We start from the raw sequence: 115,343 nt of genomic DNA, 5'->3' as shown, positions 1-115,343 counted from the left end.
TAAGGCTCAAGATGTACGCGCACAAATGGTTAATCGACAAGACGTTACTTACGCCTTAGAAGAAGTGCTCGGCGCCGACCGTATGATAGGTAGCTTAGGCCCTGCGATTAACTCGGGTCGCGCACTATTACTTTATGGCGACGCCGGTACTGGTAAAACCTTTGTTGCGACAAGAATCTTAAACTCTCTGAATACGTCGGTTTATATTCCGTATGCTGTTTACGCAGCGGGCAATATTATCAAGGTGTTTTCGCCTCAGCATCATAAACGCGTCACCAGCGCTGAAAATCAATCCATTACGTTTAAAGAGCAGTTTGACCGCCGCTGGAGTCTGTGTGAACGACCAAGTATCCAAGTTGGTGGTGAGCTAACTATGGATATGCTAGAGGTCAACCATAGTGAGCACAACCGGGTATGGATGGCCCCTCTGCAAATGATGGCTAACAATGGCATCTTCATTATTGATGACTTAGGTCGTCAAACTATGCCTGTTGCAACGCTGCTCAATCGTTGGATTGTTCCAATGGAATATTTTTACGATTACTTGTCGTTACCAAATGGGCAGCAAATCACCATTCCGTTTATTTTAACACTGGCTTTTTCTACGAACTTAGATCCGGAAAAGATCAGTGACCCCGCATTTTTACGTCGTTTAGGTTACAAAATTCAGTTTGGCCCACTACTGGAAACGGAGTATCGCCAGTTATGGGATATTTTCTCTCAAAGCCGCCAATTGGAGCTTGCAGAGGACTGTATATCATCACTTTTAGAGTTACATCGTCAGCATAGCGTTGGCTTCTATCCTTGTATTCCAAAGGATTTAGTAGGTATCAGCCGAGATATTATAGTGTTTGAAGAAGTTGCCCCGGTCATTACCTCCGAGATCGTCAGCCGCGCATGGGAAGTTTATTTTACTGCTGATGGCAAAGGAGGAGGTGCTCGATGAGCCGGAACCAAGTGATCTTATTATTCTTATTATCTATAGCATTCGGGCTTGGAGCGGTATTTTTTGCCAAGCAGTGGATGGATCGGCAGCTTACCCCACAGACTGAAGTTGAAGTGGTTGAGCGAGAACCAGTGATTGTTGCAGCTCAGGAAATTCCCTCTGGGAGTGTGATTGAAGAGCAACATATCAGCTCTAAATTACTAGAAGTAGCATGGCGTGAAGAAGCGCAGTTCGTTTCTGAACAAGATCTGCTGGGTCAGGTGGCTGCCACTACGATATATCCTGGTGAAATCGTCAACCGCAACAGGCTAGCTAACTCTGGTGAAGGTTCAACTCTGGCCGCTCTGATTCCAGAAACTAAGCGAGCCGTTACGATACGGGTTAATGACGTTATCGGTGTGGCGGGCTTCCTATTACCGGGTAATAGAGTCGACGTTCTGAATACCATAAGTTATAGCCCTACATCAGCCACGACTTTAACGGTGCTTAAAGATATCAAAGTATTGGCGGTCGACCAAACCGCGCGAACCAAAGAAAACAAACCCATCATAGTACGAGCAGTGACTTTAGAAGTGTCACCAAGACAAGCTGAGAAGCTTTTGACGGCGCAGAGCAAAGGGGAAATTCAACTTGCGCTTCGCAACCCTCATGAAGAGGAAAAACCAGTCAAAAGATATGTTGCACCAAGTGTCACCATTTTAAAAGGTACAGAAAAAAGCAACATCAGAGTCAAGGATTGAGGTGAGCTATGCGTAAGATAATCATACTAATAAGTCTGTTTTTATTCAGTACCGTAACTGTACACAGTGCGACCCAATCGGGGAAAATAGTTAAGGTACCACATCATAAATCAACACACGTTACCCTAGCAGGCAAAGCAAAGCGCGTCTCCTTAGGTGACCCAGAAGTGCTAGATATTGTGATGCTTAAATCCAATGAAGTGTTTCTAATCGGTAAAAAATTGGGTTCAACCAACTTAATGGCTTGGGACAGTCGAGGCCAGTTGATAGAGTCGATCAATATTGAAGTTACCCATGACTTGAATAGCCTAAAAGCCAAACTCTATGAGTTTTTGCCGAATGAGGAAATTGAAGTTCATAGTGCGCAAAATCGCTTAATTCTTAGTGGGCAAATTAGTAACCAAGCATCGATGAACATCGCTTTGCGAGTGGCTGAAACATATGCCGCAGGGCAAGAGGCAGACAAAGAGAAAAAGTCCTTAAGTGATCAGGTTGCGAAAACAGGAGTTATAAACCTGATGACCATTGGTGGTGCTCAGCAGGTAATGCTTGAAGTTACTGTCGCTGAAGTGCAAAGAAGCCTCGTGCGTAAATTTGATGCCAATTTTCATTTCTTCCAAAAAAGCGGTGACTTGGGCTGGGGAGCGACATCAGCAGGAGGAAGAATTGGTGATGTTGGAAGTGGAGTAATTGGGCCGATTCTCAATGATCCCTCCATTGATAGTACTGGCTTATTGGGAACGTTTATTGATAGTAACACTTTGTTTACCTTTGCATTGGATATCGCCAAACAAAATGGGACTGCCAAGGTGCTAGCGGAACCTAACTTAACGGCGCTAAGTGGCTCTAAAGCGGATTTCTTAGCTGGTGGCGAATTTCCTATCCCTGTACCCAATGAGAAAGGTAGTATCACGATTGAGTATAAAGAATATGGTGTGGGGTTAAAGTTCATTCCTACCGTGCTAAGTGACCAAGTCATTAATTTAAACTTGGCGATCGATGTCAGTGAAATTGCCAATACTTCTTCATTAACCATCTCTCCTGAACTTACCAATAGTACTTACATTATCCCACCAATTACTCGCCGCAGCGCCTCTTCCACGCTTGAGCTTGCTGATGGTCAAACTATAGGTATTGCTGGGTTAATTAGTGAAAACGTCCGTGATGTGGTTAATGAAATGCCCGGCTTTAGTGATATTCCAATCTTAGGCCAGATGTTTAATAGCCAAGAATTTATTTCTGGTGAGACAGAGTTAGTCATCTTGGTTACCCCAAGGCTTGCAAAACCTGTTGATCGCAATCGAGTGACTTTACCTACAGACTCATTTGTTGAGCCGAATGATTTTGAATACTACCTACTGGGGCGCGGCGCTTATATTGCCCCTGCCAGTGGAGGTAAAGCGAGTGAAGCCACTGAGAAAGAATACATTGATCACTCTCAAGGTGGTACTGAAGGTACGTTCGGGCACAGTCTATAGGGGGCAACATGAGACATATAAAACTATTCATCAGCATATTGCCGTTGTCATTGCTACTTATCGGGTGTGTGAATAATGCAGAGCGATTAGGGGCACATGTGGCTAAACTTAAAACAGAGCAAGTATATAACCCGGAAGCAACTCGGGAGAATCTGGGGGTTATTCCTTCAGGTAGTGGTGAACGAATGGAAGGTGCGTATCAAGTTTATACTGGGAAACAGGATTCCGAGTTAAAAGGTACAGAGAGTCAATTCCTAGAAGGGTTTGGAGAATAGCCCTAAGGAGCTATTATGAATTGGAATCGAATCGGTCGAACAAACAGACAGCAAAAAGGGCTAGTGCTAGTACTGGTCACGGCTGCTATGTTGGCACTTGTCGGAGTGGCGGCGTTATCCATTGATGTTAACCACGCATTGATGAATAAGTCACGACTGCAAAATAGTGCTGATGCAGCTGCACTCGCTGCGGCCACTGTGATTGACAGTGACGGTTCCACAGGAGACGCGACTACCGCAGCCAATACGACTTTGACTAATATGGCTGGTGCGTCTGGAAACAGTGCGATGGCGTTTTCTGCCGAATCAGTATTAGTCCAGTATTCCAATGACCCCGAAGTCTTTCCAATCCCTCCTCTTACCCAGTCTGCAGGTTTTGACTCTGATCAAGATACTTTTGTTCGAGTCTTAGTGAGTAACTATGAGTTAGATAATTTCTTTGCCAAAGTGATGAGTGTTGACAAACAACTTAGTGTTTCGGCAGTGGCAGGCCCCAGCCCTAGTGCACCTGCTGTCAATGTGGTTCCAATGGCGGTGTGTGAAGATGACGCAGCTTCGGGTAGCAACGGCTATGACACGGGTAAATTATATGCACTGAAATTGGCGGATCAAAGCCAATCTGAAATGGGAGCCGGTAACTACCAATTGCTAGACTTTGGTTCGGGGGCTGCAACGGTTCGGGACGCATTGGCTGGTGGTTATGAAGGTAGGGTTGGTATTGGCGATACCGTGATAACAAAACCCGGTAATACAATTGGCCCTGTAGGGCAAGGACTCAACACTCGATTTGGAGTATATAGCGGTGGGGGATTAGATGCTTCTGATTTTCCTTCCGATGTGTATGTTAAAGAGCCAACTAAAAAAGCGACACTAGACAACAATGGTGACGTTAAATATGACGATAAATCTGGTGCTGGTGGGGAAGGTTGGGCGTACACGGATTACGAAGCAGCGTTGCCTTGTAATGGTGATAGTGACTGTCGAATAGACTCAGGTGGGCAATATGATAGACGTATTTTAATTGTTCCTATCGTTGATTGTTCTGGTGCTTCTGGAGGTACAAGCAGCTTTACCGTCACCGCCTTAGGCTGCTTTTTTATGTTGCAGCAAGCCCCTACCTCTAATAGTGGTAAAGAAGCGGTTTTTGGTGAGTTTCTCTATGATTGCTCCGCATATGGCGGTACACCGGGGCAAAACTCAGATGATGACGGACCTTATCTTATCGTTCTTTATGAGGACCCGGATAGCGAGGACTCATGATGAATACGAAACATAGAAATGTAGCGTTGGCAAAAAATAGAGGGTTAGCGGCAGTGGAAATGCTGATCGCTATACCAGTCTTACTTACCGTTCTTATGGCTATTACTGAGTTTGGGAATGCGTTTGTTCAATATAATACGCTTAACAAAATGGCTCAAAATGGTGTGCGCCACGCAACAGCAGATATCCTTGGTACGGGTAGTGTGAACCCTTGTAATAATGCTACTACAGTATCACAGACTAGAAATGTAGTGCTTTATGGTAAAAGGACTCCAGGTACAAGTGACTTAATCATGGACGGTGTTACCGCAGAAGATGTATCAATCACATGTGCAAACAAATATATCACCATCACTATTAACCATGTCTACTCTCCACTGATTGATAGCTTTGCTTCGGATATTTCGTTCGATGTGCCTTTGATTGCCTCAGCAGTAATGAGGACAGAACCATGAAAACTCAAAAAGGTGTGAGCGTTATTGAGTTCACGATCGTTTCTACAGCGTTACTGCTTATTCTGTTTTCTGTTATTGAGATAGGGCGTTATGTCTACTCATTGCAGACGATCAACGATATTACTAGGGTCGCAGCTCGTTTAGCTACGGTATGTCGAGTTGAAGACCAGAATGATATACCCGCACTCGCCATCCCTGATTACGCACCAGGAGGTCTTACTGCGCAAAATATTGTTATCGATTATTTGGATGAATCTGGAACTGTTATCAACGGAACTCTGACAGATGATGATGTGTTTTCTACAATTAGATATGTGAGGGCGCGGGTTGTAGATTTTGAGTATCAATTCACGGGCTTATTAAGCTTTGTCAATTTTACTGGGTTATTGGCCGTCCCAGAGTTTGAAACTATTCGACCACGCGAGAATCTAGGTCATCACAGACGTTCGGATGGAAACGATAGTAGTTCTGATTGCTAGGAGGCATATATGGGAGAGGCAGTGAAGATTACGCCAAATGGAAGTGCTCCGCTACGACTGAAAACCAATCTCACGATTTGGGTGTTTTACTCGTCGGATGCTTTCCACTTGCATATCAGTCATGAGCTGTCTAAATGCCAAAGCATTAGTTATGAGATGATCTCTTTTCATGGGTTAGTGGTAGGCAACTTAGCCCATTTCTCTCCCCCTGATTTGATCTTTGTAGAAACTGGTCCTAACTGGGCGCAAAAAATTGTCGAACTGCAAAACTATGAAGCTCCGGAATCGAATAGCGAAAACCATGAAGCATCATTGATTGTGTTTGGTAACGAGAATGATAATGGTGCATTGAAGATCTCGTTGCGTATCGGTGCGGCAGACTTCGTGTCGAATACCGCGCAAATTGAAGAGTTAATACCGCTGCTTAAAAATGTCGCGGAAGAAAAAGTCGCTAGTCGCAATTTGGGTGAATTGCTGGTGTTTATGAACACCAAAGGTGGTTCAGGCGCTTCAACTATTGCCCTCAACTCTGCAATCAAAATGGCCAATCAAAACCCAGATAAAGTGCTATTGCTCGACTTAGATCTTCAGTTTGGTGTGGTGAATGACTATTTGAGCATTAACCCTTCCTACAGCATGACCGATGCACTTGCTAATGTGTCTGATCTTGATGAGGTTTCTCTGAGTACTTTTGTCACCAAACACTCTAGTGGACTTCATATACTCTCGTTTAAACGCGAAAATAGCCATGAAAATTACGAAAAAGCCAAGCATCTCAACAAACTCTTACCTTTGTTAAGAGAGCATTATCCTTATGTCATTGTTGATTTATCTCGCGGCCTAGACCGCCTTTTTGCGCCCGTGTTAGCGCCGGCAACCAAAGTGTTTCTTATTGCGCAACAAAACCTCGTGGCAATCAAAAATACCACTCAAGTGATTAAGCTCTTGTCATTTGAGTTTGGCATCAATAAAGAGCAGCTAGAGATTGTTATCAATCGTTATGAGAAACGTCAGTCGATAAGACTTAAAGATATTCAGGGAACCGTTGGGGATATTAAGGTTCATGTTGTCCCCAATGATTTTAAAGTGGCATTGGAAAGTGCCAATTTAGGTCGCCCGTTTATTGAGGCGAAAAAAAGCAGTTCAATTTCAAAGTCTATTAGCCGCTTTGTGAAGTCACTTTCTCCTCATGTTGAAGAGAAAAAAGGTTGGTTCAAGCGGTTATTCTCATAGCTTTTCATGCACAGTGACAGAGAGAAATTATGTTTTTTAAACGAAAAAATCTGAATCCTGAGTTGCAAGAAAAAGTGAATGTCGTAGAGCAACAGCAGGAAATGGGAATGCCATCAAGCGATGCCGAACCCCATTTAAATGGCAGTGTTGATGAGTCTAACTCTTTCAAAGAAAGGAAAAAATTAGAAACGGAAGCGAAAGAAAAAGTTATAGAAGAGACTCGTAAACAGCTAACCCAAGAACAGGAAGTGAAGCATTATTATCATCAGCGATTGCTTGAAACATTAGACCTCGGACTCTTGGCAAGTTTAGAGCCGGAGCGGGCAAAGGCAGATCTACATGATGCGATTGTTCAATTGATGGCTGACGACCAAACCCATGCACTCAGTGCTGAAGGACGTAAGCGGGTTATTCAACAAATCGAGGATGAGGTATTTGGTCTTGGTCCTTTGGAGCCACTTCTCAATGACGCAACGGTGTCAGATATTTTAGTTAATGGTCCTAAGCATGTGTTTGTTGAACGGCGCGGTAAACTTGAGCAGACCCCATATACCTTCCTAGATGAACGCCATTTACGCAATATTATCGATCGTATCGTTAGTCAGGTGGGGCGACGTATTGACGAAGCCTCACCAATGGTTGATGCACGATTAACTGATGGTTCGCGTGTTAACGCGATTATACCCCCACTAGCACTGGACGGCTCATCGGTCTCGATTCGTCGTTTTGCGGTTGAAAAACTTAATATGGACAACTTACTCGATTTTAACTCGCTGTCTCCTGAGATGGCGAAGTTTGTCGAAGCGGCTGTCCGAGGGGCGTTGAATGTGCTGATTTCTGGTGGTACGGGCTCTGGAAAAACTACCACTTTGAACATATTCTCCAACTTTATTCCTTCAGATGATCGTATCGTCACTATCGAAGACTCGGCAGAGCTGCAACTGCAACAACCCCATGTCGTGCGTCTAGAAACTCGCCCCGCAAACCTTGAAGGCAAAGGGGAAATAACTCAGCGAGATTTAGTAAAAAACTCACTGCGGATGAGACCAGACCGTATTGTGCTTGGGGAGGTGCGTGGCGCTGAAGCTGTGGATATGCTCGCTGCGATGAATACTGGTCACGATGGTTCTTTAGCAACTATTCACGCCAACACGCCACGGGATGCACTTTCAAGGGTAGAAAACATGTTTGCCATGGCAGGGTGGAATATGTCGGCCAAGAACTTACGCTCACAGATCGCTTCTGCGATTCATTTGGTTGTCCAGATGGAGCGTCAGGAAGATGGTAAACGTCGCATGGTGAGCATCTGTGAAATCAACGGTATGGAAGGCGAAATTATTACCATGTCGGAGTTATTCCGCTTCAATCGACAAGGAATGGACGAAGAGGGCAATGTGCGAGGTTATTACACCGCGACGGGCGTAGTGCCTCAGTGCCATGATCAGCTGTCTAAAAAAGGTATGCACCTTCCGTTTGATATTTTTAATGAGACTTTCTCATAAGGGGGCGTTATGCAGCAAGATGCGACGTTATTCTTTATCTTACTTTTCTTTGCTGTGGTGTTTATTTCCCAAGCACTAATACTTCCTGCTGCGGGTAGTAAGGCAAAACACAAAGAACTGTCTCAACGACTGAAAGACTCTCAGACTAATCTTGATGAGGAAGCTCGTTCCTTATTGCAAGAGCACTACATTAAAAGCTTAACGCCACTCGATAGAAAACTGGTTAAGATTGAGACTTTCTCTAATTTGAAGAAAATGATTGAGCTGTCAGGTTACGACTGGAGCTTGACGCAGACACTGACCGTTACGCTGATTTTTTCCGTATTAGCTCTGATCACGACTTTAATATTTAGACAGCCGATTTATGTTGGCGTTGCCGCGGCTGTTGGGGTGTGGGTTATTCTCTATTTCTGGCTTAATAAAAAAATATCAGATCGCTTAGCAGCGTTTGAGGAACAGCTTCCAGAAGCGCTCGATATTATGCGCCGAATGCTTCAGGCGGGTCAGCCGGTCACTCAAGCATTTAACGAGGTTGGTAACGAAATGCCAGCGCCAATTGGGGTCGAGTTTAAGAACACCTTTAACTTACTCAACTACGGTTACGATATGCGTATGGCTATTATGCAGATGGCAGAGCGTACTCCTACCGTTTCTATGCTAGCTTTCTCTAGCGCCGTGTTACTGCAAAAAGAAACGGGTGGTAACTTGTCAGAAAACTTAGAAAAAGTCTCTAGAGTGCTGCGTGCGCGTTTTAAGTTGCAACGTAAAATTAAAACCCTTTCTGCTGAGAGCCGTTTATCTGCTTGGATACTTGTTCTTTCGCCTTTTATCTTGTTTCTATTCTTATCTTTTATTAACCCTGAATATGTTGAACCTCTATACCGAGATCCCCGAGGTTTGGATCTTGTCAGTGGTGGGATTGTCAGCTTATTTATCGGTTCGATGTGGATCAGAAAAATCATCAACTTTGAGGTGTAACTATGGACGACCTCATATATCAACTTAATGAACTACAACTGGATGAGCAAACTGCGTTTTTAGCCTTGATTCTCATTGCGACCATCTTGATTATTTTCACTGCTTTAATGCTAGTTCTAGGTTCAAAATCGCCCCTTACTCAAAAGCTGGAAGAAATTCGCAAAAGCACGGGTGGGGGGAAGCTCAAAAAAAGTCGTCGTTTAGACAATACGCTAGAGTCGCTAGCGCCAGTGATGCAGCCATCTAACAGCAAAGAAAATGAGAGCATCCGCAGTAAGTTGATGCATGCGGGTTACCATGATGCTAATGCGATCACTATTTTTTATGCCTTCAAAGGGATGTCCATATTACTCGGGTTGTCTATTGCCGCTGCCCTGTACTTCTTTTTCCCAGATTTTGGTCAACTGAATCTCGCTATGATAGGGAGCGTTGCCGTTGGACTCTATGTGCCTAATATGACTCTTCATTATTTGGTAGATAAACGTCAGTCCAGAATTCGTGGTGGGGTGCCAGACGCACTTGATTTGCTAGTGGTATGTACTGAATCTGGTTTAGGTTTTAGTGCAGCGTTGAGAAGGGTGGCCGATGAGTTGATGATTTCTCATCCAGATTTTGCCGATGAACTCGATACTGTCTGCGCCAAGATCAAAGCTGGCGTGGAGATGTCTGATGCCTTTAACGAGTTGGTGGATCGCACTGGACTTAAAGAGATTGCGGGCTTGGTGACTATGTTGTCTCATGCATCGAGAATTGGCGGTAGCTTGTCACAAACATTACGCGAATATACCGAGGATTTTCGAGATAAGCGTAATCAAGAGGTAGAAGAAATTGCTGCCAAAATACCGACTAAAATGATTTTCCCGCTATTGCTGTTTATCTGGCCTTGTTTTTTTATTGTTGCAATTGGCCCTTCAATGCTGGCGCTCACCACTTCGTTAGGGAATTAAGGACTTGTTATGAATGGATTACGTTGTCTACTGGTATTAATTACCGTTTCGCTGCTATTGGCTTGTGCCAGTAAGGAGCCACAACTAGATACCTCTCTTTATGAAGGTAAGCCTATTGATACCCTTTCGTTAGAAGAGCCACCAAAAACTGAAAAAGAAGCGATTCAGCGAGGTGACATTGCATTGAGCTCGGGCAATTCAGATCTCGCTTTGTATGAATATATTCGCTCACTTGCGTTTGAAAATGGGCAATACAGAGACAAAGCGCTATTCAATATTGGTCGTATTCATCAGTCACGTGACAACTTGGCACTGGCTGAAAAAGCCTATTTAATTGCAGTTGAGGAGAACCCGAACAACATCAAGGTACTTGAACAACTTGGTATTCTCTACAGCCGTAATGGTGATATCGAGCAAGGCCGAAGTTACTTCTTACGGGCTGTGAACGCTGACCAATTAAGATTCAATAACGGAGAGACGCTTGAAAGTGAAGATTTAGTGACCGTCAAATCTGTTGCCAAACTTAAGGTTGACCAGTACTCACCAGAGTACGCATTTATGGGGTTAGGGGTCGCGGCAGATTTAGACAAGCAGCATGAGTTAGCACAGGCGTTTTACAAGCAGGCTTTAAGTATTGATCCAGAGTCGGTCAAAACCCTAACCAATGTCGGCTATTCGTTCTATATGTCTGGAGATTATCGTAAGGCGCAGCGCTTTATATTACAGGCGCTTGATATAGACCCTGACAACGAGAAAGCACTGAATAACTTGGCACTCGTGTACCTAGGGAAAGGTGAGATTAATCGGGCGCTTAATGTTTTCTCACAGCATATGGATAAATCTGAAGCGTTAAATAATGTTGGCTACTTTCTCACACTACAAGGTAAACCCGATAAGGCAATCCCTTATCTTCAGCAAGCAATCAATACCAAACCAACTTACTACAAAGTTGCGAATGAGAATCTAGAAAAAGCTTTGGCCATGGTTAGGGAAGAGAAAGCTAAACAAGAGCAATAAAAAAGGGAGAGCACTAGCTCTCCCTTGTTAATTTCTACGCACCTTCTAGCTAACTAAGCGATGTAGCCCGTTGCTAATCCCGCTAGCATAAAGAAGGCGACCATCCAAACAATTGGTAGCTTCTGTTGCTTGAGTAAATAGAAGCCAACAAGAACGAGCGAAATATCAAGTGGTTTCATCACTGCGCTAGTAAATACCGGTTGGTATAACGCAGCGACCAACAAACCAACAACCGCGGCATTCACTCCGTTGACAGCGCCAGAGACTTTGTGATTTTTAGCCAGTGATTGCCAATTCTTTAGTACCCCTAGTAGCAACAAGAAGCCCGGTAAGAAAACCGCTAACGTCGCTATTAATGCACCCGTAATCGGGGCTGAAGGCATCAACTCGTAACCTATGTAAGTCGCAAAGGTAAACATAGGTCCAGGCACCGCTTGCGCTGCTGCATAGCCGGTAAGAAAAGCATCTTGGCTTAGCTGATCACCAACGATGTTTTGAAGTAGTGGCAGAACCACATGACCGCCACCGAAGACTAAACTGCCCGCTTGGAAAAAGTCATTGAATAGTCCAAGTGCGGGCAATGCTTGCGCCGCAAATGGTAGTCCAACAAGCAAAGCAACAAACAGAGCGAGAGGGGCAATAGAAGGCTCAAACTTACTGGTGTTTTGCGCATCGTCATTACCCAGACATTTCATACCGATTAAGGCTGCGACAATCAACACGCCCATTTGGGTTGCAATACCAGGTAAAAGCAATAGAGCGACAGCCGTCATCAAACATAGCGCGACTGATAGCTTCTCTTTACAAAAGTTTTTGTACATCCCCCAAGTCGCATCGGCAACTACCACAACCGCGAGCAGTTTTAAGCCATGCACGATGTTTTGGAACGCACTCGCCTCAGTGAGTTGACTACTCAGCACTGCGAGCGCCAACATAATGATGACTGACGGTAAGGTAAAGCCGATAAACGCCATACACGCACCGCCAAGGCCACCACGTTTGTAACCTAAGGCAAAGCCTACTTGGCTCGAACCTGGACCGGGTAAGAACTGGCTAAGCGCAACAATTTGCGCGTACTCTTTGTCGTCAAGCCAGTTGAGCTTTTCAACAAAGGTATTTCTGAAATAGCCAATATGCGCTGCAGGACCGCCAAAGCTAATCCAGCCAAGCATAAAGAAGGTTTTAAAAATCGACAGCATGGTTAGGTTACTCTTTTGCTAGGTCAATAGACCTTAAATAGTGCCAATAATGTACGCAATGAACTAAAATGACTCAAATTGATAGTCTTAATACAAACTATGAATCAAATGGGATTTGGTCAGTGAAAGAGTTTAATTGGAAAGGGGTCGACCTCAATTTGCTGGTGGCTTTTCAAGCCTTGTTCCAGACTAACAGTGTCAGCGCGGCTGCAGAGCAGTGCTTTGTTAGCCAGTCGGCAATGAGCCACACGTTACAAAGAATGCGTGTGCTGTTTGATGATCCGCTGTTTGAGAGGGTTGGAGCGAAAATGGAGCCCACACAACACGCTCAAGAGATAGCCCCGACAATCGACAGGTTGTTGGGCAGCATCAAGAACGACTTGTTAGTTAAGAAGCATTTCACGGCCAATGGCTATTCGGGAGTGTGGAAAATAGGTTTAACCGATTATGCAGAGCAGCTTTTTGCCCCAGCCCTGTATGATGCGATTAAGCAGCAGTCACCCAACTCGCAAGTGAGCTTTTTTAACGTCAACCGCAGTAACTATGTCGAGATTGCAGAGAGCGAAGGCTTAGACGTCGTGATTGGCAGCATTGAAAACCTTAACCGTCGTTTCCTCTCTGAGCATCTATATACCGAGCAACACCTCTGTTTGTTTGATCCTAGCTCCGTTACCACCAGTGAGCCGATGAGCCTTGAAGATTTTGTGGGCTATGAGCATGCGCTCGTTAGTCCAGACGGTAGCTTACAAACTCAGGTTGATAAGCGCCTCGCTAAGTTAGGTTATGAGCGCAGAGTTGGGGTAGCCTCGCGAAACTTTCTAACGATTCGACGTTTGTTACTCGGGCGAGAGTTGTTGTGTATTGTGCCTAAACGCTTTGCTGAGATGGAAATGTATAGCCATGATCTGCAAGCTATTTCGAGCCCAATAGAGATTCCTGACTTTGATATTCGCTTACTGTTCCTAAAAGCGAATCAGTATGAAGAGAAAAGTATTTGGATAAGAAGGGTAGTGGCTTCAGTCGTCAATTAGTGGCTGAAGTTCTCTCAGCCACTAATTGACATCTTTGGATCGGCTTATTCGACTCGCAAACCATTAGCATCAAACAGGTGGCAATCAGATGTTTTGCAGCTTAGCTCCATTTGCTGGAACTTAGACACCTCTTGGTCACCGGGTAGGTGAACTTTGAAGCCATCGACACCACATGATTGACCGAACATGTAAGTACTGTTACCTAAGCGCTCGACGACCTCACTTTGGAAGTTAAGGTGTACATCACCGGAGAGGTCAATTTCCAAATGCTCAGGGCGAATACCTAGAGTAAGAGTATCGCCTGCTGCTAGGTCTTGCTGCACGGCAGGCAGTGTAAACAATGAACCATCTTCGCTGACAAGCTTCAATCCTTGTTCGTTCGAAGACTCAATTTTTGTCGGGATGAAGTTCATCTTAGGTGAGCCAATAAAGCCCGCCACAAATTCATTTTGTGGGTTATGGTAAAGCTCAAGGGGGGACCCCACTTGCTCTACACGCCCATCGCGCAGCACCACGATCTTATCTGCCAACGTCATGGCCTCGACCTGATCGTGAGTCACATAGATCATCGTGTTTTGCAGATCTTGATGCAGCTTGGCAATCTGCAAACGCATATCTACTCGTAGTTCGGCATCAAGGTTAGACAAAGGCTCATCAAATAGGAACACTTTTGGGTTGCGTACAATGGCACGACCAATGGCAACACGTTGTCGCTGACCACCAGACAGCTCTTTTGGCTTACGCTTTAGTAGGTGATCAAGTTGCAGTGTTTTCGCAGCGCTGTGGACTTGTTTTTCGATCTGCTCTTTCGGGTGACCATTCATCTTCAAGCCAAAACCCATGTTCTCTTCTACGGTCATATGTGGGTAGAGAGCATAAGATTGGAACACCATGGCAACACCACGTTCGGCAGGATCAATATCGTTCACCAGTTGGTTATCGATATGAATCTCACCGTCAGAGATCTCTTCAAGGCCTGCAACAAGTCGTAATAGCGTCGATTTACCGCAGCCCGATGGGCCAACGAAGACAACAAATTCACCATTCTCTATTTCTAGATCGACACCATGAATGGTTTGCACATCACCAAAACGCTTGATGACCTGTTTTAAGCTGATGTCAGCCATATCTACTCCTTGCCTTATGGCGCAAAAAACTCGTTTGATGAGCGAATTATGAGCGATAAATCACCGTTAGTTTCGCTTTGTCTATAAAACATACGCGTTTCATAGATTTTTGTTACCCGCTAACAAGGAATAGTTGATCACGATCATGGTTATTTTACGAAAATTGACCATTTTTGTGGAAACGTTTACAAAATTGATTTGTTAGTGTGTATTAAATCATCAGAGTTATTAATGTATGAGTGTAGATTAGATAAAACTTCATCTTTTGGTCACTTTTCTTCTACTTTTACTTAAGTGTTTGAAACGTTCATAAACCGGAAGATGTGACAAGGAGTCACACAAAATGGAGCAATCTGTGAAAACGATATACCCAGAAAATCGTCTTCCTTCCGCAAGGCGTAAAGCAAGGGTAAGCGCAAAGCTCTCACCGCGGTTATTTTTAGCCCCAGCAATGGCGATCTTCGCTATTTATGTCATCTATCCAATTCTAGACAGTATCTGGCTTAGTTTTTACGAGTGGGATGGTTTAGGAGAGAAGGTATGGGTCGGTTTAGATAACTATCGCGAGCTGTTTGACTCTGAAGCTTTTTATACCTCTCTTAAGAACAATACCTTGTGGCTAGTCTTCTTTATGTTAGCCCCACCAATCGGTCTTGCTATCGCTTTGTTCCTTAACCAACAGGTAAAAGGAATCCGCGTGGTGAAGTCACTTTTCTTCTTCCCTTTTGTAATTTCACAAGTAGTGGTCGGTTTGGTGTTCGCGTGGTTCTACGATCCGTCGTTTGGCCTGTTTAACATGGTGCTGGGGTCATTTGGTGTAGAGCCAATTTCGATTCTTGCCAATGAAGACTACGTTACCTACGGCATCATTGCTGCCGGTCTATGGCCGCAAATCTCTTACTGCATGATTTTGTACCTCACAGGTTTGAACAACCTCGACCCAGAGCAAATTGAAGCCGCACGTCTTGATGGGGCGAAGAAATGGCGCATGCTTTGGTACGTGGTGATCCCTCAGCTACGTCCAGCGACCTTTATTGCCATCGTTGTGACCGTGATTGGCGCTCTGCGTTCTTTTGACTTAGTCGCAACCATGACAGCGGGTGGTCCTTGGGGTAGCTCGACGGTACTGGCTTATCAAATGTATGAAGAGTCGATCTTTAACTATAGAATGGGTTATGGCGCATCGGTTTCAGTTGTGTTGTTCCTCATCATGGACGTGTATATCGCTTACTTCTTATGGCGTATGTTGAGGAGTGAAAAATAATGTACCCACAACCGATTCAAAAAGCAGGACGCTTTACCAACATTAGCTATCGCGTGGCATTGCCAATTTCTATTGTGATGTGGTTATTGCCTCTGATCGCCGTAATGATGACCTCAATCCGCGGCATTGAAGATATCAACACAGGTAACTACTGGGGTTGGCCGAGCGAATTCCAGTTCGTGGAAAACTACACTCAGGTGTTTACCTCGACGTCTATGGGGCAATATCTGATTAACAGTTTATTGATTACCTTACCGGCTGTCGCTGGAGCGGTCGCTCTATCTACTTTGGCAGGATTTGCGTTAGCTAAATACAAGTTCAAAGCCAATATCTGGATTTTTGCGATGTTTATTGCGGGCAACTTTGTGCCTTTCCAGATTCTAATGATTCCGGTGCGTGACCTAACGATCAGCTTTGGTTTATACGATACCCACTGGGCGCTGATTTTCTTCCACGTCGCGTTTCAAGCCGGTTTTTGTACTCTGTTCATGCGTAACTTTATTGTCGGAATTCCCGATGCCTTGATCGAAGCTGCGCGTGTTGAAGGGGTTACCGAATGGAAGATCTTCTGGCATGTCGTATTACCACTCGTACGCCCAGCATTGGCTGCGCTCGCGGTACTTGTTTTTACCTTTATCTGGAATGACTACTTCTGGGCATTGGTGCTGGTGCAGAGCGATGAAGTGCGTCCGGTTACCGCGGGCCTGAGCTCACTCAAAGGCCAATGGCTAGCATCTTGGCAGTTTATCTCTGCTGGTGCCATCGTCGCAGCGATTCCACCTGTAGTGTTGTTCTTTACCATGCAGCGCCACTTTATCGCCGGCTTAACACTCGGCGCGACAAAAGGTTAGTTTTCACAGCAAGCCAACTTTATCCCTCACAGGTTGGCTAGCTCTTTTATGAAGTAAATAAATATAACAATTGGACCCATGAGCATAAGCTCACTAACAAGGACCTGAATATGAAATACGTGAAACATCTTGCTGCTTCCGCAATTCTCGGGGCAACATTATCTACCACCGCATGGGCGGGCACACTGGTCATTAACTCTGACCAAGCGGACCCAGCTCCTAAAGCTGCTTGGCAAGAGATTGTGAAGCGCTTTGAGGCAGAGAACCCAGATATTACCGTTGAGTACAATCTTTACGATAAAGAAGCCTACAAGACAACGATTCGTAACTGGTTGGTGACATCGCCACCAGATGTCGTGTTCTGGTATGCGGGCAACCGTATGAAAACATTCGTCGATCGTGGTCTTTTTGAAGATGTGAGTGATATCTGGGCAGAAAACAACATGACTCAGGACTTTGCTGCGGCAGCGCCAGCAATGACGGTCAACGGCAAGCAATATGGTGTGCCTTACACTTACTACCAATGGGGCGTTTACTACCGCAAAGACCTGTTCGAAAAATATGGTATTGCAGAGCCTAAAACTTGGGAAGAGCTAAAAGCTGCCTCAGCAACGCTTAAACAAAACAACGTTGCGCCGTTTGCTATCGGTACTAAATACCTTTGGACAGCAGCAGGGTGGTTCGATTACATCAACCTACGAACTAACGGTTTAGCTTTCCATATCGATCTAATGGACGGCAAAATCCCTTACACCGATGAGCGTGTTAAGAAAACTTTTGCTAACTGGGCAGAGCTTGTTGAGCCGGGTTACTTCCTAGAGAATCACGCATCCTACTCATGGCAGGAAGCGCAACCATTCCTATATAACGGTCAGGCGGCGATGTACCTGATTGGTAACTTCATCACGCCAAACTTCCCAGCAGAGATGAAAGATAACATGGGCTTCTTCCAGTTCCCTGTCATCGACCCTGCAGTACCAGTCGCTGAAGATGCGCCAATGGATACGATTCATATTCCAAGCAAGGCGAAGAATAAAGCTGATGCGCGTAAATTCCTTGAGTTTGTCGCACAGGCTGAGATTCAGCAGTTAATTAACGAATCTATCTTACAGATCCCTACCAACAATAAAGCGCAAGCGGCTGACGACCCGTTCCTTAACAAGGGTGTTGCTATGCTAGCGTCTGCTGAAGGTACTGCTCAGTTCTATGATCGCGATACGGATCCTGCCATGGCAAAAGAAGGCATGAAAGGTTTCCAAGAGTTTATGGTTAAACCTGAGCGTCTCGATAAGATTCTGAAGAAGCTAGAAAAAGTTCGTAAGCGTACTTTTAAATAAATCAAACTGTTCTTCCTTTGTTTATCGCTGTCGTTCCCTGTTTACCATGCCAGCGATAAGCAGAGGGGGACATCAATCGGATGAGATTGATGTGTCCAATCTTGAGCGTTTCCTTACCAACAAGGGGCGCTCTTTTTCCTCTTATTTAAAGGGTGCTGTGATGAGAACTTTTACCCAAGTCATAGCGGCGCGCGAATGGGAAAATCAGCATGTGGTTCACCACAATGTGATGCCTGCGCACGCGCCTCTTCATGCTTATTCAAGCGAACAAAACGCACTGAATAAAACGCCTTCAAGCAATCAACTTAGCTTGAACGGTCAGTGGCAGTTTGCTCTATTCGATAGACCAGACAATGTGCCTGCTGAATGTGTGAGTAAGAGTTTTGATGACAGCAACTGGAGTCAAATAGCGGTTCCGAGTAACTGGCAACTGCAAGGCTTTGATAAGCCAATCTACACCAACGTAAAGTATCCATTTGCGGATACACCACCAAAAGTTCCTGAAGATAATCCAACGGGTGTTTACCGAACTCGCTTCCAGTTTACGCCAAAGCAAGGGCAAACAACGGTCACCTTTGATGGGGTGAATAGCGCATTTCATCTTTGGTGTAACGACCAATGGGTAGGTTACTCACAAGACTCAAGACTTGCAGCGGAGTTCGACCTGTCAGACTTTCTCATCGACGGCGAAAATCAACTCACAGTCATGGTGATGCGTTGGAGTGACGGCTCATACCTTGAAGACCAAGATATGTGGTGGCTAAGCGGTATCTTTCGTGATGTTACCCTGTTAACGAAACCTGCCATTCATATCAAAGATGTCCAAGTCGTCACGCAGCTAGATAAGACTTATCGCGATGCTGAGCTAAAAGTGGTCACGACGCTATCGAAAAAGAACCTCCCTTATCAGGTGTGTGTCAGCTTGTTTGACGCCCAGCAGAAAATGGTTGCTCAGCAGAGCTCTCAAGCAGGTCTGGAATTTGTCGATGAGAAGGGGCCTTGGTGCGATAAAGTTAATCACAGTCTATCGATTCAAGCGCCAGAGCTATGGAGCGCTGAGTCGCCAACACTGTATCGAGTGGTGGTCAGTTTAATTGATGAGCAAGGTTCGCTGGTGGATTGCGAAAGTTATGATGTTGGTTTTAGACACGTCGAAATCAGCCAAGGCCAGCTTAAACTTAATGGTAAGCCGCTGCTTATTCGCGGTGTTAATCGTCATGAGCACCATCCCGAACTTGGTCATGTGATGACGCGCGAAGATATGATTCGCGACATCAAATTGCTTAAGCAAAACAACTTTAATGCAGTGCGCACTGCCCATTACCCCAATCACCCGATGTGGTATCAGCTCTGTGATGAATATGGGCTTTATCTGGTCGATGAAGCCAATATCGAAACTCATGGTCAGTTTCCGATGTGTCGTCTATCCGATGACAGTGAGTGGCTCAATGCTTACATGCGCAGAATAACGCGCTTAGTTGAACGCGATAAAAACCATCCTTCTATCATTATCTGGTCGTTAGGTAATGAGTCAGGGATAGGCAATAACCATCATGCAATGTACCAATGGGTGAAGCAGCATGACCCATCACGGCCTATTCAGTATGAAGGTGGCGGTGCAATGACAGCTGCCACTGATATTATTTGCCCAATGTACGCCAGAGTAGATTGGGATTTACCTGTCGTTGCTCATCAACCTCATGTGACGCCAAGAGTTGGAATTAAAAAGTCTATCGCGCTGCCTGATGAGCAACGCCCGCTGATATTGTGTGAATACGCGCATGCGATGGGAAATAGCTTAGGCAGTTTCAGCGAGTATTGGCAGGCGTTTCGCGATCATCCGCGCCTACAAGGTGGCTTTATTTGGGATTGGGTTGACCAAGGACTGACCAAGGTCGACGAGCAAGGTAATCAATATTGGGCTTATGGTGGGGACTTTGGTGACGAGATTAATGATCGCCAGTTCTGTATCAATGGGTTGATATTCCCAGATCGTAGTGTGCATCCCACTCTACATGAAGTGAAAAAAGCTCAGCAGTTCTACCAGTTCAGTCTAGTAGAGCAAGCCCCTTTAACGGTGAAAATGACCAGCGAAAACTTATTCACTTCAAGCCAAGGAGAAAGCCTGCAGTGGCAGATTCTTGAAGATGGCGTTGTAGTGGATGAAGGTGAAGTAGAGCTTGTTTTAGAAGCGCAGCAAAGCACCGAATTGGTACTAGAAAATACCGCTTTGCGTGAAAAATCAGGCGCTCGATATCACTTGAATTTAACCGTGGTACTGAGCAAAGCGACTCCATGGTCTGAAGCTGGGCATGTTACTGCCACTGAACAGTTTGAACTGAGCTCAGAGCCAGAGTTGGTGCTGCCAGAACCGAAACCAACTTGGCAAGCGAACATCTCTGATAGCGCGGAAAAGCTTTTGGTCTACAGTGATCTTTTTGCGCTTGAGTTCGACAAATGCCTTGGTGCGATTTCGAGCTGGAAGGTCAATGACAACGAAAAGCTTACCCAGCCAATCATGGATAACTTTTATCGCGCGCCGCTCGATAATGATATAGGCACCAGTGAGGCTGACAAGTTAGATCCAAATTCTTGGTTCGCTCGCTGGCAGTCGATAGGGTTAGATTCCTTAGAGCGTGAAGCTATTGATTTTGAATGGAATGAAACCAAAGCTGGCTTACAAGTCATCTCCAAATCGGCCTATCTTCAGCAGGGTAGAGTCCTGATTGTCTCCACGTGGCGTTATCTGGTGACTCAAGATGGTGAAGTGACTATCGATGTTGATGTTGAATTGGCCAATGGCCTTGCACCACTACCTCGGATTGGTCTTGAGTTATCACTATATGATCATGGAGTGAGCGAGCACCAAGAGCCTGTGAGCTGGTTTGGTCGCGGGCCTCACGAGAATTATCCTGATAGAAAAGAATCGGCGCATATAGGTCGTTATCAATCCTCCGTTAGGCAGATGCACACCGATTACATCTTCCCTTCAGAAAACGGTCTACGCTGCGATGTGTTAGAAGCACAGATTGGCGAACTGAGCGTTCGGGGTGACTTCCATTTTGCGGTGAGTGAGTTTAGTCAAACTAACCTCGCGATGGCAAAACACACCAATGAACTGATGAAGCAAGACACTATTTTTGTTCGGATTGATGGTTTCCATATGGGAGTCGGTGGCGATGACTCTTGGACCCCAAGCGTACACAAAGAGTACTTACTGAATGATCGACGTTACCGCTACCAAGTGGCCTTGAGCTTTTAAAGGAATAACGAAATGAACCCATTTGTTCAGCTCCATAGCGAGCATGTCTCAGTGGTGATCAAACTGTCACCGGCACCTGAAGTCATTTATTGGGGCAAAAACATTGCGCAGATTAATGACAAACAGTTCACCAATCTGATGAGCAGTCAGCAGCGTGCTGTGCCTCAAGCGCGTTTGGATCATGATGTTCCTTTAACTCTTTGTCCTGAATTAGGGCGTGGAAGTTTTGGCTCTTCAGGCATAGAAGGTCATCGCAAAGGCTTGGCGAGTATGCCAAGGCTTGATTATGTCTCGCACACACAATCAGGTATCCAAGTGGATATCGTATGCCAAGACCAACAAGCTCAACTTGCATTAGCGATACATCTTAAACTGGACAAATCCGGCGTCTTGAGTAAGCGATTAACACTCACCAATTTAGCTGCTGACGATTACATCTTAAATAAGCTAGCTTTGACTCTTCCAGTACCATACCGAGCGTCAGAGCTGGAAAGTTATCATGGTCGTTGGAGCCGTGAGTTTCAGGCGCAGCGCCAGTCAATAGCGCATGGTTCATGGGTGATCGAAAACCGTCGGGGCCGTACATCTCATGAGTACTTTCCAGGCTGTTTATTAGGGTCGTCGGGTTTTAGTGATCAAACGGGCGAAGTATGGGGCTTTCATCTTGCTTGGAGCGGAAACCATCAGTGGCGCGCCGATGTGAAAAGCGATGGCCGCCGATTACTACAGGCAGGAGAGTGGTTAATTCCGGGTGAAGTGATTTTACCGCAAGGGGAGAGCTATACCACGCCAGAGCTTTTGGCTACCTATAGTCCAAAAGGTATTAATGGTATCCGTAAGGTGAGTCATCGCTATGTTCGCGAGCAGGTAATACCTTTTGATCAGGCTAAGGTACGTCCTGTTCATCTTAATACTTGGGAAGGGATCTACTTTGACCATGACCCAGAGTATATTTGTGAAATGGCGACCCAAGCAGCAAGCATTGGTGTCGAACGATTTATTATTGATGATGGTTGGTTTAAAGGTCGCAATGATGATAAGTCATCTCTGGGTGATTGGACGCTTGATGCGACAAAATACCCGAACGGTTTAACTCCTGTTATTGAACACGTTAACGCGCTTGGGATGGAGTTTGGCATCTGGGTTGAACCTGAAATGGTCAATCCTGATTCAGACCTGTTTCGTGCTCACCCAGAATGGTTGCTGGCCGCTGAGGGCTACGCGCAGCCGACAGGGCGTTATCAATATGTTCTAAACCTACAAAACCCAGATTGCTTTGATTACCTGTTTAACTGTCTGGATGACTTGCTACGTGAGCACAATATTGGTTACGTCAAATGGGACATGAATCGAGAGCTAGTTCAAGCAACTCATCAAGGTAAAGGCGCGGTTCATGGGCAAACTCAGGCTTTATACCATTTGATTGATAAGCTGGTCGCGGCGCATCCCGAGGTTGAAATTGAGTCATGTTCATCAGGTGGTGGGCGAATTGATTATGAGATCCTAAAGCGCACGTGCCGTTTCTGGACCTCAGATTGTAATGATGCGTTAGAGCGTCAAACTATCCAAAAGCACATGGGGATCTTTTTCCCACCAGAAGTGATGGGGGCTCATATCGGGCCTTATCATAGTCACACGACAAGACGAACCCATGATATCAACCTACGTGGTTTAACGGCTTTGAGTGGTCATATGGGGGTGGAACTCGATCCAGTCAAAGAAAGCGAACAAGAGAAACAAGCTTTCGCTAAGTACATTGCTCTGCATAAACGCTATCGCGAGTTGCTTCATAGTGGTGAGGCGTTCTATTTAGATAGTGCTGATGATACTCGTTTGGCCTATGGGGTGACAAAAGCTCAACAAACGTTAATCACAGTGTGCCAAAAAGCGATGCCGGACTATGCACTTCCAGAACCGCTTGTCTTGGAGCACCTTGATCGTGCACGAGATTACAAAGTCACTTTAGTCGACTATCCACAATCAAGCGCGCAATTGATGAAACCAAGTGATGGCTGGTGGGAAGGGGAGCCTTTAGTCGTGAGTGGCGATTGGTTAGCAACACTTGGACTCAGTTTACCTATTTTAGACCCAGAAGCTTGTTTACTGCTAAGAATTGAAGCCGTTTAGACAAGGATTCTAAGCTTGCCGTTGCCGCTTACCTGACAGGCTATGATAGAGTGACTATCCACTTGTTTAAATTCAGGAAGAAGCTTTGAGTGGTAAGATAACAGTGCGAGCTTATAGCCGCTCATCGAATGGACATAGTCATAGCCATCATCAGGTGTTGCTGCCTTTACGTGGCTATATTGATTTGACGTTAGATGGGCAGGCGGCGACAGTCTCTTATGGCGATTGTGTGGTGATTTTATCCGGTTGCTACCATGAGTTTCGTGCTCGTGAGGACTTTCGCTTTTTGGTGATTGATGTCAACGAGCTACCAAGCCCATTACTAGAACTAGAGCATCCGATTCTGGCACTGGATGAAGCAACGCATCAGTATCTTAGTTTTATTGAGAAGCAGCTTGAGCAAGACATTTCTGGTGAGTTGGAAGAGAACATGTTGTCGCTCCTGTTTGAACTATTAGCTCGCCAATGTTCTAGTAGCAAAATGGATATGAGGATCAAAAACAGTATCCAGTACCTTCATCAAGACATCGCTAAGAATCACTCGATTGACGAGCTCGCTCAGGTTGCCTGCTTAAGTGCGACTCAGTTTAAACACCTATTTAGCAAAGAAGTACAGCTCTCCCCACTTAAGTATCTAGCTAAGCTACGTATGGAAAAAGCGCGTACTTTGCTGATCAACACCGATATGCCGATTAGCCGGATTGCTGAGGAAGTGGGCTTTAGTAACCCATCTTCCTTTACGCGTAGTTTTAGTGGTTATTTTGGTTTGCCACCGAAAGCTTATCGCACTCACGATTGAGTCTCGGCTGACGACGATACAAAACAATGCAAATGGCGACGATAGCCATTCCTAGCATAGTCAAAGGCGTTAACACTGTACCGAACAGCAGGTGATCAAACAGATAGGTCAGCATTGGGATTGCGTAAAACAGTACGCTGACTTTATCTGAGCTGTCCCGTTTTACCATGTACATCAGCAGTAAGAGTGCCCCGACGGAAACCACCAAACTCATCCACAGCACTGAGAAAACAAACTCTGGCTGCCAATCAATATAGCCTTCAGTGCCCAAGCTAAGCGCGATAAACACAAGGCTCGATAAAATACATTGATACCACATGGCCTGAATTGAATTCATCGTCACCTTAGTTTGTTTGATAGTGCCTATTGTGAGGGAAAGGAGCGCTAAGACGGAAAACAGTATTCCAGCCCATTGAATGCTATCAAGGCTTTGCGCACCAGCAATCGCAATAGTGAGTCCTGCGAAACCAACACCCAGTAAGATAAATTTACTCGCACCGATTTTTTGCTTGCCAAGTAAGGGGGTTATCAAAGGTTGGATACCTAGAACCAATGTTACTAAGCCAGGAGACATGCCTGTCGCTATCGCCAGAATATAGAAAGCCAGATAGAACACCTGTAACAACAAACCGACCGATAAGACGGTTTTCAATTCTTCCTTGCTAGGTTTATGAAATTGAGTATTGAACAGTGATTTAGCAAGCAAACAAATGATGCTGACACTGACAAAAGAGATCACCGCACGTATTGCCAGAAAGCTCCATTCGGAAGAGAACTGTAATCCAAGTTTTACAATAACCGCACCACTGCTCCACATCACTAGGAATAGGATAGGAGCGAGGGAATCTAATTTAATCATCAGATTTAACCTTATTAATTCAACTGTAAAGAATGATGCGGTGGCCACCTACATGGGTAGTTACTATAGCTTGGCTGAATCGGAACAAATGATCCCATCGGACGGTTTTCTGTTCCTAGAGGTCGAAGTTGGTGAGAGCAAGGAAAAAAAAAGCACCGAATGGGTGCTTTTATGCTGGTGATATTATTGAGTGGCGTCGCTTTTAGCGAGCTGAAGTAACCATTGCTGACTTGTAATTTGTTGTGTGCCACATTCGACCATATAAGGTTTACCTGTGAACCAGCTTTTGGAGGCAACTTCGTTAATGAAGGTCTCGATATCTTTGACCTCATCTTGGGCATAGTCCCATTTATTTTTAATGTGCTCAGCGGCTTCGGTCGGGGTATAGGCTTTGCCGTTTCGATAAAAAGTACAGGATGATTGCTCAATCTTGCTGATTAAGCGGTCTACATCATTTTGAATGCTGGCTGCTGCAGAAGTTGCCAACATCGCTAACATTATGACTAGATACAACCGTTTCATCACTTCCCCTTAATCCGTATTTGGCCTCGATCACTTACCCTGTTCGTCCTTATAGGTTCCACCAAGGTTTGAGTTCTAGTGGCTCGTTGAGTTCAACACGTTGCCCAAATTCAGGACTGACCATGGTGACACCGCGCTTTTCACTAATCTCCATCGCTTGCTGCATTGGTTCGTTCCAATCGTGCATAGCGAGGTCAAAGGTGCCGTTGTGAATCGGCATCATCACCTTACCTTTAAGATCAATGTGCGCCTGAACACTTTGCTCAGGGAACATATGAATGTCCGCCCATAAGCTATTGTAAGCTCCGGTTTCTATCATGGTGAAATCAAATGGTCCGTATTTGTCACCAATCTCTTTAAATCCTGAGAAGTAGCCAGAGTCACCACTAAAGAAGACTTTATTCTGCTGACCGTTAATCACCCAGCTTCCCCATAGTGTGCCATCGCGATCCGTCAGTCCACGTCCAGAGAAGTGTTGGGTTGGAGTCAGCACATATTCTACGCCATTGTGCACATGGGACTCCCACCAATTAAGCTCAACTATCTTCTCTTCAGGAACATTCCATTCTCTCAAGGTTTGACCGATCTTTAATGGCACAATAAATACCGTGACTTTTTCGGTCAGTGTTTTGATCGACGCTTTGTCGAGATGATCATAATGGTCATGACTGATCAGAACGGCGTCAATACTTGGTAGCTCTTGTAACGAGATTGGTGGCTGATGGAAACGCTTTGGCCCAGCCCATTGTACGGGTGATGCTCGGTCACTAAACACAGGATCTGTCAGGATGAGCTGCTGATCGATCTTCATCGCGATACTTGAATGGCCTAAGCGGTAGAGAACATCTTGCTGTTCATTGGCAAGTTGCTCCGTCGTCATCGCATGGACGGGCAAATCAAAGCTTGGCGTTGGGTTAAGGCGCTCAGTCGTGAAATAGGCTTTTGCGATCTTCAGGATGTCACCAAAGCCGCTTTTGTATTCAAGCTCAGTGTTGGCAAACTTCTCTGGGTATTGCTTACCCGCTGCTTTATCTGAACTAGAACAAGAGATGATAGAGGTGGTCATAATTATCGCTCCTACAGTAGCTAACAATGTGCGTTTCATAGTGACTATCCTAAAGTAAACTATACGGTGTAGTTTACATGCTTTGCTTTTAAAGTAAACTACTTAGTGTAAAATAGATCTCAGCAGAATGAGGTAGGATCGTTAACTCTATGAAAGTTAGAAAAAAAGGTCGTAGCGAAATCAAACGTGAGGCGATATTGGTTGCGGCAAAGCAGGCTTTTCAGGAATTTGGTGTGCAAAATACCAGTATGGACAAGTTATCTGCGATGGCTGAGGTCTCTAAGCGAACGGTATACAACCACTTTGAATCTAAAGAAGCGCTCGTCATGGAACTGCTGGCGGAGTTGTGGCGCACTTCAATGGCTGAACATGAAATAGCGGGGCTTGCTGAACTGACATTAGAACAGCAGCTTATCGCACTGCTTGAAAGCGAGATCAATGTTGTCACGGACCCTCACTATGTTGATCTAGCCAAAGTGGCTTTAAGCTACTTCTTCCATAAGCCGGATGAGCTTAAAGAGCAAGAAGCGAAGATGGCAAAGCAAGAGACCGCGCTGTTTCGCTGGCTAATTGAGCAGAAGGAGCAGCAGACGCTCATTATTGAGGACGTGGTTGTAGCGAGTACCCAGTTGCACAGCTTAGTTAAAGGCAGTGCCTTCTGGCCTCAAGTTCTAGGAATGAAACCTTCGCTGACCAAGCAAGAGGCGAGGGTATTGGCAGAGCAAAGCACCCGTTTGTTTATGAGTCAGTACCGCGCTTAGCGTCAGATTAAAAAGCCCTTACCATTATGGTAAGGGCTTTAATTTTACAATTTTCAACAGACCCTAGGCTTGTTTAGCTGTCTGTAACTTTACCTCTTTGCTTGCCTGTTTTTTCTCGAAGCGAGAGATCCACCACCATGCAAGGCCAGAGAATACCGCGGTCATAAAGACGTTGATGAAGAAGGCACGTACTAAATCAACGCCAGTCGGGAAGGCTGATGCGGTCATACTTACCACAAAGATAGTGATCAATACCGATACCACACCCATACCAAACTTGCGTGAGCCCATGCGGAAATCACGTGGCGTATCATCATGTTTTAGACGGAAGATGAAGTAAGCAGCCATGATAAAGATTGGTGGTAGCATCGCAGTACCAGCGGTTAAGTTGATTGCTTGGTTCATCATGTCTTGCACGGATTCCGAACCAAAGCCATTCACAACCAACATCACGACGACGAAGGCAAACTGCCACCAAGCTGCGCGAACTGGTACACCGTGCTCATTAAGCTCCGTCGTTTTCTCACCGTAGACGCCTTTTGGAATCTCTGAGAAGTGGATTTTCACTGGAGCCGCTGTCCACATCATCATAGAGCCAAACATCGCGATAAAGAGAATAATCCCAACAAAGCGGCCAACCACTAAGGTAGAAATCTCGAAGTACTGAGCCATACCGGTAAAGATTTCGACCATACCACCTGCGTAAGTGAGATCTTCGCGAGGGACAAAAACGTTAACCAGTAGTGAGCCAAGCGCATACATAGCACCGATCAGAACACCTGCCATGATGATCACCTTGATAAAGGCTTTCTGACCACCTTTGACATCTTTTAGGTAAGCGGCTGCGGTTTCTGCCCCACCGGCTGCTTGGAAGATCCAACACATAATGCCTAAGGTTGCCCAGTTAATTGTTGGGCTCATCGCTTCTAAGGTAATCGGTTCAGCTGGTGTGTATTCACCGCCGCCCAATGCCATTAACGCGCCAAGGACATAGATAGCGAACAGAGCAAAGACGCCGTATGCCACAATCTCTGAAATCTTACCCAGCCAGCTCGCACCTTTAGTTGAGATATGAGTCGCCGCAGCAAAGAGAACAATCGAAATAATCGATGTCACCATAGGTGAGAAGGTGTACTCGTAGCCAAGCATGGCGTATGAGGCGTAGGCAATAACGTTTGGCAGTAGAGAGACAAACCAGAACAGGTTTACAAACCAGTATAGGAAAGAACCTAAGTATGCGGCTTTAGTGCCTAACGGTTTTTTCAGCCAGTCGTACATACCGGATTCAGAGTTCTTATTGGCCGAAACAAACTCGGCAATAATGAACACAAAAGGAATGAAGTAAACGATGGTTGCGAGTAAGAAAATAGGCGCTGAACTTAAGCCTAATTCAATGTTGTTGTTTACGATGTTACGGACGTTAAATACCGCCGCAAAGGTCATCGACAGCAGGGCAAACTTGCCAATGGTGCCACGCATAGATTCAGACATAGAGTCCTCCGATGAATCACGTCAATTCCTTTGGTACTAAAAGTCACACTGCTATTGAGCGTTCTGTCATCCTGCGCGAATAGTAGGCTATGCCGCGTTAGAGTCCAGCGCTGTCACTGGCTTTTGTGACTTTAGTACCTCAGGGGTTGTAGTCGTTATTGTTTGGGCCAGTTGTGCTGACCCTGTAAGTTGTATTTATTTATTCAGGAAGTAGCCGTCTTCGATGGTGACTTTAAGCACTACTTTGCGAACTCGGTTATCTCCGTGGAAACGGTAGGCGTTGTTGTTGTCGAAAATGGCAACTTGGCCTTCAGTTAGTTCACGTGTCTCACCTTGACCAGAGAAGTATTCTCGATCCGTTTCATCACGGTACTGATCAACCAGCTCAAGCTGAGATTTTTCAGCGAACTCGACGGTTTCTCTTCCTTCTAGGTAGTAATGAACATCGAAGTAGCGTCGGTTACCTTCAAAGGTGTCGGTATGACGAGCAACGCCATCTTCAATCATGTAAACCAATGAATCTCCAATTGAATGCATGACGCCATCTTTGATATTGGCTATGTTTTCAATCGCTTCTATACAGCGGTTCCACTTACGGCCATCGCGGTAAACGACTTTGAATTGCGCTAAGCTCTCTAACACGATCATGGGTTATGCCTCATTTGCTGTAGTTGAAGTAAAGAAACCTTGTTCAAAGCGGTGTTGCGCCATTGTCTGTGCACTGCAATCTCCCGTTTGTAGGGGAACGAGTGTCAGCCCGTAGCGGAACTCATCCATAGTCACTCGGTAAGAATCGAGCACTTCGCTACCCCAAGAGTTCGAGCCAAGCCCCATCAATTTATGGTCTAAGTTGAGGGTGATATAACCGCTCTTTTCTAGCTCAATCGTGTGCTGTGCTTGATGTAAGTTTTGATTGGTGTAGAACCAAGCGCTGAAGTTGATCTCTTGCTGAGGTTTCACTAACAAACCGGTACCATTACGGTTGGTTAACGCCGCCCAACGAACGTGTTGGCGGTTGCCGTTGTTCTGTGGGAACGGGTAGTTCTCGAACATGTCGGCAACTGTGCTGTGGTAAATATCAATCAGGTTTGCCTGCTTGCTATCCTGATAGTTTTCTTCAGGGCCACGACCGTAGTATTTCACTTGGTCAAACTCGCCGTTGATGCCAAGGTCTAGGCCGATAACTGGGATGACATGAGGGTAGTCGCCGTAACGTTCACCGCTCAGTTCTAGGTTTAATTGACCGTCAGCACTCACTTGGTAGCGGTATTTGCAGCGCATACCAAAATCAAATACGGGTGGCGCAATGATGCTGGTGGCGGTGATCTCTACTTTGCTATCAAGATGCTCTAGGTGAAGGGTGCGGAAATGCTCTTGCATGATTTGCAGATGAGCGGGTTCCCACAGACCATCGTGCTCTTGTTTATGGTTATCGATCATCGGCTTAAAGAAGTTCAGTTTAGGTTCTGATTGAATCAGCTCTTCGCCATTGACAATCCAAGAGGTGAGTTTGCCATTCACTTTCGAGAAGTTAAGTGCAAAGTTATTGCCTGAGATCAGGTAGTTAAGGCGGCTTTCCTCAACATTAAGTGGTGTCGCATTTTGATTGATGAAGCTTGGTTCTATCGCCGTGCTTTCTTTGAGTTGGTATTGGTAAACAGCTATCTCATGGTTTGCGGCGCTGTACAGGGTGCGCGTATCTTTGCGTACCGTGAAGTTAATGAAGGCTTCACGCTCGTCAAGTTCAGGAATGGCGATATTAATTTCACGCGCTGAGTTTGCGCTAAGCTGTTCCACTTTGAACTGAACGCTGCGCAGTGTTTCTCCTTCAGCGCGAATATCGGCGGTGATGGTGTAATCATTGAGATCGCTAAACCAAAGTTTGTTTTCAACAATGAACTTGCCTGCTTGCTCATCTACAGCACGGATTTTCACTGGCGCAATCACTTGCTTGTACTCTTTAAGCCCCGGACCAGGCGTTTGATCTGGATAAATCAAACCATCCATACAGAAGTTGTAGTTGTTCGGATAGTCACCGTAATCACCGCCGTATTTGTAGAAGGGTTGCCCTTTTTCATCACGAGCTAAAATGCCGTGATCACACCATTCCCAAACGTAGTGGCCTTGAATGTGATCATGTTGGTAGAACACGTTTTGGTACTCAGTTAAACCGCCTGGGCCATTACCCATTGCGTGGGCGTATTCACAGATAATGCGTGGCTTCTCGTGAGGAAACTCACCAAAGTAGTTCATCAGTTGAGCACGGGAATACATGGTTGAAATCACGTCGACCACTTCTGCATCTCGGTCTTCTTCGTAATGTACTAGACGAGTGTTATCTATCGCTTTGGTCGCCTCATACATCGAACGAATATTGCAGCCATAGCCAGACTCATTGCCTAGCGACCACATAATGATCGAAGGGTGGTTTTTTTGGGCATGAACATGTCGCTCTGCTCGATCAACAAATACCGCTTCCCATGCAGCGTCGTTGGTAATGCGGCTGAGATCGCCAACGTTAGCAAAACCGTGGGTTTCTACATCCGTTTCGGCCATCACAAATAGGCCGTAAATATCACACAGTTCGTAGAAGCGTGGGTCGTTCGGGTAGTGAGCAGTACGTACTGAGTTGATATTGTGCTGTTTCATCAAGACTAAGTCTTTTTCCACACGCTCCATTCCGACAGCGCGACCTTTCAGATGATCGTTGTCGTGACGGTTAACGCCATGCAGCATCACATACTGGTTATTGATGTAGAACAGACCATCGCGCACCTTAATGTCACGAAAACCCACTCGTTGCGGAATGATTTCCACGGTTTTACCTAGGTTGTCTTTTAAGGTCAGAACCAGTTGGTAAAGGTAAGGATTTTCTGCCGTCCAGTGGATTGGCGCATCCATTTTAATCTCAAAGCGAGCTTGTGTTGAGGTATCGATAGTCAGGTTGCTGCAAGAGCCTTGTGCAACAACCTGACCTTTATCCATCAGTGCATAGTCAAGCTCGTAGCCAGAAGCTTGTAGGGCAGATAAGTTTTCCAGTTCTACTTGGCAAGAAAGGGTTGCTGCGCGGTAATCTTCGGCGAAATCCGTGCGAACGGTGAAGTCCTGTACGTGAACTTGCTCTTTACCGACTAGGTAAACATCACGGAAGATCCCCGCAGTCCACCACATGTCTTGGTCTTCGATATAAGTAGAGTCTGCCCACTGCATAACGCGCACTGACAGTAGGTTTTCACCTTGCTGAACGAACTGAGAAATATCAAATTCAGCGGTTAATCGGCTGCCTTTACTGAAGCCTGCATACTCACCGTTTACATACACTTCGAAGTAGGTTTCAACGCCGTCAAATTTAATGATTGTTTGTTTGTTATCCCAGCTCTCACCTAGGGTGAAGGTGCGTTGGTAAGCACCGGTTGGGTTATCGGTTGGCACGAACGGCACATCAATTGGGAATGGGAAACCTTCGTCGGTGTACTGAAGGTCGCCGTGGCCTTCCATTTGCCACATGTTCGGAACCGTAATCTGGCCCCATTGGGTCATCTTTTGTGAATAGAACTCTTCAGGAACCAACAGAGGGTTAGTGAAGAAGTTAAAGTTCCATTGACCGCTCAGAAGCATAAAGCGGCTGCTGAGTTCGCGTTGGAAGGTTTGAGCTGTTTTCACTGAGTCATAAGAGAAGAAGTAAGCACGTGGTGCCATACGGTTCTCATGCAGATGTAGGAAGTTTTCCCAGTTGTTCACGTTTACTCTCCCTCGGCTAAAACGATCGAATGATCATGCCGACGTTGTAATGAAATAATTGCTCATTGAGCATCTGGGAAAGATTTTAGTAAAAGTTTTACTAAAATAAATTTGTGAAAACGTTTTACTTTAACTTGATCACGATTTATTGACTGAATTATCTGAAAGCTGTGATCTGTTTAAAAGAGTGAATATTGAACAGTAAATGTGTGGAAGCTAACCATTAAACGCTGGGGTAGGGAAAGGGAGATAATAAAAAAGCGCTGAAAATCAGCGCTTTATGTGAGTAATTAGCAGTGGGAACTACTTCTTGGTAGTGTCTCGCAGCTTGAGTTTACTTGGGACGTAAACTTGCAAAGGGAGCGCTCGTCCATCGCGCGCTTTTTCGATCAGCAAGTTAACTCCCTGAATTCCCATCATTTCAGAGTGAATTCTTACTGTTGAAAGAGAAGGGAAGGTGAACTTAGCGGTTGGAATATCGTTAACACTAATCAGTGAAATGTCTTGCGGAATATTAAGGCCATGCTCATGAATCGCACGCAATACACCAATCGCAATTGAATCAGAGGCAATAAAAAGTGCGTTAGGGTAGTCCGGTTTAGCGAGCATTTCCTTAGCTAAATCATACCCTGACGAACTGGTAAAATCGCCTCGGTAGATATCATCTAGAGAGACAACGCCTTTTAACTGCCCATATTCTGCAAAGGCAATTTCACGAATATCGGCACTATTCGGTTCGTCTTGACCGCCGATGAAACCGATACGTTGATAGTCTTGAGCGATGAAAAAGTCGGTGATTTCTTTGCTAATGCGCACGAGGTCGATGTCTACCGAATCATATTCACAGTTCGCGTCACTGAAATCGACATAACAGATATTATCGGTGAGTTTTTGGACTTCAGATAAAACATTTGGATGACTGCGACCAACTAAAAGGACACCAGTAACCTTATTGCCTTCAAGAGAAATTTCATTGTTATAACAATTGGTTAGTTCGATGCCTAGTTTGTCACATTGGGTCTCAATACCATGGCGAATCGACAAATAATAAGGGTCATTCACTTCTGCTTCTTGCTTGTAGTTGTAGACAGCAAGAAAGTGGTGATTGTGCTTTTTCCCCAGTCCAGCACGTTTTGAGCTACTGGTTTTGTATTCTAACTTTTCTGCAATTTCCAGAATGCGGTGCTTGGTTTCTTCTTTCACACTGAGTGTCGGATCATCGTTTAAGACTCGCGAAACCGTCGCTAAAGAAACGCCTGCCTCAGTTGCAATATCTTTCAGTGTTGCCATGTGTTCTTACATCCCTTTTTGAGCGGGCAATCTAACTATTGGTCTCTATTGTAAACAAACACACTGATGAAGTACTAATTTTTAGTAAAAATTGTTGTCAGCTTTGCCCTGAGTGTAAAGCAGCAGAGATGGTTAGCTAGAAAACCAATAAAAACAGGGATTAGAAGGGATTTTAAGCCCATAGTTAAAATCATTTTCTGCCTAATATCTTCCCTCTTCTAATGAGTGATTTTGTGGAAACGTTTACACAATGCGAATTTGATCACGGATCTGTATGCGGTTTGATTGGTAGACTTTTTCCAACATCAAGCATTGAGTATTTAGTGCTCAAGATTATCTGGAGAGCAAACAGTGAAAGTTCTAGTCACAGGTGGGATGGGATACATCGGCAGTCATACCTGCGTTCAAATGATTGAAGCAGGGATGGAGCCAATTATCGTAGACAATCTAGCTAACTCAAAACAGCAAGTGTTGAGCCGCGTTGAAGGGGTAACGGGTAAAAAGCCAACGTTTCACATGGGCGATATCCGAGACGAGGCGTTTCTAGACTCTGTGTTTGCGCAGCATGACATCGACGCCGTTATTCATTTCGCTGGACTTAAAGCGGTCGGTGAATCGGTGACAAAACCACTTGAGTACTACGATAACAATGTTAACGGCACCTTGGTCTTGGCGCGTTGTATGCGTAAAGCTGGCGTGAAAAGCATTGTGTTCAGCTCTTCAGCAACCGTGTATGGCGACCCGCAAACTGTGCCAATTACTGAAGACTCTCCAACAGGGGCTACAACCAACCCCTATGGTCGCAGCAAATATATGGTCGAGCAGTGTTTGAGTGATCTCTTCAATGCAGAGAGTGATTGGAGCATCACGCTACTACGCTATTTCAATCCGGTGGGGGCTCATCCATCAGGCACCATGGGTGAAGACCCGCAAGGTATTCCAAACAATTTAATGCCTTTCATTGCTCAAGTTGCAGTAGGACGACGCGAATCTTTAGCGGTATTTGGGGATGATTACCCAACACCAGATGGCACTGGAGTTCGTGACTATATTCATGTGATGGACTTGGCCGATGGTCATATTGCAGCGCTAAAATCTGTTGGGGATAAAGCGGGCTTACATGTTTACAACCTAGGTACGGGTAAAGGTTCCAGTGTGCTTGAGATGGTGAATGCATTTGGTGCAGCTTGTGGTGCGCCTATTCCTTACGAAATCTGTCCGCGTCGCCTAGGGGATATTGCTGAATGTTGGGCGAGTACAGATAAAGCGCAGCGAGATTTAGCTTGGAAAGCCACTCGCGGTGTCGATGAAATGACGGCTGATACATGGCGCTGGCAATCACAAAACCCAAACGGCTATTCCCCTGCGTAACAAGGTTGCACTCCAATTTCATTGGCGAATGCACAAAGGTATTTTTAAAAGTTGAGTAAGTAATATGTCGAGTATTGAGTTTAACCCAGTTGATCATCCACACCGCCGCTACAACCCGCTGACAGGGCAGTGGATTTTAGTTTCACCGCATCGCGCTAAACGTCCATGGAGTGGGGCGGATGAAACCCCAGCTACTGCTGACTTGCCAAGCTATGACGGTAAGTGTTTTTTATGCCCGACGAATGAGCGTATTTCTGGTGATGTGAACCCTGATTACCAAGGTACTTATGTATTTAACAATGATTTTGCCGCGTTGATGACTGACTCGCCAGAGGCGCCCGAATCAGAAAATCCATTATTTAAAACTCAGGGTGTAACAGGGTTGAGCCGGGTAATCTGTTTCTCCCCTGATCACAGCAAAACTTTACCTGAACTTGCCGTTGAAAAAATTCGTGGCGTGATCGATACCTGGAACGAACAAATTGAAGAACTAGGTAAAGACTATGTTTGGGTGCAAGCTTTTGAGAACAAGGGTGAAGCCATGGGCTGCTCTCAGCCGCATCCGCATGGTCAGATTTGGGCGAACAGTTTTCTACCCAATGAAATTGAGCGCAAAGAGCAAAATCTAAAAGCTTACTATCAAGAAAAGGGTACCAATTTACTGGTCGATTATGTTCAGGCTGAATTGAAAGATGGCGAGCGTATTGTAGTGGAGACCGAACACTGGGTAGCACTAGTCCCTTACTGGGCGGCTTGGCCATTTGAGACCATGCTACTGCCGAAAACGCATATTCGCCGTATGAGTGAACTAACAGAAACCCAGCGTGATGATTTGGCTGTGGCAATCAAAAAACTTACCAGTCGTTATGACAACTTATTCCAATGCTCTTTCCCTTACTCAATGGGTTGGCACTACGCACCTTTCTTTGAACAGGGTACGGATATTGAACATTGGCAACTACACGCACTCTTCTATCCGCCACTGCTGCGCAGCGCAACGGTTCGTAAATTTATGGTGGGATACGAAATGCTGGCAGAAAGTCAGCGTGATTTAACCGCAGAGCAAGCCGCGCAGCGTCTACGTGATTTGAGCGATATTCACTACAAAGAACAGTAGCCTCTGTCTTATTTAAAGTTGCAGCTATTTAAGAGGCGTCATAATCGTGGTTTTAGATTGAGCCGCTATTAGAGAATTAAACAGTTTGAGAATTTACTATGTCTGATCTAATCCAAAAGGTAAAAACTTCATTTCAACAAACGCTGGGCTATGCACCAAGCCACATTATTCAAGCGCCGGGTCGCGTTAATTTGATCGGTGAGCATACCGACTACAATGATGGTTTTGTTCTGCCATGTGCCATTGATTACCAAACTGTCGTTGCAGCAGCTAAGCGTGACGACAATATTGTTCGAGTTGTATCGGTTGATTATGGCAATGAGCTTGATGAGTTTGATATCAGCCAAGAGATTACCTTTCAGAAAGATAAAATGTGGCCTAACTACATTCGTGGTGTGGTGAAGTGTCTCATAGAGCGCGGCTACGAGTTTAGTGGTGCGGATATTTCTGTCAGTGGTAATGTTCCTCAAGGCGCAGGGCTTAGCTCATCAGCAGCGCTTGAAGTGGTGATTGGTCAGACATTTAAGGTGCTTTACAACCTAGAAATCTCCCAGGCTGAGATTGCTCTAAATGGTCAGCAAGCTGAGAACGAATTTGTCGGATGTAATTGCGGCATTATGGATCAGATGATTTCTGCTGAAGGTAAAGAGAATCACGCAATGCTGCTTGATTGTCGCAGCCTAGAAACACAGGCGGTTTCAATGCCTGAAAACATGTCAGTGGTGATCATCAACTCGAATAAAAAGCGTGGATTGGTCGATAGCGAATACAACACTCGCCGTAAGCAATGTGAAGAAGCGGCTCGCATCTTTGGCGTAAAAGCGTTGCGTGATGTCACTATTGAGCAGTTCAATACTAAGGCGTGTGAACTAGATGAGTTAGTGGCAAAACGTGCGCGCCATGTGATCAGTGAAAACGACAGAACGGTTGAAGCGGCTGAGGCGTTGCGTAATCACGATATGAAGCGTATTGGAGAGTTGATGGCCCAATCCCATGCCTCTATGCGTGACGACTTTGAAATCACAGTCAAAGAGATCGACACCTTAGTTGAGATCGTTAAACAAGTGATCGGTGAGCAAGGTGGCGTTCGTATGACAGGAGGCGGTTTTGGCGGTTGTATTGTTGCGGTTATGCCACCTGAACTTGTAGAGCCAGTCAAAGCGGCGGTTGCAGCACAATATGAGGCAGCGACGGGGCTGAAAGAGTCTATCTACGTGTGCCAAGCTAAAAATGGCGCGGGTGTGGTGGAGTAACTTAAATGATGGCTCATCCTCTTTTTGAGAGTATGACTAAGCAGTCTGCCTATGATGGGCAGCCTGCTCAGTTAATCGAATTGACCAATGCTAGAGGGGTTAGCATTGTGTTGATGGACATCGGAGCTACGTGGCTCAGTTGTCGTTTACCTTTGGCGTGCGGGGAGCAGCGCGAAGTCTTGCTTGGTGTAGGGGCTATGGCTGACTTTGAGTGCCAACAAAGTTACATGGGGGTAACGGTTGGTCGCTATGCAAACCGCATTGCCAATGGTCTTTTTGATCTCGAAGGTCAGCAAGTTCAGTTGGTGACGAATCAAGCGGGCAATTGCTTACATGGTGGTGTCACTGGCTTTGATAAGCTGCGCTGGGACATTGTCGCGCAAACTGCTCAAAGGGTGACTTTTAGTCTCCAATCTTCAGATGGTGACCAAGGTTTCCCCGGTAATCTAAGTGTCTCTGTCACTTATCAGCTCGATAACGACGGCAGCGTCTCGATTGAATACTTTGCTCACACCGACAAAGCAACGCCAGTCAATCTGACTAATCACGCCTACTTTAATCTCAATGGCGCGGGTAGCGAGTTAGACGCGCGCCATCATACTTTGAATATTTGTTCTGATTACTATTTGCCAACCAGCGATGTAGGGATTCCTCTCGGTGAGCTGGAAAGTGTGAGTGGCACTGGATTCGACTTTCGCGTGGCAAAAAGCATCACGCAAGACTTGTTGCAAGACGAACAACAGCAAGCGGCGAAAGGCTATGATCACAGCTATTGGTTTGAGCCAAACCGAGACAGAACATTACCCGTTGCAAGCCTAGTTAGTGAAGACAGCTTAGTGACTATGCGAGTGTTAACCGATAAGCCCGCAATGCAGCTTTATACTGGTAATTGGTTAGCAGGAACCCCTGCGCGCGATGGGGAAGAATATGCAGACTACGCAGGCGTAGCATTGGAAACCCAGTTTTTACCTGATTCGCCTAACCATCCCGAATGGCAGCAACCAAGTTGTATTCTCCACCCAGAACAGGAATACAGGTATAAAACCACCTATCAATTTGCGCTCTAACTTAGCTTCTAAAACACCGACTACTAAAAAACGCCAGTCTGCTAACTGGCGTTAAAGCCCTTCAAATTCGTCAATCGCGGCTCTTGCTTCAGAGAGAGAACACCCCGACTGAGTAACGAGCTGATTGATTGTGATATTTGGTGACTCAGCAATGATAGCTGACAGATCAACAACGGGAGTGGGCAAAGCTTTATCGATCGCTTTCACAATCCACAAAGTATCTTCCGTAACCAAGTATTGTTTGAGTTCTCTTAACGCTTGTTCCTCTCCATTAAGCAACCAATGCCGAGAACGTCGGATACGCTTTACTTGGCAGCCATTACCAACAATCGCGCTGATAACCTGCGCTTTATCGTTAACGCGGTGAACAAAACTGTTTAACGGAACGGAAATCATGGTGAGTCAATTAAGGGAATTAATAGATGCCACTTTATCGCAACACACCTCAAATCGCCACGCTCTCTATTTCCATGTGGAGTTGATAGATTTTCTCTATCTCGATTGATAGTGATTCCCTATCAGAGCAATAGAAACGTTCAAATTTACCTATCAACCTGGTCAGGGCAATATAACTCCATCGACGCAAGGCAGCGTTCAAACACTAGATTAGAAAGAGAGTAAAATCATGATCAACACACAAATCAAACCATTCTCAGCAACAGCATTTAAAAACGGCGAGTTCGTAGATATCACAGAGCAAGACGTGAAAGGCAAATGGGCAGTATTCTTCTTCTACCCAGCTGATTTTACTTTCGTATGTCCAACTGAGCTTGTAGACCTACAAGAGAAGTACGCTGAACTTCAATCACGTGGTGTAGAAGTTTACTCAGTATCAACAGATACTCACTTCTCACACAAAGCGTGGCACGATACTTCTGACAAGATCGGTACTATCGAATACTTCATGGTAGGTGACCAAACTGGCACTATCACTAACAACTTCAACGTGATGCGTGAAGGTCAAGGTCTTGCTGACCGTGCTACTTTCCTAATCGACCCAGAAGGTACTATCCAAGCAATGGAAATCACTGCTGAAGGTATCGGTCGTGACGCAGAAGACTTACTACGTAAAGTTAAAGCAGCACAGTACGTTGCAGCAAACCCTGGTGAAGTTTGCCCAGCGAAATGGAAAGAAGGTGAAGAGACTCTAGCGCCATCTCTAGACCTAGTAGGTAAAATCTAACCTCATTACCAGGTTTGTACAGGTATGCCTTGCTCTGCTCCTATTGAGCTTGGCATACCGCCTTTAATGTTAAAGCCATACCCGAATAGGGTGTGGCTTTTTGCGTTTGATTTTTGCAGAAAACAATTCTGATGGCGTGGAGTTTTCGATAGGTTTTGCCTACCAAACTAATAGAAACGTTCAAATTTACCTATCTACGACCGCAGGGCAATATAGCTCCATCAGCGCAGTAGAGCGCATCTGAATCACAAATGAATAGTAGGTAATATCATGTTAGACCAAGCGGTGAAGCAGCAGCTTAAAGCATACCTAGAAAACTTAAAAACAGACGTTCAGCTTGTATTGAGCCTTGATGAAAGCGAAACAGCAAGCAAGCTCCAAGCACTGGCGGATGATATCGCTTCACTGACAGACAAAATCCAAGTAACGCGTGACGACAACGCAAGCTCACGCAAACCAATTATGCAGGTTGTGAACCAAACACAAGGGACAGCGATTGGTTTTGCAGGCTTGCCAATGGGTCACGAGTTTACATCTCTGGTTCTCGCTCTTCTTCACAGCGGCGGCCACCCAATCAAGCTAGAAGCGGAAGTGATTGAGCAGATCAAGCAGCTAGACCAAGCACTAAACGTGGAAATCTTTATTTCACTATCATGTCAAAACTGTCCTGAAGTAGTTCAGGCGTTCAACATGATGTCTGCGATTAACCCTCTAGTCAAAACAACCATGATTGATGGTGCTGCATTCCAAGATGAAGTGAAATCACGCGATATCATGGCGGTGCCTAGTGTCTTCATTAACGGTGAGCTGTTTGGTCAAGGCCGTATGTCACTGGCTGAGATTCTTAACAAAGTTGATTCCGGTGCAGCAGCGAAAAAAGCAGCCAGCCTAAACGAACAAGCACCATTTGATGTTTTGGTTGTTGGCGGTGGTCCTGCGGGTTCTTCAGCGGCAATCTACGCAGCACGTAAAGGCATTCGCACAGGTGTCGTCGCTGAGCGTTTCGGTGGTCAGGTGATGGATACGATGGCGATTGAGAACTTTATCTCAGTCAAAGCGACAACCGGTCCTAAGTTAGTTGCGAGTCTAGAAGAGCACGTTAAAGAATACGGCGTGGAAGTAATGACTGAGCAACGCGCTGCCAACATTATCGATGCAGAGCAGACTGAAGATGGTTACATCCATGTTGAGCTTGAAAGCGGCGCAGTACTAAAAGCTCGCACAGTGATTACCAGTACAGGTGCACGCTGGCGTGAAATGAATGTTCCTGGTGAGCAAGAGTACCGCAACAAAGGGGTTGCTTACTGTCCACACTGTGATGGCCCATTATTTAAAGGCAAGAAAACAGCGGTAATCGGTGGTGGTAACTCAGGTATTGAAGCGGCGATTGATCTAGCTGGGATTGTTGAACATGTTACCGTTCTGGAGTTTGCAGACACCCTACGTGCTGACCAAGTTCTGATCGATAAAGCCAATGCGACTCCTAATATTGAAATCATCAAGATGGCGCAAACCACACAAGTGCTAGGCGACGGCAACCGTGTTACTGGCTTGGAGTATCAAGATCGCAATACAGGTGAGATTAAGAAAATCGAATTAGCCGGTATCTTTGTTCAAATTGGCCTAATGCCAAACAGCGAATGGTTGAAAGGTACTAAGGTTGAGCTTTCACCACGCGGTGAAATTGAAATCGATGCGCACGGTGCAACTACGATGAGCGGTGTCTTTGCTGCGGGTGACGTAACTACGGTACCGTACAAGCAAATCATCATCGCCATGGGTGAGGGTGCTAAAGCAAGCTTAGGTGCGTTCGATTACCTAATTCGCACCCCAGCTCCAGCAAAGGTTGCTGGAACAGCGTAAATAGTTTCATCCCTGTCCATATTCATTTGCAAACATTTTGTCGGTAATTTCGACGCCACTTCCAAGCGATTGGAAGTGGCTTTTTTTGTTTGCGCGCAGCGACTAATTATCTTCAAACCATTTTTGGGTGAAATCGATAAAAGCGGCAAGCTTGTTGCTGCTACGTAATTGCGGTGGGTAGATAAGATAAATATTGCTTCTGGCAATAAAGTAATTCGGTAGTAGTTGTACTAACTGCCCACTATCTAATGAAGGCTGCACCAAGTAGCTCGGCATTTTGATAATGCCTATACCTTGTTGTGCGGCGGTAAGAAGCAGTAAGTTGTCGTTAAGTAGCACGTTGCCGTCCGTTTCTACCTCGATGGTTTTAGTCCCATCGACAAACTGCCAACGACGTAAATTAGGATCGGATAAACAGTTGTGATTGACCAGCTCGTCTGGGTGAGTGGGTACGCCATGTTTCTTAAGATACTCTGGAGACGCGCAGCAGATGTGTTGATAAGGAACCAATTTTTTTGCCACCATGTTGTCTGGTGGATTGTTGGTGGCTCTAATTGCTAAGTCGAAATGACTTTTGGTTAGATCTTTGCGGTTATAACCGACATCAAGATCAAACTCGATTTCAGGGTATTGTCGCTGAAATTGATGACAGATATCGATCAAGAAGCGATGGCTAAAAATGGTGGGCGCAGTAATTCGAAGCAGGCCACTGACATCGCTCTTAGTGTGGTCGAGCTCTTTTTCCAACTCAAGGATAGAAGCATTGATAAACTGCATTTTCGCCAGAATTTTTTCTCCCGCCGCAGTTAGGCGCACATTGCGTGTCGAACGAATCAGCAGACTGGCTTCTAGTTCTTGCTCTAACTGGTTGATTTGTGAAGAAAGGTAGCTGCGTGAAATGCCTAAATTGTCCGCTGCCTTAGAAAAGCTGAGTTGTTTTGCCACTTCACTAAACAACGCATAGCGCTCGAAGCGTTTGTGCATCTTCTGCATATCTCACTCACCTGAGTTCTTGAATCTGTCGTTAATTATATCGTTCTATATAGGAAATTAAATATCATCTATTGTGCTGTATATCGAATTATCTTTTCTTGTTAGCTAGTTTAATCCCTAGCTTTAGTACCAGTATACTGAGTGCAGAACAGAGTAAACTCACGGCAATATTGCAATGGTGAGGTCTATAAATCAGGGGATAGAGATGAATAAGACACATCCGGTGTTTTCACCAATGATCCAAGGTTACTGGCGTATGGCTGAGTGGGGAATGAACACTCAGCAGCAACTGTCATTTGTTAAGCAGCACCTAGAGTTAGGTATTACAACGGTAGACCATGCGCCTGTTTATGGCCCAGACTCTGCGTGCGAGCGTATGTTTGGTCAAGTGTTGGCATTAGATAGCAGCTTGCGCGATCAAATTGAGATCGTCTCTAAATGCGGAATTTACCGTGGTGAAGATCCTCAGGTTAACCATTACAACAGTGGTAAAGCCGCCATTATTGAATCCGTTGATCAATCGTTAACTCGACTCAATACCGATCATCTAGATGTGTTACTCCTGCATCGCCCAGACTTACTGATGGATGCTGATGAAGCGGCTGAAGCATTCGCTCAGTTAAAAGCAGCGGGTAAAGTAAAACATTTTGGTGTGTCTAACTTTACCCCGGCTCAGTTTGCTCTATTGCAATCAAGAGTTGAGCAGCCATTGATCACTAACCAAGTTGAGATCAATCCGGTCAACCTGCAAATGACGGAAGATGGCACGCTAGAACAACTTCAGCAACATCGTGTGCAACCAATGGCGTGGTCTTGTCTCGCTGGTGGGCGTATCTTCAGTGAAGAGAGTGAACAGATGGATCGCATCCGTCACACTTTGACAGAAGTGGCGCAAGAAATCGGCGCAAGCTCTATCGACCAAGTCATTTTCGCATGGGTATTGCGTTTACCTTCCAACCCAATCCCAATCTTGGGCAGTGGTAACATTGAGCGTGTTCACGCTGCGGTTGGCGCGCTTGAACTGTCATTGACCAATGAACAGTGGTACCGAATTTGGGTCGCATCGAAAGGTCATGGTGTGGCTTAAAAGCCTAAAACAACAAAGGCGTTACTCAGGTAACGCCTTTGTTTTATTTAGCGGGTGCTACGTTTAGGTCACTTTTTCAACTGAATTGCGGCGTACTAAGGTCGGCGTAAACATCAGTGCCTCATCGTTTGAGTTTTGTTCTTTGGCTAGGTTCAGCGCTAAACGCGCCGCTCGTTCTGCCATCATCGCGATTGGATAGCGGATAGTTGTCAGGCGAGGGCTGACATAGCGAGCGATCAAGCCATCATCAAAACCAAGCATTGAAATTTGATCCGGCACCTTGATGCCATTTTCGTCTAGCACTGACAGCGCACCCGCGGCCATGTAGTCGTTGTAGGCTACAACGCCAGTGATGTCTAAAGATTTAGTCAGCAGATTCGTCATGGCAACTTCACCGCCATCGTTGTTCGGCTCACCATATTCAATATAGCTTTGCGGAAGTTCGATATTGTTGTCTCGCAGGGCTTGTAAGTAACCATCAACACGTTGATCCGAGTCTTCAATACGATGCGCTGAAGCGACGCAAGCTATCTTAGTATGACCATGGCGGATAAGGTATTCCGTGGCGAGGTAGGCACCTCGGCGGTTGTCTAAAGCGATACAGCGCTCGGCCATTTCAGGAATATGGCGATTGATGAAAACCAGGCCTTTGACTTCTTTGGCATAGCCGATCAATTCTTCATCTGACAAACCTTTCGAATGAATAACCAAGGCATCGCAACGGTTGTTGATCAATAGCTCAATCGCCTTTCGCTCTTCTTCCGGGCTGTGGTAGCCGTTGCCGATCAAGATATGTTTACCGTGTTCATGGGCAACATTGTCGACGGCTTTGACCAAAGTGCCAAAAAAAGGATCAGATACATCGCCAACTAATACCCCAACCGTATTACTGCTTTGACTGACCAACGCTTTCGCTGCGGCATTCGGTCGATAGCCTAGTTTGGCCATCGCCTGTGTCACTGAAGCAATCGATGCTTTGCTCGCTTTTGGTGATTTGTTAATGACCCGAGAAACAGTCGCGATTGATACGCCCGCTTCTTTGGCGACATCTTTAATAGTTGCCATGTGTGACCTCGAAAAATACTCCTAGGGTTATTTAACCCTTTGAATGTAAATAAGGCAAATTGTATAGCATTCAGTTTCTTGAAATGCGATCTTTACCACTTGCAATATAAGCGATTGCTGATAGTGTAAACGTTGTCTTTTAGTAAAACTTTACCAACTTTAAGTTCGAGGTTTATCATGGAAACGATCGCATACACCGACTTCGCAAAATTAGAAATGCGTACAGGAAAAATCATCGAAGTCGCTCGCCACGAAAATGCAGACAAACTCTACATCGTTCAAATAGATGTTGGGGAAAAGACGCTGCAAACCGTCACTAGCTTAGTGCCTTATTACACCGAGCAGGAGTTGATGGGAAAAGAAGTAGTGGTGCTGTGTAACTTGGCGAAAGCCAAAATGCGTGGAGAAACCTCGGAATGTATGTTGCTTTGCGCTGAGACGGACGATGAATCACAAAGTGTTCTGTTAACCCCAGAGCGTTCTATGCCTGCTGGGGTTCGTATTGTATAGAGTTCTCTTTTCGGCTGAGGGTTTTTAGTTAGGTTCTTGCTTCAGCCACCAGGGCATCAATTGTGTTGTGGTGCTCTGGTTTTACTCCTGCCAAATTGCCATATTTGGGCTGATGGCGATCATTCTCCAATGGAAAGTTCCAGCCAATGGTATGTTCTACAAACTGCTGGGCAAACTGCTCGGAAATTTCTAGACACCCTGCGAGTACAGTATCGACGTAAGTCTGCATGATAGGGCTCAATGAACAAGGTGGTTCAGGGTTGTCTTTGATGTAAACCCACACATGATCATTGGTCGATAATACTAGTTCAGCATCAAGTTTATCCGCTGAGATTAAAACTCGGTGATACCCTCGTTCGCGAATGTCGAATTCTTTCAGTCCGTCATCGCTGACTTCCAGTAAAACCCCATTGACCTGTCCCTGTCCTTTGTCTACCACCAGTGGCGATAGAATATAGCTATCATCAACTTTGCCCCAGTAACGCCTGAAGCCGTGTGCGGTAGCGGGAATCGCTGCGGAAGTTTGGCCAGTCAGTTGTCGTGAGGCAGAGTTCATCAGACTGCCGTAGCCAAAGATATAGTTTGCCATTCTGCTCTCCTTATTGATTGGCATGATCAGCAGAGTTCTAAACTAGCGACTTTTCGAGATAAAAGGAAGTGATACAAATTGTTTTATTAAGGTCATAATGACATGTGTTTATTGTGTCATTATGACTTTAAATAGAGTGGTTAGAGCGCTGAAAGCAAGAGTCTATAACGCTTTAACAAACTGGAACACTTCTTGCGATAGTGAAACAAGTTAGAGATTTAAATTTGTTTAGGAGTATTTCAGTGCTCAATATTACCGACAAAAAGGTCGAAGAAGCCATTCCACCCGTTTTACGTCTTGGGTTTCGACCTTTCTTTCTTCTTGGTTCTATTTATGCCGTTATTGCGATAGCGGTTTGGGTATGGATGTTTCAATCCGGCCAGCCAACAACATTGCAAGTGCCTGCGCTGTGGTGGCACGTACATGAAATGATATTTGGCTTTGCGATGGCGATTGTTGTTGGCTTTGTGTTAACTGCAGTGCAAAACTGGACGGGCATTAACGGCACTAAACATCACCGTTTAGCCATCTTGGTTGGGTTGTGGTTGGCGCCTCGCGTACTGTTATGGACGCCAACGCCGTTGTGGCTCATCTCTTCTATTGAAGCGCTGTTTTTAGCTATGACAGCATTTGAAGTCGGGACTCGGGTGGTCAAAGCAAAAGGGTGGCGTAACCTGTTTTTCGTTCCCTTGTTTGTTCTGGCAATCGTGGCTAACTTTGCCAGTTACGCAACAGTGAAGGGGATGCCACCGTTTCCTTCATCGGCGGTGTGGCAAGCTATGCTGTGGTGGTTCACCTTGTTGCTTTCTATTATGGGGAGCAGAGTGATCCCATTCTTTACCGCTCGTCGGTTTAATTTCGAAAAGCCTCAACCTATCGTCTGGTTAGATTGGGTGGCGAACTTGCCATTGGTAGGGCTGTTTATTCTCAGCTTCTTCCCGATGACGTTTGCACAGTTAGGTCAACCGCTAATGGTAATTTCAGGGTTAGCACATTTGATTAGAGTGATGAGGTGGCAGCCGTGGCGAACTCTCAGTGAGCCTCTAGTCTGGTCGCTGCATGCAACCTACTTATGTATTCCAGTGAGTTTGTTGCTGCGTGGTTTACTCGACAACCCATTTGCCAGCCACAATATGCTGCACATGTTTGCTATTGGCGCCATTGGTGGTGTGATCTTAGCGATGATCGCACGTGTGACTATGGGGCACACCGGGCGCGCGATTTACCAAGGTCCAAACATGAGTGTTGCTTTCGCAGCGATTATATTGGCTGCTTTGGTTCGAAGCTTAGGCGTTGCCTTTTTCCCTCAATATCTGATTGAATCGGTCAACATCAGCGCCGCATTGTGGATACTCGCTTTCGCTATGTATGTGGGGATGTTTGGCAAAATGCTGCTCACGCCAAGAGTCGATGGGCACCCTGGTTAAAGTGAATTAAACCAAAAGAAAAGGCTTGGCGAGTTGAAGTGCCAAGCCTTTTTCATTGCGATAGGAAAGTGGGGGCTAACCTACCTCAGAAAACGGGACCACTGTGGCAGGTTGCTTACTCTTTAGATAGTCACTTAGCGCCTGTTGCTCTTGGCTATTTAGGTACAAGCCAAGTTTGGTACGACGCCACAAGATATCCTCTTCGGTGACTGACATTTCATGTTCAACGAGATAGTCGATTTCACGTTGGAAAACACCTTGAGCTGCGTCCGAGAACTTAATCCCCAGCGCATCGATATTTTCCATTCCTTCCAGTAGCTTCCATGTATAGGTGCCAAACTGCGTGACATAGCGCAGCAATAGTGCTTCGGGTAACCAAGGGTAGGCGTTGTGAATCGTTCCGGCTAGCTGTTCACGTGAGCAACTGAAGTTACCGCCAGGAAGCGCATGGTTTGCTGTCCAAGGTGTACCCATATTAGGTAGGTAAGGCTTGAGCTTTTCTAACGCCGCTTCACCCAGCTTACGGTAGGTCGTGAGCTTGCCACCAAATACGGAAAGCAGTGGTGCTTGGTCGTATTCCGCTTCCAGTTCAAGTGTGTAATCGCGCGTGATCGCTTGTGGTGAGTCTGATTCGTCATCACATAAAGGTCGCACGCCGCTGTATGTCCAAACCACGTCCTCACGTTTAAGCTGCTGGACGAAGTGTTGGTTGACGATGTCGATGAGGTAATCGACTTCATCATCAGAGATGGCAACTTCACGTGGGTCACCTTTGTATTCCACATCGGTGGTACCAATGATCGAGAACTTATCTAAATAAGGAATCATGAACACAATTCGGTGATCTTGGTTTTGAAGAATGTAAGCTTGAGGCTCATCATGAATACGAGGAACGACAATATGCGATCCTTTGATCAAGCGAATATTACGAGGAGAGGCTTGCTCTAAACCATCATCAAAGAACTGTTTGACCCACGGCCCTGCCGCGTTGACTAAGGCTTTTGCCTTACGTTCTATTGCTTGGCCAGTCAGTTCATCACGAATAGTCACGCTCCACAGTTCACCTTCACGTCGAGCGCTTTCTACACGGCTGTAGTTACGGATCTCTGCATTGTTCTCCTGAGCAGCAAGGACATTGAGCAGCACTAAGCGCGCGTCGTCTACCCAGCAGTCTGAATACTCAAAGCCTTTTTTCATTTCAGGCTTAAGTATGCCGGACTTGGCTAAATCAATCCCTTTACTTGCAGGCAGTGTGGTGCGTTTACCTAGGTTGTCGTACAGGAATAGTCCACAACGGATCATCCAAGCTGGGCGGAGAAATGGTCGATGAGGTAAGCGAAAACGCATCGGTTGAGCAACATGGGGCGCTTTCTGGAGTAACACTTCCCGTTCAGCGAGCGCTTCCGAAACCAAACGAAACTCATAATGCTCTAAATAGCGTAAGCCACCGTGGATCAGTTTAGAACTGGCCGACGAAGTGGCTGATGCGAAATCTTGTGCTTCGTATAGACCGACTGAGAGTCCACGACCTGCCGCATCTGCAGCAATACCTGCGCCATTGATACCACCACCAATAACGATCAAATCTAAAACTTTTTGCGAATTAGCCGAATTCTGGTTGTTACTCATGAATATGACCTTGTGTTGAGCGAACGAGCATTTTTGAACATAATTAAATCCTAGCTCAGCTTTCGTTTTTGATCACTATTTATTTTCGTTTACGCTCGTTTGTGTGATTTGTGCACAAAAAAAACCTTTATCTCGCGATAAAGGTTTCAATAAGGTTAAATTCAAATGAAGAAATGTTGATTATTCTTCTTTGTTCACCACTTCTAAAGGAATGGAATGTTCTTTAAGGATTGAAAGGATTTCTTTTGGTGGCTGCTTATCGGTAAACAGCATGTGGAGTTGAGAGATGTTGCCTAGTTTGACCATTGCATTACGACCAAACTTGGAGTGGTCAACGGCTAAGAACACACTACGGCTGTTCTCAATAATCGCTTGTTTCACTCTGACTTCATGGTAGTCAAAGTCGAGTAGAGAACCATCAAAATCAATGCCACTAATCCCCAGAATACCGAAGTCTAGTCTGAACTGTTTGACGAAATCGAGTGTTGCTTCGCCGACAATACCGCCGTCTCGATTGCGCACCTCTCCGCCCGCGAGAATCACTTTAAATTCTGGATTCGGAAGCAAGATAGTCGCGACATTGATGTTATTGGTGACAACACGTAATTGCTTGTGATTTTTACTCAGTGCACGAGCGATGGCCTCTGGGGTGGTACCGATGTCGATAAATAGCGTCGCGCCATCTGGAATGTGTTTGACCACTTCGTCAGCGATCACATCCTTTTCATTGAAGTTCATGCTCTTACGATCGGTATAAGAGGTGTTTTCTGAACTTAATGGGATCGTAGCACCGCCGTGATAGCGGCGAATTTTGTTTTCGTCCGCTAACTCATTCAGGTCTCGTCTGATGGTTTGTGGACTGACATTAAACTTTTCAACTAACTCATCAGTACTCACATACCCCTGCTTTTGTACAAGAGCAATGATTTGCTGATGTCTTGGTATTTGCTTCACTCGCCGCTCCCTGTGTTCGAACTATTAGAATTAATACACTAACATTCGAAAATAATAACTCGCGCTATTGTGCGCGAATTCTTTCGTTCTGAGAAGAGACGCGTGTATGGAATAGGGGGCAAGGCGCAAAAAAAGGGCGCCTTAAGACGCCCCACGTTTACTAAGCTAATACCGGATTTAGTTACTAGTCTTCTTCATTATGCATTTCAGCCCATACCTGAGCACACTTCACGGCGCGCTTCCATCCTTTGTAACGGCGATTGCGTTTCTCTTCGTCATGATGAGGCTCAAAGGTGCGATCGAGTTCGGCTTTGTTTTGCAGCTCATCGATACTATTCCAATATCCAACGGCAAGGCCTGCAAGGTAAGCTGCGCCCAATGCGGTAACTTCGGTTACTTTAGGACGGTGAACCTCAGTATCTAAAACATCTGATTGGAACTGCATAAGGAAATTATTAGCAACTGCACCACCATCAACACGTAAGTTGGCCAGTTTAATGCCCGAGTCCGCCTGCATCGCATCAAGAACATCTCTGGTTTGATAAGCGATACCTTCTAGCGTCGCTCTTATGATGTGGTTAGAGCTGACACCACGGGTTAGGCCAACAATAGTGCCACGCGCCCAAGCATCCCAATACGGAGCACCAAGGCCAGTAAAGGCTGGGACGACATACACCCCATTGGATGAGTCGACTTTGGTGGCGAAGTATTCAGAATCTTTTGCGTCAGCAAGCAGTTTCATCTCATCACGTAACCATTGGATAGAAGCGCCACCCATGAATACCGCGCCTTCTAATGCATAAGCAGGTTCCCCTGAAGGTCCACAAGCCAATGTAGTGAGCAAACCATGGGTAGAGTTGACCTTCTCTTGTCCGGTATTCATCAGTAGAAAACAACCCGTTCCATAGGTGTTTTTTGCTTGACCAGCTTCGACACACATTTGACCGTAGAGTGCGGCTTGCTGGTCTCCAGCGATACCGGCAATAGGGATCCTTGTACCGCCTTTACCACCAATGTTGGTTTGTCCGTAAATTTCAGAAGAGCGTTTAACCTCTGGCATCATTGAAGCCGGAATTCCTAGCTCATCAAGTAGTTTTTGATCCCAGCATAGGTCGTTGATGTTAAACAGCATGGTGCGAGACGCATTGGTATAGTCTGTGACATGAACACGGCCTTGAGTCATTTTCCAAACTAACCAAGTATCAACGGTGCCGAACAAGAGCTTGCCCGCTTCGGCATCTTCTCTTGCTCCTTCAACATTGTCGAGTATCCACTTTACTTTGGTTCCCGAGAAGTAAGGATCGAGAACTAATCCGGTATTTTCTCTGACGTACTCTTCCAATCCTCGCTCTTTGAGCTGCTCACAAATTTCTGCAGTTCGGCGGCACTGCCATACGATCGCATTGTAAACAGGTTTACCCGTCTCTTTATTCCAAACGATGGTGGTTTCACGTTGGTTAGTGATGCCAATAGCTGCGAGCTGATCACTGCTTATGCCAGACTTAGCTAGTGTTTCAATCAAGGTTGAGCTTTGGGTCGCCCAAATTTCGAGAGGGTCATGTTCCACCCATCCTGACTGAGGATAGATTTGTGTGAATTCACGTTGCGAGATACTAACGATGTTTGCATCGTGATCCAAAATCACCGCGCGTGAGCTTGTTGTGCCTTGGTCTAGGGCAACAATGTACTTTTGCTCAGTCATGGTAAGAGTCCTTTTGTTTCGTTATTACTATTTTAGCTAATCTTGGTCTGCTTATCTTTGCCGTGCGAGTCGAGACAGGGCGGTTTGAGCAGTAAAGATTGGTGTAGTTTCCCTGTTTATGCACATTAATTTTGCATATATCACGGCAATCGAAAACAAACGAGCATAAAAAATGAGCGTTTAAGCATATAAATGTTAAGTAAACGCGCTTTGTTTGTTAATCCTCTCTGTCTGTTTGCTATCTATGGGTAGTTGTCGAAAGCCCTAAAAAATCGATGTTAGCCCCTTAATGAGCATGCCTTTCAGTCACTCTGTTATCGAGAGTATTACCGTTGTGAATAGCTTTATTTGAGATTTTGTACGGTAGGGGAGTTGGTGTTTTGTTCAACATGGTCATTCGAACAGTAACTAAATATGTGAAAAGTGGAAGCGTGCGCTAACTATTTTGCCTTAATACACTGTATTTACTCAGATTTAATTCTTATGCAACATTTGTCACAGAAATAAATTGAATTTCTAATAGAATGCGCAAGCTTTCGAACGAAACTTTATTTTGCTCGTTCGAGTTTTTGAAGACCCTACCATCGCTCAAATTATAATGAGGCCCCTATGTTTGGAATATTTAAACCTAAGGCGCACATCGATCGCTTACCCACAGATAAGATTGATGGCGCTTATTCCCGTTTACGTTGGCAGCTCTTTATCGGCATCTTTGTCGGTTATGCAGGCTACTATCTAGTACGTAAAAACTTCAGTCTGGCTATGCCATACCTAATTGAACAAGGCTTTAGTCGTGGTGATCTTGGCGTTGCGCTTGCTGCGGTCTCTATTGCTTATGGTCTGTCCAAATTTTTGATGGGCAGTGTGTCGGACCGCTCTAACCCACGTTATTTCCTAAGTGGCGGTTTGTTGATGTCCGCCTTGGTGATGTTCTGTTTTGGTTTTATGCCTTGGGCTACCGGAAGCATCGCAGCCATGTTCATTCTGTTGTTCTTGAACGGCTGGTTTCAAGGAATGGGGTGGCCTGCCTGCGGTCGAACCATGGTTCACTGGTGGTCGCGTAAAGAGCGGGGTGAGATCGTTTCGGTTTGGAACGTGGCACACAACGTTGGCGGCGGCTTAATTGGTCCACTGTTTATTCTCGGATTATGGGCATTCAACGATGATTGGCGAACTGCTTTCTATGTTCCCGCTTTCTTTGCCACTCTCGTTGCGATTTTTATCTGGTTTACTGTTCGAGATACGCCTCAGTCTTGTGGCTTGCCTCCGATTGAAGAGTACAAAGAAGATTATCCAGATGACTACGACAAGTCACATGAGAAAGAGATGACGGCAAAAGAGATCTTCTTTAAATATGTTTTCTCTAACAAGCTCTTGTGGTCGATCGCGATTGCCAATGCGTTTGTCTACCTGATTCGTTACGGAGTATTGGACTGGGCACCTGTATATCTCAAAGAAGCGAAAGATTTTTCAGTCGACAAATCCTCGTGGGCTTACTTCTTATATGAGTGGGCGGGGATCCCTGGCACTCTGCTTTGTGGCTGGATTTCCGATAAGTTGTTCAAAGGTCGCCGAGCACCTGCAGGTATCTTGTTTATGGTTCTCGTTACCGTCGCAGTTCTAGTTTACTGGTTTAACCCAGCCGGTAACCCTACGGTTGATATGATGGCTCTCGTGGCGATTGGCTTCTTAATTTACGGCCCAGTAATGCTAATCGGTCTCTATGCATTAGAACTGGCACCGAAGAAGGCGGCGGGAACGGCGGCAGGACTGACTGGCTTGTTTGGTTACTTAGGTGGCGCTGTGGCGGCGAATGCGATTCTCGGCTATACGGTTGACCACTTTGGCTGGGATGGCGGATTCATCATCTTGGTAGGCTCTTGTATTACATCTATCGTTTGTTTGACCTATGCCTTCTTAGGTGAAAGAGCGCACCACGAACAAAAAGCACGCGAGAAAGAAGCGCTAGCCTGATCTCAGGTTGTTGCTTCTTAAGTAGAAAACAATAAAAACAACGTCAGTGACTATAAAGCTTACTATTACTAATAGCTAAGCGAAAAAATCCCCCAGCAGGTATCTGCTAGGGGATTTTATTATTAACAAGCGCTAACTATGTCTACTGTGCTTTTAGTTGTTGCTGTGAAGCTCAGAGTTCAGTTCTACAGCCGTCTTGTTAGCAAGACATTCAATTTGGCCTGTTACTGAGTTACGACGGAAGAGTAGGTCGGATACGCCAGCAAGATCACGAGCTTTAACCACTTCTACTTCATTGCCTTCTGAATCAAGCATACGCACTTTAGAGCCCGCAGTTACATAAAGGCCAGATTCAACAGTACAACGATCGCCTAGTGGGAAACCAAGACCTGCGTTAGCACCAAGCAGTGAGTTTTCACCGATAGATACGACAACAGTACCACCGCCAGATAGCGTACCCATGATAGATGCACCGCCACCGATATCTGAACCGTCGCCAACAACCACGCCAGCAGAAATACGGCCTTCAACCATGCTTACACCTGTTGTGCCAGCATTGAAGTTAATGAAGCCTTCGTGCATAACCGTAGTACCTTCGCCCACGTGCGCACCAAGACGTACGCGAGATGTGTCAGCGATACGAACGCCTGCAGGAACCACGTAATCAACCATCTTAGGAAACTTATCGACACAATCTACAGATAGTGCGCGACCTGCTAGACGAGCTTCAATTTGACGCTCAGCCAGTTCTGGTAGATCGATAGGACCTTCGTTAGTCCAAGCAATGTTGTGCAGTAGGCCGAAGATACCATCAAGCACAGTACCGTGAGGTTGAACTAGGCGGTTAGAGATCAGTTGTAGCTTAAGGAAGCCTTCTGCTACTGACGCCGGTTTCTCGTCCGAAGCTAGAACAACCAGTACTAGTGGCTGAGAAGATTCCGCTGCTTTTGCCGCGAATGATGCGTTTGCTGCGTCGCCATTTGCTTCAAATGCGCCAGCAAGCTCAGCACTTTGAGCCGCAGAGATTTCGATAGCTTGGTTACCTTGCTCATAACCTGCCACTTTTGCTACCGCTTCAACTAGAGCGTCAGCTGGGTTAAGAACTGGGTTTGGGAAAAATGCTTCGATGATTTTTCCATCACGGTTTTTGGTTGCCGTACCAAAGGCTAGAGAAAAGTAAGCCATGTTTCATCTCCATGTAGATATCGTTTCGACAGGGCGTTGTTGCTCTGTCTCAAATTAAGTTAGATTCATCATAAAGAGACGATTTAAGAGTTTAAAGACCTGAAATGGAGAAAGTCTGTAAGCCGATATTTTTTGTCTCTTTAGCGATATGTTGTCTTTTTGCCTATATTGGCGATTATTACTACCCGTAATAAAAAGAGCCCGAAGCAGTGCTTCGGGCTCTTTAGTAAGACTTTACTTATAACTGATTGGCGCTGCGCTTTTTGCGCTTATTACTGTTTATATAGCTTTATACTACCAACCGTTCATACCCGTGAGCTTGGGTATGTGAAGCAAGTAATTACTTGCTTAGGTCTTCTGCGTGCTCAGATAGGAACGCTGCAACACCTTTTGGAGATGCGTCCATACCTGCTTTACCTTCTTCCCACTGTGCAGGACATACTTCACCGTTCTTCTGGTGGAAGTTTAGAGCGTCAACCATGCGTAGCATTTCGTCGATGTTACGGCCTAGTGGTAGGTCGTTAACTACTTGGTGACGTACAACGCCTTCTTCGTCGATTAGGAAAGAACCACGGAAAGCAACGCCTGCTTCTGGGTGCTCAACGTCGTATGCTTTACAGATTTCGTGCTTAACGTCAGCAACTAGTGGGTACTTAACTTGACCGATACCGCCATCTTCGATCGCAGTGTTACGCCATGCGTTGTGAGAGAACTGAGAATCGATAGAAACACCGATTACTTCAACACCTTTAGCTTGGAAATCAGCTAGACGGTTGTCGAAAGCGATTAGCTCAGATGGGCAAACGAAAGTGAAATCTAGTGGGTAGAAGAAAACAACCGCTTTCTTACCTTTAGTGAACTCTGCAAAGTTGAAGTTATCAACGATTTCACCGTTACCTAGAACAGCTGCAGCAGTAAAATCTGGGGCTTGACGACCTACTAGTACCATTTTTTTGCTCCTAAAATATATGGTTAGTTCCAAACCAAGATAAGTGTTTTTGGTTTGGTCCGTGTTTGTACGCGACAAACTATAGTACACATTGTAGTATGTAAAAAAGCGAATTAAATAGATTAAGTTAATCGAAAAAAGCGATAAATTAGTTTTTATTAACTTGGTCAATATCTAGTCAGAAGTAATAAACAAATCTATGAATAAGTGGCCTAGCCTCAAGCAGTTACACTATCTAATCACTTTGTATGAAACACGTCATTTTAGCGATGCTGCTGAAAAGTGTTTTGTTAGCCAGTCAACCTTAAGTAAAGGCATTCAAAATCTCGAAGAGCTGATTGGCTGTCCTCTCTATGAAAAGAAAGATAAGAAGAGCCCACTGGTTTTTACTCAGGCAGGAGAACTCGTTGTCCAGCAAGGGCGAGAGCTACTGGCTAAAGGGCAAGACTTAGTTGAACTCGGGCGTCTGTGCCAAGGGGATGAAATGGAAGGTCAACTTCGAGTTGGCTGTATTCCAACGATTGCTCCTTTCTTATTGTGCGATTTAGTTCAGGAAGTGAACCAGCGCTTCCCGCAACTCAACCTTCTATTAAGAGAAGACACCACCACTAATTTATTAGATGCGCTTCGTCACGGTGAGCTTGATGTGCTGATTTTGGCCTTACCGGTCGAGATTGATGGAATGGACAGCCGAATTGTCGGTAACGACCCTTTCCGGATGATCATCAGTCAAAACCAAGCCGATGCAATTCAAACACCGATTAAATATGCTGACTTGCCAAATGAGTTCGTCTTTCTATTAGAGAAAGAGCACTGTTTAACCGAGCATGCGGTATCGGCTTGTCAATTAACCGATAAAGAAAAGATTAATCCGTTTTCTGCCACTAGCTTGCACACGCTGGTTCAAATGGTGGCAAACGGTATGGGCACGACGTTTATTCCGCAAATGGCGATTGATCATGGCTTGATTGAAAACCAGAATTTGGTCGTCGTCGACGCGCCTGGGCAGCAGGCTCATCGCCATATCGGACTCGTTTGGCGACCAAGTTCGTCGCGTGTAAATACTTTTAATCAATTAGCAGATGTAGTGTCAGAGCTACTTTAGCGATAAGTAGTAGCCATTAATCATCAATACCTCTTAAAAGGCGCACTAGTTTTAGTGCGCTTTTTAGCATTTTATTCTGTTGGTGAACTTTAACTTGTAAAATTTTACAAAGGAATCTTGATGAAGCTTTCATTAAATTGTGAAATTTCACACTGTGAATTTTACAACTAGTCAAATTTACTCTGTTTGATCTCTTCGTTGCATATCCTCTAAAAGCCCAGTTATCGCTAGGTTTCCATTCTATTACTAATAATCAAACGTCTGTTTGAAACGGTTTTACAGGTGTAATTTTACTGTAATTAAATTACGTAACCACTTACATTTTGGTGATCGAAATCAATAGCTTGGAGCTGACCGAATAAAACTTTGAATTTAACGATTTGTTTACTTTAGGACTTTTACTCTAACGGATGTTGGTATAGTTTAAATGCAGGTCTTGTAAGACTTATGTCTAGATTGAAAAGCGAGTTAGGCTCAGTCAATCTAACAACCAACGAAACAAAAAAATCAATCAAGTGATGGTCAATGTGGATGTTTGACTGTTGTTTGATAGTTACAAATGTAACTTGAAATAGACCAAGCAATACCCGAGTGACAGAAACAGATTAAAGGTGAGTGAACAGCACCTAGTTTCAACACTCTGGATAGTTAAGGAAGAAATTATGCTTGCCAACACACCAGATAGAGAAAAAACAACAGTAGAAGCCCAAGAAACCCTACTAACCGAAGGCATGCTTGATGTCACTGGTACCCTTTCACCAGAGCATCAGGCGATTTTCCCTGTTGAAGCCCAAACCTTTTTGTCTCTGCTGTGTGACAAGTTTGCTGGCCGAGTGGATGAGCTGCTGGCTACTCGTGAAGAGAAGCAAGCGCGCATTGACGCTGGCGAACTGCCGGATTTCCTTGAAGATACGCTAGATATCAGAGAAGGAAGCTGGAAGATCCAAGGGATTCCAAAAGATCTGCAAGATCGCCGTGTTGAAATCACAGGTCCTACTGACCGCAAAATGGTGATTAATGCACTGAATGCCAACGTAAAAGTGTTCATGGCAGATTTTGAAGACTCTTTGGCTCCCGCTTGGGATAAGGTGCTTGATGGTCAAATTAACCTGCGCGATGCGGTAAATGGCGACATCAGTTACACCAATCCGGTTAATGGTAAGCACTATAAGCTGGAACAAGATCCAGCCGTTTTAATCTGCCGTGTACGTGGTCTACATCTAAAAGAAAAACACGTGACATTTAACGGTCAGATTATCCCGGGGGCGCTGTTTGACTTTGCGCTTTACTTTTACAACAACTACACCAGCTTGTTGAATAAAGGCAGCGGCCCATATTTTTATCTTCCTAAGTTGCAGTCTCATCACGAAGCGAAATGGTGGAGCGACGTATTCCATTTTACTGAGGACTACTTTGGTTTAGACACTGGCACTATCAAAGCAACGGTATTGATAGAAACGCTCCCTGCGGTATTTGAGATGGATGAAATTTTGTTCTCTCTTAAAGAGCATATCGTAGGTCTAAACTGTGGCCGCTGGGACTACATCTTTAGCTACATTAAAACCCTAAAAAGACACCCCGATCGCGTGCTGCCGGATCGTCAGGCGGTGACCATGGACAAGCCGTTCCTAAATGCATACTCGCGTTTACTTGTTCGAACGTGTCACAAGCGTGGTGCTTTCGCTATGGGAGGGATGGCCGCCTTTATCCCAGCGAAAGACCCACGAACCAATCAGCAAGTGCTCGATAAGGTTTATAACGATAAGTCACTGGAAGCGAGCAATGGCCATGATGGCACTTGGGTTGCGCACCCGGGCCTTGCCGACACTGCGCTGGTGGTGTTTGACCAAGCCCTAGGAGAGCGTACTAACCAGCTCAATGTCTCTCGAAGCCAAGATGCCCCCATTACGGCAGAAGATCTGCTAGCCCCGTGTGACGGAGCGATTACTGAGCAAGGCATGCGTCATAATATCCGTGTTGCGCTTCAATACATCGAAGCTTGGATATCTGGTAACGGCTGTGTGCCTATCTATGGCTTGATGGAAGATGCCGCGACAGCAGAAATCTCTCGCGCTTCTATCTGGCAATGGATTCAGCACGGCAAATCACTCGATAACGGACAAACCGTGACCAAACCGCTATTCGAGCAGTACCTAACAGAAGAGATCGAAGTGGTGAAAAGTGAGATTGGCCAAGAGCGTTATGACTCAGGTCGATTTGAACAAGCCGCCGAGCTAATGGCTAAGCTCACCACCAGTGATGAACTGACCAATTTCTTAACCGTCCCAGGATATGACTTCTTGGACTAAGTAAACCAATAACAACTCAACAATAACGTGAATGTTCTAAGGCAGAGATGGATGTACTGCCAAGGATAAAAGAAACATAGCGCCCATTTACCCACATAAGAAGCGCTCATCAAAAGAGGGATAGACCGATGACTAACTTAACTCGCCGCCAACAAATCGAAGCTCTGGAAAAAGACTGGGCTACTAATCCACGCTGGAAAAATGTTAAACGCCCTTACACAGCTGAAGAAGTCGTAGAACTACGTGGTTCAATGGTGCCTGCCAACACTATCGCTCAACGTGGTGCGGACAAGCTATGGTCACTGGTCAACGGTGACGCGAAAAAAGGCTACGTAAACTGTTTAGGTGCTCTAACCGGTGGTCAAGCGGTTCAGCAAGCAAAAGCGGGTATCGAGGCAATTTATCTATCAGGTTGGCAGGTAGCGGCAGATAACAACACTGCATCTACCATGTACCCTGACCAATCTCTATACCCAGTGGATTCTGTACCTTCAGTGGTTAAGCGTATTAACAACTCATTCCGTCGCGCTGACCAAATCCAATGGTCTAACGGTAAATCGCCAGCGGATGAAGGGGGTATTGATTACTTCCTACCAATCGTAGCGGATGCAGAAGCAGGCTTTGGTGGTGTACTTAACGCATACGAGCTGATGAAGTCGATGATTGATGCGGGCGCAGCAGGCGTACACTTTGAAGATCAGCTAGCGTCAGTGAAAAAATGTGGCCATATGGGTGGTAAAGTTCTTGTACCAACTCAAGAAGCGGTACAAAAGCTAGTAGCAGCGCGTCTAGCGGCAGATGTATCAGGCACAACAACACTCGTGATTGCGCGTACAGATGCGAACGCTGCAGACCTAATCACTTCAGACTGCGATCCATACGATGCAGATTTCATTCAAGGTGAGCGTACTCAAGAAGGTTTCTACCGAGTTCGTGCAGGTATTGACCAAGCTATCGCTCGCGGCCTAGCTTACGCACCATACGCAGACCTTATCTGGTGTGAAACGGCAACGCCTTGTCTGGAAGAAGCACGTAAGTTTGCCGAAGCGATTCATGCTGAATACCCTGATCAGCTATTGGCATACAACTGTTCTCCTTCATTCAACTGGGAGAAGAACCTAGATGCTGAAACCATCGCGAAGTTCCAACAAGAGCTGTCAGATATGGGCTACAAGTACCAGTTCATTACGCTAGCGGGTATCCACAACATGTGGTTCAACATGTTTGAACTAGCGCACGACTACGCGCAAGGTGAAGGTATGCGCCACTACGTTGAGAAAGTACAGCGTCCTGAGTTCCAAGCGGCTGAAAAAGGTTACACCTTCGTAGCTCACCAACAAGAAGTAGGTACAGGTTACTTTGATAAGATGACCAACACCATTCAAGGTGGTAACTCTTCAGTAACGGCTCTGACAGGTTCTACCGAAGAAGACCAATTTTAATCCCTAGCCACTATTCCTAACTAGCGAGTTAAAAATGCAGGCTTTAACTCGCTAAATTTGGGAATTGGTATTCTGTTAAGCATAAACTTTGACATGCTTTGAGCGGTGCAGACCGCTCTTTTTTTATTCTACTTCTTCTGGTTCAACTTCTTCTTGAAGCTCAAGTAAGTTGATAGCGATAGCAACAAAATCGCTGTCAGTGATAATTCCGACTAAGTGGCCTTTTTCTACTACGGGTAAGCAGCCTACCTTATGTTTTTGCATGTAGATCGCACTCTCTTTTAATCCTGCTTGTGGAGAAACGGTCATGACACCCGTTTTCATGACTTCATATAGCGGTGTATCGAGAGTGAAAGATTGATTTTCTGGAATTTTTTGCAAGCTCGATTCTTGAGCGGCCAATACGTCACGTTGAGAAACCACGCCAAGCAAACACTTGTTCGCGTCGACGATAGGAACATGGCGAATATCTAGTGCTTCCATGGTGTGTTTTGCATCGGCAAGGTTATGTGAGCGTAGCAAGGTATGCGGATTACGCGTCATCATGTCTTCGATTTTAATCATGGCTGCCTCCTGAGTTATTGTTGTTTATAACTAAGTAACCTTTGCTTTGGCAGTACCTCTAATCTTTGTCATCTACCCACTGTCGATATCGACGAAAGCTACTTAGGTATACCTTTAATATAGTAACTTTTGCGACTGGATATTGAGAGCTAGTTGGGTTTTTATTCCGATTTTTAGAAAAAGCTGTAGCGAAATATGAACAGCTTCCAGCAACGACTCAGAAGCATTGCCTACAAAGCGTTTTCATTCGCACGAAATTCGAATCTGATTACAATAATTCACATCTCTTTCCTTGCTATTGCGCGTGCGCAGAATATACTAGTCGGCTGCGAAAAACTCGTCGTCTGTTTGTGACAGAATCAGTTCGACTTCCATCACGACAAGATAAACCACGACAAAAGATTTAGTAACATGCAAGTATCTGATTTCCACTTTGACTTACCTGATGAGCTGATTGCTCGTTACCCTCAGCCTGAACGTACTGCAAGCCGTCTGCTTCAACTGGATGGAAATAGCGGTGAGCTTAATGATGGCACATTCACCGATGTACTAGAGCAAGTACAAGCCGGTGACCTAGTGGTTTTCAATAACACGCGCGTGATTCCAGCACGACTGTTTGGTCGTAAAGAGTCCGGAGGTAAGCTTGAGGTTCTAGTTGAGCGCGTTCTTGATGAAAAGAGCATTCTGGCCCACGTGCGCTGTTCTAAATCACCTAAGCCGGGTTCAACCATTTTTATCGGTGAGAACGACGAGTATTCGGCACAAATGGTGGCACGCCATGATGCACTGTTTGAACTGAAATTTAATTCTGAGCAAAACGTGTTGGCGGTATTGGAAGAGATTGGTCATATGCCTCTTCCTCCTTATATTGACCGCCCTGACGAAGATTCAGATAAAGAGCGTTACCAAACGGTTTACAATGAAAAACCGGGTGCTGTCGCGGCGCCAACGGCAGGTTTGCACTTTGATGAGCCTTTAATTGAAAAAATCAAAGCAAAAGGTGCTGAGCTCGCTTACGTGACACTTCACGTTGGCGCGGGTACGTTCCAGCCGGTAAAAGTGGACAACATCAATGACCACCATATGCATGCGGAATATGTTGAAGTACCGCAACAGGTGGTAGAGGCGATCAAAGCAACCAAAGCGCGTGGCGGTCGCATCATCGCGGTAGGTACCACATCAGTTCGCTCGCTAGAAAGTGCCGCGCAAGATGCAATCAAGAAAGGCACTGAGCTTGTTCCTTTCTTTGGTGACACTGAAATCTTTATCTATCCAGGTTATGAGTACCAGTTAGTCGATTGTTTAATCACTAACTTCCACTTACCAGAGTCGACACTGATTATGTTGGTGAGTGCATTCGCTGGCTATGAAAATACGATGAACGCTTATAAACATGCCGTAGAGAACAACTACCGTTTCTTCTCGTATGGCGATTCAATGTTCATTAAAAAGAAAACGGTATAGATTGGTATAGATTACTTTGAGAGATTCCTGATATCTCGTGCCTCGATTCAGGAATGACGGTTTTGTCATTCCATAGAGTGAGGAACGAGCGAGTAGGGAATCTCTTATGTTCAGAATTGAGCTGAACGCAAACAATTTACGAGTGCTAGCAGTAGGCTAGGACGCATACCAAAAAATTGGTTTGTATCTCGCATGGAAGGCGACCGCTCCTCATAGAGCTAAATGCTCTGAACTTAATGTCAGACTGTTTCTCTGACAACCGGAGGCTTCGTGAAGTTAAAATTCGATCTTAAGAAAAAAGACGGTGTTGCACGTCGTGGTCAACTGACCTTCGAACGTGGCACAGTTCAAACCCCTGCATTTATGCCAGTAGGTACGTACGGTACTGTTAAAGGCATGACGCCAGAAGAAGTAAAAGGCACGGGTGCTGAAATTCTTCTTGGTAACACTTTCCACCTATGGCTACGCCCGGGTCAAGAAGTGATGAAAATGCACGGTGACCTGCACGATTTTATGAACTGGCACGGTCCTATTCTTACCGATTCAGGCGGTTTCCAGGTATTCAGTCTAGGTAAAATGCGCACCATCACAGAGCAAGGCGTACATTTCCGTAACCCTGTAAATGGTGACAAGATTTTCATGGACGCTGAAAAGTCGATGGAAATCCAAAAAGACCTAGGTTCAGACATCGTGATGATTTTCGACGAGTGTACGCCATACCCAGCGACACACGACGAAGCGAAAAAATCGATGGAGATGTCACTGCGTTGGGCACAACGTTCACGCGACCACTTCGATAAGCTAGAAAACCCGAACAACCTATTTGGTATCGTTCAGGGCGGTGTTTATGAAGACTTGCGTGATGTATCGGTTAAAGGTCTAACGGATATCGGTTTTGACGGTTATGCGGTTGGCGGTCTTGCAGTCGGTGAGCCTAAAGAAGACATGCACCGCATTCTTGAGCACACTTGTCCACAACTTCCGGAAGACAAACCTCGTTACCTAATGGGTGTTGGCAAACCAGAAGATTTAGTAGAAGGTGTACGTCGCGGTATCGACATGTTTGACTGTGTAATGCCAACGCGTAACGCACGTAACGGCCACCTATTTGTGACTGGTGGTGTGATCAAGATCCGTAATGCGAAACATAAAACAGATACAACGCCATTAGATCCACACTGTGACTGTTACACTTGTCAGAACTACAGCAAGTCGTACCTTCACCACTTAGAGCGTTGTAACGAAATTTTAGGTGCTCGCCTAAACACGATTCACAACCTGCGCTACTACCAGCGTCTAATGGAAAGTATTCGTAAAGCGATTGATGAAGATCGTTTCGATGAGTTTGTTACTGAGTTCTATGAGCGTCGTGGTCGTGAAGTACCACCGCTAGCAAAAGAGCAGTAATTGACCGATTAAAAGAATTAAAGCCTTTGGCATTGTGCCAGAGGCTTTTGCTAATAAAGTAGGCGAACGCAGGTTATTTTTGAGAGAGCGATCTCTATTAGTCACTCTCAGACTTGAAACTAAAATGCGAAAGCCCAACTTGGATATTAATAAAAAATAATAGAGGACTTTTTAATGTTTATTTCTCAAGCTCACGCAGCAGCAGAAGGCGCTCCAGCAGGCGGCGGTTTTGAAATGCTAATCATGCTAGGTATGTTCGCGGTGATCTTCTACTTCATGATCTACCGTCCACAAGCTAAGCGTGTAAAAGAGCACAAGAGCCTAATGTCTTCGATGGGCAAAGGTGATGAAGTTCTAACAAGCGGTGGTCTAGTAGGTAAAATTACTAAAATCGCAGAAGACAACGACTACATCTCTATCGAGCTGAACACGAATAACGAAGTTGTGATCAAGAAAGATTTCGTTACTGCAGTGCTACCAAAAGGTACGCTTAAGTCTCTATAAAACAGCTAGAGGATCCTCGCTGTGCTAAACCGCTATCCTATGTGGAAGTACCTAATGGTGGTGTTTGCCATCGCCATTGCTGCATTGTATGCACTTCCAAATATCTACGGTGAAGATCCGGCTATTCAAGTTACAGGGGCGCGTGGCGCCTCTGTAGATATGTCAACGCTGGATTCTGTCACTAAAGCTCTTGATGAACAGGGCTTATCTCATAAATCCATTGCTCTCGAAAATGGATCTATTCTCGTACGTTTTAACGACACTGACACGCAAATCAGTGCTCGCGATATTATCAACGAAGCGCTTGGCAGCGATAAAATTGTTGCTCTTAACCTTGCTCCTGCAACACCAGACTGGCTAGAGTCTATTGGTGCTGCACCAATGAAGCTTGGTCTTGACCTGCGTGGTGGTGTTCACTTCTTGATGGAAGTGGATATGGACGCTGCAATGGAAAAGCTAGTTGGTCAGCAAGAAGAAGCTTTCCGCAGCGAACTTCGTGAAGAGAAAATTCGTTACCGTGCTATTCGCCCTTCAGGTAAAGATGCCGTTGAAGTACTGCTTCGTAACGAAGAACAGTTAGCTGATGCTGAGCGCATTCTAAAGCAAAACCACCCAGATATGATCTTCACTGAATCAGACTCTGATGGCCGCTACGCGTTAACCGCAACCTTTACTGAGCAACGCCTAACTGAAATTCGTAACTACGCTGTTGAGCAGAACATCACCATCCTACGTAATCGTGTAAACGAACTAGGTGTTGCTGAGCCGCTTGTACAACGCCAAGGCGCAAGCCGCATTGTTGTTGAGCTTCCGGGTGTGCAAGACACTGCGCGCGCTAAAGAAATTCTTGGTGCGACAGCGACGCTTGAGTTCCGTGAAGTGGATTCGAAAGCGGATCTAGCAGCTGCAGCAAATGGCCGTGCGCCAGCAGGCAGTGAGATCAAGCAAGACCGTGATGGTCGCCCAGTTGTGCTTAAAAAGCGCGTCATTCTAGGTGGTTCAAGCATTACGGATGCAAGCTCAAGTGTTGATGAATATGGTCGTCCTCAAGTTAACATCTCGCTAGACAGCGAAGGTGGTAACAAGATGTCTGCGTTCTCGAAAAAGAACATTGGTAAGCTAATGGCTACCGTGTTTGCAGAGTACAAAGATAGCGGCCGTAAAACGCCTGATGGTCGAGTGATTCTGACTAAGCATGAGGAAGTGATCAACCAAGCAACGATTCAATCTGCTCTTGGTCGTAACTTCCGTATCACAGGTATTGATTCAGCTTCAGAAGCACATAACCTAGCGCTTCTACTACGCGCAGGTGCTCTGATTGCACCTATCTCTATCGTTGAAGAGCGTACTATTGGTCCTTCTATGGGTCAGCAGAACATCGATATGGGTATTCAAGCGTGTATCTTTGGTCTGGTTGCGGTGATGCTTTTCTGTCTAGTTTACTACCGTAAGTTTGGTATTTTTGCTAACTGTGCCTTGATTGCCAACATCGTACTTATCATCGGTATTATGTCGATGATCCCTGGTGCGACGATGACGCTACCCGGTATTGCCGGTATCGTTCTAACGGTGGGTATGGCGGTCGATGCCAACGTACTTATCTTTGAGCGTATTCGTGAAGAGCTGCGTGAAGGTCGTAACCCTCAACAAGCGATTCACCAAGGTTACGCTAATGCGTTCAGTACCATTGCCGATGCGAACATCACAACCCTTATCACTGCGATTATCCTATTTGCAGTCGGTACAGGTGCGATTAAAGGTTTCGCAGTAACGCTATCTATCGGTATCTTGACCTCAATGTTTACAGCCATCATTGGTACACGTTGTATCGTGAACCTATTGTACGGCGGTAAACGAATCAACAAATTGTCGATCTAGGGAAGTATTATGTTTCAGTTATTGAAAACAGACAAAACGATCGACTTTATGCGTTGGTCAAAGCTGGCATTTGTTTTCTCAATCCTAATGATTGGTGCGTCAATCTTTACTCTATCGACTAAATGGTTGAACTGGGGTCTAGACTTTACTGGCGGTACCTTGATCGAAGTCGGTTTTGAGCAACCAGCTAACCTTGAAGATATTCGTAGTGCTTTAGAAGCGAAAGGCTTCGGTGATGCGACAGTACAGAACTTTGGTAGTGCTCGTGACGTTATGGTACGTCTGCGTCCACGTGAAGATGTTGCCGGTGAAACACTGGGCAACCAGATCCTAGATGCTATCAAAGATGGTACAGGTGAAAGCGTTGAGATGCGTCGTATTGAGTTCGTTGGTCCGAACGTCGGTGATGAGCTAACAGAAGCAGGTGGTCTTGCGATCCTTGTTTCTCTTATCTGTATCTTGATCTACGTATCGGTGCGATTTGAGTGGCGTTTGGCAGCGGGTGCGGTAATGGCTCTGACTCATGACGTTATCATTACGCTAGGAATCTTCTCACTGCTACAAATCGAAGTTGACCTGACGATCGTCGCGGCGCTATTAACCGTTGTTGGTTACTCGCTCAACGATACCATCGTTGTATTCGACCGCATCCGTGAAAACTTCCGTAAGATGCGTAAAGGCGAGCCTGCTGAGATCATGAACAACTCAATTACACAAACATTGAGTCGTACATTGATTACTTCGGGTACAACCTTGTTCGTAGTTATCGCGCTGTTTACCCAGGGTGGTGCTATGATTCACGGCTTCGCGACCGCACTTCTACTGGGTATTACGGTAGGTACTTACTCATCAATCTACGTGGCTTCGGCACTAGCATTGAAACTGGGTATTACCAAAGAACACCTAATGCCACCTCAAGTAGAAAAAGAAGGTGCAGAGTTCGACGAGATGCCATAAGGCAAATCAAACTCGCTATACGAAAGCCGCTGAATCTCAGCGGCTTTATTGTTTTAATACAAACCAGAATAACTATCTGATCACCTATTTTTCCCGATTGGTATAAGGAAAACCAATGAACCGTTGTTTTGCTTTTTTTATCTCTATACTGCTGAGCTCAACACTATCGGCGAACACCTTAGTCATATCAGAGGAAACGGGCGATGAGTTGAAAGCGACGATTCAATCATCGTGGATGCACTGTGAGGAGCAACGTTGGTGTGCGGAGGAGCTGTATTACTATCGAGAGAGCTTTATTGCCGAAGCGCAAGTTACCGAGCAGAGCCTTACTGTCGAGTTGTTTGCTGAATACTCACCTCACTTACTTTCTCAATTACAACTGCACCTGCGCCAAGATGGCTTTGAACTGCTTAGAGTAAAGATCGAAGGGGTAGAGTTTGATGTTGCCTCTGCGGTAAAAGAGTCGTCGCTTGCTGAAGCGGACAAGGCTCTAATTCTGTTTCTTAATCGCTACCCCTCTAGCGCTGAACGAACACTTGATTGGCAAAGTCGAGTTTGGCATACCCAGCTAAAAAGTGACGGTGAGTTAGTCTCGTTGACACTTACTCAGCGTCGCATTCAACCAAGTGAAAACTGATTTGCAAAGCTGGAGTTGTCTTAACAACCGTTTTCTTATCGGTACTTCATTAACAGTGCTTTACGTACCTTAGGTTGGTCCATATTCGCTTGAGTGGCGAAGATACTATCTGTCGGAATGTTTTTAGGAAAAGGATTACCGAGAAAAGTCTGATACAAAGCGTAAACACCTCGATAGCCCATCTCATAGGGTTGTTGTATTACGAGTCCATAAATTCGACCATCCGCTAGGGCCTCTACAAGAATTTTGTTTGAGTCGAAGCCAATGTGAACTAAATCTGTCGGTGTTTTGAGTGATCCTAAAGCGATTAATACAGCGACAGTTGTAGATTCATTCGGTGTGAAGATACCATCAAGTTGTTGGATTTTGCCGGCAAGGATTTCTTTGGCATTTTTGCGCGCGTCACCAATCTTTAGTCCTAAGTAACTGTCTTCAACAATCATTAACCCAGACGATGTCGCGCCATCTTCAAAGCCTTGCTCACGGTCGTCTGTTGATACCACGCCTTTTTCCATTCTTAACAGAGCGACCTTGCCTTGATTGCCAAGTCTTTTTGCCATTTTTTTCCCGGCTAGAAAACCGGCGTGGTAGTTATCCGTTGCTATAACACTAATGACATCTGAAACCCCTGCATCTCTGTCCATATAGACGGTTGGAATGTTGAGTTGTTTGAGCCGTGCAACGTCGTCTGCTCTGTCTGCAGAGTTGGGAGCGAGCAATAGACCGATACATCTATTTTTTACCACTTGGTCAATGATCATACGCTGAGCATCAATGTCGGACTCGTCCTTTGGACCGCGAAAATAAATGGCTAACCCTAGCTCTTGCGCTGCTTTTTCACTGCCTGCTTTCACTGACATCCAAAAGTCATGAACTGAACCAGCAGGAACCACGCCAATACAATCTTGAGATAAGCTATTAGAACTGAAACTGATCAAGCACAGTACCATTAATCGACGTAATCCTCTGACCATCAAGAAATTCTCCCTTAAAAACTGAAGACATTGTGTTTTCTATCTTCTATCAGTAAGCATAGTGCTAATGGACAACTAAGTAGTAATTGCACTATTGAAGAGAAATACGAGACTGAAACATAGGCTGATCATTTAGAGAGACATTAATGAATAACTTGTTATGATGAATAAAAATAAAATAATAGGAAGCAAGTAATGCCACATTTACGTTTTAGAGCAGTAGAGCCGCAAACGGTCCAGACACTATCAAAATCGCTGATCGATGAGCTACAGCCACATATGGACTGTCCGCGTGAGGATTTTACTTTTGAGTACATCTACAGCACTTTTTATCATGAAGGTGAAGTCAACCAAGCGTATCCGTTTGTCGAAGTATTGTGGTTCAACCGTGGGCAAGAGACACAAGATGAAGTGGCTAAGATCATTACGCATCAAGTACGTGGCATGATAGGTGAAGATGTCGATGTCGCGGTAATCTTCACAGCACTGGATGCAAGTGGCTACTATGATAATGGTCAGCACTATTAAAAGAGCATAAATGAGTGAGGTAAGGATGAGAAACACAATCGCGATGACGATAGCGGCGTTCTTATCCTTACTGGGCTTGATCCCAGCGACCGCTCATGCGACTCCCTGGGAGCAGATTCAAACCCCTTCACAGCAAGCTCCTCAAGCCATTGGCAGCTATGCTAACGGCTGTTTAGCGGGTGCTGCGGCTTTACCGATCGAAGGGAAGGGCTACCAAGTGCTCCGCAGTCAGCGAGCACGCTACTATGGTCATCCAAGTGCTGTTAGTTTCATTCAGAGATTGGCTAGCCTGACTAAAGATAAGCTCAATACCAGGCTGCTTATTGGTGATATCTCTTTACCACAAGGTGGGCGTTTCTCTAGCGGTCATTCTAGTCATCAAACTGGTCTTGATATTGATATTTGGCTGCGTTTGGCTGACTCTCCGCTGTCGCCAACAGATCTAGAACAACCAACGCCAATGAGCGTAGTGAACCTAAAACAGTATCAACTGCTAAAGAAAAGCTGGGACAATCGTCACTTTCAATTGATTAAAATGGCAGCGAGTGATGAGCAGGTCGCGCGGATATTCGTTCATCCAGTGATTAAAGAAAAGTTATGCGCTAGCGAAGAGGGAAGTGAAAGAGAGTGGCTGCGAAAGGTACGTCCTTGGTGGGGCCATCACTATCATATGCACGTACGATTACAGTGCCCTGAAGGAAGTATGAATTGTAAACCGCAGGCGGAGCCACCTCAAGGTGATGGCTGTGGGGCAGAGCTAGCGAGTTGGAAACCTCAACCCAAACCTGCAGCTCCCAAAGTAACGACAGCCAAACCAAAAAAGAAGCCTGTTAAAGTGATGCACCAACAGTGTCTGCAACTACTCAACAAAAACGCCGCTCGATGAGCGGCGTTTTCAATTAAGCTAAACCTTGAATAATGACGAACTTTTCGAGCAGTTCTTCATCGGTTTCAACGTGGTTAGGATCTGTGATGATACATTTGGTTATTGGACACACAGACTGACACGTTGGCTTTTCATAGTGACCTTTACACTCAGTGCAGAGATCTGGGTCGATCTCAAAGATAGTGTCACCCATAGTAATTGCGCCGTTTGGGCACTCAGGGTCACACATATCGCAGTTGATGCACTTGTCGGTAATCAGTAACGCCATTGCTTATTTACCAGTTGGGTTACGGGTATCCTGACCTGAGTTTAGGTTACGCATTAATAGGCCGTACTCTAGATCCATATCTGCTGGAACTGGAATGAATACGAAGTGGCCGTTTCCTTTAGCGTCCTCAATTTTTTCAGACTTGCGGTTTTCCATCGCTTCAAGCGTGAAGACAACGTTGCCTTTAGGCGTCATGAGCTCAAGGCTGTCACCGACGACGAATTTGTTTTTCACTTCAACTTCAGCAAGGTCACCACGACGTTTACCTGTGAATTCACCGACAAATTGCTGAGCGTCAGAAACTGAGTAACCATAATCGTAGTTTTGGTAAGCATCGTGAGTGTGACGACGTAGGAAGCCTTCTGTGTAGCCACGGTGAGCTAGGCTTTCTAGAGTGGTCATCAGGCTCTCATCAAATGGCTTACCTGCTACCGCATCATCGATCGCTTTACGGTAAACTTGCGCTGTACGAGCACAGTAGTAGAAAGACTTAGTACGGCCTTCAATCTTGAGTGAGTGAACTCCCATCTTAGTCAGGCGCTCAACGTGTTGGATTGCACGCAAGTCTTTTGAGTTCATGATGTAAGTGCCATGCTCATCTTCATACGCCGCCATCTTCTCTTCTGGACGGTGTGCTTCAGAAAGTAGAACCACTTCATCAGTTGGTTTACCACGACCGATTGTCGTTTCAGGACGCTCGTCTTGAACTTCAACTGCTTGCGCTTGTGCTGGGTCGAACTTCTCAACGATGTCGCCAGTGTCGTTTTCTTTGCCTTCTTCAACTTTGTATTCCCAACGACATGCATTGGTACATGTACCTTGGTTAGGGTCACGTTTGTTGATGTAGCCAGAAAGTAGGCAACGACCAGAGTAAGCCATACATAGAGCACCGTGAACGAACACTTCGAGTTCGGTTTCAGGACAGTGCTCACGAATTTCTTCGATCTCTTCCAGAGAAAGCTCACGAGAAACAATCACGCGCTCAACGCCGTTTGCCGCCCAGAATTTCACTGTTGCCCAGTTTACCGCGTTCGCCTGTACAGACAGGTGAATTGGCATTTCAGGGAAGGCTTCACGAACCATCATGATTAGACCAGGGTCAGACATGATTAGTGCGTCTGGGCCCATTTCAACCACAGGTTTAAGGTCGCGGATGAAGGTTTTTAGCTTAGAGTTGTGCGGTTGGATGTTACAAACCACGTAAAGCTTTTTGCCAAGGGCATGAGCTTCGTCGATACCAATCTTTAGGTTTTCGTGGTTGAACTCGTTGTTACGTACGCGAAGGCTGTAACGAGGTTGGCCTGCGTATACCGCGTCTGCGCCGTAGGCAAATGCGTAACGCATGTTTTTCAGGCTACCTGCTGGTGACAGTAGCTCAGGTACGAATGCTTTCTCAGTCATGTGTAATTCTCTTAATCTGATCTCAAGTCAGGCCGATTCCACCAGATGGGATCGGGGGCGCAAATTTTACGCCAAAATGTGACCTGTGACTAGGAAAAAGTCCATAACTAAGATGGGGAATTGCAAAAGGTGCCCGAATAGGTCGAGCACCTAGGAGGCATTAAGCGTTAGGGTGAGGTAAACCACCTAAGCATTCGTACAGGTTAGGTAGGAATGCGCTTAGCTCGCCACACAGTAGAGAGAAGTCAGCGTCAAAGCGCGCTGCTTGATCTTCACGTGGAATATCATCATTTTGGTCTTTAAGCTCATCAGAGAACTTCAAGCGTTTAATACTGCCGTCTTCAGCTAAGATGAACTCGATACGCTCTTGCCACCATAATGCCAGTTTAGTCACGACTTTATCAGCATCAATATGGCTGCGGATCTCGTCTGCTGTTAGCTCTTGCTTCTTACAGCGAATCACACCGCCTTCTTCAAGCACTGATTTAAGCTCGGCTTCATCAAGCATTTGAATACCAACCGGCGTCTCACCCGTTTTCACCCACTCAGTCAGGGTTGTTTCTACCGCTTTCTCTGGGATAGCAGGAACCACAGGTAAGCTGCCCATCGTCTTACGTAGTAGTGCTAAAACATCTTCCGCTTTTTTGAAGCTGCTCGCATCGACTAAAATAAAGCCTTCTTTAGGCAGGATCAGAACATAAGTGTGGTTGCTACGGCTAAAGGCGCGCGGAAGCAAATCCATCACAATATCTTCTTTGAGGTTATCTTTTTCTTTCTTTTTAAGAGGGCGACCTTCTTGCGCTTCAAGAGCTTCTACCTTGGCATTCAAAGATTCTTTAATGACTGATGCAGGTAGCATTTTTTCTTCTTTCTTAGCGCAGATAAGGATACGGTTTTCAGAGACGTGAGTCATCATGTCACCATGCTTGCCCATGGCGGTAACCCAGCCAAATTTCTGCTTATCTTGGCTGCCACACGGGGTAAAACGAAACTCAGCTAATTGTTTTTCAAGCTGATCTGCGTTGAACTCAATTTCACGGTTAAAACGATACACCAGACAGTTTTTAAACCACATACTCTTTCTCTATACCTTTAAATTAGCAGCCAATCATAAAGACTTTTGTCGCGCTTGTCTTACTGCAAACACACAATAGTGGGATGAAAGTTATATGAAAATTTGTTTTCAAAGGTCACAAAAGTGTCATAATTGCTAGTAATAATGCCTATGCATCAAGAGGCGGCAGAACTGCCTTAATCATGAGAAAACTCAATTAACATAAGGTTATGCGATTATGTCTAGAAGGATTCTGGTTGTTGAAGACGAAGCACCAATTCGCGAAATGCTTTGCTTTGTTCTTGAACAGAAAGGTTACCAAGCGGTGGAAGCGGAAGATTACGACAGTGCGGTAACTAAACTGGCTGAACCCTTCCCAGATCTAGTGCTACTAGATTGGATGCTACCTGGTGGCAGCGGTATCAATTTTATTAAACATATGAAGCGTGAAGAGCTGACGCGTAACATTCCTGTTGTGATGTTAACGGCGCGTGGTGAGGAAGAAGACAAAGTCCGTGGACTTGAAGTCGGCGCTGACGACTACATTACCAAGCCATTCTCACCTAAAGAGCTGGTGGCTCGTTTAAAAGCTGTGATTCGTCGTGTGACACCAACCGCGCTAGAAGATGTGATTGACGTTCAAGGTCTTAAACTAGACCCAGTTTCACACCGCGTTACGGCTAACGATGAAGCGTTAGACATGGGCCCAACAGAGTTCAAAATGCTGCACTTCTTTATGACGCATCAAGAGCGCGTATATAGCCGTGAGCAACTGCTGAACAATGTTTGGGGAACCAACGTTTATGTTGAAGACCGCACAGTGGATGTACATATTCGTCGCTTACGTAAAGCGCTAGAGGCAGCAGGGCATGACAAACTGATTCAGACAGTTCGTGGTGCAGGCTACCGATTCTCGACGAAAGCGTAACAAGCAATACCATTTGGAGAGGTAAGTGGTAGAACGGTTAACTTGGAAAAAGCTAGCCTGGGAGCTAGCTTTTTTTTACACCCCTTGGGTGATTGTAGGCTGGATTTTCGGATATATGCCGTGGTTGCTATTAGCTGCCACGGTTTTGCAGCTTGTATGGCATTTACATAACCAGATGCGCTTATCTGCATGGTTGTGGGATGAAAAGCGTCTTACGCCACCTTCGGGTAGTGGTAACTGGGAATCGTTGTTTAATGGTATTTACCGTTTGCAGCAACGCCAACGTAAAAAACGCAAAGAGTTAACCAACCTAATTCGCCGATTCCGTAATGGTGCGGAATCCTTGCCTGATGCCGTGGTCGTGTTTCGCGGTGAGGGCAATATTGTCTGGTGTAACAAACTTGCCCAGCACCTGCTTGGTTTCAAATGGCCCGATGATTCCGGTCAGCCTATTTCGAATCTGATTCGTACGCCGGATTTTATTAAGTACCTCAATAAACAAGATTTCTCTGAGCCACTTGAAATGCGTTCTCCGCTGAATGTTGAACGTATGCTTGAGCTGCGTATCGTACCCTACACAGAAGGCGAGCACTTGATGGTGGTGCGTGACGTATCTCAGCTTAAACAGCTGGAAGGAATGCGTCGTAACTTCTTCGCCAATGTTTCTCATGAGCTAAGAACGCCAATGACGGTGCTGCAAGGTTATCTTGAAATGACCGAAGACCCAGACATGGTGGTTGGCCCAATGTGGACCAAAGCTCACGGCGTAATGACTGAGCAGCTCAATCGCATGAACAGTTTGGTTAATCAGTTGCTAACGCTATCTAAGATTGAAGCGGCGCCGATGCATGAGCTTGAAGAGGTCGTCAATGTCCCTGCGATGCTTGAAGTGCTAGAGAAAGAAGCGGCGAGTTTAAGCGGTGAGCTCGAACATAAATTGTCGTTCGATGTTGATAGCAGCCTGCGAGTATTAGGCGATGATGATCAACTACGCAGTGCAATATCGAACTTGGTATACAACGCAGTGAAATATACTCCGGCAGGGGCAGATATTCGAGTTCGTTGGTATCAGTCTGCACAAGGTGCGCACTTAGAAGTGGAAGACAGTGGTGACGGTATCGAGCCGCAACACTTACATCGACTGACTGAAAGATTCTATCGCGTTGATAAAGCTCGCTCTCGCGATACAGGCGGCAGTGGCTTAGGCTTAGCCATTGTAAAACACGCGCTTAGCCATCATGACTCACACCTTGAAATCCAAAGTGAGGTCAATGTTGGCAGTAAGTTCTCGTTTATTCTGCCACCGCGATTAGTGGTGAGTTAATGAGGATAGTCATAACGTCAACGTTACTTAGCGTCTGCATTTCTGCTTCTGTTTTTGCGGTAGATGAACTGCCAAGCTACAAAAAAAAGTCTGGGATTACAGGCAGCTTAACCAGTGTTGGTTCTGATACTTTGGCAGGTATGACGACCTTGTGGGTTGAGGAGTTTAAAGAGCTATACCCGAGCGTTAATGGTCAGGTACAGGCTTCAGGTTCTTCGACTGCGCCACCAGCACTGACTGAACGCACCGCTCAGTTTGGCCCTATGAGTCGGCCAATGCGAAATCGTGAGATTGAGGCATTTGAAAGAGAACATGGTTACAAGCCGACTGAACTGAGAATTGCCATTGATGCTATTGGGATTTTTGTTCATCGAGATAATCCAATCAAGGGTCTGAACTTTTCACAGCTCGACAGTATTTTCTCAGCAACACTACGTTGCGGCTCTACACAACATATCAATACTTGGTCAGAGCTGGGTTTAGACTATCAGTGGGCTAAACGAGGCATGCAGTTGTTCGGCCGAAATTCCGTTTCTGGTACCTACGGCTATTTTAAGAAAAACGCACTTTGTGGTGGTGATTTTAAAAATAGTGTCAATGAGCAGCCAGGCTCGGCGTCTGTCGTTCAATCTGTCAGCTCTGCAATCAACACCATTGGCTACTCCGGTGTTGGCTATCAGGTTTCAGGAGTGAAGCTATTACCGATAGCGAAACAAGGTGAGGATTACGTACAAGCGAGTCAGGAAAATATTCTGTCAGGTAAGTACCCACTATCACGCTACTTGTACGTTTATGTGAATAAGAACCCTGTCAAACCACTCAGTCCCATCGAGCAAGAGTTCATTCGCTTTATTTATTCAAAGCAAGGGCAGGCCTTGGTGGCGAAAGATGGTTATATTCCCATCTCGACGGACATCGCTCGCCGAGAGCTAGCGAAAGTCGGTATTTCGGAATAACAGTAAACCTTGCTAGAGCCTCATTTGAGAGGCTCTATTTGCATCTAGAAGCTCAATTCCCAGCCGGCAGCCAGCCAATATTCTTGCTCACTGGTTAGGTCCGCATCGAGCAATTTATTTGCTTCCAACCAGTTTTCATCTTGCGAAGTGAGTGACCACTTATCGCCATCAATAGATAGCGTCAGTGCAGGGAGAGGCGTGTCATTACGCTGACCATTGAGTAAGATCGCCAAGCGTAGAATACGTATCAAACCGACGATGTGCTTCTTCTTAAACAGAGTAAACTCTTCCATCTCATGCAGTTTAAGAGCCTTTCTTTGGAATCGAACCAGCATGGCTAACACGCGTTGCTGCTCACGGTTAAAGCCCGGCATGTAAGTATTACGAAGAATGTATGCGGAATGACGGTGAAAAGCTTGCAGGCTGATACTTAACCCTACTTCATGTAGCAGTGCGCTCCACTCTAGCAAGTCGAACAGCTCTGAGCTCTTTTTGATGCCGAGATCTTTATGGACTTGCTGCAAAAACTCGGTCGCTTGGCCTTTGATTTTTGCCGCGTGTTCTAAATCTACGAGATGTTTACTGGCAAGGTTCTCAGTGGTTCGCATACGAATATCAGAGCGTTTAAAGCTGTCTTCCATTTCAAACAGTAGACCTTCACGCAGTGCGCCCTCTGAAAAGTGCATCTCAGTAACATTGAGGCTTTTTACTATTGCGCACAAGATAGCAACGCCGGCAGCAAAAACTGGTTTTCGTTCTGGGGTGAGCCCACTTAGCTCAATCTCATCAATGGTTTCCCACTCGCACAGCGTATCGATCACTTTATCCAGTCTTTTGGCGTTGATGAGGCCATCCTCATAATCTAAGCCTACTAGAACTTCTCGGATTGCCTTAATAGTGCCAGAAGAGCCAAAAGCAATATCCCAACCTTTTTTCTTGTAGCGATAGGCTAAAGACTCCATCTTCTGCTCGGCGGCGAGAATAGCTTTAGCGAAATTTTTCTTAGATAACTTACCGTTAGCGAAGTAACGTTTGGTGTAACTGACGCAGCCCATTTGCTTGCTGTTAATCAATTGGGGTTCGAACCCGCTCCCAATGATCATCTCGGTACTCCCCCCACCAATATCGACCACCAGTTTTGAGTCTGATTCAGGCTGGGTGTGAGCCACACCAAGGTAGATTAAGCGTGCCTCTTCAATGCCGGGAATAATTTCAATCGGAAAAGGGAGCACTTCCCGAGCGCGCTGCAAAAAGATATGTGCGTTATTGGCTTGGCGAAGCGTGTGGGTCGCCGCAATGCGAACGTTTTGCTGGTCAAAGCCTTGTAAGCGCTCAGCAAAAATTGCAAGGCATTCTAATCCGCGTTCTATGGAGGCGTTGTCGAGGTTTTTTTGTGCGTCGAGCCCAGCTGCAAGTCGAACTCGCTGCTTATGGCGACTGACAAGTTGTAAGTCTTGGTCAATGACTTTTGCTACCACCATATGGAAGCTATTGGAGCCCAAATCTATAGCGGCAACGTCACGAATGTCCGAGGTCATGTTTTATTAACGGCTCTTTACGTTTCTGATTCTTAGTTTGTTTTTCTATATTTTTAAGATAGTCGTAAATGGCAATTTGTGAGCGAACTTTCTTTCGGTTTCCGCGCGCTACGTAGCTATTACTCATTTCTTTATCGATCCATCTCGCCTTCACTGTATCGGTAAAGTGGATGTTAATGATATCAATAATACGCTGTTTAAGACGTTCGTCACGAATAGGGGTTGCGACCTCAATGCGATGGTCAATATTACGTGTCATCCAATCTGCTGAAGAAATGTAAACCTGTAGGTCACCGTTATTGTGGGTAATCATAACCCTTGGATGCTCTAAGAATCGATCAACAATACTGATGATCTTGATGTTGTCACTGACACCTTCGACCCCAGGAACTAAAGAGCACATCCCGCGAATGATCATGCGAATGTTGACCCCAGCCCCACTGGCTTCATAGAGTTTATTGACCAAGCCCTTATCGACTAAGTTATTCGCTTTGAGAGTTAGCTCTGCTTTAAGACCTTGCTCTGCATTAGCGATTTCATTGTCTATCAGGCGGTAAAGTTGTTTACGCGAGTTGCGCGGTGAAACGATCAAGTGGTGAAACTTAATCGGTCGGTAAGGGTTTTCTATGTAGTTGAATACCCCACGAACCTCGTTGGTCAGCTCTGAGTCCGCGGTGAGCAGAGAAAAGTCGGTATAGATTCGCGCATTTTTTTCGTGAAAATTACCGGTTCCGATGTGCGCGTAACGAACAATCTCATCCTCTTCTCGGCGGCTAATGAGCAGTAGTTTGGAGTGAATCTTCAGCCCCGGAACGCCAAATATGACATGAACGCCAGCTTCTGTGAGTACTTTTGACCATTCGATATTCGCCTCTTCATCAAAGCGTGCTTGCAGCTCAACGACAACAGTCACCGCTTTGCCATTATGAACCGCGTCAATCAGCGAGTTCATTAGACGTGAGTCCTTGGCGACACGATAGATGTTGATCTTAATACTCAGCACCTTAGGGTCGAACGAAGCTTGGCGTACCCATTCACTGATATGCTCAAAAGTGTGGTAGGGGTAGTGCAGCAAGATGTCCTGCGCCTTTATGGCATCAAATTTATTGGCATATCCGCTAAAGTCAGCACATGCCATTGGCGGTAATGGTTTGTTTTCTAAGTAGTCTCTTCCTACATTAGGAAAGTCGATAAAGTCTTTAAAGTTATGGTAGCGTCCACCTGGAATTAAGCTGTCATAATTGGATACCTTGAGTTTTCTACATAGAAAGTCGAGCATAGCTTGCGGCATTTCTCGCTCGTAGATGAACCTGACCGGCATCGCAGTTAAACGTTGGTTGACCCCCTCAGACATTTGCTCAATTAAGCTGTGTTCGACTTCATAGTTAAGATCATATTCAGCATCGCGTGTCATCTTCATCGCATAGCCGTTGAGTTCGTCATAGTCGAAGAATCCGCTGAACAACTCATCTAAACAGTAGCGAATAATATTATCGAGTAAGATGATGGTTTTACGATGCTTGCGCTTTTGCTCTGGCACCATCACAAAACGAGGTAGGTGATCGGTCGGGACTTCAATCAACGCATACTGACTTTGTTCACCACTACGCAAATCAACGGCAATGTAGGCATATTCATCTTTTAGAAACTGCAGCACATCAATATCATCACGCATCATCAGTGGGGTGATGTGAGGCAGAACTTGTTTGCGGAAGTATTTTCTTACCCAATTTTGTTGAGTTTCGTTGAGCTGAGTCTCATTGACTAAAAAGATTCTATGCCTTGCCATATCGCGGATCAGCTCGGCGTATAGCTCATCGAAACGCTCATTGAGTCGTAGCGCTTTGGTCTGCATCTTGGTCAACAAGTGTTTGGAATTATCGTTTATTCCACGTTCTTGATTGATCAGAATTCGGCGTTTTACATCGGCAAAGCGAACTTTGTAAAACTCATCTAAGTTATTGGAAAATATACCAAGAAATCGGATTCTTTCGATTAAAGGCACGCTTTTATCTGCGGCTTCTTGTAAGACGCGCTCATTGAAAGAGAGCCAACTTAATTCCTTTTCAATATACAGTTTCTCTGCGCTCATGATCTTACCTTTAACCGAAGTGACGAAGTAAAGTATTGAGAAAACTCTCAGATGAATAGCAACTTAAGGTGCTGAGATGACAGTTTTATTGCAAATTTTTATTGCATTGTTTTCAGTTGTTTATTGCGATCTGTAATATAATTGTCACCTAATAGAAATATTATACCCTCGGACGAAAATAGGTAAGAGAAACAGATGGGCCAAGCAGAATTCTCATTGCGAGAGCGAGATCAAAAGCGACTAATCAAAGATCGATTAGTTCGACTCGCTGTATCTGCTGGTGGTGTGGGCGTGTTGGCGGCTCTGGTTCTGATCTTCGTCTACCTTGCCATGATGGTATTGCCCTTGTTTAGCGATGCCAAAATAACGCCTAATGTTCGTTCAGTTCCCATTTCAACCGTACAGCCAATAGCGCTAGGTGTCGATGACTCTGGCGAGAGCGCTTTTGTTATCTCTGATCAAGGAACAATCGATTTCTGGTCACTGATCAATTCAAGTAGTGAGCCCGTGCTGTCACAGGCAGTGAGCTCGTCGAATGACTTATTTGCTCAGTCACTCTCTGCGCAAGGTTTATATGGTTTTGCTTCGCCACAAGGGCAAGTGAAAATCATCAAGCCAAACTTAGATTCAGAGATGAAGCAAGGCGTTAGAGTACTAACCCCGAGCGTCACTGAACTTAAGCTGCCATTTGATCTGCGTACTGATAAGCACGAGCTAGTTAAGTTTGCTTTTGCAACCCAAGAAAGTACGGCCTTGGCCGGTTGGTATGATGATGGCTTTGTCAGAGTCCGTTGGTTAGAGCAGGGGCAAGCCCACCATTTTACTTTTGCCGCGCCAATGCCTGATTTGGATCAGCTAGTATTGACGCCTGACGGCAAGACACTTTATTTGCGCTCTGGCTCAGAGCTTATCGTGGCGCTAAAGAAACAGAACCGATTTGAGGTTCGTGAGGTAGTGGACTTGAGCCAAGGTCGCCCTGAACATGCCGTCACTGATATCGATTTATTGCCGGGCGCCTACTCAGTTTTGGTCACTCACCAAGATGGTCTTGTATCTCAATGGTTTGATGTACTGACGGATGGAAAACGTTATTTAACTCATATTCGCCAGTTTAAGCTCGCTTCCGAGCTGCAATTCTTATTGCCAGATACCTACCGTAAAGGGTTTTACAGCTTTTACATTAATGGCACTGTTCAAAGTCACTATACTACCAGTGAAAAGCTGGTGATGTTTGAGCGCGCATATCAGAAAGCCCCTCAGCTTGCTGCTATGTCGAACAATGAATCTTATCTGCTTGCCATTGATGACAGCATGCTTAGCTTATCTGTGATTGATAATCCGTTCCCTGAAGTTTCTCTTTCCTCGCTTTGGCAGAAAGTGTGGTATGAAGGTTATCCTGAGCCTGAATTTGTTTGGCAAACCACGTCCGCCAGTGATGAGTTTGAGGCTAAGTTCAGCATAGTACCGATTGCTTTTGGTACTTTAAAAGCAGCAGCATTTGCGATGCTTTTCGCGATTCCTATCGCGGTGTTAGGTGCCATCTACACAGCCTACTTTATGACGCCGAAAATGCGCCGAGTCGTCAAACCTTCGATTGAGCTGATGGAAGCACTACCTACGGTAATCATAGGTTTCTTAGCAGGATTATGGTTTGCCCCGATTGTAGAGAGTCATCTCGCAGCGGTCGTTGCTCTAATGCTATTTTTACCACTCTCAACCATCATGGTCGGGTTTGCTTGGCATATGGCTTCTAAGCAATGGTCTGGGCAGCTTTCAAATGGTTGGCATGCAGCGATTTTAATGCCAATCATCGTGGTGCTTACAGTGGTGGTTTTGTCGCAGAGCGGCAATATTGAAGCCTTATTCTTTAATGGTGATGTCAGGGTTTATCTGGCTGAGCACGGTATCGATTTTGATCAACGCAATGCGCTAGTGGTTGGCTTTGCGATGGGATTTGCGGTTATCCCTACGATCTTTACTATTGCCGAAGATGCTATTTTCTCAGTACCTAAGCATTTATCGGATGGTTCCCTTGCTCTAGGGGCGACGCCATGGCAAACACTGATTCATGTTGTTCTATTGACGGCGAGTCCAGGTATCTTTTCCGCGATTATGATGGGACTCGGGCGCGCAGTGGGCGAAACCATGATTGTACTTATGGCGACAGGTAACACCCCTATTATGGATTGGAACATCCTTGAAGGGATGCGCACTCTATCCGCGACGATTGCGGTTGAAATGCCAGAGTCAGCGGTCGGTAGCTCTCACTATCGAATCTTGTTCTTAGCAGCATTGTTGTTGCTAGTTTTTACCTTTGCGGTTAACTCTTTAGCTGAGTGGGTACGTGAGCGCTTACGCGCTAAGTATCGCTCGCTGTAAATCAGAATTATTAGGAAACCTTCTAAGTGTTTAAGTGGTTAAAGTCAGGCTCTCCTTGGATATGGTTGACGGGCGGTGCAGTCAGTATCAGCTTGTTGTCTGTATTAGGGCTTTTGCTGCTTATTGGCTGGAAGGGGCTTTCTTACTTCTGGCCTGCCCCCTTGTATCAGTGGCAAACAAAGCAAGGCGACATTCTGGTTGGTCAAGTTTACTCGCAAGAGTACGTCCCTATCAGTCACTTGCGAGAGATGGATATTGAGTTACCGCAGGACGTGGTGGAAAAAGGTTTAGTCAAACGAGTTAGCATCAAGATTGCTAATCGTGATTTATACCCTTCAGACTTTGTGTCTCTGTTAGAAATTGACCTTGATGAGCCAACGAAACCAGAAAACTGGGCGGTTATAGAGCGAACTCGTGGTGGAGATTTTTACGGTCGTCCGGTTGGATACATGCATGCGGATGGACGTGTAAGTAGCGATATTCTTCAAGACTACACGCAGGGAATCGCGTTTGCGGAAAAGTTACGCGATGAGATCGAAAATCTCATTGAGCGTGATGTTAGAGTGATTAATGCTCAAGCTGAGCGACTAAGGTTAGAGAGAAAAAAGCGTAGCCTGAATGGCACGCTGGACGATGATTTCATTGCTTTGTATCAAAGCCAGAGTAACAAGTACACAGAGGCGTTAGCGGCAACAGAAGCCGAGTTAGACCGACTGCGCAATCAGTTGGCGAATCAAGGTTTGCTAGTTGAAGATATGACTGGTCAGCAGGTAACGATTCCACTAAGTGAGATTCTTGATTTATGGTACCCGAACCAAATGAACCTAGCAGAGAAAACTGCTAGATGGGGTAAGCAGGCGTGGAAGTTCTTATCCGATGACCCTCGCGAGTCTAACTCTGAGGGCGGTGTGTTTCCTGCGATGTTTGGTACCGTGCTACTGGTGTTGATCATGTCGGTCATAGTGATGCCGCTGGGTGTGATTGCAGCTATCTATCTTCACGAGTACGCCAAGAACAATGCGTTCACCCGCTTAATTCGAGTGGCAGTAATTAACCTCGCAGGGGTACCTTCAATTGTCTATGGCGTATTTGGACTGGGCTTCTTTGTGTACACGCTAGGCGGGTCAATCGACTCACTGTTTTATGCAGAGAAACTGCCAACCCCGACCTTTGGTACTCCTGGTCTGTTATGGTCAGCATTGACGCTTGCCGTGCTGACGCTGCCAGTGGTGATAGTCGCTACCGAAGAAGGCTTAACTCGAATTCCGAGCTCAGTTCGTCACGGTTCTTTGGCGTTAGGCGCGACTCAGTTTGAAACCATGTGGCGAATTGTCTTGCCTATGGCAAGTCCGGCGATTATTACTGGTTTGATCCTTGCGGTCGCTCGCGCGGCGGGTGAGGTTGCTCCGTTGATGTTAGTCGGCGCAGTGAAACTGGCGTCGAGCTTGCCAGTGGATAGCCAGTTTCCGTTTTTGCATTTAGAGCGTAAGTTCATGCATTTGGGTTTCCATATCTATGATGTTGGTTTCCAAACCACTAACATTGAAACAGCAAGACCTTTGGTTTATGCCACGTCATTTTTACTTGTAACTGTGATTGTTGGCCTGAACTTAACCGCGATCAGTATTCGAAATAATTTGCGCGAGAAGTACCGAACTCTAGGACAAGATTAACCATGTTTTCAGTCAATCAAACACTCGGCTACCAAACCCCCTTAGATGTGAATAATCTGAGCGATGAGCAAACGGCGATTGCTATCGAAGGGTTGAACTTGTACTACCAAAACAGCCAGGCATTAAGTGATATCTCGATGCGAATTCCAAAAGGGCAGGTTACCGCGTTTATCGGTCCTTCTGGTTGTGGAAAATCGACACTGCTTCGTTGCATAAACCGCATGAACGATCTTGTTGATGGTTGCCGTGTCGAAGGCAAGGTCAAACTACACGGAAAAAACGTTTACCACCCGAAAGTCGATGTCGCCACGCTTCGCCGCCGAGTGGGTATGGTGTTCCAGCGCCCGAATCCGTTTCCCAAGTCTATCTACGAAAATGTGGTGTATGGCTTGCGTCTGCAAGGAATCAAAAATAGCCGCGCTCTCGATGATGCTGTCGAGCGCTCATTGCGTGCTTCGGCGCTATGGGATGAAGTCAAAGATCGCTTACATGAAAATGCATTTGGATTGTCGGGTGGTCAGCAGCAACGTTTGGTTATCGCGCGTGCAATTGCGATTGAACCTGAGGTACTGTTACTTGATGAGCCGACCTCAGCACTTGATCCTATTTCCACATTAACCATTGAAGAGCTGATCAACGACCTGAAAACCAAATATACTGTAGTTATCGTTACCCATAACATGCAGCAGGCAGCGCGAGTGAGCGATCACACAGCCTTTATCCATATGGGTAAGTTGATCGAGTACTCAGATACCGACTCAATTTTTACGTCGCCATTGAAAAAGCAGACTGAAGATTATATTACGGGTCGATACGGCTAATTCGTCGTATTAGAATTTTTACTTATCCATTGGGAGATGAACGTTAACTATGAATTTTGGACGCCACATATCAGGTCAGTTTAATGTCGAGCTAGAGTCGATTCGAACCCATGTCTTGACGATGGGTGGTTTGGTCGAGCAGCAGTTGTCGTTTGCGATGCAGGCGCTGCACAAAGAAGACATCGAACTGGCGAGAAAAGTGGTGCGCGATGATCATAAAGTTAACGCGATGGAAGTCTCAATCGATGAAGCCTGCACACGTATCATTGCCAAGCGTCAGCCGACGGCAAAAGATTTACGACTGATTATGGCGATCATCAAGACGATTACGGACTTAGAACGTATTGGTGATGTGGCGACTAAAATTGCGTATGTGGCGATAGAGAGTCCATCTTCCAAAGAGCGCCAGTTCCATGTTTCGTTAGAGCCACTTTGCCGTCAAGCAATCAGCATGCTGCACCAAGTGCTCGATGCATTTGCTCGTATGGATGTAGATGCAGCAGCAGAGGTGTACAAACTCGATGATAAGATTGACGCTGAATACGAAGCGGTGATCCGTCAGTTGATGACTTATATGATGGAGGACCCGAAAAATATTCCCAATATCCTTCAGGTCATGTGGTCTGCTCGTGCAATAGAGCGAGTTGGAGATCGATGCCAAAACATTTGTGAATACATCATCTACTTTGTCAAAGGCAAAGATGTTCGCCACTTGGGCGAACAAAGCATTGATGATGCGCTTCGTTAGAAGTGCAAGATAATCCCAGTAGAGAAGGTGGCGGACCAATTGTTTTCAAGCAGTGTTTTTTTCTTATCGATGTAGTTGAAATCGCCACCTAGTCTAAAACCAATGTTATCAGTGGGGAAGACAACCCAAGCCGCTGAAAAGCTTGCCCCAGTGCCTTCGGCATAACGAGTATCGCCACTGAATATTGGCTCTCGATATCCTTCATACTCAACAACCCCCGCTTCTAGTTGCAGTCCAAATTTAATTGGCTGATCGATAAAGTGGTACTGTCCGCCAACACGGTAAGTTTTTAGCCTATCTTTATCCCAGAGTAACTCTGCTGAAGTATGAGAGTAACTTAAGTACAAAGCGTCCAAGCCGAGAACATCCGTTGCCCCAAGTTGCAGCCCTCCCCCTGAAATACCAGAGCCAAAATATGGACCAATCTTAAATTCTGGTGAGATATGTAATCCCGTTGCTGAGGCAGTGATTGGAGCTAAAAGAGTGAGTGCTAAAAGGTGTTTTTTCATTGTTTGAAGACCATGAACTAAGGTTGAGAACTGTCTTCCTTGAATTGAAGCTATTCCGATGTGGCAATGTTAAAAAACACTTTAGATAATTTCTAATTAACACTTTTAATATGCGTGATAATCAATACTTATCACTTATGGTTAGATGAGATTTGCTGTTCTAGTGCGCTTTTTATTTCATGATGCAGCCATGCAATAAGAGGGTTATTGCGATTTTTGACATGATACTGACTATATACACTCGTTTTTTTGAGTTTATCGTCGACGTTGACTTCTATTGCTCTCAAGCTTGGGTATTGATCGATAGGGAAGAGGTTTGAGTGAGGCATAAACATATCGGTGTGCTTGATTACGTCTATTATTGCCATGATCATTTCAGAGCGAAAACCTGTTCGCGCAGTCACCCCTTGTGACTTAAGAATTTGTTCAGCTAAACTTGCATGATCATTCCAACCAGGATTGATAAAGGAGGCAATTTCATAGCCCTCAAAGTCTTGTGGGTCTGCAATTGACTTGGTGATAGGGTGATCTTGACGAACTAAAACGTGTCCTGTTACTTCAATAAGGTGATTGATGTAAATTTCTTTTGGAGCCGAAAGGTCGTAATTAACTCCAATTAAGACTTGTCCCTTACTGATTTCTTCAAGAGTTGCATGAGTCCAACTGACAAGCTCGATTTCAGCGTTAGGGGCTTGGGCTCTCAATTGTTGAAACAATGTTCCAGATAAGCAGCTTAACACCATTGGGGCTAGAGCAATCTTGAGCTTGGAGTTGACTTCACTAGGGTCGAATTTTTGTGAGGCATTGAGTGCGTTAGCCAATCCATCTAAGTGGGGAGTGATTGACTCAGCAAGTTCAATGGCAAAAGAGGTCGGCTCTAATCCTTTGGGAACTTTGACAAACAACTCATCATCAAAATGGTGGCGCAGCTTCTGCAAAGCTTGGCTAATTGCAGGCTGAGAGACAAACAGACGCTGAGAAGCCTTGCGCATATTAAGCTCTTGAGACAGGACCAAGAAGGTTCTCAAAAGGTTTAAATCTAAGTTGTAAAACAGATCTTTTGCCATGCACTAATAACCCTAATACTTCTCAGGAACAAAGGTTTGTTCTTCAAGTGGAGCTCGAATATAACCTTCTTTGTTGAGCTCTGGTAGCTCGATCTCTGGGTAGGTAATATCCTGATACTCAATTTGTTCAAGTAGATGGCTAATGCAGTTTAGGCGAGCACGTTTTTTATCATCTGAAGGGACTACCCACCATGGGCACTGCTTGGTGTCTGTATAGGCAAACATCTTATCTTTGGCCTCAGAGTATTCAGCCCAGCGGTTACGAGATTCTAAGTCCATTGGGCTGAACTTCCAGCGCTTGATGGGAGTTTTGATTCGCTCTAAAAAGCGTTTTTCCTGTTCTTCGTCAGAGACGGAAAACCAATATTTAAGCAAGATGATGCCAGAACGCTGTAACATGCGCTCAAATTCAGGGCAAGAGCGCAGAAATTCATCGTACTGCTCATCAGAGCAAAAGCCCATCACCTTTTCAACACCCGCTCGGTTGTACCAACTGCGGTCAAAAAGGACTATTTCACCCGCAGCAGGTAGGTGTGCAACGTAACGTTGGAAGTACCACTGGGATTTCTCTTTTTCAGTAGGGGCGGGTAATGCAGCGATTCTACAAATGCGAGGGTTGAGCTTTTCTGTGATGCGTTTAATAACGCCACCTTTGCCAGCGGCGTCACGTCCTTCAAAGATCACAACGACTTTGAGGCCTTCCTGTTTTACCCACTCTTGCAGCTTTACCAACTCAATTTGAAGGCGTTGAAGTTCCTTTTCGTAAAACTTCTTATCCAGTTTGCTCTTAGCCATAGCGCACTCCTTTGTTATCAAAAGGTTAGCACTTGTGGAGTAGGGATGAGAGTTTTATCGCTGAGAACTGAGAGCCTCTACGACCTTTTCGATGGCTGCGCTATTGGTCACTGGAATAATAAAATCGTCGACATTCTGATTACCCATTTTGGCTTCTTCGCTGATGTTAGTCATGTAGCTTGAGCGGGTACTCTTACCGGATAGATGAACTTCTCTGACGCCAGTTTGTTGAACGATGCTTTGAACATTGCCAGCTGTTAGTCCAGCACCGGCCATAATTGAGATTCTACCGTCAGCGACGTTGACCATCTGTTGCAGAACCTCTTTTCCTTGTTCTACATTGGCAGCCAAACCTGAAGTGAGGATACGCTCGCAGCCTAGTGAAATTACCTGCTCCAGAGCTTGCTGCCAGTTGCTGCTCTGGTCAATGGCACGGTGGAATGTAATACCTAAGTTATACAACTTGGCACGTTGAGTCAGCTGTTCGGCTAACGGCATATCGACATGTCCATCCGCACTCAGAACTCCCAGTACAACGCCTTCTAGTCCAGCCTCTGCTGCCGCTTCGATATCGATTAGCATCGCCTCGATATCATCTTGGTCGTACAAGAAGTCTCCTTGCCTTGGGCGAATCATGGCGTAGACAGGGATAGGGGAGATTTGCGCCGCTTTTTTCATAAAACCAAAGCTGGGCGTTAGTCCACCAAGTGCTAGAGATGAGCATAGCTCGATACGCGTTGCGCCACCTGTAATCGCATTATGCAGTGATTCAAGATTATCGATACAAACTTCAACGTGGTACTTCATAGGTAGAGCTCTCTGAGGATAAGGTTGGCGTTATTTTAGCAGTCACCGCGGAAGATATTAGGGTAAAGGTCGAAGATTTGATTTCCTCAAAAATGAGTGGGAGAAAATAAAAAACCTCAGCATGAGCTGAGGTTTAAGATCTTGAGCAGGAGCTAGATTAAGCTGCGTCGTCTTGTGCTGGTTCAGCTTCTTCGACGGCTTCAACCTTTTTAGGCTTCTTAGGTGCAGGTTTGCGTTTTGCACCCAGTGCGTAGAGCACTTCTTCTTTGTTTTGCGCTAGGAACATAGCCAAGTCTTCTTTCTTGCCTTCGTCTTCTAGCAGTTCACTTTTACCTAGTAGCTCAAAAAGCTCATCAGCCATATCAAGCATCTTGTCATATGCGTCAGCTTCCGCTTTAGAGGTAAAAGTCATTTTCTCTTCTCCGTTGCGTTCTACCACGTACTTGACGATTACAGCCATGGTTGGTCCTCTAACTCAAATTATCAAAAGTATTTACTGTCTGTTTATACAGCTTATTGGCGCTAAAGTCTAGGTAGCACAGGCGATCATGAGGTTGAGATCGGCAAAAATTTGATAACGCACTGTTCGTTATTGAGAAGATAGCGGTAAGCAGAATTGGAAAAGGTGTTCCGCCGCTATCTTGGCAACACTTTCTAGCATCTCTGGCGGAGGATTATCTATCGAGTGAATCTGCAGTCCATCGAGCATGGTCACAGCATAATGTGTCATGACTTGAATGTCGGCATTTTGCACGAGTTGACCATCATTGGCGGCTCTTTCAAATCGATTTTGAATGAGCTGAATGAATTCTGCACGCATCTTCAAAGCGGATATTTTAACCACACTAGATTCATCGCTACAGGCCAGAGAACTCTGGATCATTAAGCAACCTTTGTTCTTCTCGTTGCTGCATTTTGCTTCGGCAGTTTGGGAAAAAATAGTCTCAATCACATCGCGAATTTGAGGTTGCTCCAATGCACTAAAGAATGGTGCGCCCTCACGATTCTTATACATCTCTACCGCTTGAAAATAGAGTTGCTCTTTATTGCCAAACGTTGCGTACATACTTGGTTTGTTGATGCCCATCGCTTGGGTGAGATCTTTGAGTGACGCGCCGTCGTAACCATGTGTCCAAAAGACATCCAAGGCTTTCTCTAGAGCGATTTCTTTATCAAAGCTTTTTGGGCGACCACAGGTTAAACGGACCATAACGTTATTCAACAACTTCTCAAATATGACACTCAAATGGTAAATCGCAGGCCGTGCGTTGTCCATATCGCAAATGTATTCATTTGGTAAATTTAACTTGATCAATGTCAAAAGTTGGGATTATTATACCGATCGGTACAAAATTAATGTAAGGATAGCGAGATGGTAGGTAAACACCTTAAAACACCCCTTCTACTTATCTCAATTGCAGCACCTTTGGTGTTGTCGGGATGTCAGGATTCACATGCAGAAGTGACTCAGTCTGCACCACCACCGCCAGGTGTTGAGGTGGCAGAAGTGCTGGTTGAAACCATCACTGAGCTTGATGAATATACGGGTCGTTTAGAATCACCTCAGACTGTATCGGTGATACCGCGAGTGTCGGGCTATGTTGAACAAGTGCATTTTGAAGAAGGCACCATGGTTGAAGAAGGCGACGTTCTTTTCTCCATTGATGACCGAGCATTTGTGGCGGAAGTAGAGCGACTTGAAGCGGAACTGAGCAGCGCTAAAGCTAGTTACAACCAATCGATCAAAGATCACCAGCGCGCGCTTAAGCTCAATAAGAACAATGCTATTTCGCAAGAAACGGTGGATGCACGTTTTACCGCTAAGCAGCGTGGCGCAGCGAGTGTTGCAGCGATCAAAGCTTCGCTATCTCAAGCCAAATTAGATTTAGCCTTTACCAAGGTTACTGCGCCGATCACAGGCAAAGTGTCTAGGGCTGACATCACTAAGGGCAACTATGTATCAGCAGGCGATACTCAGTTAACCACGCTAGTGTCGACTGCTCATATGTACGCTTACTTTGATGTTGATGAAGTGACCTTCCTTAAGTACCAGAAGTTGAACAAGCTAAAAGCGGGTGAAGGTTACGCGAAGCAGCTAGTGCAGCTTGGCTTAGCGAATGACGCGGCTTACCCACGAGTAGGGCACATCGACTTTGTTGACAACGCAATCAATCAAGCAACAGGAACAATTCGAGTTCGCGCTGTCTTCGACAATGAAGATCAGTCTTTATGGCCTGGTATGTTCGCGAAATTGCGTATTACGGGTTCAAGCAGCTACGAAGGTGTGTTGATAGACAATCGTGCAGTGGGCACAGACCTCAACAATAAGTACGTGTTGGTTCTTGATGAGAACAATATCGTTCAGTATCGCGCGGTTTCGCTGGGTGAAAAACTCAATGGTTTACGCATTGTGGCGGATGGTTTATTGCCGGGCGATAAAGTGGTGGTGAATGGTCTGCAACGTGTGCGTGCCAACATGCCAGTGACACCAAGTGAAGTCACTATGGCGAACGAATTGACCTTATCAATGTTGCGTGACCAACAAGACCTGATTGACCAACAGCGCCAATCTCTTACTACAGCGGCATTAAACGAGAAGGGATAACGGGATGTTTTCTCAGTATTTTATTCGTAGGCCGATATTTGCATCGGTCCTGTCGATACTCATTTTTATCGCAGGTGCACTGTCAGTGTGGCAGCTGCCTATCACTGAGTATCCAGAAGTTGTGCCTCCTACGGTAGTTGTTACGGCAACCTACCCAGGCGCAAACCCTAAAGTTATAGCCGATACGGTTGCATCTCCTCTCGAAGAGGAAATTAATGGTGTCGAAGATATGTTGTACATGTCTTCGCAAGCCACCTCTGATGGGATGATGACCTTAACGGTAACCTTTGAAATTGGGACTGACGCTGACAAAGCACAAACCTTAGTGCAAAGTCGCGTTGACCGCGCATTACCAAGGTTGCCAGAAGAGGTTCAGCGTTTAGGTGTGGTTACCGAGAAGTCGTCTCCTGATTTGACCATGGTAGTTCACCTTTACTCTCCAGATGAACGCTACGATTTGCTCTACTTGGCAAACTATGCGGCGCTTAACGTACGTGATGAAATTACCCGTATTGAAGGTGTTGGCGCGGTGCGTGTATTTGGTGGCGGTGAGTACAGTATGCGTATCTGGCTTGACCCAAATAAGGTCGCTGCACTGGGCTTAAACCCTACCGAAATCATTGCAGCGGTACGCGAGCAAAACCAACAAGCAGCGGCAGGTAGCTTAGGTGCGCAGCCAAGCGGCAATTCTGACTTCCAATTGCTGATCAATGTGAAAGGTCGACTCACTGATGTTGAAGAGTTTGAAAACATCATCATCAAAGTCGGTGAAAACGGTCAGGTTAACCGTCTTAAAGATGTTGCTCGAATTGAGCTTGGTGCAGAAACCTACTCACTACGTTCACTATTGGATAACCAAGATGCGGTAGCGATCGGTGTTTTCCAAGCTTCTGGTTCGAATGCAATCCAGATCTCTGAAGATGTGCGTAGCAAGATGGCTGAGCTTGAGCAGAGCTTCCCACAAGGCGTTGCATACGACATCGTTTATGACCCGACAGTCTTTGTTCGTGGCTCAATTGAAGCGGTTGTTCAAACGTTGCTAGAGGCGGTATTGCTGGTTGTTTTGGTTGTAGTGCTGTTCCTACAAACGTGGCGCGCGTCAATCATCCCGCTGGTGGCCGTTCCGGTTTCTTTAGTCGGTACCTTTGCGTTCATGCATCTGATGGGCTTTTCACTCAATGCGTTATCGCTGTTCGGTTTAGTACTGGCGATAGGTATTGTTGTCGATGATGCCATCGTGGTGGTGGAGAATGTTGAACGAAACATAGCAGAAGGCTTGGCACCGATTCCGGCAACGGAAAAAGCGATGCGTGAAGTGACGGGACCTATCGTCGCGACGACCTTGGTTCTTGCTGCGGTATTTATCCCAACCGCCTTTATGTCTGGCCTAACGGGGCAGTTCTATAAGCAGTTTGCGCTGACGATTACCATCTCGACCTTTATATCTGCGATTAACTCATTGACCTTGAGTCCGGCTTTATCGGCACTATTACTTAAAGGTCATGATCAGCCTAAAGACTGGCTAACTCGTTTGATGGATTCACTGTTTGGACGCCTGATATTTGCTCCGTTTAATAAGCTGTTTAATAAAGGTGCTAGTGCCTACGGTTACGTGGTGAAGAAAACTATCCGTCTCGGTGCCTTGATTGGTGTTATCTATGTTGGATTACTTGGCTTAACAGCTTATCAGTTTGATCAAACGCCAACAGGTTATGTACCAGGGCAAGATAAGCAGTACTTAGTCGCTTTTGCTCAGTTACCTGATGCGGCTTCACTTGAGCGTACCGATGCTGTGATTCGTGAAATGTCTGAGATTGCACTTGCTCAACCGGGTGTTGAACACTCAGTGGCTTTCCCGGGATTAAGCATCAATGGCTTTACCAATAGCCCGAACAGCGGCATTGTTTTCACGCCATTGTCTGATTTTGAAGACCGACAAGATCCTAGCTTGAGTGCTGGTGCAATCGCGATGCAACTTAACCAGAAGTTTGCTGCGATTCCCGATGCCTTTATTGCCATCTTCCCACCGCCACCGGTTCAAGGTCTGGGTACGATTGGTGGCTTTAGGCTACAAATCCAAGATAGGGGTAATCACGGCTATGAGGCTTTGTATCAGGTAACTCAACAAGTCATCATGAAGGCTTGGGCTGATCCTGCTTTGACAGGCGTGTTCTCAAGCTATCAGGTTAATGTGCCACAACTAGAGCTAGACGTAGATCGTACTAAAGCGCTGAAACAGAATGTCTCTTTAGATGAGGTCTTTGCAACGCTGCAATCTTACATGGGCTCAACTTATGTCAACGACATCAACCGATTTGGTCGCACTTATCAGGTGAATGTTCAGGCTGATGAAGCGTTTCGTCAAAACCCTGAGCAAATTCGTCAACTTAAGGTAAGAAATGCCGATGGCGAAATGATCCCACTTGGCTCATTTGTGAATGTTGATAACGTCGCAGGTCCTGATCGCGTCATGCACTACAACGCCTATAAGACCGCAGAAATTAACGGTAGCCCAATGCCGGGTGTAAGCTCTGGTGAAGCACAGGCAGCGATTGAAAAGATTCTCGCCGAGACTTTGCCAATCGGCATGACTTACGAATGGACGGAGCTCACTTATCAGCAAAAACTTGCAGGTAATACAGCCACCTTAATCTATCCATTGGTGATTCTATTGGTGTTCTTAGTACTGGCTGCACAGTACGAGAGTGTGCGTTTACCTATGGCGATTATCCTGATTATTCCAATGACGCTGTTGTCAGCGATCAGCGGTGTGATCTTGTGGGGAAGTGACAACAACATCTTCACCCAAATAGGTTTGATTGTATTGGTTGGTTTGGCGACTAAGAACGCAATTTTAATTGTTGAGTTTGCCAAGGAATTACAAGATAGAGGTCGTACAGTTATGGAGGCAATCTTAGAGGCATCTCGCCTACGTTTGCGTCCGATTCTGATGACATCTATCGCCTTTATTATGGGCGTGGTTCCTATGGTGTTCTCAACTGGCGCAGGTGCGGAAATGAGGCAAGCAATGGGTATTGCCGTCTTTTCCGGCATGATTGGTGTCACTGTGTTTGGATTACTGCTAACACCGCTGTTTTACTACGTACTGGCAAAACGTGGTCAACAGAAGAAACAAGCAGCTGAGCACAATATCGCACTTGAACCTGCAAATGAATCCACTGTCTGATCCCGCTAATTAGGATTCGTAGGGCAACTCTGGTTATTGGAGTTGCCCTTTTTTTAATCCCATTGATGGCAATATTCGATAAAGGATTTGAGCAATGGGCTCTGATATTTTTCTTTATGTACCAGTAACCAGTAGCGCCTTTTCATATCCAAAGAGAGTTTAAGTTCTACCACTCTACCATCGGTTAACGCCGGCTGAGCCGCGAGTTTAGATAAGCAACCCAATCCAAGCCCAGCAGAGACACTGTTAATCAAAGCTTCTGTGGTGTTGAGCTGAAATGATTCATGCCACTGTTCAATACGCGGAGCGATAGCGCGAAGGAAAAACTCTCTCGAGCCTGAACCCGGCTCGCGCAATATCCACTCACTCTCTTCTAAATCACCAACACTAAACCTTTGTTTATTTGCCAGGGGCGAATCAGGGGAGCAGATCACGCACATCTCGTCTTGGCTGAATTGAGTGGAAATAAGTTCAGGGTGTAGTGTTTTTCCTTCAATAAGTGCAAGATCAAGCTCATAGTCGACCAACTTCTGACAGATCAATGCAGAGTTGGAGATAAACAAGCTTTGCGAGTGGTGATTGGTATGGCGGCGAAAATCACTAATTAGATAAGGCGCAACTTGATTACCTATGGTGTCACTAGCCCCAATTCTTAGTTCACCCGTTAATGTCTGGTCATTATCAAATAACTGTTCAATATCTTGCGCCCGCTCAATGAGTTCGTCCGCTAAAGGCAGTAGTTTCTGCCCTTCTTGATTGAGGATAAGTCGGTTATTGACTCTATCGAACAGTGAATGGCCGATTTGTTTTTCTAGCTCTGACAACGCCATGCTGACTGCCGCCTTGGACAAAAACAAGGCTTCTGACGCTGCCGTTAAGGTGTCATGTTGCGTGATTGAGATAAACACTCTGAGCTGTTTTAGAGAAATATTCGCGGCCATAGCTTCGTTTAGATTGTTTGAACATGTGTTCTAAATAATTAGATATTATCGAACAATTGGCAAGCGTAAACTAGCTCCATAGTAAGCAAACTAGGTAAATAGAGATGATTAAAGCAGCAAAAGCAAAAGTGATGGGTGCGCCTACTCCTATGGCAGGCTTAGCGCTTGGTATCGCCAGTTTAGGATGGTGTTGGGAAAATGCAGCCCCATTTGATGGTTATGCTCAGTGGAGTGGTGCGGCAATCGCAAGTGTATTGCTGGCTGTTCTAGCGGTAAAATTTCTCTTTCATAATCATCTATTGCGTGAAGATCTTGCTCACCCTGTCGTGGGGAGTGTTGTACCAACGTTTGCGATGGGCACTATGGTAGTTTCGAATTCTTTAGGGCACTTTTACCCTTTAGCTGGCGACTTACTTTGGCTGTTCGCGGTTGGTCTTCACATTGTGTTTCTAGTCAGTTTTATCTACCACAGAGCGCAAGAGTTTGAATTGCACCATATGGTACCGAGTTGGTTCGTACCACCGGTAGGCATCATAGTGGCTGATGTATCTTTCTCAGGTAACCCTGTCTTGAGCCATATTGCAGATGGTGCGCTATTGTTCGGAATGGTTGCCTATGCCGTGATGCTGCCAATGATGATTTATCGCTTTATGTTTACTCATGAGATTCCTGACGCAGCAAAACCAACCATGGCGATCATGGCAGCACCTGCCAGCCTATCGTTAGCGGGGTATTTAACGGTCACTGCCGACCCTTCACCTGTGATCATTGGTCTGCTGTTTGGCATTGCGATTTTGATGACAGCTATTATCTACTTGGCTTTCTTTAAATTACTCAGACTGCCATTCAGCCCAGGCTATGCTGCATTTACTTTCCCAATGGTGATTGGTGCAACAGCGCTATTTAAACTTGCCGCATGGATGGAAACCATTGGCGTTGCAAACAAGTACATTGTGCAAGTGCAATGGATAGCCGCCATTGAACTGGTTGTGGCGACCTTAGTCGTTAGCTACGTGGCCCTAAGATATCTCACCTTCTACAAGCCTGTGAGCAATGCATTGGGCTTAGCATCAAACTAACGCAGTCCTTGTTCTCTCAACCGTTTATACAAGGTGTTTCGGCTGATATTCAAATCTTTCGCGGTCGCAGAAACATTGCGGCCGTTTTGCTCATAAACGCTTAGCCAGTCTCCCTGGTCTAACTCGGATTGCTCTGGAGGAGTCAGCAGACTGATATTGGTTGTTGCCATCGCGATTGGCTCTGGTTGCTGTGCTTCAAGGTCGTGCAGTTCAAGATCATGCAGAAAGTCATCAGGAAGGTGTTCGACACAGATAGTCTCATCGCCAGCCATTGCAATCGCAATTTGAATCACACTGACCATCTGTCTGATATTACCCGGCCAAGGGTGTGACTTAAACATGGCTAGTACTTCTAAGCTGATGTTGGGCGTTTCCTCATCGAGCGCGTATTTGGCTAGCAAGAACTTCACTAAGGCTTCTTTGTCTGTTCTCTCCCTCAGAGCGGGCAGAGATAGATTGAGTCCAGTGACTCGATAGTATAAATCTTGGCGAAATGTCCCTTTCTCTACATCTTGTTTTAAATTCCGGTTTGTCGCAGAAACTAATTTAAAGTCAACAGGATATGATGTAGTTGAACCGAGTGGCGTTACTTTACGTTCTTGCAAGACGCGCAGCAGTCTAGCCTGAACATTCATTGGCATATCGCCCAATTCATCTAAGAACAAGGTGCCTTTGTCTGCCTTGCGGATTAATCCGATATAGCCTTTGTTGTTGGCTCCGGTGAAAGCGCCTTTTTCGTAACCGAATAACTCTGACTCCACTAACTCGGCCGGAATTGCTGCGCAGTTAACGGCAATCATAGGAGCGTGCTTTCGCTCACTAGATAGGTGAAGAGCGTTGACGAACACCTCTTTACCTACGCCCGTTTCACCGTGAATCAAGATTGGAATGTCGGTATTTAGAATGCGACTTGCCTGAGTAATCGCTTTTGCCAATCTAGGATCGCCCATGTTCAAGCGCTCCAAATCCAGCGGTGCTTTTGCGTCTTTTAAGGCAGTCTTAGGAATCGATTTACGGTAGTCAATTTGCCTTCCTTGAGGCACCTTAGGTGGGGTAATAATGCCAAAAAAACTAAAGCGTGAATGGGTGCTAATCGCCGTCGGATTAAAAGGAGGGTGAGACAACAGCTGTTCAAGCTTAATATCGAAAATCTGTTCCAGTCTTTGCAAAGCCAGATCTTGTCCGAGTACGACTTCTGCACGTCGATTAGCAGAAACGATCACACCTTGTTCATTGAACACCAGCAAAGATGACCACTGGCTATCAATGTTTTCAGGGGAAGTGTTAAACCACAGCAGATAGTGATCAGATTGAAATTTAGAGGCGATAAGTTGGTTCTCAATTGCTTGTGACATCAACTTCACCATACCCAAGGTATGAGCCGTCGGCATGTACGCATCGCTAGAAATAGACAATACACCAGCCATCTTTCTATCGGCATCAAATAGTGGTGCAGCTGAACCCGTCATAAATCGATTGGATGTCAAAAAGTGTTCATCGTGAAACACCTGAACAATAGAACCCGTTTCGAGGGCGGTACCTATCGCGTTGGTGCCGATAAGTCCTTCCTGCCAATGCACACCGTTTTGGAAAACCTGCGGTTGCCTTTGTGAGAAAAAGCGTTGTTCACCCCAGCTGTTCAACACCTGACCATTCGTGTTTGCTAGCGTGATCAAGCAATTGCTATTGGAAAGTAAGCTGTCATAGAAAGGCAATACCTTTTGCTGAGTTGTGGTCAGCAACCCCGAGTGTTCTTCGAGAGTGTGAGAAAAGGCTTGTCCTGTTTCCATCTCTATTATCGGGTTGCTGTTGTGAACTAGCCCAGCATCCCGACAGCGTTGCCAAGAGCTCTCGATCATTGATTGATGTTTTTTGTCCATAGTGTTGGCCAATAGCAGCGATACAAAGTCATTTTTAAGTAATTATTCTAATTGTTCGTATGTGAACGTTAATGATCACAAACGCTCACTTAACATATCACTCATCTGAACACCTTGAACATGTTTTGAACACATTTTATTAACAAATGTTACGGTGGTCTCATATGTGGAATGAGTATGAAATCTAGGCCCTTACTGAGTTTTTAGTCACAATATCCTTATGTTTAAAGGGCTGGAAAACTGTATTGTAAAATAATTGTTTCAAATTTTTTAAGTTGGCATGACTCTCGCTCTACCGAACAATATCGAAAAAATTATTGTTCGAATGGTAAGGAGTTTTTAGTGTCACTAACACTTGAGCAGGTAAGCAAATACGTTGACGGTGAGATGCATATCTCAGACGTTAACCTCACCTTTGAGCCTGGTTCGTTCAATGTGTTGCTAGGACGCACATTGGCAGGAAAGACCTCATTGATGCGACTTATCGCAGGTCTAGACAAACCAACATCAGGGAAGATTCTGGTAAACGGCGTGGATGTCACGGGAGTCTCCGTCAGAGAGCGTAACATCTCGATGGTGTACCAGCAGTTTATTAACTATCCCAACCTAAGCGTGTTTGAAAACGTGGCTTCACCACTACGCTTGGCGGGTATGCCAGAGAAAGAGATTCAAGAGCGTGTTCACGCAACCGCAGAAATGTTGCGCATTACTGAACACTTGAAGAAACATCCATTAGAGCTTTCTGGCGGCCAGCAGCAGCGTACAGCGATGGCTCGCGCTTTAGTTAAAGATGCGGAAATCATTCTTTTTGATGAACCGCTCGTAAACCTTGACTACAAGCTACGTGAAGAGTTGCGTCAAGAAATGCGTGAGCTATTCCAAACTCGACACACCATTGCGATTTACGCGACAACGGAGCCGAATGAAGCGCTTGCGCTTGGCGGTACAACCACCATTCTGCATGAAGGTCAGGTGATTCAATCTGGCCCGACTGCCTCGGTTTATCACCAACCAGATAATGTCGATTCAGCAACCTTGTTTAGTGAGCCACCTATCAACTTGATCTCAGGTGCAGTAACCAGCAACGAAGTGACGTTTGATAAGAGTGCGCATTTCCCACTTAACCAGTCACTCAGTAAGTTGGATAAAGGGGAGTATCAATTTGGCATTCGCCCGAGCCATCTGAGCTTACTGCCAAAAAATGACGACGATGTAGAGCTAACCGTTCAGGTAGAAGTCGCAGAGATCAGTGGCTCTGAGACGTTTCTCCATGTACGTAATGCGCACCTCGATATGGTGCTGCACTTACCAGGCGTACATACCTACGATGTGGATGAGACGATCAAAATCTATATTCCAATCCACAAATTCTATGTCTTTGGTATGGATCAGAACCTTATCCATGCTCCGATTCGTGATGTTAGGGGGTAGTCGTCATGGTTCAAATTACACTCAATTCACTCGCCCATACTTATGACAAGAAACCAACGGCTTCATCGCCTTATGCGATTAAAGAGATGAATCACGTTTGGAAGCAGGGCGGTGCATACGCTCTATTGGGGCCATCGGGCTGTGGTAAGTCGACACTGTTGAACATTATTTCTGGATTGATGAGCCCATCTCAAGGAGACGTGATGTTTGATGATATGCGAGTCAACGAGCTTCGCCCGCAAGACCGTAATATCGCTCAGGTTTTCCAGTTTCCAGTTATCTACGACACCATGTCTGTCTACGACAACTTGGCGTTTCCACTACGCAACATGAAGGTACACAAGGCAAAGGTTCACTCCAAAGTGACCGAAATTGCTGAAATCTTAGAGCTGACCAATGTGTTGTCGAAAAAAGCACAACACCTTACTGCAGATGAAAAGCAGAAAGTGTCAATGGGGCGCGGTCTGGTGCGAGATGACGTGTCGGCGATTTTGTTCGATGAGCCGCTCACCGTTATCGATCCGCAGTTGAAGTGGAAACTGCGCCGCAAGCTAAAGCAAATCCATCAGCAGTTCAATATCACCATGGTGTACGTCACACACGATCAGCTTGAAGCGTCGACGTTCGCTGATGAAATTGCCGTGATGTACAACGGCCAGATTGTTCAATTTGGTACCCCAAGAGAGTTGTTTGAAAGACCGAACCACACCTTTGTTGGTTACTTTATTGGTAGTCCAGGCATGAACTTAATGGAGGTGACGCCTACCGATAATGGCGTGATGTTCGATGGTGTTGAAGTGCCGTTATCTGAGTCCTACCGTCATGCCGTTGCTCAAGCAGGTAGCAACAACATCAAGATCGGCATTCGACCTGAATTTGTCCATGTGTGGGAGAAGGGCAATGAGTCTGCGTTGCGTTGTGAAGTGTTGCACGTGGAAGACTTAGGTACCTACAAGATTGTCACACTGCAGTTGGGTAACAAACAAATCAAAGCACGTCTTCAAGAGGATCAACCTGTTCCAGAAAAAGAGGCTTACATCAGCTTCCCTGAACAATGGACCATGCTGTATGTCGATGAATTCTTAGTCAACGTAGGGGAAGAGTAATGGATAAGGTAGCAAACAATAAAGCGTGGTTCCTCGTTCTGCCCGTCTTCATATTGGTCGCCTTCAGTGCGATTGTGCCCTTGATGACCGTAGTGAACTATTCGCTACAGGATATTTTTGATGCTAACACCGCATACTTTGTTGGCACCGAGTGGTATCGAGAAATCCTCAATGATGATCGATTACATGGCGCGCTGCTTCGTCAGTTTGGTTTTACTTTCACTATTTTGCTTATCGAAGTTCCGCTGGGGATCATTGTTGCGCTGACAATGCCAACCAAAGGTAAGTGGTCTGCATTTTGTCTGATTGTGTTAGCGATTCCATTGCTAATTCCACTTAACGTAGTCGGCACGATTTGGCAGATCTTTGGTCGAGCAGATATCGGTTTGTTTGGTTGGGCACTCAATGGCATGGGGATTGACTACAACTACGCGGGCAACCCAATTGATGCATGGCTAACGGTTATTCTGATGGATGTCTGGCACTGGACATCGTTAATCGCGTTGCTGTGTTATTCAGGCTTACGCGCTATTCCTGACGCTTACTATCAGGCGGCGAACATCGACCGCGCTTCTACTTGGTCAATCATTCGTTACATTCAGCTGCCGAAGCTAAAGAGTGTGTTGTTAATCGGCATTCTTATCCGTTTTATGGACAGCTTCATGATTTACACCGAACCGTTTGTTTTGACGGGTGGTGGTCCGGGTAACTCAACGACCTTCCTCAGCCAAACGCTGACCAAAATGGCTATCGGCCAGTTCGATATTGGTCCTGCAGCCGCTTTCTCAATTATCTATTTCCTAATCATCTTGTTGGTGAGTTGGGTGTTCTATACCGCAATGACGCACGGTGAAAACAAGTAAGGAAACTACAATGGCGATGACAAAATCAAAATACACCCGCTATACACAAATTGTCGGGTTAGCGTTCTACATCATCTGTTTGATGCTGCCGATTTACTGGTTACTTAACATGTCTTTCAAGGAGAACCAGGAAATCTTAGGTGGGCTGAGCTTCCTACCAGAGACTTGGACGCTGAAAAACTATGCGACCATCTTCTCTGATTCAAGTTGGTACATGGGGTACGTGAATTCCATCATTTACGTGGTCATGAACATGGTTATTACCCTAACAGTGGCACTGCCAGCGGCATACGCTTTCTCGCGTTTTAAGTTTATTGGCGACAACCACCTGTTCTTTTGGCTGTTGACCAACAAAATGGCGCCGCCAGCGGTATTCCTGCTGCCATTCTTCCAGCTTTACTCGTCGGTAGGTCTTTTCGATACCCATATTGCGGTCGCGCTTGCGCACTGTTTGTTCAATGTCCCTTTGGCGGTATGGATTCTTGAAGGCTTTATGTCGAGTGTGCCACGTGAAATCGATGAGACCGCTTACATTGATGGTTACAGCTTTCCAAAGTTTTTCGTGAAAATCTTTTTGCCGATGATCCGTTCGGGGATTGGGGTCTCGGCTTTTTTCTGCTTCATGTTCAGCTGGGTAGAGTTGCTACTCGCACGTACGCTGACCTCTATTGATGCCAAGCCTATTTCAGCGGTTATGACCCGTACTGTCAGTGCGTCTGGTATTGACTGGGGCGTACTGGCGGCTGCCGGTGTGCTGACCATTTTGCCAGGTATTTTGGTTATCTGGTTCGTGAGAAACCATGTTGCGAAAGGCTTCGCACTGGGTCGAGTTTAAGGAGATAAATCATGGCTTGGATGGCATGGACAACACCTTCAGCACTGTTCTTTCTGGGGATTGCGCTGATCTTACTCACAATGACGATTCGAGAAATTCGTACGCCATGTATTGAGCGTAAAGGGTTTCTTCCTATCACGACCACTCGTGGCGATCGTCTGTTTATCGGTTTATTAAGCTCCGCATTTATCCACCTTGGGTTTGTAGGGCTGACTGAATTATCGATTTGGGTGCCATTCACGCTCTGCGTGATCTGGCTGGGTACAGTTTTGAAATGGGGATAAATACAACTGACTGACATGTGCTCATTACCAGTCTGACAGGATGCCATAGTCACTAGGTAATGAGTGTAATCAATAACGTAAGAGACAGAATACTCATAACTGGAGTTACACAATAATGAAAAAGGATATCAAAAAGTCTTACCTTGCACGTAGCTTAGCACTGACCTTTGCGCTTGCTGCAATCTCTCCTGCTGCGCTAGCTGATATGGCGGCGGCAAAAAAATGGATGAGTGAAGAGTTTACTCCGACGACCTTGTCACAGGATGAACAAACGCAAGAGATGCAGTGGTTTATCGATGCTGCTAAGCCTTACCAAGGTATGGAAATCAATGTTGCTTCTGAAACCATTACAACGCATGAGTACGAAGCGAAAGTATTGGCAAAGGCATTCTATGAAATCACTGGAATCAAGGTAAATCATGACCTGATTCAAGAAGGTGATGTAGTAGAAAAGCTACAAACTCAGATGCAAACAGGGCGTAACATCTACGACGCCTACATTAACGATTCCGACTTGATTGGTACTCACGTTCGTTACGGTAAAGTTGTACCTATTTCAGACTTCATGGAAGGTGAAGGGAAAAGCGTAACTAACCCATACTTAGACCTGCAAGATTTTATTGGCTTGGACTTCACAACAGGCCCTGACGGTAAGCTCTATCAACTTCCTGACCAACAGTTCGCGAACCTGTACTGGTTCCGCGCAGACTGGTTTGAACGCGAAGATTTGAAAGCTAAGTTCAAGAAAGCGTATGGCTATGAACTGGGTGTACCTTTGAACTGGTCAGCGTATGAAGATATCGCCGAGTTCTTTACCGATAAAGTTAAGACCATTGATGGCGAGCCTGTATACGGTCACATGGATTACGGTAAGAAAGATCCTTCACTAGGCTGGCGCTTCACGGACTCGTGGTTCTCAATGGCGGGTGCGGGTGACAAAGGTATTCCAAACGGTCTACCTGTTGATGAATGGGGTATTCGTATTGAAGGTTGTAAGCCAGTAGGCTCAGATGTCGCTCGTGGCGGTGCAACCAACGGCCCAGCAGCAGTTTATGCAACGACCAAATATGTGGATTGGCTTAAGCAGTACGCGCCACCAGAAGCTCAGGGTATGACATTTGGTGAAGCAGGCCCAGTTCCAGCTCAAGGTTCTATCGCGCAGCAAATCTTCTGGTATACCGCCTTTACTGCTGATATGACCAAGCCAGGTCTTCCTGTAGTAAATGAAGACGGCACACCTAAATGGCGTATGGCTCCGTCACCACGTGGTCCATACTGGGAAGACGGTATGAAGCTAGGTTACCAAGATGCGGGCTCGTGGACATTCCTCAACAGTACACCTGTTGATCGTCGTCAGGCTGCATGGTTATACGCTCAGTTTGTGGTTTCTAAATCAGTCAGCTTGAAGAAAACTCTGGTTGGCCTAACGCCAATTCGTGAGTCGGATATCAACTCAGACGCGATGACGGAAGCGGCGCCAAAACTAGGTGGCTTGGTTGAGTTCTACCGCAGTGATGCTCGTAAACAATGGACACCAACAGGAACCAACGTGCCAGATTATCCAAAACTGGCTCAGCTTTGGTGGCAATACGTTTCTGAAGCAGCAAGCGGTGAGAAAACTCCTCAAGAAGCACTGGATGGTTTAGCAAAAGCCCAAGACCGAGTATTGCAACGTCTAGAGCGCAGTGGTGCACAAGGTGAGTGTGGTCCTCAGCTGAATCCGAAGAAAGACCCTGAACACTGGTTATCTCAGCTAGGTGCTCCGAAAGCGAAACTGGCTAACGAGAAACCACAAGGTAAGACTATCGCTTACAAAGATCTCATCGCTCAATAAGGTTTTATCACCTTAATTGATGATTTCTCCCTCCTACCCGCTCTTGTCTGTTTAGGGCTTGAGCGGGTATTTTGATTCGAGCCAAATCATACGCTTATAACGCTCTCGAAATTGATCAGCTTGTGCTAGTCTCACCCTAGTTGCGGCAATATTAGTGTGAGTGCATTTTGTTTACTGTCTACCATTCCAATCAAGTCGACGTCTTAAAGTCACTACTTGTTGAACTCGTTCGTCTCAATCCATTAGCAAACCCTTTCGATAAAGAACAGATCTTGGTGCAAAGCCCGGGTATGTCTCAGTGGTTGAAGATGGAACTGGCTAAAGAATTTGGCGTAGCGGCGAACATTGATTTTCCTCTGCCAGCGACATTTATCTGGAATATGTTCACAGAGGTATTGCCAGATGTACCTAAGCGTAGCGCCTTTAACAAAGAGTCGATGACGTGGAAGCTGATGCACATCTTGCCTGGGCTTTTGGGTCAGCCAGAGTTCGAGCCGCTTAAACGCTATCTAGAGCAAGACGAAGATAGCTCCAAGCTTTATCAATTATCAGAGAAAATTGCCGATATCTTTGATGGTTATCTGGTTTATCGACCAGAGTGGATTGCCAGTTGGGAAGCGGGCCAAGCGGTACTGGAATTGGGAGATGAGCACCCTTGGCAGCCGATTTTATGGCAAGCGCTTTACGATCATACCGTTGCCTTAGGTCAATCACCGTATCATCGCGCCAACTTGTACGAACACTTTATCGATACCTTAGAAAACTTTCAGGGCAGTTTTGAACATTTGCCTCAGCGCTTGTTTGTGTTCGGAATTACTTCACTGCCGCCACGTTATATGGATGCGCTTAAAGCCATTGGTGAGCATATTGATGTCCACCTGATGTTTACCAACCCTTGTCGTTACTACTGGGGTGAGGTACGAGACAGAAAGTTCTTAGCGCGTTTAGCGGCAAAACACCGCAAACATGTGGTGTGGAATCAAGACCACTCAGAGCAACAGGGTGAGAGTGATCAACTTAAAGGCTCGATTGAAGATAACGTACTTGATGAGCTACATACCGATGCGGTGGGGAACAGCTTACTCGCTTCAATGGGTAAGTTAGGGCGCGACAACATGTATCTTCTTTCGCAGCTAGAGTCGCATGAAATTGAAGCCTTTGTTGATGTTGAGCGAGATTCATTGCTCCATCAACTTCAAGCAGACATTCTCAATCTTGAAGAGCATCAAGATGATCATCAGTTGGAAAGCAGTACGCATAAACAAGTGGTGCAATTAGGCGATAAATCCCTCACGCTGCACGCTTGCCATAGCCCGATGCGTGAAGTGGAAGTCTTACATGATCAGCTATTGGCGATGTTTGATGCCGACCCAAGTTTAAAGCCGCGCGATATTATTGTCATGGTGGCCGACATCAATGCCTACAGCCCAGCCATTCAAGCCGTGTTTGGCAACGCACCCGGTGAGCGATTTATCCCTTACTCTATTTCTGACCGTACCGCCGACCAAGAAAGCCCAATTCTTAATGCATTTATGCAGTTGGTTAATCTGCCAAACACCCGTTGTTTAGCGTCTGAGTTACTCGAACTGCTTGAAACTCCGGCGATCTTAGCTCGATTCGGGTTAACGGAAGATGGGTTTATTTTAGCTAAACAGTGGGTAGAAGAGTCGGGCATTCGCTGGGGATTGAATTCGACCACAGGACAAGAGTTTGATTTACCTGAGACAGCGCAAAATACTTGGCAGTTTGGTATTGAGCGCATGTTGCTTGGCTACGCCATGCCAGAGTCAGCAGGGCTGTTTGAATCCAAGTCAGGGGCGCTGTCACCATACAATGAAGTGCAAGGAATGGGCGCGGAGTTAGCGGGCAAGCTGGCGCACTTTATTGAAACGATCAGCGATTACCGACACAAACTGGTACAAACTCAATCAATTGATAGTTGGCGCGAAATACTTACTTTGCTGCTGGATGATTTCTTTAGTGTTGAACTCGAAGGTGAGGCGGCGCTGAAGTCGATTCGTGACACCTTAGCCAACTTAAAAGAGCAACTGACTGACGCAGCCTTCGAGCAGTCATTATCTCCGGCGATTATTGCCACCTATTTGAACAACAAGCTGTCGGGGACGCGGATCAGCCAACGCTTCCTTGCTGGGCAAGTGAACTTCTGTACCTTGATGCCGATGCGCTCTATTCCATTTAGAACGGTTTGCTTACTGGGAATGAATGATGGTGTTTATCCACGTTCTATGCCGCCAGAGGGCTTCGATTTGATGAATGGGCGAACCAAACCAGGGGATCGCTCTCGCCGGGATGATGACAGGTACCTATTCTTAGAGGCCATGCTGTCTGCACAGCAAACGCTATACATCAGTTATGTTGGCCGCTCAATCCAAGATAATACAGAGCGTGTGCCATCGGTGCTGGTTTCTGAGTTGATGGAGTATTGCCATCAAAACTACCGCCTAGATGGAGATGAAGTGTTAGCGAGTGATGAGTCTGGAGAAAAGCTGCTATCAGAACTTATCACTCACCACTCTATGGTGCCGTTTAGTGCTACCGCGTTTGTGGGTGAGCATCCAAGTTATGCTAAAGAGTGGTTACCAGCAGTAAATAGATTAGGCCAGGTAAGCGGTGAATTTTATCGACAGCTGCAAGATTACTTACTCGATGCCTCCTACCCGTTAGAGCTGGATCTGGTTGAGCTGCAACGCTTCTGGCGTTTGCCAGTGCAATATTTTTTCAATCGCCGCTTAAAAGTGATGTTTGAGCCACCGCTACCGGTTATGGAAGATGACGAGCCCTTTGTGCTCAATGGCTTAGAAAGCTATCAAATGCGTGACAGTTTATTGGATAGCTTACTCAAACAGCAGCTTTCGGGTGGTCAAGATAGCAAGGGTGTGATTGAAAGCTTTGTTAAGCAGCAACGTGCTCAAGGGAAATTACCGGTTGGCGCATTTGGTGATATCGAGTTTGAAACTAACCGAGTGCAGGCGCAGGAGCTGGTGGAAAAATTGACCTTCTTATGTGGCAGCGAAGCTAATGACCTCGAAGTAAAACTGACATTTGATGTCTTAGGTGAGGATAAAAAGGTCAACCTAACTGGCTGGCTGACACAGTATTATCAGTCGGGCTTAATTCGTTTTCGCAGCGGTAAGATTCGCTCACAAGACTATCTGTCCGCATGGGTAGACCACCTTGCAATGTCGGCGATGGGCATTAGTAAGCGCACCCATATGATTGGCTATGATCGCAAAGAAGGGGTTGTTCATCTTATCTACCCTGAAATTGCAGATGCCAGCTACGCTCATAGTTTGTTATCTGAGCTGGTTCGTTTGTTCTATCAAGGCATGACTGAGCCGTTGTGCTACTTCCCGAGAACCGCATTAGCCGGTGTTGAAGCGGGATTCAGTCGCGGCAACTGGGTGGATGATGAAGAGAAATCACTCAAGAAAATGGCCGATACATTTAACGATAGCTTCATGGCAGCAGGTGAAGGTAATAATCCTTACATCTCGCGTATCTGGCCAAGTTGGAACGACAACTTAGCAGCGCAGGCACGCACCATCACAACATTGGTACTGCAAACCCCTCGACTAGAGGCAAAGGCCAGTGAAGACATGCAATAGATTAGCTTAGTGGAAAACGGATTGAAGGAAAGTAGGTGGCCGCCAGTAAATCATTATAGTGTAGGGCGTTCGCTGTACGGCCACAGGTCAGAGGGACCATTATTCTGTCGGTTTGTTGCAACTTGGCTGCTTAGACAAGCTCGGAGTTGCTCAACACATGGCGCGCATAGTAGCGGTTAGCTAACGAGCCTGCCGTGAGAAAGATCTCATAAAGTCCCAAGTTTTTAGGGATTTATATTAATAACAATCGTTTTTAAGTCTGGATCACATTTGGATCTCGGGTTTTCATACAAAGGGCAAATATTTTATGACAGTAACGTCAATGGTTACTCCGCTTAATGCCATGACTTTTCCCTTGCACGGTGCACGATTAATTGAGGCATCGGCGGGTACGGGGAAAACCTTTACTATCGCTGGCTTATACCTAAGGTTACTTCTCGGTCACGGTACATCCGAGACCAAACATCAGGTGCCATTGACGGTCGACCAGATTTTAGTGGTGACATTTACGGAAGCGGCAACTGCAGAACTTAGAGACCGAATCCGTGCTCGTATTCATGATGCTCGTCTTGCCTTTGCCCGAGGTAAAAGTAGCGACCCTGTGATTAAGCCTTTACTTGATGAGTTCAGTGACCACAAACAAGCCGCGGAGATCCTTTTGCAAGCGGAAAGGCAAATGGATGAAGCCGCTGTCTATACCATCCACGGCTTTTGCCAACGTATGCTAACCCAAAATGCGTTTGAATCAGGCAGTCGCTTTAACAACGAATTTGTGACCGATGAGAGTCATCTTAAAGCTCAGATTGTTGCCGATTACTGGCGACGTAATTTCTATCCTTTGCCGCTGAATTTAGCCGGAGAAGTGCGCCGAATCTGGAATGCCCCCTCGGATTTACTGCGCGATGTGACTAACTATCTGACTGGTGCGCCACTGACCCTGTCTGTAGCAGCGATGAGTGGCAGTTTAGCGGACTTACACCAACAAAATCTAAAGCATATCGATGAATTGAAATCGCTATGGCGAGAGCATCAGGATGACTTTTTTGCCCTGATTAGTGACTCTGATGTCAACAAACGCAGTTACACCAAAAAGTCTCTACCGACTTGGCTCGAAGCGGTCAATGTGTGGGCGGCAACAGAAACGACGGGCTATGACTATCCAGACAAACTGGAGAAGTTTGCCCAAAATGCCTTGGTTGAGAAAACGCCGAAAGGCACCGCGCCGCAGCACCTTGTTTTTGAAGCGATTGATGCTTTCCTTGCTGCGCCAATCAGTCTCAAAGCGCCTATTCTTGCCCATGCGATTGAACATTGTCGCGAGATGTTGGCAAAAGCCAAACAGCAGAAACAGTGGCTCTCTTTTGATGATTTGCTGACTAATCTCTCTGCTGCTATTGATGGTGATGAATCAGAGCTACTTGCAGAGCGGATTCGAACTCTCTATCCGGTCGCTATGATTGATGAGTTCCAAGATACCGATCCCCTTCAATACAGCATTTTTAGCCGTATCTACTTGAACAACCCTGAATGTGGTTTGTTCATGATCGGTGATCCTAAACAGGCAATCTACGGCTTCCGTGGTGCAGATATTTTTACTTACATCAAAGCGCGTAATCAGGTTTCGTCGCACTTCACTCTAGGTACTAACTGGCGTTCTAGCGCGGATATGGTCAGTGCGGTAAACCAGATTTTTGAGTTGCCTTCGAGCCCGTTTATTTACGATAAAGATATTCCATTCTTGCCTGTCGACTCTAGCCCCAACGCGGATAAACGCGTTTGGACTATCGGTGGTCAAAAGCAACCCGCGCTCACTTATTGGTTGCAAGATGCCGATGAGAAGCCATTACCAAAAGGTGAGTACCTAGAGGCGATGTCTAAGGCTACCGCGGATCAAATCCAAACCATTCTCACTGCGGCGCAAAACGAGCAAGCTTTCTTTAAAGATGGTAAAGGAGAGCATTCGATTCAGGCGGGAGATATTGCGGTACTGGTTCGAACCGGTAATGAAGGTCGTATGGTGAAAGAGGCTCTCGCCAAACAAGGTATTGCGAGTGTTTATCTATCAAACCGAGACAGCGTGTTTACCTCGCTTGTCGCCCAAGATATTCAGCGTTTATTGCAAGCTGTACTGACGCCGGAAAATGATCGCGCCTTACGAGCAAGCTTGGCTTCTGAAATGTTTGCTCTCGATGCGGGCAGTTTAGACAAACTCAACAACGATGAAAATGAGTGGGAAAACGCAATCAATGAGTTTAAAGAGTACCGTAAACTCTGGACTCAGCGAGGTGTGCTCCCTATGTTGCGCAGTGTTATGAGCAAGCGACATATTGCGGAGCGTTTACTAGAGGAAGAAGGTGGAGAGCGTGCACTGACTGATTTGATGCACATCGGTGAGCTGCTACAGCAAGCAAGTCAGGAGCTCGATAGTGATCATGCTTTACTGCGTTGGTTGGCTCAAGTAATCAGTGATGCACAAAATGGTTTAGGTGGCAGCGAAGACCAAATCCAACGCTTGGAATCAGAGCGTAATTTGGTGCAAATCGTAACAATCCACAAATCGAAAGGTCTGGAATATGATCTGGTGTTCTTGCCTTTTGTTCTCAGCTATCGCGAGGCTAGCGAAGCAAAATACTATGATGAGCAACAAGACAAAACCATTTTAGATATTACTGGGCAAGATGCATCTTTAGCGCAAGCCGATAAAGAGCGCCTGGCTGAAGATTTACGCCTAATCTACGTAGCGCTTACTCGTGCCGTTTATGGCTGTTTTGTCGGGGCTGCGCCACTAAGAAACGGTCGTTCTACTAAAGAACCAACCGGTGTTCATCACAGTGCGATGGGGTATTTGCTACAAGATGGTAAAGAAGGGGGGATCAATGATCTCACTAACGCTATTCAACAGCATGTGGATGGGCTTGAAAGTGTGCGATTAAGCGACTTACCTGAGCCACAACAAGAGGTCTTTGTTGCCCATACTTCGCAGCAGCAAGATTTAACCGCAAGTGAGCTGAAAAGTGTGATTGACCGAGATTGGCGAATCACCAGTTATTCTGGATTGGTAAAACAGGGCTCTCATCATAGCTCAGATGCCTTTACCGATTTAATGCACCTTGATATTGATTCTTCTGATGAGCATGATGAAGATGAGTTAGTTGAACCAGAGCAATCCATCTTCACTTTCCCGCGCGGCGCTAGACCGGGTACTTTCCTGCATACGTTATTCGAAGAAGTCGAGTTTACCGAGCCAAGTACTAGCGAAGCGAATACTGAGATCATCACTCATCTTCTCGACAGTGAGCAGCTAGACCCAAGCTGGCTACCGATTTTACAGCAGTTGATTGATACCGTGTTAGCCACACCACTGGATGGCAAATCCTTGCTACTCAACCAGAAAGGGCCAAGCCAACGTTTAGTTGAGATGGAGTTCTTGCTACCGATTGAGGTACTGGCGGCGCCCGCATTAAATCGCGTCATCCAACGTCATGATCCTTTATCTGCTAAGGCTGGTGACCTAGGGTTTTATACCGTTCAAGGTATGTTGAAGGGCTTTATTGATTTGGTGTTTGAGCATCAAGGTAAATACTATGTCCTTGACTGGAAATCGAATCATCTTGGTGATGAGGTCGGTTTCTATCACGGAGAAGCGCTAAAATCTGCCATGGCAGATCATCGTTATGACCTGCAATATCAAATCTATGCCTTAGCGCTACACCGCTTCTTACGCAGTCGAATCGCAGATTATGACTACGATCAGCACTTTGGCGGTGTCTACTACCTATTCCTTAGAGGGATGGACGGAGAAAGTGAGCATGGAATTTTCTCTGCCAAACCAAGCCTAGAGTTTCTTAACGATATGGACAGACTCATCGATGGGCAAAGTGTCGATGCGAAAACGAATCAAGCTGGCCAGATGGAGCTACTGTAATCATGACCACTCTTATTTCCGTGCTTAAACAACTGGCAAACAAATCCAGCATCAGACAACTTGATTATCAGTTTGCCCGCTTTATCGCTAGCCGGTCTCAGGATGATCAGCTCGCTTTTATTGCAGGAGTCGTCAGCCACGAACTTGGCAAAGGCCATATTTGTCTACCGCTGTTTGATGCAGAAGGGCAGCCGGTCGACCTCGCTGCTAAGCTGGGTTTGTTTGGCGAAGCAGCATTAGAGTTGAATAAAACGCTGGTGACAGTTGATTGGGTGTCCTTGCTCAACAACTCTTGCTTGGTGGCGAAAAACTTAGCTGAAGAGAGTGAAGCGCTACCGCTGATATTTGATGGTGAGCGACTCTATTTACACCGCTATTGGCACTATGAAGTGACCTTGGCTGAGCGTTTGAATAGCTTTGGGTCACCTATGATCCTAAAGCCTAATGAAGTCCAAAAACTTTCCAATCTTCTTGATCATCTATTTGCTCGAAACTATCGCTATCTATTTGAAGCAATTAATAAATCCCAGCAAGAAGGTGACTCTACCCCTGTGATGCGTCAGCGTATGGTTTGTGACCATCTAGACGTTGTGGCAGAGGATAAATTGGATTGGCCTACCATAGACCAAAAGCTCCTAGCCGCTAAAAACATTGAGCAACTTTCGGTGCTGAATGAGTTAGTTCCATTATCTGCGTGTGTGAATTGGCAGAAAGTCGCAGCCGCGGTTGCACTGAGTAAAAGGTTTGCCGTGATCTCTGGTGGTCCGGGCACAGGTAAAACGACCACCGTAACCAAGCTACTTGCCGCTCTGATTGAGCAAGCTCAAAGCTCATCGCAGCAAAATGCTCAAGCTGAGCAGCCAACGATTAAGTTGGTCGCACCGACGGGCAAAGCAGCAGCGAGATTAACCGAGTCGATTGGTAAAGCTGTGGCGGAGTTACCTGTAGCACCTGAACTAAAACAGGCCATTCCAACTGATGCTAGTACATTACATCGCTTGCTCGGTGCACTGCCTAACAGCTCAGAGTTTCGACACAACAGAGATAATCCACTCCACCTAGATATGCTGGTGGTCGATGAAGCCTCAATGGTCGATCTGCCTATGATGTACAAATTGGTCGATGCGTTACCTAAGCATGCCAGATTGATTCTACTGGGTGATAAAGATCAGTTGGCGTCAGTAGAAGCGGGGGCGGTACTGGGGGACATTTGTTCATTCAGCCAGCTAGGTTTTAGTCATGGTCAAGCGGCTCAAATTGCTCGCTTAACCGGTTTTGAAACACTGGCTCACACCACCAATACGCTGCCCTCTATTGCTGACAGCTTGTGTATGCTGAAGAAGAGCTATCGATTTGATGCTCGTTCTGGGATCGGTCAATTAGCGCAAGCCATTAATGCGGGTTCGGCGCAAAAAGTTGACTGGGTGTGGCAAAAAGATTTCTCTGATATCGCTAAGTTTCCGATTGATAGCCAACACTACAATCAAATGGTGCAGACTTTGGTTGCTGAATATAGCCATTACCTTAAGCGAATTGATGTGCAGCAACTTGATTCTGCTACAGGCCAAGTCGAAACCATGGCGAAGCGGGCCAAAGCGGTATTGGATCAGTTTGCGCGCTGTCGTTTACTGTGTGCTATTCGTGAGGGCGACTTTGGTGTTACTGGGCTTAATCAGCGTATTGAACGTGCACTGGCGGCTAAAAAGTTGATTCAAACCCAAGACGAGCTTTGGTATCACGGTAGACCTGTGATGGTGGCGAGAAATGATCACGCATTAGGTTTGTACAACGGTGATATCGGCATTTGTATGCTGGATGACTCGGAAAGCGAGCCAAGATTAAAAGTCTTCTTCGAACTGCCTGATGGTAGCGTTAAGTCAGTGTTACCAAGCCGAGTACCAGAACACGAAACCGCTTATGCGATGACGATTCATAAATCTCAAGGGAGTGAATTTGAGCATACGCTAATGATTTTGCCACCAGACTTTACGCCTATTTTGACGCGCGAGTTGATCTACACAGGGATAACCCGGGCGAAGAAACGTTTGAGTTTATACATCGATGAGCGAGTGATGAAGCGTGGAATTAAAGTTCGAACTGAGCGAGCGAGTGGATTGATACACAGGTTGCAGCGAAGGGGATAACCATCCGTGGCTACCGTATTAAACGATTAAAGTGCTTTAGAGAAAGAGATACTGCGGATGCGGTACTTTTTCTGATAGTTCAGAATGAACGCCTTTAAGCCTTCTGTCACTGGGAAGACACAATGAACGTCTAGATCTTCTAGTAGTTCATTATCAGCCATATCCCAAAAACTCTGTACAGAGTTACAGATAATTTTCTTCATCGATAGTTTGCTCTTAGTGACGTAGTCAGTAACCTCAAGCAATCCTTGCGACTCAACTGAGTAAAAGTTAAGTAGAGAAGTGAATCCTATCTAGCTCCTCACTAGAGGTGAGGAGCTGAAATATTAACCAATTGGGAATATGAAATAAAGCTTATAGTGTAAGAAAAATAAGCAATTTGATCGCAAGTGTAAGAATTACAATCGCTTAGAGAAGAAGCGCCAAGATCTTCGATTTGCGTTGATAATTGTATAAGTTTTGCTTCTGGGAAGGTAGGAAATCGACCCCCATTTCATGGAAACCTTGCTCTCTAAACCAGTGGAGGCTATGAGTGGTTAAAACAAAGATGTGTTCTATACCCTGAGCCTTAGATTGTAAGCGCATATGGTTAAGCAGCAGTAAGCCTCTGTTGCCGTCACGGTACTCAGGATG

The 115,343-nt window shown here is 45.7% G+C and carries 95 protein-coding genes (2 of these 95 cut by a window edge); 60 read left to right on the top strand and 35 right to left on the bottom strand.

Going from position 1 to position 115,343, the window contains the following annotated elements; genetic code table 11:
• From AC5O63_RS17850 to AC5O63_RS17795, 12 genes are all read left to right on the top strand, one after another.
• Window positions 1–946 carry the 3' portion of a DUF8689 domain-containing protein gene (locus AC5O63_RS17850; RefSeq protein ID WP_494505795.1) on the top strand. Its footprint begins 401 nt before the window's first position, so 946 of the gene's 1,347 nt are visible here — the last part of the coding sequence; its start codon lies beyond the left edge, outside the window; its stop codon occupies window positions 944–946.
• A complete protein-coding gene (gene cpaB, locus AC5O63_RS17845) occupies window positions 943–1,686 on the top strand; it encodes a Flp pilus assembly protein CpaB (RefSeq protein WP_239851141.1) in 744 nt (247 codons plus the stop codon). Before AC5O63_RS17850 ends, cpaB begins: the two co-directional genes overlap by 4 nt.
• A gap of 8 nt (window positions 1,687–1,694) precedes the next feature.
• Window positions 1,695–3,164 (top strand): type II and III secretion system protein family protein, encoded by a 1,470-nt coding sequence (locus AC5O63_RS17840; protein WP_494505794.1) that lies wholly within the window; start codon window positions 1,695–1,697, stop codon window positions 3,162–3,164.
• Between the two features lie 8 nt (window positions 3,165–3,172).
• The gene (locus tag AC5O63_RS17835) at window positions 3,173–3,439 is read left to right on the top strand and encodes a hypothetical protein (protein WP_494505793.1); all 267 of its coding nucleotides are present in this window, start codon (window positions 3,173–3,175) and stop codon (window positions 3,437–3,439) included.
• Between the two features lie 15 nt (window positions 3,440–3,454).
• Complete coding sequence (locus tag AC5O63_RS17830) at window positions 3,455–4,699, top strand: pilus assembly protein TadG-related protein (RefSeq protein WP_494505792.1); 1,245 nt, start codon at window positions 3,455–3,457, stop codon at window positions 4,697–4,699.
• Window positions 4,696–5,154, top strand: coding sequence for a TadE/TadG family type IV pilus assembly protein (locus tag AC5O63_RS17825; protein WP_494505791.1), 459 nt, complete (start codon window positions 4,696–4,698; stop codon window positions 5,152–5,154). The genes AC5O63_RS17830 and AC5O63_RS17825 overlap by 4 nt, the downstream gene beginning before the upstream one ends.
• Window positions 5,151–5,633, top strand: coding sequence for a TadE/TadG family type IV pilus assembly protein (locus AC5O63_RS17820; RefSeq protein WP_239851131.1), 483 nt, complete (start codon window positions 5,151–5,153; stop codon window positions 5,631–5,633). Before AC5O63_RS17825 ends, AC5O63_RS17820 begins: the two co-directional genes overlap by 4 nt.
• Window positions 5,634–5,642: 9 nt before the next feature.
• On the top strand, window positions 5,643–6,866 hold the full coding sequence (locus AC5O63_RS17815) for an AAA family ATPase (protein ID WP_494505790.1): 1,224 nt from the start codon (window positions 5,643–5,645) through the stop codon (window positions 6,864–6,866).
• A 107-nt stretch (window positions 6,867–6,973) separates the two neighbouring features.
• Window positions 6,974–8,368 (top strand): TadA family conjugal transfer-associated ATPase, encoded by a 1,395-nt coding sequence (locus tag AC5O63_RS17810; RefSeq protein ID WP_494505812.1) that lies wholly within the window; start codon window positions 6,974–6,976, stop codon window positions 8,366–8,368.
• Between the two features lie 9 nt (window positions 8,369–8,377).
• Window positions 8,378–9,346: a type II secretion system F family protein gene (locus AC5O63_RS17805; RefSeq protein WP_494505789.1), complete on the top strand. Its 969-nt coding sequence runs from the start codon at window positions 8,378–8,380 to the stop codon at window positions 9,344–9,346.
• 2 nt (window positions 9,347–9,348) lie between these two features.
• The gene (locus tag AC5O63_RS17800; RefSeq protein WP_239851127.1) at window positions 9,349–10,293 is read left to right on the top strand and encodes a type II secretion system F family protein; all 945 of its coding nucleotides are present in this window, start codon (window positions 9,349–9,351) and stop codon (window positions 10,291–10,293) included.
• 9 nt (window positions 10,294–10,302) lie between these two features.
• Window positions 10,303–11,310, top strand: a complete 1,008-nt coding sequence (locus AC5O63_RS17795) for a tetratricopeptide repeat protein (protein WP_494505788.1) — start codon at window positions 10,303–10,305, stop codon at window positions 11,308–11,310.
• A gap of 53 nt (window positions 11,311–11,363) precedes the next feature.
• Here AC5O63_RS17795 and chrA read toward each other — a convergent pair whose 3' ends face one another.
• Window positions 11,364–12,509, bottom strand: a complete 1,146-nt coding sequence (gene chrA / locus AC5O63_RS17790) for a chromate efflux transporter (protein WP_494505787.1) — start codon at window positions 12,507–12,509, stop codon at window positions 11,364–11,366.
• Window positions 12,510–12,631: 122 nt separating this feature from the next.
• Here chrA and AC5O63_RS17785 point away from each other — a divergent pair, with 122 nt between their 5' ends.
• Window positions 12,632–13,540: a LysR family transcriptional regulator gene (locus AC5O63_RS17785; protein ID WP_494505811.1), complete on the top strand. Its 909-nt coding sequence runs from the start codon at window positions 12,632–12,634 to the stop codon at window positions 13,538–13,540.
• Window positions 13,541–13,584: 44 nt separating this feature from the next.
• On the opposite strand, the gene AC5O63_RS17780 is transcribed toward AC5O63_RS17785, so the two are convergent.
• Window positions 13,585–14,667 carry an ABC transporter ATP-binding protein gene (locus AC5O63_RS17780; protein WP_494505786.1) on the bottom strand — a complete coding sequence of 361 codons (1,083 nt, stop codon included), beginning with the start codon at window positions 14,665–14,667 and terminating at the stop codon, window positions 13,585–13,587.
• A 343-nt stretch (window positions 14,668–15,010) separates the two neighbouring features.
• On the opposite strand from AC5O63_RS17780, the gene AC5O63_RS17775 reads away from it, so the two are divergent.
• The 6 genes from AC5O63_RS17775 (at window position 15,011) to AC5O63_RS17750 (ending at window position 24,307) form a co-directional block, all read left to right on the top strand.
• Window positions 15,011–15,931, top strand: coding sequence for a carbohydrate ABC transporter permease (locus AC5O63_RS17775; RefSeq protein ID WP_494505785.1), 921 nt, complete (start codon window positions 15,011–15,013; stop codon window positions 15,929–15,931).
• Window positions 15,931–16,782: a carbohydrate ABC transporter permease gene (locus tag AC5O63_RS17770; RefSeq protein WP_171322120.1), complete on the top strand. Its 852-nt coding sequence runs from the start codon at window positions 15,931–15,933 to the stop codon at window positions 16,780–16,782. Before AC5O63_RS17775 ends, AC5O63_RS17770 begins: the two co-directional genes overlap by 1 nt.
• A gap of 110 nt (window positions 16,783–16,892) precedes the next feature.
• Window positions 16,893–18,119, top strand: a complete 1,227-nt coding sequence (locus AC5O63_RS17765) for an ABC transporter substrate-binding protein (RefSeq protein WP_239826440.1) — start codon at window positions 16,893–16,895, stop codon at window positions 18,117–18,119.
• Window positions 18,120–18,279: 160 nt separating this feature from the next.
• Window positions 18,280–21,381: a beta-galactosidase gene (locus AC5O63_RS17760; protein WP_494505784.1), complete on the top strand. Its 3,102-nt coding sequence runs from the start codon at window positions 18,280–18,282 to the stop codon at window positions 21,379–21,381.
• 12 nt (window positions 21,382–21,393) lie between these two features.
• Complete coding sequence (locus AC5O63_RS17755; protein WP_494505783.1) at window positions 21,394–23,508, top strand: alpha-galactosidase; 2,115 nt, start codon at window positions 21,394–21,396, stop codon at window positions 23,506–23,508.
• An 85-nt stretch (window positions 23,509–23,593) separates the two neighbouring features.
• On the top strand, window positions 23,594–24,307 hold the full coding sequence (locus tag AC5O63_RS17750) for a helix-turn-helix domain-containing protein (RefSeq protein WP_494505782.1): 714 nt from the start codon (window positions 23,594–23,596) through the stop codon (window positions 24,305–24,307).
• Here the strand turns inward: AC5O63_RS17750 and AC5O63_RS17745 are convergent.
• From AC5O63_RS17745 to AC5O63_RS17735, 3 genes are all read right to left on the bottom strand, one after another.
• Complete coding sequence (locus AC5O63_RS17745) at window positions 24,258–25,166, bottom strand: DMT family transporter (RefSeq protein ID WP_494505781.1); 909 nt, start codon at window positions 25,164–25,166, stop codon at window positions 24,258–24,260. The genes AC5O63_RS17750 and AC5O63_RS17745 overlap by 50 nt on opposite strands.
• Window positions 25,167–25,349: 183 nt before the next feature.
• Window positions 25,350–25,688: a DUF5329 family protein gene (locus AC5O63_RS17740; protein WP_494505780.1), complete on the bottom strand. Its 339-nt coding sequence runs from the start codon at window positions 25,686–25,688 to the stop codon at window positions 25,350–25,352.
• A gap of 49 nt (window positions 25,689–25,737) precedes the next feature.
• Complete coding sequence (locus AC5O63_RS17735; protein ID WP_367937726.1) at window positions 25,738–26,754, bottom strand: MBL fold metallo-hydrolase; 1,017 nt, start codon at window positions 26,752–26,754, stop codon at window positions 25,738–25,740.
• Window positions 26,755–26,903: 149 nt separating this feature from the next.
• On the opposite strand from AC5O63_RS17735, the gene AC5O63_RS17730 reads away from it, so the two are divergent.
• A complete protein-coding gene (locus AC5O63_RS17730) occupies window positions 26,904–27,515 on the top strand; it encodes a TetR/AcrR family transcriptional regulator (RefSeq protein WP_069665582.1) in 612 nt (203 codons plus the stop codon).
• Between the two features lie 63 nt (window positions 27,516–27,578).
• On the opposite strand, the gene AC5O63_RS17725 is transcribed toward AC5O63_RS17730, so the two are convergent.
• The 4 genes from AC5O63_RS17725 to ebgR all read right to left on the bottom strand — a co-directional run bounded on the left by AC5O63_RS17725 (window position 27,579) and on the right by ebgR (window position 34,037).
• Window positions 27,579–29,006 carry an amino acid permease gene (locus AC5O63_RS17725; RefSeq protein WP_494505779.1) on the bottom strand — a complete coding sequence of 476 codons (1,428 nt, stop codon included), beginning with the start codon at window positions 29,004–29,006 and terminating at the stop codon, window positions 27,579–27,581.
• Between the two features lie 195 nt (window positions 29,007–29,201).
• Entirely contained in the window at window positions 29,202–29,654 is a 453-nt protein-coding gene (locus AC5O63_RS17720) for a beta-galactosidase subunit beta (RefSeq protein WP_494505778.1), read from the bottom strand.
• A gap of 3 nt (window positions 29,655–29,657) precedes the next feature.
• Complete coding sequence (ebgA, locus tag AC5O63_RS17715; protein ID WP_494505777.1) at window positions 29,658–32,747, bottom strand: beta-galactosidase subunit alpha; 3,090 nt, start codon at window positions 32,745–32,747, stop codon at window positions 29,658–29,660.
• A gap of 303 nt (window positions 32,748–33,050) precedes the next feature.
• Window positions 33,051–34,037: a transcriptional regulator EbgR gene (ebgR, locus tag AC5O63_RS17710; RefSeq protein WP_004747873.1), complete on the bottom strand. Its 987-nt coding sequence runs from the start codon at window positions 34,035–34,037 to the stop codon at window positions 33,051–33,053.
• 351 nt (window positions 34,038–34,388) lie between these two features.
• Between ebgR and galE the strand changes: the two genes are divergently transcribed.
• The 4 genes from galE to galM all read left to right on the top strand — a co-directional run bounded on the left by galE (window position 34,389) and on the right by galM (window position 38,845).
• Window positions 34,389–35,408 (top strand): UDP-glucose 4-epimerase GalE, encoded by a 1,020-nt coding sequence (galE, locus tag AC5O63_RS17705; protein ID WP_494505776.1) that lies wholly within the window; start codon window positions 34,389–34,391, stop codon window positions 35,406–35,408.
• Between the two features lie 64 nt (window positions 35,409–35,472).
• Window positions 35,473–36,525 carry a UDP-glucose--hexose-1-phosphate uridylyltransferase gene (locus tag AC5O63_RS17700; protein ID WP_494505775.1) on the top strand — a complete coding sequence of 351 codons (1,053 nt, stop codon included), beginning with the start codon at window positions 35,473–35,475 and terminating at the stop codon, window positions 36,523–36,525.
• A 98-nt stretch (window positions 36,526–36,623) separates the two neighbouring features.
• Entirely contained in the window at window positions 36,624–37,778 is a 1,155-nt protein-coding gene (gene galK, locus AC5O63_RS17695; protein ID WP_494505774.1) for a galactokinase, read from the top strand.
• Between the two features lie 8 nt (window positions 37,779–37,786).
• Window positions 37,787–38,845: a galactose-1-epimerase gene (galM, locus tag AC5O63_RS17690; RefSeq protein ID WP_494505810.1), complete on the top strand. Its 1,059-nt coding sequence runs from the start codon at window positions 37,787–37,789 to the stop codon at window positions 38,843–38,845.
• A gap of 51 nt (window positions 38,846–38,896) precedes the next feature.
• Here galM and AC5O63_RS17685 read toward each other — a convergent pair whose 3' ends face one another.
• Window positions 38,897–39,241 carry a ribosome recycling factor family protein gene (locus tag AC5O63_RS17685; RefSeq protein ID WP_494505773.1) on the bottom strand — a complete coding sequence of 115 codons (345 nt, stop codon included), beginning with the start codon at window positions 39,239–39,241 and terminating at the stop codon, window positions 38,897–38,899.
• A 229-nt stretch (window positions 39,242–39,470) separates the two neighbouring features.
• Here AC5O63_RS17685 and ahpC point away from each other — a divergent pair, with 229 nt between their 5' ends.
• A complete protein-coding gene (gene ahpC, locus AC5O63_RS17680) occupies window positions 39,471–40,028 on the top strand; it encodes an alkyl hydroperoxide reductase subunit C (protein WP_004747884.1) in 558 nt (185 codons plus the stop codon).
• Between the two features lie 270 nt (window positions 40,029–40,298).
• Window positions 40,299–41,891, top strand: a complete 1,593-nt coding sequence (gene ahpF / locus AC5O63_RS17675) for an alkyl hydroperoxide reductase subunit F (RefSeq protein ID WP_494505772.1) — start codon at window positions 40,299–40,301, stop codon at window positions 41,889–41,891.
• Between the two features lie 102 nt (window positions 41,892–41,993).
• Here ahpF and AC5O63_RS17670 read toward each other — a convergent pair whose 3' ends face one another.
• Window positions 41,994–42,884: a LysR family transcriptional regulator gene (locus AC5O63_RS17670; protein WP_494505771.1), complete on the bottom strand. Its 891-nt coding sequence runs from the start codon at window positions 42,882–42,884 to the stop codon at window positions 41,994–41,996.
• A 205-nt stretch (window positions 42,885–43,089) separates the two neighbouring features.
• On the opposite strand from AC5O63_RS17670, the gene AC5O63_RS17665 reads away from it, so the two are divergent.
• Window positions 43,090–43,971, top strand: coding sequence for an aldo/keto reductase (locus AC5O63_RS17665; RefSeq protein ID WP_494505770.1), 882 nt, complete (start codon window positions 43,090–43,092; stop codon window positions 43,969–43,971).
• A gap of 63 nt (window positions 43,972–44,034) precedes the next feature.
• On the opposite strand, the gene AC5O63_RS17660 is transcribed toward AC5O63_RS17665, so the two are convergent.
• Window positions 44,035–45,036, bottom strand: a complete 1,002-nt coding sequence (locus AC5O63_RS17660; RefSeq protein WP_494505769.1) for a substrate-binding domain-containing protein — start codon at window positions 45,034–45,036, stop codon at window positions 44,035–44,037.
• 177 nt (window positions 45,037–45,213) lie between these two features.
• On the opposite strand from AC5O63_RS17660, the gene AC5O63_RS17655 reads away from it, so the two are divergent.
• Window positions 45,214–45,546 (top strand): tRNA-binding protein, encoded by a 333-nt coding sequence (locus tag AC5O63_RS17655; protein WP_004747893.1) that lies wholly within the window; start codon window positions 45,214–45,216, stop codon window positions 45,544–45,546.
• A gap of 28 nt (window positions 45,547–45,574) precedes the next feature.
• Here the strand turns inward: AC5O63_RS17655 and AC5O63_RS17650 are convergent, their stop codons facing one another.
• Window positions 45,575–46,135, bottom strand: a complete 561-nt coding sequence (locus AC5O63_RS17650) for a gamma-glutamylcyclotransferase family protein (protein WP_494505768.1) — start codon at window positions 46,133–46,135, stop codon at window positions 45,575–45,577.
• A 242-nt stretch (window positions 46,136–46,377) separates the two neighbouring features.
• Between AC5O63_RS17650 and AC5O63_RS17645 the strand changes: the two genes are divergently transcribed.
• Window positions 46,378–47,562: an NnrS family protein gene (locus tag AC5O63_RS17645; protein ID WP_494505767.1), complete on the top strand. Its 1,185-nt coding sequence runs from the start codon at window positions 46,378–46,380 to the stop codon at window positions 47,560–47,562.
• A 75-nt stretch (window positions 47,563–47,637) separates the two neighbouring features.
• Here AC5O63_RS17645 and glpD read toward each other — a convergent pair whose 3' ends face one another.
• The 3 genes from glpD to glpK form a co-directional block, all read right to left on the bottom strand.
• Entirely contained in the window at window positions 47,638–49,191 is a 1,554-nt protein-coding gene (glpD, locus tag AC5O63_RS17640) for a glycerol-3-phosphate dehydrogenase (protein WP_494505766.1), read from the bottom strand.
• Between the two features lie 180 nt (window positions 49,192–49,371).
• Window positions 49,372–50,145, bottom strand: coding sequence for a DeoR/GlpR family transcriptional regulator (locus AC5O63_RS17635; RefSeq protein WP_171322168.1), 774 nt, complete (start codon window positions 50,143–50,145; stop codon window positions 49,372–49,374).
• A 184-nt stretch (window positions 50,146–50,329) separates the two neighbouring features.
• Complete coding sequence (glpK, locus tag AC5O63_RS17630) at window positions 50,330–51,847, bottom strand: glycerol kinase GlpK (RefSeq protein WP_004747901.1); 1,518 nt, start codon at window positions 51,845–51,847, stop codon at window positions 50,330–50,332.
• A 609-nt stretch (window positions 51,848–52,456) separates the two neighbouring features.
• Between glpK and glpT the strand changes: the two genes are divergently transcribed.
• On the top strand, window positions 52,457–53,821 hold the full coding sequence (gene glpT / locus AC5O63_RS17625) for a glycerol-3-phosphate transporter (RefSeq protein ID WP_171322171.1): 1,365 nt from the start codon (window positions 52,457–52,459) through the stop codon (window positions 53,819–53,821).
• 153 nt (window positions 53,822–53,974) lie between these two features.
• Here the strand turns inward: glpT and dapD are convergent, their stop codons facing one another.
• Both dapD and AC5O63_RS17615 read right to left on the bottom strand, forming a co-directional pair.
• Window positions 53,975–55,006, bottom strand: coding sequence for a 2,3,4,5-tetrahydropyridine-2,6-dicarboxylate N-succinyltransferase (gene dapD, locus AC5O63_RS17620; protein WP_494505765.1), 1,032 nt, complete (start codon window positions 55,004–55,006; stop codon window positions 53,975–53,977).
• A gap of 340 nt (window positions 55,007–55,346) precedes the next feature.
• Window positions 55,347–55,955, bottom strand: a complete 609-nt coding sequence (locus AC5O63_RS17615; RefSeq protein WP_019274128.1) for a peroxiredoxin — start codon at window positions 55,953–55,955, stop codon at window positions 55,347–55,349.
• A 199-nt stretch (window positions 55,956–56,154) separates the two neighbouring features.
• Between AC5O63_RS17615 and AC5O63_RS17610 the strand changes: the two genes are divergently transcribed.
• The 3 genes from AC5O63_RS17610 to aceA all read left to right on the top strand — a co-directional run bounded on the left by AC5O63_RS17610 (window position 56,155) and on the right by aceA (window position 60,811).
• Window positions 56,155–57,060 (top strand): hydrogen peroxide-inducible genes activator, encoded by a 906-nt coding sequence (locus AC5O63_RS17610; RefSeq protein WP_004747908.1) that lies wholly within the window; start codon window positions 56,155–56,157, stop codon window positions 57,058–57,060.
• A 662-nt stretch (window positions 57,061–57,722) separates the two neighbouring features.
• Window positions 57,723–59,369, top strand: coding sequence for a malate synthase A (gene aceB / locus AC5O63_RS17605; RefSeq protein ID WP_494505764.1), 1,647 nt, complete (start codon window positions 57,723–57,725; stop codon window positions 59,367–59,369).
• A 128-nt stretch (window positions 59,370–59,497) separates the two neighbouring features.
• Complete coding sequence (aceA, locus tag AC5O63_RS17600; protein WP_494505763.1) at window positions 59,498–60,811, top strand: isocitrate lyase; 1,314 nt, start codon at window positions 59,498–59,500, stop codon at window positions 60,809–60,811.
• 123 nt (window positions 60,812–60,934) lie between these two features.
• Here the strand turns inward: aceA and AC5O63_RS17595 are convergent, their stop codons facing one another.
• The gene (locus AC5O63_RS17595) at window positions 60,935–61,375 is read right to left on the bottom strand and encodes a CBS domain-containing protein (RefSeq protein WP_004747910.1); all 441 of its coding nucleotides are present in this window, start codon (window positions 61,373–61,375) and stop codon (window positions 60,935–60,937) included.
• Window positions 61,376–61,786: 411 nt separating this feature from the next.
• Here AC5O63_RS17595 and queA point away from each other — a divergent pair, with 411 nt between their 5' ends.
• The 6 genes from queA (at window position 61,787) to AC5O63_RS17565 (ending at window position 68,222) form a co-directional block, all read left to right on the top strand.
• Window positions 61,787–62,839, top strand: a complete 1,053-nt coding sequence (gene queA / locus AC5O63_RS17590; RefSeq protein WP_494505762.1) for a tRNA preQ1(34) S-adenosylmethionine ribosyltransferase-isomerase QueA — start codon at window positions 61,787–61,789, stop codon at window positions 62,837–62,839.
• A gap of 270 nt (window positions 62,840–63,109) precedes the next feature.
• Complete coding sequence (tgt, locus tag AC5O63_RS17585; protein WP_004747915.1) at window positions 63,110–64,246, top strand: tRNA guanosine(34) transglycosylase Tgt; 1,137 nt, start codon at window positions 63,110–63,112, stop codon at window positions 64,244–64,246.
• 174 nt (window positions 64,247–64,420) lie between these two features.
• Entirely contained in the window at window positions 64,421–64,750 is a 330-nt protein-coding gene (yajC, locus tag AC5O63_RS17580; RefSeq protein WP_004747918.1) for a preprotein translocase subunit YajC, read from the top strand.
• Between the two features lie 21 nt (window positions 64,751–64,771).
• Window positions 64,772–66,628 (top strand): protein translocase subunit SecD, encoded by a 1,857-nt coding sequence (gene secD, locus AC5O63_RS17575; protein ID WP_004747919.1) that lies wholly within the window; start codon window positions 64,772–64,774, stop codon window positions 66,626–66,628.
• 9 nt (window positions 66,629–66,637) lie between these two features.
• The gene (secF, locus tag AC5O63_RS17570; protein ID WP_171322180.1) at window positions 66,638–67,585 is read left to right on the top strand and encodes a protein translocase subunit SecF; all 948 of its coding nucleotides are present in this window, start codon (window positions 66,638–66,640) and stop codon (window positions 67,583–67,585) included.
• A gap of 115 nt (window positions 67,586–67,700) precedes the next feature.
• The gene (locus AC5O63_RS17565; RefSeq protein ID WP_494505761.1) at window positions 67,701–68,222 is read left to right on the top strand and encodes a hypothetical protein; all 522 of its coding nucleotides are present in this window, start codon (window positions 67,701–67,703) and stop codon (window positions 68,220–68,222) included.
• A gap of 35 nt (window positions 68,223–68,257) precedes the next feature.
• Here AC5O63_RS17565 and AC5O63_RS17560 read toward each other — a convergent pair whose 3' ends face one another.
• Window positions 68,258–69,196 carry an ABC transporter substrate-binding protein gene (locus AC5O63_RS17560; RefSeq protein ID WP_494505760.1) on the bottom strand — a complete coding sequence of 313 codons (939 nt, stop codon included), beginning with the start codon at window positions 69,194–69,196 and terminating at the stop codon, window positions 68,258–68,260.
• A gap of 195 nt (window positions 69,197–69,391) precedes the next feature.
• Between AC5O63_RS17560 and AC5O63_RS17555 the strand changes: the two genes are divergently transcribed.
• Together AC5O63_RS17555 and mepA are read left to right on the top strand one after the other, a co-directional pair.
• Window positions 69,392–69,724 (top strand): DUF1904 domain-containing protein, encoded by a 333-nt coding sequence (locus tag AC5O63_RS17555; protein ID WP_171382638.1) that lies wholly within the window; start codon window positions 69,392–69,394, stop codon window positions 69,722–69,724.
• A 25-nt stretch (window positions 69,725–69,749) separates the two neighbouring features.
• Entirely contained in the window at window positions 69,750–70,610 is an 861-nt protein-coding gene (gene mepA / locus AC5O63_RS17550) for a penicillin-insensitive murein endopeptidase (protein WP_494505759.1), read from the top strand.
• Between the two features lie 13 nt (window positions 70,611–70,623).
• Here mepA and AC5O63_RS17545 read toward each other — a convergent pair whose 3' ends face one another.
• From AC5O63_RS17545 to rdgC, 3 genes are all read right to left on the bottom strand, one after another.
• Complete coding sequence (locus AC5O63_RS17545; protein ID WP_004747928.1) at window positions 70,624–70,878, bottom strand: YfhL family 4Fe-4S dicluster ferredoxin; 255 nt, start codon at window positions 70,876–70,878, stop codon at window positions 70,624–70,626.
• Between the two features lie 3 nt (window positions 70,879–70,881).
• Window positions 70,882–72,279: a prephenate-dependent tRNA uridine(34) hydroxylase TrhP gene (gene trhP, locus AC5O63_RS17540; RefSeq protein WP_494505758.1), complete on the bottom strand. Its 1,398-nt coding sequence runs from the start codon at window positions 72,277–72,279 to the stop codon at window positions 70,882–70,884.
• Between the two features lie 160 nt (window positions 72,280–72,439).
• Window positions 72,440–73,354: a recombination-associated protein RdgC gene (gene rdgC / locus AC5O63_RS17535; protein WP_494505757.1), complete on the bottom strand. Its 915-nt coding sequence runs from the start codon at window positions 73,352–73,354 to the stop codon at window positions 72,440–72,442.
• Between the two features lie 217 nt (window positions 73,355–73,571).
• Here rdgC and phoB point away from each other — a divergent pair, with 217 nt between their 5' ends.
• From phoB to AC5O63_RS17520, 3 genes are read left to right on the top strand one after another with little or no spacing between them, the layout of a single operon-like run.
• Window positions 73,572–74,261: a phosphate regulon transcriptional regulator PhoB gene (gene phoB / locus AC5O63_RS17530; protein WP_004747931.1), complete on the top strand. Its 690-nt coding sequence runs from the start codon at window positions 73,572–73,574 to the stop codon at window positions 74,259–74,261.
• Window positions 74,262–74,286: 25 nt separating this feature from the next.
• Window positions 74,287–75,585, top strand: coding sequence for a phosphate regulon sensor histidine kinase PhoR (gene phoR, locus AC5O63_RS17525; RefSeq protein ID WP_004747932.1), 1,299 nt, complete (start codon window positions 74,287–74,289; stop codon window positions 75,583–75,585).
• Window positions 75,585–76,541 carry a PstS family phosphate ABC transporter substrate-binding protein gene (locus AC5O63_RS17520; protein ID WP_494505756.1) on the top strand — a complete coding sequence of 319 codons (957 nt, stop codon included), beginning with the start codon at window positions 75,585–75,587 and terminating at the stop codon, window positions 76,539–76,541. Before phoR ends, AC5O63_RS17520 begins: the two co-directional genes overlap by 1 nt.
• Window positions 76,542–76,585: 44 nt before the next feature.
• Here the strand turns inward: AC5O63_RS17520 and ppx are convergent, their stop codons facing one another.
• Both ppx and ppk1 read right to left on the bottom strand, forming a co-directional pair.
• A complete protein-coding gene (ppx, locus tag AC5O63_RS17515; protein WP_494505755.1) occupies window positions 76,586–78,079 on the bottom strand; it encodes an exopolyphosphatase in 1,494 nt (497 codons plus the stop codon).
• The gene (gene ppk1 / locus AC5O63_RS17510; protein ID WP_494505754.1) at window positions 78,060–80,171 is read right to left on the bottom strand and encodes a polyphosphate kinase 1; all 2,112 of its coding nucleotides are present in this window, start codon (window positions 80,169–80,171) and stop codon (window positions 78,060–78,062) included. The genes ppx and ppk1 overlap by 20 nt, the downstream gene beginning before the upstream one ends.
• Window positions 80,172–80,366: 195 nt before the next feature.
• Between ppk1 and AC5O63_RS17505 the strand changes: the two genes are divergently transcribed.
• The 4 genes from AC5O63_RS17505 to phoU are packed head-to-tail and all read left to right on the top strand — an operon-like array spanning window position 80,367 to window position 85,792.
• Window positions 80,367–82,550 carry an ABC transporter permease subunit gene (locus AC5O63_RS17505; protein WP_494505753.1) on the top strand — a complete coding sequence of 728 codons (2,184 nt, stop codon included), beginning with the start codon at window positions 80,367–80,369 and terminating at the stop codon, window positions 82,548–82,550.
• Window positions 82,551–82,576: 26 nt separating this feature from the next.
• Window positions 82,577–84,223 carry a phosphate ABC transporter permease PstA gene (gene pstA / locus AC5O63_RS17500; RefSeq protein WP_494505752.1) on the top strand — a complete coding sequence of 549 codons (1,647 nt, stop codon included), beginning with the start codon at window positions 82,577–82,579 and terminating at the stop codon, window positions 84,221–84,223.
• A 2-nt stretch (window positions 84,224–84,225) separates the two neighbouring features.
• Window positions 84,226–85,044, top strand: coding sequence for a phosphate ABC transporter ATP-binding protein PstB (pstB, locus tag AC5O63_RS17495; protein WP_171382644.1), 819 nt, complete (start codon window positions 84,226–84,228; stop codon window positions 85,042–85,044).
• A gap of 49 nt (window positions 85,045–85,093) precedes the next feature.
• The gene (gene phoU, locus AC5O63_RS17490; protein WP_004747942.1) at window positions 85,094–85,792 is read left to right on the top strand and encodes a phosphate signaling complex protein PhoU; all 699 of its coding nucleotides are present in this window, start codon (window positions 85,094–85,096) and stop codon (window positions 85,790–85,792) included.
• Here the strand turns inward: phoU and AC5O63_RS17485 are convergent.
• The 6 genes from AC5O63_RS17485 to AC5O63_RS17460 all read right to left on the bottom strand — a co-directional run bounded on the left by AC5O63_RS17485 (window position 85,789) and on the right by AC5O63_RS17460 (window position 90,246).
• On the bottom strand, window positions 85,789–86,301 hold the full coding sequence (locus AC5O63_RS17485) for a hypothetical protein (protein WP_494505751.1): 513 nt from the start codon (window positions 86,299–86,301) through the stop codon (window positions 85,789–85,791). The two genes, phoU and AC5O63_RS17485, sit on opposite strands and share 4 nt — an antisense overlap.
• A gap of 131 nt (window positions 86,302–86,432) precedes the next feature.
• On the bottom strand, window positions 86,433–87,368 hold the full coding sequence (locus tag AC5O63_RS17480) for a LysR family transcriptional regulator (protein WP_494505750.1): 936 nt from the start codon (window positions 87,366–87,368) through the stop codon (window positions 86,433–86,435).
• Between the two features lie 12 nt (window positions 87,369–87,380).
• Window positions 87,381–88,163 carry a polyphosphate kinase 2 gene (ppk2, locus tag AC5O63_RS17475; protein WP_494505749.1) on the bottom strand — a complete coding sequence of 261 codons (783 nt, stop codon included), beginning with the start codon at window positions 88,161–88,163 and terminating at the stop codon, window positions 87,381–87,383.
• A 54-nt stretch (window positions 88,164–88,217) separates the two neighbouring features.
• Window positions 88,218–88,970 carry a copper homeostasis protein CutC gene (locus AC5O63_RS17470; RefSeq protein WP_494505748.1) on the bottom strand — a complete coding sequence of 251 codons (753 nt, stop codon included), beginning with the start codon at window positions 88,968–88,970 and terminating at the stop codon, window positions 88,218–88,220.
• A 157-nt stretch (window positions 88,971–89,127) separates the two neighbouring features.
• Window positions 89,128–89,430, bottom strand: coding sequence for a YebG family protein (locus tag AC5O63_RS17465; RefSeq protein ID WP_494505747.1), 303 nt, complete (start codon window positions 89,428–89,430; stop codon window positions 89,128–89,130).
• 129 nt (window positions 89,431–89,559) lie between these two features.
• Window positions 89,560–90,246 (bottom strand): TetR/AcrR family transcriptional regulator, encoded by a 687-nt coding sequence (locus tag AC5O63_RS17460; RefSeq protein WP_494505746.1) that lies wholly within the window; start codon window positions 90,244–90,246, stop codon window positions 89,560–89,562.
• A gap of 96 nt (window positions 90,247–90,342) precedes the next feature.
• Here AC5O63_RS17460 and AC5O63_RS17455 point away from each other — a divergent pair, with 96 nt between their 5' ends.
• Together AC5O63_RS17455 and AC5O63_RS17450 are read left to right on the top strand one after the other, a co-directional pair.
• Window positions 90,343–91,575 (top strand): efflux RND transporter periplasmic adaptor subunit, encoded by a 1,233-nt coding sequence (locus AC5O63_RS17455; protein WP_272786453.1) that lies wholly within the window; start codon window positions 90,343–90,345, stop codon window positions 91,573–91,575.
• 4 nt (window positions 91,576–91,579) lie between these two features.
• Window positions 91,580–94,762 (top strand): efflux RND transporter permease subunit, encoded by a 3,183-nt coding sequence (locus AC5O63_RS17450; protein WP_494505745.1) that lies wholly within the window; start codon window positions 91,580–91,582, stop codon window positions 94,760–94,762.
• 53 nt (window positions 94,763–94,815) lie between these two features.
• Here AC5O63_RS17450 and AC5O63_RS17445 read toward each other — a convergent pair whose 3' ends face one another.
• Window positions 94,816–95,703: a LysR substrate-binding domain-containing protein gene (locus AC5O63_RS17445; RefSeq protein WP_171322216.1), complete on the bottom strand. Its 888-nt coding sequence runs from the start codon at window positions 95,701–95,703 to the stop codon at window positions 94,816–94,818.
• 104 nt (window positions 95,704–95,807) lie between these two features.
• Between AC5O63_RS17445 and AC5O63_RS17440 the strand changes: the two genes are divergently transcribed.
• Window positions 95,808–96,782 (top strand): TDT family transporter, encoded by a 975-nt coding sequence (locus AC5O63_RS17440; RefSeq protein WP_239826399.1) that lies wholly within the window; start codon window positions 95,808–95,810, stop codon window positions 96,780–96,782.
• Here AC5O63_RS17440 and AC5O63_RS17435 read toward each other — a convergent pair.
• The gene (locus AC5O63_RS17435; RefSeq protein WP_494505744.1) at window positions 96,779–98,662 is read right to left on the bottom strand and encodes a sigma-54-dependent Fis family transcriptional regulator; all 1,884 of its coding nucleotides are present in this window, start codon (window positions 98,660–98,662) and stop codon (window positions 96,779–96,781) included. The two genes, AC5O63_RS17440 and AC5O63_RS17435, sit on opposite strands and share 4 nt — an antisense overlap.
• Before the next feature lie 342 nt (window positions 98,663–99,004).
• Here AC5O63_RS17435 and AC5O63_RS17430 point away from each other — a divergent pair, with 342 nt between their 5' ends.
• The 9 genes from AC5O63_RS17430 to recD all read left to right on the top strand — a co-directional run bounded on the left by AC5O63_RS17430 (window position 99,005) and on the right by recD (window position 114,710).
• On the top strand, window positions 99,005–100,093 hold the full coding sequence (locus tag AC5O63_RS17430) for an ABC transporter ATP-binding protein (protein ID WP_004746257.1): 1,089 nt from the start codon (window positions 99,005–99,007) through the stop codon (window positions 100,091–100,093).
• Between the two features lie 5 nt (window positions 100,094–100,098).
• Window positions 100,099–101,199 (top strand): ABC transporter ATP-binding protein, encoded by a 1,101-nt coding sequence (locus tag AC5O63_RS17425; RefSeq protein ID WP_171322221.1) that lies wholly within the window; start codon window positions 100,099–100,101, stop codon window positions 101,197–101,199.
• Window positions 101,199–102,062 (top strand): carbohydrate ABC transporter permease, encoded by an 864-nt coding sequence (locus tag AC5O63_RS17420; RefSeq protein WP_004746259.1) that lies wholly within the window; start codon window positions 101,199–101,201, stop codon window positions 102,060–102,062. Before AC5O63_RS17425 ends, AC5O63_RS17420 begins: the two co-directional genes overlap by 1 nt.
• Before the next feature lie 16 nt (window positions 102,063–102,078).
• A complete protein-coding gene (locus tag AC5O63_RS17415) occupies window positions 102,079–102,897 on the top strand; it encodes a carbohydrate ABC transporter permease (protein ID WP_004746260.1) in 819 nt (272 codons plus the stop codon).
• An 11-nt stretch (window positions 102,898–102,908) separates the two neighbouring features.
• Window positions 102,909–103,181: a DUF2160 domain-containing protein gene (locus AC5O63_RS17410; RefSeq protein ID WP_004746261.1), complete on the top strand. Its 273-nt coding sequence runs from the start codon at window positions 102,909–102,911 to the stop codon at window positions 103,179–103,181.
• Window positions 103,182–103,296: 115 nt separating this feature from the next.
• Window positions 103,297–105,015 (top strand): ABC transporter substrate-binding protein, encoded by a 1,719-nt coding sequence (locus tag AC5O63_RS17405; protein WP_494505743.1) that lies wholly within the window; start codon window positions 103,297–103,299, stop codon window positions 105,013–105,015.
• A gap of 167 nt (window positions 105,016–105,182) precedes the next feature.
• Window positions 105,183–108,641: an exodeoxyribonuclease V subunit gamma gene (recC, locus tag AC5O63_RS17400; RefSeq protein ID WP_494505742.1), complete on the top strand. Its 3,459-nt coding sequence runs from the start codon at window positions 105,183–105,185 to the stop codon at window positions 108,639–108,641.
• Window positions 108,642–108,948: 307 nt separating this feature from the next.
• Window positions 108,949–112,566, top strand: coding sequence for an exodeoxyribonuclease V subunit beta (gene recB / locus AC5O63_RS17395; protein WP_494505741.1), 3,618 nt, complete (start codon window positions 108,949–108,951; stop codon window positions 112,564–112,566).
• A gap of 2 nt (window positions 112,567–112,568) precedes the next feature.
• Complete coding sequence (gene recD, locus AC5O63_RS17390) at window positions 112,569–114,710, top strand: exodeoxyribonuclease V subunit alpha (protein ID WP_494505740.1); 2,142 nt, start codon at window positions 112,569–112,571, stop codon at window positions 114,708–114,710.
• A gap of 26 nt (window positions 114,711–114,736) precedes the next feature.
• Here recD and AC5O63_RS17385 read toward each other — a convergent pair whose 3' ends face one another.
• Window positions 114,737–114,913, bottom strand: a complete 177-nt coding sequence (locus tag AC5O63_RS17385) for a hypothetical protein (protein WP_004746266.1) — start codon at window positions 114,911–114,913, stop codon at window positions 114,737–114,739.
• A gap of 205 nt (window positions 114,914–115,118) precedes the next feature.
• Window positions 115,119–115,343: the 3' end of an amino-acid N-acetyltransferase gene (argA, locus tag AC5O63_RS17380; RefSeq protein WP_494505739.1), read on the bottom strand. The gene runs 1,113 nt beyond the window's last position; the window shows 225 of its 1,338 coding nt (coding positions 1,114–1,338); the start codon falls outside the window, past its right edge; its stop codon occupies window positions 115,119–115,121.

The sequence above is a fragment of the Vibrio sp. SCP2 genome (assembly GCF_059295395.1).
The sequence above is the reverse complement of the archived record's forward strand: the minus strand, read 5'-3'. Positions and strand labels throughout refer to the sequence as shown.

What these genes read in the sequence shown, in the direction of transcription:
- AC5O63_RS17455 (WP_272786453.1), top strand. Translation starts at nt 90,343, where the DNA reads ATGGTAGGTAAACACCTTAAAACACCCCTTCTACTTATCTCAATTGCA.
- galM (WP_494505810.1), top strand. Translation starts at nt 37,787, where the DNA reads ATGGCTCATCCTCTTTTTGAGAGTATGACTAAGCAGTCTGCCTATGAT.
- AC5O63_RS17420 (WP_004746259.1), top strand. Translation starts at nt 101,199, where the DNA reads ATGGATAAGGTAGCAAACAATAAAGCGTGGTTCCTCGTTCTGCCCGTC.
- AC5O63_RS17660 (WP_494505769.1), bottom strand. Translation starts at nt 45,036, where the DNA reads ATGGCAACTATTAAAGATGTCGCCAAAGAAGCGGGCGTATCAATCGCG.
- AC5O63_RS17775 (WP_494505785.1), top strand. Translation starts at nt 15,011, where the DNA reads ATGGAGCAATCTGTGAAAACGATATACCCAGAAAATCGTCTTCCTTCC.
- glpT (WP_171322171.1), top strand. Translation starts at nt 52,457, where the DNA reads ATGTTTGGAATATTTAAACCTAAGGCGCACATCGATCGCTTACCCACA.
- AC5O63_RS17480 (WP_494505750.1), bottom strand. Translation starts at nt 87,368, where the DNA reads ATGGCAAAAGATCTGTTTTACAACTTAGATTTAAACCTTTTGAGAACC.
- AC5O63_RS17805 (WP_494505789.1), top strand. Translation starts at nt 8,378, where the DNA reads ATGCAGCAAGATGCGACGTTATTCTTTATCTTACTTTTCTTTGCTGTG.
- AC5O63_RS17615 (WP_019274128.1), bottom strand. Translation starts at nt 55,955, where the DNA reads ATGGTACTAGTAGGTCGTCAAGCCCCAGATTTTACTGCTGCAGCTGTT.
- AC5O63_RS17610 (WP_004747908.1), top strand. Translation starts at nt 56,155, where the DNA reads ATGAATAAGTGGCCTAGCCTCAAGCAGTTACACTATCTAATCACTTTG.
- ahpC (WP_004747884.1), top strand. Translation starts at nt 39,471, where the DNA reads ATGATCAACACACAAATCAAACCATTCTCAGCAACAGCATTTAAAAAC.
- AC5O63_RS17545 (WP_004747928.1), bottom strand. Translation starts at nt 70,878, where the DNA reads ATGGCGTTACTGATTACCGACAAGTGCATCAACTGCGATATGTGTGAC.
- AC5O63_RS17700 (WP_494505775.1), top strand. Translation starts at nt 35,473, where the DNA reads ATGTCGAGTATTGAGTTTAACCCAGTTGATCATCCACACCGCCGCTAC.
- dapD (WP_494505765.1), bottom strand. Translation starts at nt 55,006, where the DNA reads ATGGCTTACTTTTCTCTAGCCTTTGGTACGGCAACCAAAAACCGTGAT.
- AC5O63_RS17800 (WP_239851127.1), top strand. Translation starts at nt 9,349, where the DNA reads ATGGACGACCTCATATATCAACTTAATGAACTACAACTGGATGAGCAA.
- recB (WP_494505741.1), top strand. Translation starts at nt 108,949, where the DNA reads ATGACAGTAACGTCAATGGTTACTCCGCTTAATGCCATGACTTTTCCC.
- chrA (WP_494505787.1), bottom strand. Translation starts at nt 12,509, where the DNA reads ATGCTGTCGATTTTTAAAACCTTCTTTATGCTTGGCTGGATTAGCTTT.
- AC5O63_RS17560 (WP_494505760.1), bottom strand. Translation starts at nt 69,196, where the DNA reads ATGGTCAGAGGATTACGTCGATTAATGGTACTGTGCTTGATCAGTTTC.
- AC5O63_RS17825 (WP_494505791.1), top strand. Translation starts at nt 4,696, where the DNA reads ATGATGAATACGAAACATAGAAATGTAGCGTTGGCAAAAAATAGAGGG.
- mepA (WP_494505759.1), top strand. Translation starts at nt 69,750, where the DNA reads ATGAGAAACACAATCGCGATGACGATAGCGGCGTTCTTATCCTTACTG.
- pstB (WP_171382644.1), top strand. Translation starts at nt 84,226, where the DNA reads ATGTTTTCAGTCAATCAAACACTCGGCTACCAAACCCCCTTAGATGTG.
- AC5O63_RS17665 (WP_494505770.1), top strand. Translation starts at nt 43,090, where the DNA reads ATGAATAAGACACATCCGGTGTTTTCACCAATGATCCAAGGTTACTGG.
- AC5O63_RS17650 (WP_494505768.1), bottom strand. Translation starts at nt 46,135, where the DNA reads ATGGCAAACTATATCTTTGGCTACGGCAGTCTGATGAACTCTGCCTCA.
- AC5O63_RS17435 (WP_494505744.1), bottom strand. Translation starts at nt 98,662, where the DNA reads ATGGACAAAAAACATCAATCAATGATCGAGAGCTCTTGGCAACGCTGT.
- AC5O63_RS17830 (WP_494505792.1), top strand. Translation starts at nt 3,455, where the DNA reads ATGAATTGGAATCGAATCGGTCGAACAAACAGACAGCAAAAAGGGCTA.
- galK (WP_494505774.1), top strand. Translation starts at nt 36,624, where the DNA reads ATGTCTGATCTAATCCAAAAGGTAAAAACTTCATTTCAACAAACGCTG.
- AC5O63_RS17565 (WP_494505761.1), top strand. Translation starts at nt 67,701, where the DNA reads ATGAACCGTTGTTTTGCTTTTTTTATCTCTATACTGCTGAGCTCAACA.
- trhP (WP_494505758.1), bottom strand. Translation starts at nt 72,279, where the DNA reads ATGACTGAGAAAGCATTCGTACCTGAGCTACTGTCACCAGCAGGTAGC.
- AC5O63_RS17810 (WP_494505812.1), top strand. Translation starts at nt 6,974, where the DNA reads ATGCCATCAAGCGATGCCGAACCCCATTTAAATGGCAGTGTTGATGAG.
- glpD (WP_494505766.1), bottom strand. Translation starts at nt 49,191, where the DNA reads ATGAGTAACAACCAGAATTCGGCTAATTCGCAAAAAGTTTTAGATTTG.
- AC5O63_RS17730 (WP_069665582.1), top strand. Translation starts at nt 26,904, where the DNA reads ATGAAAGTTAGAAAAAAAGGTCGTAGCGAAATCAAACGTGAGGCGATA.
- AC5O63_RS17410 (WP_004746261.1), top strand. Translation starts at nt 102,909, where the DNA reads ATGGCTTGGATGGCATGGACAACACCTTCAGCACTGTTCTTTCTGGGG.
- AC5O63_RS17460 (WP_494505746.1), bottom strand. Translation starts at nt 90,246, where the DNA reads ATGGACAACGCACGGCCTGCGATTTACCATTTGAGTGTCATATTTGAG.
- AC5O63_RS17815 (WP_494505790.1), top strand. Translation starts at nt 5,643, where the DNA reads ATGGGAGAGGCAGTGAAGATTACGCCAAATGGAAGTGCTCCGCTACGA.
- AC5O63_RS17425 (WP_171322221.1), top strand. Translation starts at nt 100,099, where the DNA reads ATGGTTCAAATTACACTCAATTCACTCGCCCATACTTATGACAAGAAA.
- AC5O63_RS17465 (WP_494505747.1), bottom strand. Translation starts at nt 89,430, where the DNA reads ATGGCTGTAATCGTCAAGTACGTGGTAGAACGCAACGGAGAAGAGAAA.
- AC5O63_RS17820 (WP_239851131.1), top strand. Translation starts at nt 5,151, where the DNA reads ATGAAAACTCAAAAAGGTGTGAGCGTTATTGAGTTCACGATCGTTTCT.
- AC5O63_RS17385 (WP_004746266.1), bottom strand. Translation starts at nt 114,913, where the DNA reads ATGAAGAAAATTATCTGTAACTCTGTACAGAGTTTTTGGGATATGGCT.
- AC5O63_RS17840 (WP_494505794.1), top strand. Translation starts at nt 1,695, where the DNA reads ATGCGTAAGATAATCATACTAATAAGTCTGTTTTTATTCAGTACCGTA.
- AC5O63_RS17485 (WP_494505751.1), bottom strand. Translation starts at nt 86,301, where the DNA reads ATGAAAAAACACCTTTTAGCACTCACTCTTTTAGCTCCAATCACTGCC.
- AC5O63_RS17405 (WP_494505743.1), top strand. Translation starts at nt 103,297, where the DNA reads ATGAAAAAGGATATCAAAAAGTCTTACCTTGCACGTAGCTTAGCACTG.
- secF (WP_171322180.1), top strand. Translation starts at nt 66,638, where the DNA reads ATGTTTCAGTTATTGAAAACAGACAAAACGATCGACTTTATGCGTTGG.
- cpaB (WP_239851141.1), top strand. Translation starts at nt 943, where the DNA reads ATGAGCCGGAACCAAGTGATCTTATTATTCTTATTATCTATAGCATTC.
- rdgC (WP_494505757.1), bottom strand. Translation starts at nt 73,354, where the DNA reads ATGTGGTTTAAAAACTGTCTGGTGTATCGTTTTAACCGTGAAATTGAG.
- AC5O63_RS17505 (WP_494505753.1), top strand. Translation starts at nt 80,367, where the DNA reads ATGGGCCAAGCAGAATTCTCATTGCGAGAGCGAGATCAAAAGCGACTA.
- AC5O63_RS17755 (WP_494505783.1), top strand. Translation starts at nt 21,394, where the DNA reads ATGAACCCATTTGTTCAGCTCCATAGCGAGCATGTCTCAGTGGTGATC.
- ppk2 (WP_494505749.1), bottom strand. Translation starts at nt 88,163, where the DNA reads ATGGCTAAGAGCAAACTGGATAAGAAGTTTTACGAAAAGGAACTTCAA.
- AC5O63_RS17470 (WP_494505748.1), bottom strand. Translation starts at nt 88,970, where the DNA reads ATGAAGTACCACGTTGAAGTTTGTATCGATAATCTTGAATCACTGCAT.
- AC5O63_RS17670 (WP_494505771.1), bottom strand. Translation starts at nt 42,884, where the DNA reads ATGCAGAAGATGCACAAACGCTTCGAGCGCTATGCGTTGTTTAGTGAA.
- aceB (WP_494505764.1), top strand. Translation starts at nt 57,723, where the DNA reads ATGCTTGCCAACACACCAGATAGAGAAAAAACAACAGTAGAAGCCCAA.
- glpK (WP_004747901.1), bottom strand. Translation starts at nt 51,847, where the DNA reads ATGACTGAGCAAAAGTACATTGTTGCCCTAGACCAAGGCACAACAAGC.
- AC5O63_RS17795 (WP_494505788.1), top strand. Translation starts at nt 10,303, where the DNA reads ATGAATGGATTACGTTGTCTACTGGTATTAATTACCGTTTCGCTGCTA.
- aceA (WP_494505763.1), top strand. Translation starts at nt 59,498, where the DNA reads ATGACTAACTTAACTCGCCGCCAACAAATCGAAGCTCTGGAAAAAGAC.
- AC5O63_RS17765 (WP_239826440.1), top strand. Translation starts at nt 16,893, where the DNA reads ATGAAATACGTGAAACATCTTGCTGCTTCCGCAATTCTCGGGGCAACA.
- AC5O63_RS17450 (WP_494505745.1), top strand. Translation starts at nt 91,580, where the DNA reads ATGTTTTCTCAGTATTTTATTCGTAGGCCGATATTTGCATCGGTCCTG.
- AC5O63_RS17555 (WP_171382638.1), top strand. Translation starts at nt 69,392, where the DNA reads ATGCCACATTTACGTTTTAGAGCAGTAGAGCCGCAAACGGTCCAGACA.
- AC5O63_RS17595 (WP_004747910.1), bottom strand. Translation starts at nt 61,375, where the DNA reads ATGATTAAAATCGAAGACATGATGACGCGTAATCCGCATACCTTGCTA.
- AC5O63_RS17440 (WP_239826399.1), top strand. Translation starts at nt 95,808, where the DNA reads ATGATTAAAGCAGCAAAAGCAAAAGTGATGGGTGCGCCTACTCCTATG.
- yajC (WP_004747918.1), top strand. Translation starts at nt 64,421, where the DNA reads ATGTTTATTTCTCAAGCTCACGCAGCAGCAGAAGGCGCTCCAGCAGGC.
- AC5O63_RS17735 (WP_367937726.1), bottom strand. Translation starts at nt 26,754, where the DNA reads ATGACCACCTCTATCATCTCTTGTTCTAGTTCAGATAAAGCAGCGGGT.
- AC5O63_RS17655 (WP_004747893.1), top strand. Translation starts at nt 45,214, where the DNA reads ATGGAAACGATCGCATACACCGACTTCGCAAAATTAGAAATGCGTACA.
- ebgR (WP_004747873.1), bottom strand. Translation starts at nt 34,037, where the DNA reads ATGGCAACACTGAAAGATATTGCAACTGAGGCAGGCGTTTCTTTAGCG.
- ahpF (WP_494505772.1), top strand. Translation starts at nt 40,299, where the DNA reads ATGTTAGACCAAGCGGTGAAGCAGCAGCTTAAAGCATACCTAGAAAAC.
- ppx (WP_494505755.1), bottom strand. Translation starts at nt 78,079, where the DNA reads ATGACCTCGGACATTCGTGACGTTGCCGCTATAGATTTGGGCTCCAAT.
- AC5O63_RS17745 (WP_494505781.1), bottom strand. Translation starts at nt 25,166, where the DNA reads ATGATTAAATTAGATTCCCTCGCTCCTATCCTATTCCTAGTGATGTGG.
- AC5O63_RS17445 (WP_171322216.1), bottom strand. Translation starts at nt 95,703, where the DNA reads ATGGCCGCGAATATTTCTCTAAAACAGCTCAGAGTGTTTATCTCAATC.
- AC5O63_RS17770 (WP_171322120.1), top strand. Translation starts at nt 15,931, where the DNA reads ATGTACCCACAACCGATTCAAAAAGCAGGACGCTTTACCAACATTAGC.
- ppk1 (WP_494505754.1), bottom strand. Translation starts at nt 80,171, where the DNA reads ATGAGCGCAGAGAAACTGTATATTGAAAAGGAATTAAGTTGGCTCTCT.
- AC5O63_RS17760 (WP_494505784.1), top strand. Translation starts at nt 18,280, where the DNA reads ATGAGAACTTTTACCCAAGTCATAGCGGCGCGCGAATGGGAAAATCAG.
- AC5O63_RS17725 (WP_494505779.1), bottom strand. Translation starts at nt 29,006, where the DNA reads ATGTCTGAATCTATGCGTGGCACCATTGGCAAGTTTGCCCTGCTGTCG.
- queA (WP_494505762.1), top strand. Translation starts at nt 61,787, where the DNA reads ATGCAAGTATCTGATTTCCACTTTGACTTACCTGATGAGCTGATTGCT.
- AC5O63_RS17685 (WP_494505773.1), bottom strand. Translation starts at nt 39,241, where the DNA reads ATGATTTCCGTTCCGTTAAACAGTTTTGTTCACCGCGTTAACGATAAA.
- recD (WP_494505740.1), top strand. Translation starts at nt 112,569, where the DNA reads ATGACCACTCTTATTTCCGTGCTTAAACAACTGGCAAACAAATCCAGC.
- AC5O63_RS17415 (WP_004746260.1), top strand. Translation starts at nt 102,079, where the DNA reads ATGACAAAATCAAAATACACCCGCTATACACAAATTGTCGGGTTAGCG.
- AC5O63_RS17520 (WP_494505756.1), top strand. Translation starts at nt 75,585, where the DNA reads ATGAGGATAGTCATAACGTCAACGTTACTTAGCGTCTGCATTTCTGCT.
- AC5O63_RS17835 (WP_494505793.1), top strand. Translation starts at nt 3,173, where the DNA reads ATGAGACATATAAAACTATTCATCAGCATATTGCCGTTGTCATTGCTA.
- AC5O63_RS17740 (WP_494505780.1), bottom strand. Translation starts at nt 25,688, where the DNA reads ATGAAACGGTTGTATCTAGTCATAATGTTAGCGATGTTGGCAACTTCT.
- phoU (WP_004747942.1), top strand. Translation starts at nt 85,094, where the DNA reads ATGAATTTTGGACGCCACATATCAGGTCAGTTTAATGTCGAGCTAGAG.
- AC5O63_RS17720 (WP_494505778.1), bottom strand. Translation starts at nt 29,654, where the DNA reads ATGATCGTGTTAGAGAGCTTAGCGCAATTCAAAGTCGTTTACCGCGAT.
- phoB (WP_004747931.1), top strand. Translation starts at nt 73,572, where the DNA reads ATGTCTAGAAGGATTCTGGTTGTTGAAGACGAAGCACCAATTCGCGAA.
- AC5O63_RS17780 (WP_494505786.1), bottom strand. Translation starts at nt 14,667, where the DNA reads ATGGCTGACATCAGCTTAAAACAGGTCATCAAGCGTTTTGGTGATGTG.